Origin of the sequence: Lentzea tibetensis (assembly GCF_007845675.1) — a bacterium.
Taxonomy (GTDB): domain Bacteria; phylum Actinomycetota; class Actinomycetes; order Mycobacteriales; family Pseudonocardiaceae; genus Lentzea; species Lentzea tibetensis.
The window spans coordinates 113,357-228,378 of record NZ_VOBR01000013.1 but is presented as its reverse complement, the minus strand read 5'-3'; the positions used below and the strand labels follow the sequence as shown (position 1 = coordinate 228,378).

The 115,022-nt window shown below is 70.3% G+C and carries 109 protein-coding genes, 1 pseudogene and 1 riboswitch (1 of these 111 cut by a window edge); of the genes and pseudogenes, 34 read left to right on the top strand and 76 right to left on the bottom strand.

The genetic code is table 11. The annotated features are described in order from the left end of the window. Positions 1-800, bottom strand: partial view of a glutamate synthase subunit beta gene (locus FKR81_RS21815; RefSeq protein WP_146353955.1) — the 5' portion only. Its footprint begins 706 nt before the window's first position; the window shows 800 of its 1,506 coding nt (coding positions 1-800); its start codon is at positions 798-800; its stop codon lies beyond the left edge, outside the window. Beyond that, positions 793-5,316 carry a glutamate synthase large subunit gene (gltB, locus tag FKR81_RS21810; protein ID WP_146353954.1) on the bottom strand — a complete coding sequence of 1,508 codons (4,524 nt, stop codon included), beginning with the start codon at positions 5,314-5,316 and terminating at the stop codon, positions 793-795. Before gltB ends, FKR81_RS21815 begins: the two co-directional genes overlap by 8 nt. 527 nt (positions 5,317-5,843) lie before the next feature. Here gltB and FKR81_RS21805 point away from each other — a divergent pair. Then, entirely contained in the window at positions 5,844-6,371 is a 528-nt protein-coding gene (locus tag FKR81_RS21805) for a hypothetical protein (protein ID WP_146353953.1), read from the top strand. Then, positions 6,368-7,249 (top strand): hypothetical protein, encoded by an 882-nt coding sequence (locus tag FKR81_RS21800; protein ID WP_146353952.1) that lies wholly within the window; start codon positions 6,368-6,370, stop codon positions 7,247-7,249. The genes FKR81_RS21805 and FKR81_RS21800 overlap by 4 nt, the downstream gene beginning before the upstream one ends. A gap of 22 nt (positions 7,250-7,271) precedes the next feature. On the opposite strand, the gene dctA is transcribed toward FKR81_RS21800, so the two are convergent. Then, entirely contained in the window at positions 7,272-8,612 is a 1,341-nt protein-coding gene (gene dctA, locus FKR81_RS21795) for a C4-dicarboxylate transporter DctA (RefSeq protein ID WP_146353951.1), read from the bottom strand. A gap of 108 nt (positions 8,613-8,720) precedes the next feature. Here dctA and FKR81_RS21790 point away from each other — a divergent pair, with 108 nt between their 5' ends. After that, on the top strand, positions 8,721-9,626 hold the full coding sequence (locus FKR81_RS21790) for a TAXI family TRAP transporter solute-binding subunit (protein WP_235921686.1): 906 nt from the start codon (positions 8,721-8,723) through the stop codon (positions 9,624-9,626). Here the strand turns inward: FKR81_RS21790 and FKR81_RS21785 are convergent. The 10 genes from FKR81_RS21785 to FKR81_RS21740 all read right to left on the bottom strand — a co-directional run bounded on the left by FKR81_RS21785 (position 9,616) and on the right by FKR81_RS21740 (position 21,097). Continuing rightward, the gene (locus tag FKR81_RS21785) at positions 9,616-10,977 is read right to left on the bottom strand and encodes a sensor histidine kinase (RefSeq protein WP_146353950.1); all 1,362 of its coding nucleotides are present in this window, start codon (positions 10,975-10,977) and stop codon (positions 9,616-9,618) included. The genes FKR81_RS21790 and FKR81_RS21785 overlap by 11 nt on opposite strands. Next, positions 10,977-11,642: a response regulator transcription factor gene (locus FKR81_RS21780; protein ID WP_146353949.1), complete on the bottom strand. Its 666-nt coding sequence runs from the start codon at positions 11,640-11,642 to the stop codon at positions 10,977-10,979. The genes FKR81_RS21785 and FKR81_RS21780 overlap by 1 nt, the downstream gene beginning before the upstream one ends. 3 nt (positions 11,643-11,645) lie before the next feature. Next, positions 11,646-12,680 (bottom strand): prolipoprotein diacylglyceryl transferase, encoded by a 1,035-nt coding sequence (gene lgt, locus FKR81_RS21775; protein ID WP_146354002.1) that lies wholly within the window; start codon positions 12,678-12,680, stop codon positions 11,646-11,648. A gap of 746 nt (positions 12,681-13,426) precedes the next feature. After that, positions 13,427-15,382: an ABC transporter ATP-binding protein gene (locus FKR81_RS21770; RefSeq protein WP_146353948.1), complete on the bottom strand. Its 1,956-nt coding sequence runs from the start codon at positions 15,380-15,382 to the stop codon at positions 13,427-13,429. Between the two features lie 85 nt (positions 15,383-15,467). Beyond that, complete coding sequence (locus FKR81_RS21765; RefSeq protein WP_146353947.1) at positions 15,468-16,025, bottom strand: Uma2 family endonuclease; 558 nt, start codon at positions 16,023-16,025, stop codon at positions 15,468-15,470. Between the two features lie 158 nt (positions 16,026-16,183). Next, on the bottom strand, positions 16,184-16,975 hold the full coding sequence (gene trpA, locus FKR81_RS21760) for a tryptophan synthase subunit alpha (protein ID WP_146353946.1): 792 nt from the start codon (positions 16,973-16,975) through the stop codon (positions 16,184-16,186). Continuing rightward, on the bottom strand, positions 16,972-18,225 hold the full coding sequence (gene trpB, locus FKR81_RS21755) for a tryptophan synthase subunit beta (RefSeq protein ID WP_146353945.1): 1,254 nt from the start codon (positions 18,223-18,225) through the stop codon (positions 16,972-16,974). Before trpB ends, trpA begins: the two co-directional genes overlap by 4 nt. Before the next feature lie 12 nt (positions 18,226-18,237). Then, a complete protein-coding gene (gene trpC, locus FKR81_RS21750) occupies positions 18,238-19,047 on the bottom strand; it encodes an indole-3-glycerol phosphate synthase TrpC (RefSeq protein ID WP_146353944.1) in 810 nt (269 codons plus the stop codon). Positions 19,048-19,179: 132 nt separating this feature from the next. After that, positions 19,180-19,569 carry a Trp biosynthesis-associated membrane protein gene (locus FKR81_RS21745; protein WP_146353943.1) on the bottom strand — a complete coding sequence of 130 codons (390 nt, stop codon included), beginning with the start codon at positions 19,567-19,569 and terminating at the stop codon, positions 19,180-19,182. Then, positions 19,559-21,097 carry an anthranilate synthase component I gene (locus tag FKR81_RS21740; RefSeq protein WP_146353942.1) on the bottom strand — a complete coding sequence of 513 codons (1,539 nt, stop codon included), beginning with the start codon at positions 21,095-21,097 and terminating at the stop codon, positions 19,559-19,561. Before FKR81_RS21740 ends, FKR81_RS21745 begins: the two co-directional genes overlap by 11 nt. A gap of 47 nt (positions 21,098-21,144) precedes the next feature. Here FKR81_RS21740 and FKR81_RS21735 point away from each other — a divergent pair, with 47 nt between their 5' ends. Next, a complete protein-coding gene (locus FKR81_RS21735; protein WP_146353941.1) occupies positions 21,145-21,747 on the top strand; it encodes a TetR/AcrR family transcriptional regulator in 603 nt (200 codons plus the stop codon). Here the strand turns inward: FKR81_RS21735 and hisI are convergent. From hisI to hisF, 3 genes are read right to left on the bottom strand one after another with little or no spacing between them, the layout of a single operon-like run. Continuing rightward, positions 21,728-22,084, bottom strand: a complete 357-nt coding sequence (hisI, locus tag FKR81_RS21730) for a phosphoribosyl-AMP cyclohydrolase (RefSeq protein ID WP_146353940.1) — start codon at positions 22,082-22,084, stop codon at positions 21,728-21,730. The genes FKR81_RS21735 and hisI overlap by 20 nt on opposite strands. Beyond that, the gene (locus FKR81_RS21725) at positions 22,081-22,455 is read right to left on the bottom strand and encodes a hypothetical protein (RefSeq protein WP_146353939.1); all 375 of its coding nucleotides are present in this window, start codon (positions 22,453-22,455) and stop codon (positions 22,081-22,083) included. The genes hisI and FKR81_RS21725 overlap by 4 nt, the downstream gene beginning before the upstream one ends. Continuing rightward, a complete protein-coding gene (gene hisF / locus FKR81_RS21720; RefSeq protein ID WP_146353938.1) occupies positions 22,452-23,210 on the bottom strand; it encodes an imidazole glycerol phosphate synthase subunit HisF in 759 nt (252 codons plus the stop codon). The genes FKR81_RS21725 and hisF overlap by 4 nt, the downstream gene beginning before the upstream one ends. A gap of 26 nt (positions 23,211-23,236) precedes the next feature. On the opposite strand from hisF, the gene FKR81_RS21715 reads away from it, so the two are divergent. From FKR81_RS21715 to FKR81_RS21705, 3 genes are read left to right on the top strand one after another with little or no spacing between them, the layout of a single operon-like run. Continuing rightward, the gene (locus tag FKR81_RS21715) at positions 23,237-25,126 is read left to right on the top strand and encodes a hypothetical protein (RefSeq protein WP_146353937.1); all 1,890 of its coding nucleotides are present in this window, start codon (positions 23,237-23,239) and stop codon (positions 25,124-25,126) included. Positions 25,127-25,136: 10 nt separating this feature from the next. Beyond that, the gene (locus tag FKR81_RS21710; protein ID WP_146353936.1) at positions 25,137-25,526 is read left to right on the top strand and encodes a PPOX class F420-dependent oxidoreductase; all 390 of its coding nucleotides are present in this window, start codon (positions 25,137-25,139) and stop codon (positions 25,524-25,526) included. 25 nt (positions 25,527-25,551) lie between these two features. Then, positions 25,552-26,268, top strand: a complete 717-nt coding sequence (locus tag FKR81_RS21705) for a Clp protease N-terminal domain-containing protein (protein WP_146353935.1) — start codon at positions 25,552-25,554, stop codon at positions 26,266-26,268. Here the strand turns inward: FKR81_RS21705 and priA are convergent. The 6 genes from priA to FKR81_RS21675 all read right to left on the bottom strand — a co-directional run bounded on the left by priA (position 26,234) and on the right by FKR81_RS21675 (position 31,437). Then, positions 26,234-26,965: a bifunctional 1-(5-phosphoribosyl)-5-((5-phosphoribosylamino)methylideneamino)imidazole-4-carboxamide isomerase/phosphoribosylanthranilate isomerase PriA gene (priA, locus tag FKR81_RS21700; protein ID WP_146353934.1), complete on the bottom strand. Its 732-nt coding sequence runs from the start codon at positions 26,963-26,965 to the stop codon at positions 26,234-26,236. The genes FKR81_RS21705 and priA overlap by 35 nt on opposite strands. A gap of 9 nt (positions 26,966-26,974) precedes the next feature. After that, the gene (locus FKR81_RS21695) at positions 26,975-28,267 is read right to left on the bottom strand and encodes a hypothetical protein (protein ID WP_146353933.1); all 1,293 of its coding nucleotides are present in this window, start codon (positions 28,265-28,267) and stop codon (positions 26,975-26,977) included. After that, positions 28,264-28,896 carry an imidazole glycerol phosphate synthase subunit HisH gene (gene hisH / locus FKR81_RS21690; protein ID WP_146353932.1) on the bottom strand — a complete coding sequence of 211 codons (633 nt, stop codon included), beginning with the start codon at positions 28,894-28,896 and terminating at the stop codon, positions 28,264-28,266. The genes FKR81_RS21695 and hisH overlap by 4 nt, the downstream gene beginning before the upstream one ends. Before the next feature lie 22 nt (positions 28,897-28,918). Continuing rightward, the gene (locus FKR81_RS21685) at positions 28,919-29,746 is read right to left on the bottom strand and encodes a hypothetical protein (protein ID WP_146353931.1); all 828 of its coding nucleotides are present in this window, start codon (positions 29,744-29,746) and stop codon (positions 28,919-28,921) included. Positions 29,747-29,882: 136 nt separating this feature from the next. Further along, a complete protein-coding gene (locus FKR81_RS21680; RefSeq protein ID WP_146353930.1) occupies positions 29,883-30,764 on the bottom strand; it encodes a transketolase family protein in 882 nt (293 codons plus the stop codon). Between the two features lies 1 nt (position 30,765). After that, complete coding sequence (locus FKR81_RS21675) at positions 30,766-31,437, bottom strand: thiamine pyrophosphate-dependent enzyme (protein WP_222598356.1); 672 nt, start codon at positions 31,435-31,437, stop codon at positions 30,766-30,768. A 47-nt stretch (positions 31,438-31,484) separates the two neighbouring features. Between FKR81_RS21675 and soxR the strand changes: the two genes are divergently transcribed. After that, complete coding sequence (soxR, locus tag FKR81_RS21670; RefSeq protein WP_186763096.1) at positions 31,485-31,955, top strand: redox-sensitive transcriptional activator SoxR; 471 nt, start codon at positions 31,485-31,487, stop codon at positions 31,953-31,955. Here soxR and FKR81_RS21665 read toward each other — a convergent pair whose 3' ends face one another. Continuing rightward, the gene (locus tag FKR81_RS21665; protein ID WP_146353928.1) at positions 31,956-32,516 is read right to left on the bottom strand and encodes an RICIN domain-containing protein; all 561 of its coding nucleotides are present in this window, start codon (positions 32,514-32,516) and stop codon (positions 31,956-31,958) included. A gap of 98 nt (positions 32,517-32,614) precedes the next feature. Between FKR81_RS21665 and FKR81_RS21660 the strand changes: the two genes are divergently transcribed. Continuing rightward, positions 32,615-33,136, top strand: a complete 522-nt coding sequence (locus FKR81_RS21660; protein ID WP_146353927.1) for an RNA 2'-phosphotransferase — start codon at positions 32,615-32,617, stop codon at positions 33,134-33,136. 86 nt (positions 33,137-33,222) lie between these two features. Beyond that, positions 33,223-33,740, top strand: a pseudogene (locus FKR81_RS21655) (class I SAM-dependent methyltransferase). An 18-nt stretch (positions 33,741-33,758) separates the two neighbouring features. Here FKR81_RS21655 and FKR81_RS43655 read toward each other — a convergent pair. From FKR81_RS43655 to hisD, 4 genes are read right to left on the bottom strand one after another with little or no spacing between them, the layout of a single operon-like run. Then, positions 33,759-33,914, bottom strand: coding sequence for a hypothetical protein (locus FKR81_RS43655; RefSeq protein ID WP_186763095.1), 156 nt, complete (start codon positions 33,912-33,914; stop codon positions 33,759-33,761). After that, positions 33,914-34,513, bottom strand: coding sequence for an imidazoleglycerol-phosphate dehydratase HisB (gene hisB / locus FKR81_RS21650; RefSeq protein WP_146353926.1), 600 nt, complete (start codon positions 34,511-34,513; stop codon positions 33,914-33,916). Before hisB ends, FKR81_RS43655 begins: the two co-directional genes overlap by 1 nt. Next, complete coding sequence (locus FKR81_RS21645) at positions 34,510-35,616, bottom strand: histidinol-phosphate transaminase (RefSeq protein WP_186763100.1); 1,107 nt, start codon at positions 35,614-35,616, stop codon at positions 34,510-34,512. The genes hisB and FKR81_RS21645 overlap by 4 nt, the downstream gene beginning before the upstream one ends. Beyond that, a complete protein-coding gene (hisD, locus tag FKR81_RS21640) occupies positions 35,616-36,929 on the bottom strand; it encodes a histidinol dehydrogenase (RefSeq protein ID WP_146353925.1) in 1,314 nt (437 codons plus the stop codon). Before hisD ends, FKR81_RS21645 begins: the two co-directional genes overlap by 1 nt. A 133-nt stretch (positions 36,930-37,062) precedes the next feature. Here hisD and FKR81_RS21635 point away from each other — a divergent pair, with 133 nt between their 5' ends. Beyond that, positions 37,063-38,352: a M14 family metallopeptidase gene (locus FKR81_RS21635; RefSeq protein ID WP_146353924.1), complete on the top strand. Its 1,290-nt coding sequence runs from the start codon at positions 37,063-37,065 to the stop codon at positions 38,350-38,352. On the opposite strand, the gene FKR81_RS21630 is transcribed toward FKR81_RS21635, so the two are convergent. After that, positions 38,333-39,463: an aminotransferase class V-fold PLP-dependent enzyme gene (locus FKR81_RS21630; protein ID WP_146353923.1), complete on the bottom strand. Its 1,131-nt coding sequence runs from the start codon at positions 39,461-39,463 to the stop codon at positions 38,333-38,335. The two genes, FKR81_RS21635 and FKR81_RS21630, sit on opposite strands and share 20 nt — an antisense overlap. Before the next feature lie 39 nt (positions 39,464-39,502). Further along, on the bottom strand, positions 39,503-41,023 hold the full coding sequence (locus FKR81_RS21625; RefSeq protein WP_235921685.1) for an ABC transporter substrate-binding protein: 1,521 nt from the start codon (positions 41,021-41,023) through the stop codon (positions 39,503-39,505). A 29-nt stretch (positions 41,024-41,052) separates the two neighbouring features. On the opposite strand from FKR81_RS21625, the gene FKR81_RS21620 reads away from it, so the two are divergent. Both FKR81_RS21620 and FKR81_RS21615 read left to right on the top strand, forming a co-directional pair. Continuing rightward, the gene (locus tag FKR81_RS21620) at positions 41,053-41,838 is read left to right on the top strand and encodes a carbon-nitrogen hydrolase family protein (RefSeq protein ID WP_146353921.1); all 786 of its coding nucleotides are present in this window, start codon (positions 41,053-41,055) and stop codon (positions 41,836-41,838) included. Between the two features lie 23 nt (positions 41,839-41,861). Beyond that, a complete protein-coding gene (locus FKR81_RS21615; protein WP_186763094.1) occupies positions 41,862-42,251 on the top strand; it encodes an antibiotic biosynthesis monooxygenase in 390 nt (129 codons plus the stop codon). Here FKR81_RS21615 and nadC read toward each other — a convergent pair. Genes nadC through nadA form a run of 3 tightly spaced genes read right to left on the bottom strand, consistent with a single transcriptional unit; the run spans position 42,239 to position 45,736 of the window. After that, complete coding sequence (nadC, locus tag FKR81_RS21610) at positions 42,239-43,099, bottom strand: carboxylating nicotinate-nucleotide diphosphorylase (protein ID WP_186763093.1); 861 nt, start codon at positions 43,097-43,099, stop codon at positions 42,239-42,241. The genes FKR81_RS21615 and nadC overlap by 13 nt on opposite strands. A gap of 10 nt (positions 43,100-43,109) precedes the next feature. Then, complete coding sequence (locus FKR81_RS21605) at positions 43,110-44,726, bottom strand: L-aspartate oxidase (RefSeq protein WP_146353918.1); 1,617 nt, start codon at positions 44,724-44,726, stop codon at positions 43,110-43,112. Beyond that, positions 44,723-45,736: a quinolinate synthase NadA gene (gene nadA, locus FKR81_RS21600; RefSeq protein ID WP_146353917.1), complete on the bottom strand. Its 1,014-nt coding sequence runs from the start codon at positions 45,734-45,736 to the stop codon at positions 44,723-44,725. The genes FKR81_RS21605 and nadA overlap by 4 nt, the downstream gene beginning before the upstream one ends. Before the next feature lie 99 nt (positions 45,737-45,835). On the opposite strand from nadA, the gene FKR81_RS21595 reads away from it, so the two are divergent. The 5 genes from FKR81_RS21595 (at position 45,836) to FKR81_RS21575 (ending at position 50,204) form a co-directional block, all read left to right on the top strand. Then, on the top strand, positions 45,836-46,504 hold the full coding sequence (locus FKR81_RS21595) for an NUDIX hydrolase (RefSeq protein WP_146353999.1): 669 nt from the start codon (positions 45,836-45,838) through the stop codon (positions 46,502-46,504). 10 nt (positions 46,505-46,514) lie between these two features. Next, the gene (locus FKR81_RS21590; RefSeq protein ID WP_146353916.1) at positions 46,515-47,195 is read left to right on the top strand and encodes an LON peptidase substrate-binding domain-containing protein; all 681 of its coding nucleotides are present in this window, start codon (positions 46,515-46,517) and stop codon (positions 47,193-47,195) included. A 385-nt stretch (positions 47,196-47,580) separates the two neighbouring features. Further along, a complete protein-coding gene (locus FKR81_RS21585) occupies positions 47,581-48,126 on the top strand; it encodes a GNAT family N-acetyltransferase (protein WP_146353915.1) in 546 nt (181 codons plus the stop codon). 96 nt (positions 48,127-48,222) lie between these two features. Further along, positions 48,223-49,482, top strand: a complete 1,260-nt coding sequence (locus FKR81_RS21580) for an MFS transporter (protein WP_146353914.1) — start codon at positions 48,223-48,225, stop codon at positions 49,480-49,482. Continuing rightward, complete coding sequence (locus FKR81_RS21575) at positions 49,479-50,204, top strand: putative hydro-lyase (protein WP_222598354.1); 726 nt, start codon at positions 49,479-49,481, stop codon at positions 50,202-50,204. The genes FKR81_RS21580 and FKR81_RS21575 overlap by 4 nt, the downstream gene beginning before the upstream one ends. Here FKR81_RS21575 and FKR81_RS21570 read toward each other — a convergent pair. The 5 genes from FKR81_RS21570 to bioD form a co-directional block, all read right to left on the bottom strand. Then, positions 50,186-50,368, bottom strand: a complete 183-nt coding sequence (locus FKR81_RS21570; protein ID WP_146353913.1) for a hypothetical protein — start codon at positions 50,366-50,368, stop codon at positions 50,186-50,188. The two genes, FKR81_RS21575 and FKR81_RS21570, sit on opposite strands and share 19 nt — an antisense overlap. Positions 50,369-50,386: 18 nt before the next feature. Further along, positions 50,387-51,004 carry a DUF2567 domain-containing protein gene (locus FKR81_RS21565; protein WP_146353912.1) on the bottom strand — a complete coding sequence of 206 codons (618 nt, stop codon included), beginning with the start codon at positions 51,002-51,004 and terminating at the stop codon, positions 50,387-50,389. A 10-nt stretch (positions 51,005-51,014) separates the two neighbouring features. After that, positions 51,015-51,218 (bottom strand): biotin synthase auxiliary protein BsaP, encoded by a 204-nt coding sequence (bsaP, locus tag FKR81_RS21560; protein ID WP_146353911.1) that lies wholly within the window; start codon positions 51,216-51,218, stop codon positions 51,015-51,017. 2 nt (positions 51,219-51,220) lie between these two features. Continuing rightward, positions 51,221-52,237, bottom strand: a complete 1,017-nt coding sequence (gene bioB, locus FKR81_RS21555) for a biotin synthase BioB (protein WP_146353910.1) — start codon at positions 52,235-52,237, stop codon at positions 51,221-51,223. A gap of 87 nt (positions 52,238-52,324) precedes the next feature. After that, positions 52,325-53,044 (bottom strand): dethiobiotin synthase, encoded by a 720-nt coding sequence (bioD, locus tag FKR81_RS21550; RefSeq protein ID WP_146353909.1) that lies wholly within the window; start codon positions 53,042-53,044, stop codon positions 52,325-52,327. 36 nt (positions 53,045-53,080) lie between these two features. Between bioD and FKR81_RS21545 the strand changes: the two genes are divergently transcribed. Next, entirely contained in the window at positions 53,081-53,323 is a 243-nt protein-coding gene (locus tag FKR81_RS21545; protein WP_146353908.1) for a glutaredoxin family protein, read from the top strand. Here FKR81_RS21545 and FKR81_RS21540 read toward each other — a convergent pair. From FKR81_RS21540 to dnaE, 5 genes are all read right to left on the bottom strand, one after another. Beyond that, on the bottom strand, positions 53,296-54,492 hold the full coding sequence (locus tag FKR81_RS21540; RefSeq protein ID WP_235921692.1) for an adenosylmethionine--8-amino-7-oxononanoate transaminase: 1,197 nt from the start codon (positions 54,490-54,492) through the stop codon (positions 53,296-53,298). The two genes, FKR81_RS21545 and FKR81_RS21540, sit on opposite strands and share 28 nt — an antisense overlap. Positions 54,493-54,556: 64 nt before the next feature. Then, the gene (locus FKR81_RS21535; RefSeq protein ID WP_407936540.1) at positions 54,557-55,762 is read right to left on the bottom strand and encodes a cytochrome P450 family protein; all 1,206 of its coding nucleotides are present in this window, start codon (positions 55,760-55,762) and stop codon (positions 54,557-54,559) included. Between the two features lie 40 nt (positions 55,763-55,802). Next, a complete protein-coding gene (locus FKR81_RS21530; protein ID WP_186763092.1) occupies positions 55,803-57,023 on the bottom strand; it encodes a cytochrome P450 family protein in 1,221 nt (406 codons plus the stop codon). Positions 57,024-57,074: 51 nt separating this feature from the next. Beyond that, the gene (locus FKR81_RS21525) at positions 57,075-58,283 is read right to left on the bottom strand and encodes a hypothetical protein (RefSeq protein ID WP_146353906.1); all 1,209 of its coding nucleotides are present in this window, start codon (positions 58,281-58,283) and stop codon (positions 57,075-57,077) included. After that, positions 58,283-61,822: a DNA polymerase III subunit alpha gene (dnaE, locus tag FKR81_RS21520; RefSeq protein ID WP_222598353.1), complete on the bottom strand. Its 3,540-nt coding sequence runs from the start codon at positions 61,820-61,822 to the stop codon at positions 58,283-58,285. Before dnaE ends, FKR81_RS21525 begins: the two co-directional genes overlap by 1 nt. Positions 61,823-61,979: 157 nt before the next feature. Here dnaE and FKR81_RS21515 point away from each other — a divergent pair, with 157 nt between their 5' ends. Further along, positions 61,980-62,825 carry an AsnC family protein gene (locus FKR81_RS21515; RefSeq protein ID WP_146353904.1) on the top strand — a complete coding sequence of 282 codons (846 nt, stop codon included), beginning with the start codon at positions 61,980-61,982 and terminating at the stop codon, positions 62,823-62,825. Between the two features lie 19 nt (positions 62,826-62,844). On the opposite strand, the gene FKR81_RS21510 is transcribed toward FKR81_RS21515, so the two are convergent. From FKR81_RS21510 to FKR81_RS21485, 6 genes are all read right to left on the bottom strand, one after another. After that, positions 62,845-63,729, bottom strand: coding sequence for an RluA family pseudouridine synthase (locus tag FKR81_RS21510; RefSeq protein WP_146353994.1), 885 nt, complete (start codon positions 63,727-63,729; stop codon positions 62,845-62,847). Positions 63,730-63,770: 41 nt separating this feature from the next. Continuing rightward, a complete protein-coding gene (gene lspA, locus FKR81_RS45075) occupies positions 63,771-65,891 on the bottom strand; it encodes a signal peptidase II (protein ID WP_235921682.1) in 2,121 nt (706 codons plus the stop codon). A 23-nt stretch (positions 65,892-65,914) separates the two neighbouring features. Continuing rightward, positions 65,915-67,237: an aminotransferase class V-fold PLP-dependent enzyme gene (locus tag FKR81_RS21500; RefSeq protein ID WP_146353903.1), complete on the bottom strand. Its 1,323-nt coding sequence runs from the start codon at positions 67,235-67,237 to the stop codon at positions 65,915-65,917. A gap of 34 nt (positions 67,238-67,271) precedes the next feature. Further along, a riboswitch (SAM riboswitch) is annotated at positions 67,272-67,386 on the bottom strand. A 46-nt stretch (positions 67,387-67,432) separates the two neighbouring features. Next, positions 67,433-67,816: a DUF3592 domain-containing protein gene (locus FKR81_RS21495; protein ID WP_146353902.1), complete on the bottom strand. Its 384-nt coding sequence runs from the start codon at positions 67,814-67,816 to the stop codon at positions 67,433-67,435. Between the two features lie 21 nt (positions 67,817-67,837). Beyond that, positions 67,838-68,203 carry a DUF3592 domain-containing protein gene (locus tag FKR81_RS21490; protein WP_146353901.1) on the bottom strand — a complete coding sequence of 122 codons (366 nt, stop codon included), beginning with the start codon at positions 68,201-68,203 and terminating at the stop codon, positions 67,838-67,840. A gap of 6 nt (positions 68,204-68,209) precedes the next feature. Then, positions 68,210-69,688: a potassium/proton antiporter gene (locus tag FKR81_RS21485; RefSeq protein ID WP_146353900.1), complete on the bottom strand. Its 1,479-nt coding sequence runs from the start codon at positions 69,686-69,688 to the stop codon at positions 68,210-68,212. A 135-nt stretch (positions 69,689-69,823) separates the two neighbouring features. Between FKR81_RS21485 and FKR81_RS21480 the strand changes: the two genes are divergently transcribed. After that, entirely contained in the window at positions 69,824-70,759 is a 936-nt protein-coding gene (locus FKR81_RS21480) for a M28 family metallopeptidase (RefSeq protein WP_146353899.1), read from the top strand. On the opposite strand, the gene FKR81_RS21475 is transcribed toward FKR81_RS21480, so the two are convergent. From FKR81_RS21475 to FKR81_RS21460, 4 genes are read right to left on the bottom strand one after another with little or no spacing between them, the layout of a single operon-like run. Further along, positions 70,760-71,287 (bottom strand): C39 family peptidase, encoded by a 528-nt coding sequence (locus FKR81_RS21475; RefSeq protein WP_222598352.1) that lies wholly within the window; start codon positions 71,285-71,287, stop codon positions 70,760-70,762. Between the two features lie 10 nt (positions 71,288-71,297). Next, the gene (locus tag FKR81_RS21470; protein ID WP_146353897.1) at positions 71,298-72,566 is read right to left on the bottom strand and encodes a hypothetical protein; all 1,269 of its coding nucleotides are present in this window, start codon (positions 72,564-72,566) and stop codon (positions 71,298-71,300) included. Between the two features lie 9 nt (positions 72,567-72,575). After that, positions 72,576-73,796, bottom strand: a complete 1,221-nt coding sequence (locus tag FKR81_RS21465; RefSeq protein WP_146353896.1) for an MFS transporter — start codon at positions 73,794-73,796, stop codon at positions 72,576-72,578. After that, on the bottom strand, positions 73,793-74,791 hold the full coding sequence (locus tag FKR81_RS21460; RefSeq protein WP_146353895.1) for a D-alanine--D-alanine ligase family protein: 999 nt from the start codon (positions 74,789-74,791) through the stop codon (positions 73,793-73,795). Before FKR81_RS21460 ends, FKR81_RS21465 begins: the two co-directional genes overlap by 4 nt. Before the next feature lie 328 nt (positions 74,792-75,119). On the opposite strand from FKR81_RS21460, the gene FKR81_RS21455 reads away from it, so the two are divergent. After that, positions 75,120-75,740 (top strand): M15 family metallopeptidase, encoded by a 621-nt coding sequence (locus tag FKR81_RS21455; protein WP_235921681.1) that lies wholly within the window; start codon positions 75,120-75,122, stop codon positions 75,738-75,740. Here the strand turns inward: FKR81_RS21455 and FKR81_RS21450 are convergent, their stop codons facing one another. Further along, positions 75,741-76,238 carry a TetR/AcrR family transcriptional regulator gene (locus FKR81_RS21450; protein ID WP_235921680.1) on the bottom strand — a complete coding sequence of 166 codons (498 nt, stop codon included), beginning with the start codon at positions 76,236-76,238 and terminating at the stop codon, positions 75,741-75,743. It abuts the gene before it with no gap. Between the two features lie 94 nt (positions 76,239-76,332). Between FKR81_RS21450 and FKR81_RS21445 the strand changes: the two genes are divergently transcribed. After that, positions 76,333-76,800 (top strand): SRPBCC family protein, encoded by a 468-nt coding sequence (locus tag FKR81_RS21445; RefSeq protein WP_146353892.1) that lies wholly within the window; start codon positions 76,333-76,335, stop codon positions 76,798-76,800. 139 nt (positions 76,801-76,939) lie between these two features. Here FKR81_RS21445 and ileS read toward each other — a convergent pair whose 3' ends face one another. Then, positions 76,940-80,047, bottom strand: coding sequence for an isoleucine--tRNA ligase (gene ileS / locus FKR81_RS21440; RefSeq protein WP_146353891.1), 3,108 nt, complete (start codon positions 80,045-80,047; stop codon positions 76,940-76,942). Positions 80,048-80,287: 240 nt separating this feature from the next. On the opposite strand from ileS, the gene FKR81_RS21435 reads away from it, so the two are divergent. After that, positions 80,288-80,623: a DoxX family protein gene (locus FKR81_RS21435; protein WP_186763091.1), complete on the top strand. Its 336-nt coding sequence runs from the start codon at positions 80,288-80,290 to the stop codon at positions 80,621-80,623. Positions 80,624-80,760: 137 nt separating this feature from the next. Here the strand turns inward: FKR81_RS21435 and FKR81_RS21430 are convergent, their stop codons facing one another. From FKR81_RS21430 to FKR81_RS21395, 8 genes are all read right to left on the bottom strand, one after another. Beyond that, positions 80,761-81,246, bottom strand: coding sequence for a hypothetical protein (locus tag FKR81_RS21430; RefSeq protein WP_146353889.1), 486 nt, complete (start codon positions 81,244-81,246; stop codon positions 80,761-80,763). 29 nt (positions 81,247-81,275) lie between these two features. Continuing rightward, positions 81,276-82,085: a DivIVA-like cell division protein Wag31 gene (gene wag31, locus FKR81_RS21425; RefSeq protein WP_146353888.1), complete on the bottom strand. Its 810-nt coding sequence runs from the start codon at positions 82,083-82,085 to the stop codon at positions 81,276-81,278. A gap of 46 nt (positions 82,086-82,131) precedes the next feature. Next, entirely contained in the window at positions 82,132-82,407 is a 276-nt protein-coding gene (locus tag FKR81_RS21420; RefSeq protein WP_146353993.1) for a YggT family protein, read from the bottom strand. Positions 82,408-82,425: 18 nt separating this feature from the next. Beyond that, a complete protein-coding gene (locus FKR81_RS21415) occupies positions 82,426-83,049 on the bottom strand; it encodes a cell division protein SepF (protein WP_146353887.1) in 624 nt (207 codons plus the stop codon). 68 nt (positions 83,050-83,117) lie between these two features. Continuing rightward, a complete protein-coding gene (locus tag FKR81_RS21410) occupies positions 83,118-83,813 on the bottom strand; it encodes a YggS family pyridoxal phosphate-dependent enzyme (protein WP_146353886.1) in 696 nt (231 codons plus the stop codon). After that, the gene (gene pgeF / locus FKR81_RS21405) at positions 83,810-84,514 is read right to left on the bottom strand and encodes a peptidoglycan editing factor PgeF (RefSeq protein WP_146353885.1); all 705 of its coding nucleotides are present in this window, start codon (positions 84,512-84,514) and stop codon (positions 83,810-83,812) included. The genes FKR81_RS21410 and pgeF overlap by 4 nt, the downstream gene beginning before the upstream one ends. 66 nt (positions 84,515-84,580) lie before the next feature. Continuing rightward, positions 84,581-85,882: a cell division protein FtsZ gene (gene ftsZ / locus FKR81_RS21400; RefSeq protein WP_146353884.1), complete on the bottom strand. Its 1,302-nt coding sequence runs from the start codon at positions 85,880-85,882 to the stop codon at positions 84,581-84,583. Positions 85,883-86,065: 183 nt separating this feature from the next. Next, positions 86,066-86,560, bottom strand: coding sequence for a DinB family protein (locus FKR81_RS21395; protein ID WP_146353883.1), 495 nt, complete (start codon positions 86,558-86,560; stop codon positions 86,066-86,068). A 72-nt stretch (positions 86,561-86,632) separates the two neighbouring features. Between FKR81_RS21395 and FKR81_RS21390 the strand changes: the two genes are divergently transcribed. Together FKR81_RS21390 and FKR81_RS21385 are read left to right on the top strand one after the other, a co-directional pair. Next, entirely contained in the window at positions 86,633-87,517 is an 885-nt protein-coding gene (locus FKR81_RS21390) for an RICIN domain-containing protein (RefSeq protein WP_146353882.1), read from the top strand. Between the two features lie 8 nt (positions 87,518-87,525). Then, positions 87,526-88,389 carry an RICIN domain-containing protein gene (locus FKR81_RS21385; RefSeq protein WP_146353881.1) on the top strand — a complete coding sequence of 288 codons (864 nt, stop codon included), beginning with the start codon at positions 87,526-87,528 and terminating at the stop codon, positions 88,387-88,389. On the opposite strand, the gene crtI is transcribed toward FKR81_RS21385, so the two are convergent. After that, a complete protein-coding gene (gene crtI / locus FKR81_RS21380) occupies positions 88,376-89,803 on the bottom strand; it encodes a phytoene desaturase family protein (RefSeq protein WP_146353880.1) in 1,428 nt (475 codons plus the stop codon). The genes FKR81_RS21385 and crtI overlap by 14 nt on opposite strands. A 183-nt stretch (positions 89,804-89,986) precedes the next feature. Here crtI and FKR81_RS21375 point away from each other — a divergent pair, with 183 nt between their 5' ends. Further along, a complete protein-coding gene (locus tag FKR81_RS21375; protein WP_146353879.1) occupies positions 89,987-90,367 on the top strand; it encodes a hypothetical protein in 381 nt (126 codons plus the stop codon). A 5-nt stretch (positions 90,368-90,372) separates the two neighbouring features. Here the strand turns inward: FKR81_RS21375 and FKR81_RS21370 are convergent, their stop codons facing one another. From FKR81_RS21370 to FKR81_RS21335, 8 genes are read right to left on the bottom strand one after another with little or no spacing between them, the layout of a single operon-like run. Next, positions 90,373-91,128 (bottom strand): cell division protein FtsQ/DivIB, encoded by a 756-nt coding sequence (locus tag FKR81_RS21370; RefSeq protein WP_146353878.1) that lies wholly within the window; start codon positions 91,126-91,128, stop codon positions 90,373-90,375. Continuing rightward, entirely contained in the window at positions 91,125-92,513 is a 1,389-nt protein-coding gene (murC, locus tag FKR81_RS21365) for a UDP-N-acetylmuramate--L-alanine ligase (protein ID WP_146353877.1), read from the bottom strand. Before murC ends, FKR81_RS21370 begins: the two co-directional genes overlap by 4 nt. Then, positions 92,510-93,580 (bottom strand): undecaprenyldiphospho-muramoylpentapeptide beta-N-acetylglucosaminyltransferase, encoded by a 1,071-nt coding sequence (murG, locus tag FKR81_RS21360; protein WP_186763090.1) that lies wholly within the window; start codon positions 93,578-93,580, stop codon positions 92,510-92,512. The genes murC and murG overlap by 4 nt, the downstream gene beginning before the upstream one ends. Before the next feature lie 58 nt (positions 93,581-93,638). After that, positions 93,639-95,102, bottom strand: a complete 1,464-nt coding sequence (ftsW, locus tag FKR81_RS21355) for a putative lipid II flippase FtsW (RefSeq protein ID WP_146353875.1) — start codon at positions 95,100-95,102, stop codon at positions 93,639-93,641. Next, positions 95,099-96,472 carry a UDP-N-acetylmuramoyl-L-alanine--D-glutamate ligase gene (murD, locus tag FKR81_RS21350; protein ID WP_146353874.1) on the bottom strand — a complete coding sequence of 458 codons (1,374 nt, stop codon included), beginning with the start codon at positions 96,470-96,472 and terminating at the stop codon, positions 95,099-95,101. Before murD ends, ftsW begins: the two co-directional genes overlap by 4 nt. A gap of 2 nt (positions 96,473-96,474) precedes the next feature. Further along, positions 96,475-97,563 carry a phospho-N-acetylmuramoyl-pentapeptide-transferase gene (gene mraY / locus FKR81_RS21345; RefSeq protein WP_146353873.1) on the bottom strand — a complete coding sequence of 363 codons (1,089 nt, stop codon included), beginning with the start codon at positions 97,561-97,563 and terminating at the stop codon, positions 96,475-96,477. Further along, a complete protein-coding gene (locus FKR81_RS21340) occupies positions 97,560-99,026 on the bottom strand; it encodes a UDP-N-acetylmuramoyl-tripeptide--D-alanyl-D-alanine ligase (protein WP_146353872.1) in 1,467 nt (488 codons plus the stop codon). Before FKR81_RS21340 ends, mraY begins: the two co-directional genes overlap by 4 nt. Further along, complete coding sequence (locus tag FKR81_RS21335) at positions 99,023-100,546, bottom strand: UDP-N-acetylmuramoyl-L-alanyl-D-glutamate--2,6-diaminopimelate ligase (RefSeq protein WP_146353871.1); 1,524 nt, start codon at positions 100,544-100,546, stop codon at positions 99,023-99,025. Before FKR81_RS21335 ends, FKR81_RS21340 begins: the two co-directional genes overlap by 4 nt. A gap of 511 nt (positions 100,547-101,057) precedes the next feature. Between FKR81_RS21335 and FKR81_RS21330 the strand changes: the two genes are divergently transcribed. Next, positions 101,058-101,882 (top strand): universal stress protein, encoded by an 825-nt coding sequence (locus FKR81_RS21330; RefSeq protein ID WP_146353870.1) that lies wholly within the window; start codon positions 101,058-101,060, stop codon positions 101,880-101,882. A gap of 62 nt (positions 101,883-101,944) precedes the next feature. Here the strand turns inward: FKR81_RS21330 and FKR81_RS21325 are convergent, their stop codons facing one another. The 4 genes from FKR81_RS21325 to mraZ form a co-directional block, all read right to left on the bottom strand. Further along, complete coding sequence (locus FKR81_RS21325; protein ID WP_146353869.1) at positions 101,945-103,831, bottom strand: peptidoglycan D,D-transpeptidase FtsI family protein; 1,887 nt, start codon at positions 103,829-103,831, stop codon at positions 101,945-101,947. Then, complete coding sequence (locus tag FKR81_RS21320; protein ID WP_186763089.1) at positions 103,831-104,643, bottom strand: hypothetical protein; 813 nt, start codon at positions 104,641-104,643, stop codon at positions 103,831-103,833. The genes FKR81_RS21325 and FKR81_RS21320 overlap by 1 nt, the downstream gene beginning before the upstream one ends. Then, a complete protein-coding gene (rsmH, locus tag FKR81_RS21315; RefSeq protein ID WP_146353868.1) occupies positions 104,640-105,608 on the bottom strand; it encodes a 16S rRNA (cytosine(1402)-N(4))-methyltransferase RsmH in 969 nt (322 codons plus the stop codon). The genes FKR81_RS21320 and rsmH overlap by 4 nt, the downstream gene beginning before the upstream one ends. A 151-nt stretch (positions 105,609-105,759) precedes the next feature. After that, complete coding sequence (gene mraZ, locus FKR81_RS21310) at positions 105,760-106,191, bottom strand: division/cell wall cluster transcriptional repressor MraZ (RefSeq protein WP_146353867.1); 432 nt, start codon at positions 106,189-106,191, stop codon at positions 105,760-105,762. A gap of 408 nt (positions 106,192-106,599) precedes the next feature. On the opposite strand from mraZ, the gene FKR81_RS21305 reads away from it, so the two are divergent. The 3 genes from FKR81_RS21305 (at position 106,600) to FKR81_RS21295 (ending at position 111,968) form a co-directional block, all read left to right on the top strand. Next, positions 106,600-107,643, top strand: a complete 1,044-nt coding sequence (locus FKR81_RS21305) for an AAA family ATPase (protein ID WP_407936539.1) — start codon at positions 106,600-106,602, stop codon at positions 107,641-107,643. Between the two features lie 4 nt (positions 107,644-107,647). Further along, on the top strand, positions 107,648-108,913 hold the full coding sequence (locus FKR81_RS21300) for a DUF58 domain-containing protein (RefSeq protein WP_146353866.1): 1,266 nt from the start codon (positions 107,648-107,650) through the stop codon (positions 108,911-108,913). 631 nt (positions 108,914-109,544) lie between these two features. After that, the gene (locus FKR81_RS21295; protein ID WP_146353865.1) at positions 109,545-111,968 is read left to right on the top strand and encodes a transglutaminase family protein; all 2,424 of its coding nucleotides are present in this window, start codon (positions 109,545-109,547) and stop codon (positions 111,966-111,968) included. Between the two features lie 80 nt (positions 111,969-112,048). Here the strand turns inward: FKR81_RS21295 and FKR81_RS21290 are convergent, their stop codons facing one another. Further along, positions 112,049-112,441 (bottom strand): DUF3040 domain-containing protein, encoded by a 393-nt coding sequence (locus FKR81_RS21290; protein WP_146353864.1) that lies wholly within the window; start codon positions 112,439-112,441, stop codon positions 112,049-112,051. A gap of 270 nt (positions 112,442-112,711) precedes the next feature. On the opposite strand from FKR81_RS21290, the gene FKR81_RS21285 reads away from it, so the two are divergent. The 3 genes from FKR81_RS21285 to FKR81_RS21280 are packed head-to-tail and all read left to right on the top strand — an operon-like array spanning position 112,712 to position 114,758. Beyond that, positions 112,712-113,221: a phosphoesterase gene (locus tag FKR81_RS21285; protein ID WP_146353863.1), complete on the top strand. Its 510-nt coding sequence runs from the start codon at positions 112,712-112,714 to the stop codon at positions 113,219-113,221. Further along, the gene (locus FKR81_RS45070) at positions 113,221-113,445 is read left to right on the top strand and encodes a PhoD-like phosphatase N-terminal domain-containing protein (RefSeq protein ID WP_235921679.1); all 225 of its coding nucleotides are present in this window, start codon (positions 113,221-113,223) and stop codon (positions 113,443-113,445) included. Before FKR81_RS21285 ends, FKR81_RS45070 begins: the two co-directional genes overlap by 1 nt. Then, positions 113,412-114,758 carry an alkaline phosphatase D family protein gene (locus tag FKR81_RS21280; protein WP_235921678.1) on the top strand — a complete coding sequence of 449 codons (1,347 nt, stop codon included), beginning with the start codon at positions 113,412-113,414 and terminating at the stop codon, positions 114,756-114,758. The genes FKR81_RS45070 and FKR81_RS21280 overlap by 34 nt, the downstream gene beginning before the upstream one ends. The last annotated feature ends 264 nt before the right edge of the window (positions 114,759-115,022 follow it).

The window sequence follows — 115,022 nt, the reverse complement described above, 5'->3', positions numbered from 1 at the left end:
AGGTGCACGCCCGTGAGCTCACGACCGGGAGTCGCGACGTCGTCCCTGCCGCGCAACGCACCCACGGCCAGCACGACCGCGTCGAACTGGGCGCGCAGCTGCTCGACGGTGATGTCGACGCCGACCTCGCAGCCGGTGACGAACTTGGTGCCCTCCTTGCGGAGCTGCGAAAGCCTCCGGTCGAGGACCTTCTTCTCCATCTTGAACTCGGGGATGCCGTACCGCAGCAGCCCGCCGAGCCGGTCATCCCGTTCGTACACCACGACTTCGTGGCCGGCACGGGTCAGCTGCTGCGCGGCCGCGAGTCCGGCGGGGCCGGAGCCGACGACCGCGACGCGCTTGCCGGACGTCACAGTCGCCTGGGACGGCTGGACGTAGCCGTTCTCCCACGAGACGTCCGCGATGGTCTCCTCGACGCGCTTGATCGCGACCGCGCCACCCGCGTCGGTCGAGATCGCCAGCACGCACGCCGCCTCGCACGGCGCGGGGCACAACCTGCCGGTGAACTCCGGGAAGTTGTTCGTGGCGTGCAGGCGGTCCGACGCCGACTCCCAGTCGCCGCGGCGCACCAGGTCGTTCCACTCGGGGATCAGGTTCCCGAGCGGGCAGCCGGCGGTTCCGCTGTGGCAGAACGGGATTCCGCAGTCCATGCAGCGCGTGGCCTGGGTGCGCACCTGCTGGTCGCGCACCTTCGGCTCCAGGTCGAGGTAGACCTCGCGCCAGTCCGACAGGCGGTCCGCGACAGGACGCTTCTTGAAGTCCTGCCGGTTGTGCTTCATAAAGCCCTGCGGGTCAGCCACGGGACGCCTCCATGATCGCCTGGTCGACGTCCCGGCCCTCGGCGCGTGCGAGCCTCATCGCTTCGAGCACGCGCTGGTAGTCACCGGGCATGACCTTCGTGAACGCACCGGCCCTTCGGGTCCAGTCGCCGAGGAGAGACGCCGCCACAGCTGAACCGGTCAGCTTGTGGTGGCGCGCGACGACGCCCTTGAGCCAACGCAGATCCTCGGCGTTGAGGCGCTGCAGTTGCACCATCTCCTGGTTCACCGACAACGGGTCCAGGTCGAGCACGTACGCGATGCCGCCGGACATGCCGGCCGCGATGTTGCGGCCGGTCGGTCCGAGCACCACCGCGCGTCCGCCGGTCATGTACTCGAACGCGTGGTCGCCCACGCCTTCGGCCACGGCCAGCGCACCGGAGTTGCGCACGCAGAAGCGGACGCCGACGCGGCCGCGCAGGAACATCTCACCGCTGGTCGCGCCGTAGCCGATCACGTTGCCCGCGATCACCTGCTCCTCGGCGATGAACTGCGCGTCGTCGTGCGGGCGCACGATGATGCGGCCACCGGAGAGGCCCTTGCCGACGTAGTCGTTCGCGTCGCCGACCATCTCGAGCGTGATACCGCTCGGCAGGAACGCGCCGAGCGACTGGCCCGCGGAGCCGGTGAGCTTGATGTGGATCGTGTCGTCCGGCAGGCCCTCGCCGCCGTAGCGGCGGGTGACCTCGGCGCCGAGCAGCGTGCCGACGGTCCGGTTGACGTTGCGCACCGGCAGTTCCAGCGTCAGCGGGTGCGCGTCCTCCAGCGCCGCCTCGGCGAGTTGGATGAGCGTGCGGTCCAGCGCGTGCTGCAGGCCGTGGTCCTGCTCGCGGACGCGGCGCTTCGCCGTCTGGTACGGCGTCGCCGGCACCTCGAAGATCGGCTTCAGGTCGAGCCCGTCGGCCTTCCAGTGGTCGATCGCCTCGTCGGCGTCCAGCAGCTGCGCCTGACCGACGGCCTCGTCGATCGTGCGGAAACCGAGCTGCGCCAGCAGTTCCCGGACCTCCTGCGCGACGAACTCGAAGAAGTTCACCACGTGGTCGGCCTGTCCGGTGTAGCGCTCGCGCAGCACCGGGTTCTGCGTCGCGACGCCGACCGGGCAGGTGTCCAGGTGGCAGACGCGCATCATCACGCAGCCCGCGACGATCAGCGGCGCGGTCGCGAAGCCGAACTCCTCGGCACCGAGCAGCGCGGCGACCACGACGTCGCGGCCGGTGCGCATGGCGCCGTCGACCTGGACCGTGATGCGGTCGCGCAAACCGTTGAGCAGCAACGTCTGCTGGGTCTCGGCGAGGCCGATCTCCCACGGCGTGCCCGCGTGCTTGAGCGAGTTCAGCGGCGACGCGCCGGTTCCGCCGTCGTGGCCGGAGATCAGCACGACGTCCGCGTGGGCCTTCGCGACACCCGCCGCGACCGTGCCGACGCCGATCGAGCTGACCAGCTTCACGTGCACGCGGGCCTGCTCGTTGGCGTTCTTCAGGTCGTGGATGAGCTGCGCGAGGTCCTCGATCGAGTAGATGTCGTGGTGCGGCGGCGGCGAGATGAGGCCGACGCCCGGCGTGGAGTGCCGGGTGCGCGCGATCCACGGGTACACCTTGAAGCCGGGCAGCTGCCCGCCCTCGCCGGGCTTCGCACCCTGCGCCATCTTGATCTGGATGTCCGTGGCGTTGACCAGGTACTCGCTGGTGACGCCGAACCGTCCACTCGCGACCTGCTTGACCGCGGAACGGCGCTCCGGGTCGTAGAGGCGCTCGCGGTCCTCGCCGCCCTCGCCGCTGTTGGAGCGGCCGCCGATGCGGTTCATCGCGATGGCCAGCGTCTCGTGCGCCTCCGCCGAGATGGAGCCGTACGACATGGCGCCGGTGTTGAAGCGCTTCATGATCGAACTGATCGGCTCGACCTCGTCGATCGGGATCGGCGTGCGGCCCTCGGTGCGCAGCTTGAACAGGCCGCGCAGCGTGCCGCCCTGGCGCGCCATGCGCTCGACCTCGTCGGTGTAGCGCTGGTACACCTCGCGCTTGCGCGTCTTGGTCGCGTGCTGCAGCAGGAACACCGTCTCCGGCGAGAACAGGTGCAGCTCGCCCTCGCGGCGGTAGGAGTACTCGCCGCCGACCTCGAGGCGCCGGTGCACGCGGTCCGTCGGGTTCTCCGGGTGCGCGCGGCGGTGGCGCAGCGCGACCTCCTCGGCGAGCACGTCGAGACCGACGCCGCCGAGCTTGGAGATCGTGCCGGTGAAGTACTCCTCCAGCAGCTCGTTCGACAGGCCGACGCCCTCGAAGACCTGCGCGGCGGTGTACGCGCCGACGGTGGAGATGCCCATCTTCGACATGATCTTCAGGACGCCCTTGACGAGCGCCTTGACGTAGTTGCGGATCGCCTTGCGCGGCTCGATGCCGGTGATCGTGCCGTGGGCGATCAGGTCCTCGATCGTCTCGAACGCGAGGTACGGGTTGACCGCGGCGGCGCCGTAGCTGAGCAGTGCGGCGATGTGGTGCACCTCGCGGGCGTCACCGGTCTCGACGACGAGCGCGACGCGCAGGCGTTCCTTGGTGCGCACCAGGTGGTGGTGCACCGCGGAGACCAGCAGCAGCGACGGGATCGGCGCCATCCGGTGGTCGGAGTCGCGGTCGCTCAGCACGAGCGTGCGGGCACCGGCCGCGATCGCCTCGGACGCCTCGCGGCGCACGCGCTCGATCGCGTCGGCGAGCGCCTGACCGTCGCCGTCCACTTCGTACAGTCCGGACAGGACGGTGCACGCGTAGCCGGGCAGGTCGCCGTCGTCGTTGATGTGGATGAGCTTGGCCAGCTCGTCGTTGTCGATGACCGGGTAGGTCAGCTGCACGTGGCGGCACGACACCGGGCCTGGCTGCAGCAGGTTCTGCTCCGGACCCATGACGCGCGAGACGGAGGTGACGATCTCCTCGCGGATCGCGTCCAGCGGCGGGTTCGTGACCTGCGCGAAGTTCTGCACGAAGTAGTCGTAGAGCAGCCGCGAGCGCTGGCTGAGCGCCGCGACCGGGGTGTCCGTGCCCATCGAGCCGAGCGGCTCGAAGCCGTTCATCGACATCGGCGTGAGCAGGATCCGCAGCTCCTCCTCGGTGTAACCGAAGGTGAGCTGGCGGCGCACGACGGACTCGTGGCTCTGCACGACGTGCTCGCGGTCCTGCAGGTCGGCCAGGTCGAGCAGGCCGGCGTGCAGCCATTCGTCGTAGGGCAGTTCGTCCGCCAGGCGGGACTTCACCTCGTCGTCGTCGACGATGCGGCCCTCGATGGTGTCGACGAGGAACATGCGGCCCGGCTGGAGCCGCCCCTTGGCGACGACCTGGTCGGACGGCACGTCCAGCACGCCGGTCTCGCTGGCGAGCACGACGCGGCCGTCGGCGGTCTGCCACCAGCGCGCGGGGCGCAGGCCGTTGCGGTCGAGCACGGCGCCGACGATGGAGCCGTCGGTGAACGTGACGCAGGCGGGGCCGTCCCACGGCTCCATGAGGCTCGCGTGGAACTGGTAGAACGAACGCCGCTTCGGGTCCATCGTGGCGTGGTTCTCCCACGCCTCGGGAATCATCATCAGCACGGCATGCGGCAGGCTGCGGCCGCCGAGGTGCAGCAGCTCCAGCACCTCGTCGAAGGACGCGGAGTCCGAGCCCTCGGGGTCGCAGATCGGGAAGAGCCGCGCGAGGTCGCCGGGAATCAGGTCGGACTCGAGCAGCGCCTCACGGGCGCGCATGCGGTTGCGGTTGCCGCGGACGGTGTTGATCTCACCGTTGTGCGCGACGTAGCGGAACGGGTGCGCGAGCGGCCACGAGGGGAACGTGTTGGTGGAGAAACGGCTGTGCACCAACGCGATCGCGGTGGCGAGCCGCTCGTCCGTGAGGTCGGGGAAGAAAGCGGGCAGCTGGCTCGTCGTCAGCATTCCCTTGTAGACGATCGTCCGTGCGGAGAGCGACGGGAAGTACACGTCGCCGTCGTGCTCGATGCGCTTGCGCAGCGCGAAGGTCATCCGGTCGAGCTCGATGCCGCTCTGACATCGGTCGCCCTTGACGAACAGCATGGCGAAGTGCGGCACGACCGAGAGAGCGGTCGGACCGACGCTGGCGCCTTCCGGGTCGACCGGCACGTCGCGCCAGCCGAGAACGGTGAGCCCTTCCTCCGCGGCCATGCGTTCAGCAGCTTGAACCGCATACCAACGCTTTTCGGGCTCAAACGGAAGAAATGCGATTCCGGCCGCGTATTGCTCGCGCTCCGGCAACTCGAAGTCGACGACTTCCCGCAGGAACTCGTCGGGGATCTGGAGCAGGATTCCGGCACCGTCGCCGGAGGTCGGCTCCGCACCTGCGGCGCCGCGATGCTCCAGGTTCGCGAGCGCGGTCAGCGCATCCTTGAGAATGCCGTGTGAACGCCTGCCCTGGATGTCGGCCACCATGGCAACGCCGCACGCGTCGCGCTCGGCGGAGGGGTCGTAAAGACCCTGGGGGCCGGGGATGGCGGAGAAGATCACTGCGCAGACCTCCTACGTCGTCCTCGCTAAAGAACAAAGTCCTCGTGCTCAGACCTCGAACCAACAGGTTGGGCACGGGACGACGATGGCCCGCGTGTTGACGCGACTTTAACAGCCGCGAAACCAGGGAACACCATCCAACGGGTGATCCCGGTCATTGACGCGTAACGATTGGGAGCGCCCGAGCGACATTGCGTCGCACACTGACCCTTGGTTACGGCCAGGTAAGAGTAGCCGAACGTCCAACCGGCGCCAGTCCCCTGAGAGTTGCGCGACATTCACGTGTGACAGCGAAGTCGCCGGGGTACTCCCGCGTGTTCCCTGCTCAGGCCTCTGCCGTCTCAGTTAGCGGACGCTTACCTGTCGCTCGGCTGTCACCGGACGTAGTTGTCCGCGCACACGCCGCCCCGCACTGTCCACTTCGTGCAGGGAGCTGTTGTGAGAACTCTCGTGACCGCGACCGGTCCGCCGGGCTAACCACGTGCCGGTCCAGCGCGACATCCTCAGTGAGAGGTTGAGGAGGCGTGATGGTCAGCATCTGGCTCCTGCGGATCGCCGCGGCGGCAACGCTCGTGTTCGCCGCGTGCGGCGGCGACGAGAACCCCGTGCTGCCGGTCGTTCCGCCGTCGTACACGCTCACGGTGTCGGGCACGACGGTCGTCGTCACCGACCTGATCACCAAGTCCATCACCGCCGAGCTGCAAGCGGAGGTGGAGAGGCGATGCGTGAGCCAGAGCGGTGTCCCGCTCGGCGCTGACTGCCTCGGCGACCTGGTCCCGCAGATCGGCGCGCTGCCCAACTGCGCACCGGCGTCCGGGCGCTGCCTCGAGCTGGCGCTGAAGAACAACGGCAGCGTCGGAATTCTGCGGGTCAGGGAGCAGACTCCCGGAGGCTCGGCGTGCAGCACCGGAAGGCTGTGCGGCGGCGTCGAGATCCTGGCGGACGCGGTCAAGTCGGCGGGCAAGAAGGCGCCCACGTCCTCGTCCGCACCGAGTTCGACGTCGAAACCCACGAGCAAGACCCAGGTGACCACGACGACGAAGCCGTCGAAATGACCGCGGCTGCGCCGGCGACCACATGGCGTTCACTGCTGGACGTTCTCGGGGTCGTCGGCCCGGCAGGCGTGCTGACGGCGATCGTCTACTACTTCGGGTACGTCAGCACGCGAGCGTTCTACGCCTACTTCGGCGTCAGCGTGAGCGCACTCAACTTCTCACCCACGACGTACCTGGTCCGCAGCGTCGACATCGTGTTCCAGCCCGCCGTGACGCTGCTCGTCGCGGCGCTCGTCGTCCTCGGTGCGCACGTCGTGGTGCGAACGGTTCTCAAACGCGTGCCCCCGAAGGTCGCCCGGCGGGTCGTCGCGGTGCTCGGCTGCGTCGCCGTGGCACTGCTGGGAGTGGGGCTGTTCGGCCTCTACGGTGGCCTGCTCGGGCTCTTCGCCCCGCTGGCGCTGGCCGGTTCCGCCCTGCTGGCCGAGTACGTGGTGTGGACGACCGGCGAGTACGCCACGCCACCGCCCTGGGCGGAGACCCTGATCCAGACAAGCACCAAGCTGCGCCGCGGCCTCGTGGTGGCGCTGACGCTCGTCGCGACGTTCTGGGCCGTCACCTACCTGGCCAACGCGCGCGGACGCGCCACCGCCGAGCTCTTCGAGTCGTCCCTGCCGTTGCAGGGGCAGGCGCTCGTGTACAGCGAGAAGGACCTGCGCCTGCAGGGGTTCGGCATCGGCACCACCTCGATCGCGGGCAAGGACAGCGCGTACGGCTTCCTGCACAACGGGCTGCGGCCGTTGCTCCACGCGAACGGCCGCTGGTTCCTGCTGCCCGCCGGGTGGCGACGCGACAACGGCGCGATGGTGATCGTCCTGCCGGACGATCCCGGTCACGTCCGCGTCGACCTCGTTCCGGGGTTCCGCCCGGCCGGACCGTGACGGCCGGCCGGGCGGAACAGGCTCAGTGGGCTGCTGCTGTCTCGGCGTGGTGCTTGGCCATGAGGTCGTCGACGTCGACCAGGTCGGGATCGTCCAGGACCTCCTTGAGGCGGTCCCGGTCGAGCTGGCCCTGCCAACGGGCGACGACGAGCGAGCCGACGCCGTTGCCGATGACGTTGGTGATCGCGCGGGCCTCGGACATGAAGCGGTCGATGCCGACGATCAGCGCGATGCCGACGGCCGGGATGGCGCTGTTGGCCTCGAACGCCTGCAGCGACGCGGCCAGCGTGACCAGTCCGGCGCCGGTGACGCCCGCGGCGCCCTTCGACGCGATCAGCATGAACAGCAGCAGGCCGATCTGCACGCCGAGCGACACGTCGTGCCCGGTGGCCTGCGCGATGAACACGGCGCCCATGGTCAGGTAGATGCAGGTGCCGTCGAGGTTGAACGAGTAGCCGGTCGGGATGGTCAGGCCGACGACGGACTTGTCCGCGCCCGCGGCCTCCAGCTTGACGAGCATGCGCGGCAGCACCGACTCGCTGGACGACGTGCCGAGCACGATCAGGATCTCGTCCTTCATGTAGCGCAGCAACTTCAGCAGGCTGAACCCGGCGAAGTAGCAGACGGTGCCGAGCACGACGAGGATGAACAGCAGGCACGTCACGTAGAACGAGCCCATCAGCCACAGCAGCTTGGTGAGGATGCCGGCGCCGAACTTGCCTACCGTGTAGGCGATGCCGCCGAACGCGCCGATGGGCGCCGCGTACATGACGATCTTGATGACGCCGAACATCACCTTGGCGAGCGTGTCCACCGCGCCCACGACCCGCTTGCCGCGCTCCCCCATGCCGGCGACCGCGACGGCCACCAGGATCGCGACCACGAGCACCTGGATGAGCTGCCCGTCGGTGAACGCGCTGACGAACGACTTGGGCACCAGGCCGAGGATGAAGCCGGTGACACCGGTCTCCGCGGTGGACGCCGCCTTGAGGGTCTCCGCCGCGGCGTCCGGGTTCACCTTGACCTCACCGCCGTGGTGACCCGGCGCCACCACGTTCACCACGATGAGGCCGATCGTGAGCGCGACCGTCGTCATGGCGGTGAAGTAGAGGATCGTGCGGCCGGCGAGACCACCGGCCTTGGCGAGGTTCCCGAGCCCGGCGATGCCGACCACGATCGTGGCGAAGATCGTCGGAGCGATGACCATCTTGACCAGCGCGACGAAGAGATCGGCGAGCCACTTCATCTCGCTCGCAGGTTTCGGGAAGAACCACCCGAACGCCGCGCCCAGCAGGATGGACACGACCACCCAGAAGTACAGGTGCTTGTAGATGGGTTTGCGGGCTACGGCGGTCGTCGCCACGGCTCCTCCTCGAGTTCGGGTTAAGTGAGGGTGACCACACGGAGGAGTGCCGACAAGGCGACACCCGGAAACTTCAGACACATCTGACGTAACAGCTAGTCTTTACCGGTGTTGCTCAGCCGTCGCACGCTGCTGGTAGGGGCCGCGGCGCTCACGGTGCCCGCGTGCACCGCGCAGCGCGTCCAGGCACCCGCGTCGCTCGTGCTCGCGACCGGCCCCGAGGGCGCGGTGTTCCGCGAGATCGGCGCGGCGCTGGTCAAGGCGCTCTCCGAGCAGCTGCCCGGCTGCCGCGTCACCGCCCGGCCGACCGGCGCGTCCGTGGAGAACCTGACGTTGCTGCACCGCGGCGAAGCGCAGCTGGCGCTGTCCTCTTTGGACCCGATCGTGGACGACATCCGCGGCATCTCCGCTGTCGGTCGGCTCTACGACAGCTTCATGCAGGTGGTCGTGCCCGCCGGCTCGTCGGTCCGCGGCGTCCGGGACCTCGCCGGGCTGCGGGTGTCGGTCGGGCCGCTCGGCTCGGGCACCGAGTTCACCGCGCTGCGCATGCTGAAGCTGCTCGACGTCCAGGTCGACGCGCAGCGGATGGCGCACACCGAAGCCGCGCAACGGCTCGCGGCCGGTTCGCTGGACGCTTTCCTGACGCTGACCGGGATTCCGACGCCCGCGATCACGTCCGTGCTGGGCAAGGTGCGGCTGCTGGAGCTGCCCGAGGAGGCCAAGGCGCTGACCGAGAGGTATCCGGGGCCGTACGTGCCCGCGACGATCCCGGCCACGACCTACGGCGACCTCCCTCCCAACAAGACGTTCGCGGTGCCGAACCTGTTGCTGGCGCTCGATTCCCTGAGCGCCGACGTGGTCGAGGTGGTGACGCGGACCGTGTACACCGAGTCCACCCGGATCGCGGACGGGCACCCCGAGGCATCGCGGATCAACGTGCGCACGGGGATCTCGACGGGTCAGGTGCCGCTGCACCCAGGTGCGGCGCGCTGGTTCCGCTCGGTCAAACGCTGAGCTGGACCACGGCCTCGAGCCCCTGCGGCTCGTGTTCTTTCAGCGTGAGCGTGCCGCCGGCCGACTCGATGAGCTCCGTGCAGATCGCCAGGCCCAGGCCGGTGCCGGGGACGTTCTGGTGCCGTGTCGCGCGCCAGAAGCGGCTCTTGGCGTTCGCGCGCTCGGACTCGTCCAGGCCGCTGCCGTCGTCGACGACGCGCAGCTCGACGGTGGTGTCCTCGCGGCGGCCGCTGACCGTGACGGTGGTGCCGCCGGAGAGCCTGATCGCGTTGCTGACCAGCTCGTCCAGCACGCTGCCCAGTCCACCCGGCGGTTCCTGGGCGCTGAGCCCGGCCGGGACGTCGATCTGCAGCGTCATCCCGGCCTGCTCGGTCAGTGCTCGCCAGGCCGGGACGTGCGTGGCGAGCAGCGAGTCGATCTCGACCGGCTCGGTGGCGGACGCGCTGTCGAGCCTGGTGGCGGCGAGCAGGGTGTCGAGCACGCGGCCCATCTCCTCGGCCTCGTCGACGGCGATCTGCTGCATCTCCCTGGCGGCGTCGTTCGTGATGTGCGGCGCCATGTTGTCGACGGCGAGACGCAGGCTGGCCAGTGGGTTGCGCAGCTGGTGCGAGGCGTCGCTGACGAACGCGCGTTGTCTCCTGAGGGCGCGGCCGACCACGTCGACCATGGTGTTGAAGCTCCGCGCGAGCCTGCGCAGTTCCGGCGGGCCGCCGACCTCGTCCGCGCGGACGTCCAGCTCACCGCTCGCGACCTTCGCGGTCGCCTCGTCGAGCCTGCGGACCGGGCGCAGCACCCAGCGCGACATGGGCCAGGCCGCCGCGACGACGGCGAGCATCGGCAGCAGACCCAGCAGGGCCATCAGGCCCCACTGGCGGACGACCTCGTCGCGCAGCGCGTCCGTCGGCGAGATCGTGACGACCGCGGCGACCACCTCGCTGTCCCTGCCGACCGGTTCGACCACGACCATCGGGCCGGTGCGCCACGGCCACCCCGTGTAGTCCGGCTCCGGGCGGTAGCCGCCCAGTGCCGCGGTCAGGCCGGACTTCACCGCGGAGTCGGCCGGGTCGAAGTCCGGGCGGGTCGCGGCGAGCACCTTGTTGTCCGTGCCGACCAGGCCGACCGCGACGCCGTACAGCTCGTCGTAGCGCTGGATCTCCTCCTTGAGCGCGGTGAGCCGGTCCGACTGCAACGCGCTCTCACCTAGGCTCGCGAACCGGCTCGCGTCGCCCAGCCGGTCGAGGTAGGTGGCCTGCGTTTCCCGTTGCACGACGGCGAAACCCAGCGGGACGCCCAGCGCGCCGACGAGTGCGACGAGCAGCGGGACGACGATCACCAGCAGGCGCTTGAGCATCAGGTGCTCACGAGCCGGTACCCGACGCCGCGCACGGTCTCGATGCGGACGTGGTCACCCAGCTTGGCGCGCAACGCGGCCATGTGGGTGTCGAGCGTGCGCGACGGCGCTTCCCAGTGCTCGTGCCACACCTGGTCGACGATGGAGTCCCGGCTGACCACGTCGCCCGCGCGGGTGAGCAGCAGCGCGAGGAGGTCGAACTCCTTGCGCGTCAGGCTCAGCGGCTGACCGTCCACAGTGACCGAACGCGCCGCCGCGAACAGCACCAGGCCGCCGACCTGGATCGGTTGCTCCGCCTCGGGTTCCGCGCGGTGCGCACGCGTGCGGCGCAGCACCGCCTCGATCCTGGCGAGCAGCTCGGACGTGCCGAACGGCTTCACCACGTAGTCGTCCGCGCCTGCCCGGAGCCCGAGCACGCGCTCCCGCTCCTCGCCGCGCGCGGTCACCGTGATCACCGCCGTGCCCGGCCGGTGCCGCAGCTCGCGCAGCACGTCGAGCCCGTCGCCGTCCGGCAGGCCGAGGTCGAGCAGCACGACGTCGGCCGGTGCGGCTTTGAGCGCGTCCGCGGCCGTCGCCACCCGGTGCACTTCGTAGCCCGCGTGCCGCAGTGCGGTCAGCAGGCCTCTCGCGACCCGGTCGTCGTCCTCGACGACGAGGATGCGCACCCGTTACTCCGGTTTCGCTGGCTCCTGAGGCCGGGACTCGGCCTCGGCCTTCTCGTCGGCCTCTTCGGCCTCGTCCGTGTCTTCTGGGGTGTCTTCTGCGGTGTCTTCGGTCTTGGTCGCGTCTTCGGTGTCGTCGCTGCTTTCGGCCCCTGCCTCGGCAGGCGCTTCCGGCGTCGCCTGGAGCGCGGCGACGTCCTCCCGCTCACCCTTGCGGGCCGCGAGGACGAAGTAGGCCACCGCACCGATGAGCACCAGCGCCGACACGAACACGTTCACCCGCACACCGGCGATGAGCGTGGCCTCGTCGGTGCGCATGAGCTCGATCCAGAACCGCCCGGCGCAGTAGCCCGCGACGTACAGCGCGAACGCCCGCCCGTGGCCGAGCCGGAACTTGCGGTCGGCCCACACGACCAGCGCCGCGACACCGAGGTTCCACAGCAGCTCGTACAGGAACGTCGGGTGCACGACCGCGATCGGCGTGCTGTCGACGGCGACACCGCCGAGCATGTCCGGCAGCCCGGTGGCCGGGTCGACGCGCTGGTAGATCTCCAGCCCCCACGGCAACGTCGTGTCGCCGCCGTAGAGCTCCTGGTTGAAGTAGTTGCCGAGCCGCCCGATGGCCTGCGCGACGACGATGCCGGGCGCGAGCGCGTCGGCCATCGCGGGCAACGGGATGCCCTTGCGCCGGCACGCGATCCACGCGCCGACACCACCGAGCGCGATGGCGCCCCAGATGCCGAGGCCACCGTTCCAGATGGCGAACGCGTCGAGCGGGTTCTTGCCCGGCCCGAAGTACTTCTGGTTGTCCGTGATGACGTGGTACAGCCTGCCGCCGACCAGTCCGAACGGGACCGCGAACACGGCGATGTCCGTGACGTCACCCTTCTGGCCACCACGGGCGACCCAGCGGCGTTCACCCCACGAGATCGCGACGATGATGCCGAGGATGATGCACAGCGCGTAAGCCCGGATCGGGACCGGACCGAGGTGCCACACACCGCGGTCGGGGCTCGGGATCGTGGCCAGGACGGCGTTCAACACGGGCACCACCGTAGCGGTTGGCTCTTGGACGGCTACTCCGACAGTGCGATCGTTATCCGGTTGAACGACTCCTCCTGTCTCTCCGTGACCGCGGTCGGTGGGTGGGACGTGGGGGTGCGCGGGTGACTGCGCTGGTCAGGTGCGCGGCGCTCCCCTTGTGTTCGCCCGCGTTGAAGGGCCGATGAGCGGATCTCGGACCGCCAGGCGGCGGGTTGGCGGGTCGGCAGAACGCAGCGCCGGGGCACGACGCTGGGCGAGGCTCGGGCCACCAGGCGGTGGCGCCGAAGGATGGCGGAACGGGTCACGGGCAGCGGGGCGCGGATGGCGCCACCTCACCCAGCACCGACGGGTAGCGGCATCGGCGGCACGGGTGGACTGCGTTGGTCAGACGCGCGCCCGCGCCTCGAGCCCGGCGCTGAACCGCCGATCGGCGAGCCTCGGAGCGCCAGCCAGCGGGTTGACGGGTCAGCAGAACGCAGCCTCCGCGTGCTCGGACTCGCGCCCGCCGCTGGACGGACCTCGGGACCGCCAAGCGGTGTTGGCGGGTCGGCAGAACGCGGCATCGGGGTACGACGCTGGGCGAGGCTCAGGCCACCAGGCGGTGGGTTGGCGAGTCAGCTCAACGGGTGGCGCAGGCACCGGCGGTGGCCCGATGGCGGGACATCGCGCCGACCTCGCCAGCATCGGCGTCAGCGGGCGCGCCGGTCAGGTGTGTGGCACTCCCTGCCTCTCGCTCGTGCGGCTCACCTCGCTTCTGCGGTCGGCTCGTTGTCGCCGAGCCCGATGTGAGCGGGTGCCGGCGGTGGTGTGTCGGTGCGGAACGCGGCGGCCTGGATCTCGTACAGCTCGTGGTAGTGGCCGCGGGCGGCGTGCAGTTCGGCGTGGGTGCCCTGTTCGACCACGCGGCCCTCGGACAGCACGACGATGCGGTCCGCGTTCTTGATGTTGGCGAGGCGGTGGGTGACCAGGATCGTGGTGTGCTTGCTCGCGTTCTTCAGCGCGGTGAAGACGCGGGCCTCGGCCTTGGCGTCGAGGGCTGCCGTCGGCTCGTCGGCGACGAGGATGCTGGCGTCGCGGTAGATGCCTCGGGCGATGCCCAATCGCTGCCACTGGCCGCCGGACAGGTCCTGACCGTCCTGGAAGCGCTTGGACAACAGGGTCTTCTCCTTGTGGGGCAAGGAGTTCACCACTTCGTCCGCGCTCGACATCGTGAGAGCGGACTGCCACGCGTCCGGGTCGTCGCGGGTCAGGCGGCCCACCACGACGTTGTGCCTGGCGGTCATCGGCCAGCCTGCCGGGTCCTGGGCGATGACGGCGATCTGGTCGTGCACGCCGGACGGGTCGGCCGAGGCCACGTCCACACCGTCCCAGGTCACGGTGCCCGTCGTCGGCGGGTAGAGGCCCGTCAGCAGCTTGCCGAGCGTGGTCTTGCCCGAGCCGTTCTCCCCCACCAGGGCGACGATCTCGCCTCGGCGGACCGTCAGGTCCAGGCCCTGCACGGCCGGGGCCTCCGAGCCTGGATAGGTGAACGAGACGCCGGAGAGCTTGATCTCGGCCGGGTTCAGCGGTGCCTGAGCACCGGACGCCGGCTGGTGGCGAGCGGCGCACTCGGCGAGCAGGGTTTGGTAGAACTCGATGTGGAACGAGCCCTCGTGCAGCAGGTCGATCGAGCGCATGGTGTTCGAGAGGGACTGCGACGCGGTGCGCATCGCCAGTGCGGCCGTGCCGGCCAGCGCGAGTGGCAGCTGGCCCGTGTAGAGGAGCAGGCCCAGCACGCCGTACGCGAGGCCGGAGCCGAGACCTCCCACCGCGCGGCCCACCAGCCTGACCAGGTTGCTGCGGTGCGCCAGGCGCACGTCATCCGCCATCAGGCTCTCGGTGACCCGGCGGTGCTCCGCCAGCAGGCGCTGCTGCAGGGTCAGCGCGTGGCGCTCGAGCGCGAACTCGCGGGACATCGCCACGTCCTCGAGCACCGACTTGCTCATGTGCCTCGTCACGCTGTCGAGGAAGTGCCTGCGGTGCAGCCTGCCGACCCGCGCCGCGGCCCAGCCGTCGCCGACCGCGGTCAGCAGCAGCGCGAGCGTGAGCCACGGGTTGAGGAAGCCCGCCGTCACCAGTGCCGCAATGAGTGCGATCAGGGACGCCACGAGGTCCGCGATCCAGCGGATGCAGCCGTCGATGTACTCGACGCCGTCGCGGGCACCGCGGCGGATCAGCTCGCGGAAGTCGGCGTCCTCGAACGCCAGCAGCTCCACACCGATCACCGCCGACGTCACCGCGTCGTCGGCCGCCCTGGTGACCTTCGGCCGCAACGCGCCCTCGACGCTGCCCACCGCGGTGTCCAGCAGCGCGCGGAGCGCGTACGACCCCACCACCAGCGCCAGCGCGGGCAGCGACGCCACGAGGCGTTCCGGTGTCGGGCCGTCGCGCAGCAGCGCGGTGAACACGTCCGCCGTGGCGAGCAGGCCGAACGCGGTCACGCAGCCCGACGCCACGTGCACGACGGCCGCCAGCAGCGTCAGCCCCCGCGACGTCCGCCAGGCGAGGCCGACGACCACGCGGACCACGGCCGGCAGCTCCCTGAGCGCCTGCCGGAAGGTCGCCGCCGCGACCTTCTCGCTGACCTTGGCCCACTTCGGTGTCTTGATCTTCTCCAGGCCGATCAACGGGTCGGCGAATGAAGACGTGTTAGGTCGCAACGAATCCCCCGAGTCGCACGAATGATGAAGCCAGGATAGCGCGGTCGCATTTCAAAGGAAATAACGAAAGTAATTAATTAATGCGCTATGCCGACAGGGAAATCGTCACCGGGAACGGCCGATCCAGGGTCAGCACACCGTCATCGCTGGTCGTGACCTCGACGTACTTGACTCCCCGCAGCTCCAGCAGCGTCGCCGTGACCACCGGCCCCTGAGGATCGATCATCAGGTAGAACGGCACACCCGCTTCGGCGTACAACTCGCGTTTGAGCACGAGGTCGTTGATGCGCGTGCTCGGCGAAAGGACCTCGCCGGCGAGCAACACGTCCTCGACCGGCAGCATGACACCCTCGGCACCCGGCCTGATCACGGTGAAATCCGGAATCAGCAGGCGACCACCGGACAGCCGCACGTTGATCTCGACCGTCGCCTCGAACTCGGCCGGACAGTCGCGATCGAATGCCGCGAAGGCTCGACCCACCAGGCGCTGGTGACGAACGCTCCCCAGCGGGCTCACGATGAGCGTCCCGTCGATGAGTTCGATGCGTTGACTGTGGTCCTCCGGCAGCGCGAGGACGTCGTCGAGCGTCCACGGCCCGTTGTGGTTGGGCAGCAGGTACTCAGTTTCGACTGGAGCCGCCACTGGGCATCACCTCCGAAAACTGCCCGATCACAACCAGTGTGGCATGCCGGGCGGATGGCTGGCTTGAGCATGAGGCCAGCCTCTCGGGAGGCACCGACAATTTCGGGCCCCGAGTCCGCCATGGACCCGGAGGTTCACTCGATCAGGCGTTCGAACGGCTACGCCGGGGTGACCGCGCTCCGCACACCCTGCGCCAGCTCCGAGGTCAACGCGCGAACGGCGTGCTCACCCTCACCGGCTGCGGTCACGAAAGCGGAACCCACGATCACGCCGTCCGCGAACGCCGCCAGCTCGGCAGCCTGCGCACCCGACCGCACACCCAGCCCCACGCCGACGGGAATCGACGTGTGCTCACGCACGCGGCGAACCAACTCGGGAGCTGCAGAGGACACCACGTCACGCGCACCGGTCACGCCCATCACGGACGTCGCGTAGAGGAAGCCGCGCGAGGACGACGCGGTCAGGTCGATCCGCTCCTCCGTCGACGACGGCGCGACCAGGAAGATCCGGTCCAGCCCGTGCGCGTCGGAGGCGGCCATCCAGTCGGCGGCCTCGTCCGGCACCAGGTCCGGCGTGATCAGCCCGAGCCCACCCGCGGCGGCCAGGTCGCGTGCGAACGCGTCGACGCCGTAGCGCAGCACCGGGTTCCAGTACGTCATCACCACGGCGCGACCGCCGGCCGATGCCACCGACGACACGACGTCGAACAGGTCGCGCACCCGGAAGCCGGACCGCAGCGCCTGCTCAGCCGCCACCTGGATGGTCGGGCCGTCCATCACCGGGTCCGAGAACGGCAGGCCGACCTCGATGATGTCGCAGCCGGACTCGACCATGGCCCGCAGCATGTCCTTGGACCCGGAGACCGTGGGAAAACCAGCCGGCAGGTAGCCGATGAGCGCCGCGCGCCCCTCGGACCGCGCCTGCTCGAAGACGGGTGCGAGCTGGCTCATGACGTTTCCCCAGTCTTGTCGAAGCCGAACCACTCGACGGCCGTGCCCATGTCCTTGTCACCCCGGCCGGACAGGTTGACCAGCAACAGGGCCTCGGAGCCCAGCGACTGGCCGAGCTTGATGGCACCGGCCAGCGCGTGCGCGGACTCGATCGCCGGGATGATGCCTTCGGTGCGCGCGAGGAGCGCGAACGCGTCCATCGCCTCCGCGTCGGTCACCGGGAAGTACTCGGCGCGGCCGATGTCCTTCAGGTGCGAGTGCTCGGGGCCGACGCCGGGGTAGTCCAGACCCGCCGAGATCGAGTGCGCCTCGGTGATCTGGCCGTCCTCGTCCTGCATCACGTACGACATCGCGCCGTGCAGCGAACCGGGCGTGCCCGCGGTGAGCGTGGCGCCGTGGCGACCACTGTCCAGCCCGTCACCACCGGGCTCGACGCCCACCAGCCGCACCGACGGGTCGTCGATGAAGCCGTGGAAGATGCCGATCGCGTTCGAGCCGCCGCCGACGCACGCGACGACCGCGTCCGGCAGGCGCTCGGCCTTCGCCAGGATCTGCTCGCGCGCCTCGATGCCGATGACGCGGTGGAAGTCGCGCACCAGCAACGGGAACGGGTGCGGCCCGGCCGCGGTGCCGAGCAGGTAGTGCGTGCCGTCGACGTTCGCGACCCAGTCGCGCAACGCCTCGTTGATGGCGTCCTTCAACGTGCGCGAGCCGGTCTTCACCGGGATGACCTCGGCGCCGAGCAGCTTCATGCGCGCGACGTTCAGCGCCTGGCGCTCGGTGTCGACCTCGCCCATGTAGATCACGCAGTCGAGGCCGAGCAGTGCGCACGCGGTCGCGGTCGCGACGCCGTGCTGGCCAGCGCCGGTCTCCGCGATGACCCGCTGCTTGCCCATGCGCTTGGTGAGCAGCGCCTGACCCAGCACGTTGTTGATCTTGTGCGAACCGGTGTGGTTCAGGTCCTCGCGCTTGAGGAAGATCCGCGCGCCACCGGCGTGCTCGCCGAACTTCGGCGCCTCGGTCAGCAGCGACGGGCGGCCCGCGTAGTCCTTGAGCAGCCGGGCGAACTCGTCGAGGAACGCCGGGTCGACGCGCGCCTTCTCGTACTCGGCGGCCAGCTCGTCCACCGCGGCGATCAACGCCTCCGGCATGAACCGGCCGCCCCAGGGGCCGAAGTGCCCACGCGCATCGGGATCGTGCTGTGTGGGCGTGAACTGCGATGCGCCCCTGCTCGACTGCGTCGAAGACACCGCAAACCTCTCTTACCTGCTGGGCCGGGGACACGCCGGATGCGAACCGGCGGTCACCAGCTTGTTCACCGCTGCCTTGGGATCACCGCTGGTCACCAGGCTCTCGCCGACCAGCACCGCGTCGGCACCGGCACCGGCGTAAGCCATCAGGTCGCCCGGACCGGAGACACCCGACTCGGCGATCTTGATCGTCTCGAAGGGTAGTCCAGGCGCGATCCGGCCGAAAACGTCTTTATCGACCTCGAGCGTGTGCAGATTGCGCGCGTTCACTCCGATGACGCTCGCGCCCGCCTCGAGCGCGCGGTCCGCCTCCTCGGCGGTGTGCACCTCGACGAGTGCCGTCATGCCGAGCGACTCCACCCGGTCCAGCAACGCCACCAGCGCGTTCTGCTCCAGCGCCGCCACGATCAGCAGCACCATGTCCGCGCCGTGCAGCCTGGCCTCGTGCACCTGGTACGGGCTGACGATGAAGTCCTTGCGCAGCAAGGGGATCTTCACCTTCGCGCGCACCGCGTCGAGGTCGGCGAGCGAACCGCCGAAGCGCCGCTGCTCGGTCAGCACGCTGATGACCTGCGCGCCGCCCGCCTCGTACTGCGCCGCCAGCTCGGCGGGCTCCGGGATGTCCGCCAGTTGCCCCTTCGACGGGCTGCGCCGCTTCACCTCGGCGATGACACCCACGCTCGGCGCACGCAGAACCGACAGCACGTCGAGCGGCGGCGACACCTTGGTCGCCTGCTCCTTGACGGCGTCGAAGGACAACTGCGCCTCGCGAGCGGCGAGATCCTCACGCACACCCTCGAGGATCGATTCGAGAACCGTCACAGTTTTGCTCCCCTTCCCGCTTGAAGGATGCTAACCCCGCAGGAGTAACGCCTCTGCCACCGGGGGTTCCGAATCAGCGCAGCTCCGCAAGGTCCTCAACGGCCCACGTGCGCGAACGTGCGCGAACGATCTTCACTCGTTCGTGTGGCCGCGTGATTCCGTCGGGTCTTCTCCTCGTTCCAGCGCGCTCCACATGTCGCGTTCCGGGTCCGGTGCGGGCGCCTGCTGGCCGCCCATGCCGAACCGTGGCATGCGGTGCCCGAGCCACGCCAGAATCACACCGGAGACGAGCAGGCACACGCCGCTGGCGATGGCGAACGCGTGCCAGCCGGGCGCCGCGACGGCCGACGTGCCGATGAGCACGACGCCGAGCACGCGCCGCGGCCACCCGCTGAGCGCGACGAGCGCGGCGACCGACGCGAGGCAGAACAACGCGAACGGGATCTGCGAAGCCGCCCACTGCCCTGCTGCCGCGAGCAGCAGCAGGACGAGAACGGTCCACAGTGGACGTCTACCGGTCAACGGCGGGCGCCATCGTCTGGGCGGTCGCGATCGCGGCGAGCACGGCGCCCGCCTTGTTGAGGCACTCGTTGTCCTCCGCCTGCGGGTCCGAGTCCGCCACGATGCCGCCGCCCGCCTGCACGTACGCGGTTCCCTGGCGCACCAGTGCGGTCCGGATCGCGATGGCCGTGTCCGCGTCACCCGCGAAGTCGAAGTACCCGACGACGCCGCCGTACAGGCCGCGCCGGGTGGGCTCCAGCTCCTCGATGAGCTCCATCGCGCGCGGCTTCGGCGCACCGGAGAGCGTGCCCGCCGGGAAGCAGGCGGCGACCGCGTCGAACGCCGTCTTCCCCTCGGCCAGCTCACCGGTCACCGTGGACACGATGTGCATGACGTGGCTGTACCGCTCGACCTTGAAGAAGTCGACGACGTGCACCGAGCCGGGCTTGCACACCCGGCCGAGGTCGTTGCGGCCGAGGTCGACCAGCATCAGGTGCTCCGCGCGTTCCTTGTGGTCGGCGAGGAGGTCCTTCTCCAGCAACGCGTCCTCGTCGGGATCGAGCGAGCGCCACCGTGTTCCCGCGATCGGGTGAGTCGTGGCCTTGCCGTCGCGGACGGTCACCAGCGACTCGGGGCTGCAGCCGACGATGTCGAAGTCGTCGAGGCGCAGCAGGTACATGTACGGGCTCGGGTTGGACGTCCGCAGCACCCGGTAGATGTCGAGCGCGTCCGCGGTCGTCTGCATCTCGAAGCGCTGTGACACGACGACCTGGAACGCCTCGCCCGCCCGGATGGCCTCCTTGGCCTTCTCGACGGCCGCGAAGTGGTCCTCCTGGCTGCGTCTGCGCACGAACTCCGGCTTGGGCCGGGAGAACACGGCCGCGGTGGGCGGCGTCGGCGTGTGCAGGTCGTAGGTCATCGCGTCGAGCCGCGCGACCGCGTCGTCGTACGCCGCGTCCACGCGCTCCGGCGAGTCGTCCCAGTTGACCGCGTTCGCGATCAGCGTGACGGTGCCCTCGTGGTGGTCGAGCGCCGCGAGGTCGGTCGCGAAGAGCATGACGAGCTCGGGCACCTTGAGGTCGTCCTCGGCGAGCTCGGGCAGCCGCTCCAGCCTGCGCACCGCGTCGTAGCCGATGTAGCCGACCATGCCGCCGGTCAGCGGCGGGAGGCCGGGCAACGGATCCGTGCGCAGCACCTCGATGGTCTCGCGCAGCACGTGCAGCGGGTCGCCGCCGTCCGGCAGCCCGACCGGGCGGGTACCGGTCCAGAACGCGTCGCCGCCGGTCGCGGTGAGCGCCGCCGAGCTGCGCACGCCGATGAACGACCAGCGCGACCACGAACGGCCGTTCTCAGCCGACTCGAAGAGGAACGTGCCCGGCCGGTCCGCGGCCAGTTTGCGGTAGAGCCCGACGGGCGTCTCCGCGTCCGCGAGCAACCTGCGCACGACCGGGATGACGCGCCGGTTCGCCGCGAGCTCGCGGAACTCCTCGCGCGTGGGGCTGACCGCCCCGAGACCTGATTTTGCCACCGCTCCGATGACGCTCACCATGTGCGCAATTGTTGCACATATTCAACATCTGTTGAAAACTAGAGGGCGTGGACCAGGGCACTCAGAAGCGTAGAGGACGGCGCGCGGCGGGCGAGGACACCAAGTCGGCGTTGCTCGCGGCCGCCCGCGAGGTGTTCGTCGAGCGCGGTTTCGACGGCGCGACGGTGCGGATGATCGCGAGTCGCGCCGGCGTCGACGCGGCCATGGTGAACCACTGGTTCGGCAGCAAGGAAGGCCTGTTCGCGCAGGCCGTCCTCCAGGTGCCGATCGACCCGAACGAGCTGGTCAGACGGTTGCTCGACGGTCCGGCCGACGAGATCGGGTACCGGATCGTGCGCACTTTCCTGACGATCTGGGACGCCACCGGTGGCGGGCAGTTCGTCGCGCTCATCCGCAGCGTCACGTCGCACGAGGGCGTCGCCAAGGTGTTGCGCGAGGTCTTCCTCAACACGATCTTCAAGCAGATCACCACCGAGCTCGGACTCGACCAGTCCGAGCTGCGGGCGACGGTCTGCGCCACGCAGATGGTGGGGCTCGGGATGGTGCGGTACGTCGTCCACTTCGAACCGCTCGCGTCCACGCCGGTGGAGACGCTGGTCGGCATGATCGGTCCGACCATGCAGCGCTACCTCACCGGGCCGCTGGCGTGAGCAGCACGGTCTCGTCGAAGCACGTGCGGTCGCCCGTGTGGCACGCGGCGCCCACCTGGTCGACCTTCAGCAGCAACGTGTCGCCGTCGCAGTCGAGGCGCACCTCGTGGACGTACTGGGTGTGCCCGGAGGTCTCGCCCTTGACCCACAGCTGCTGACGGCTGCGCGAGTAGTAGGTCGCGCGGCGCGTGGTGAGCGTGCGGTGCAGCGCCTCGTCGTCCATCCACGCCACCATCAGCACCTCACCGGTGTCGTGCTGCTGCGCGACCGCGCACACGAGTCCGTCGGCGGTGCGCTTGAGCCGTGAGGCGACGGTCGGGTCGAGCGGGCTGGTCAACGGGGTCCTCCCAGGTAGTTGCGGGCGGGGCCGGTGTTGAGCAGCACGACGCCGTAGACGTGCACCCCGGACAGCACGCCGGAGACGACCCGAGCCCACACCGGGCCGTCGGCGAGCACGATCAGCAGGTGCAGCAGGCCGACGAGGACGAACACGCCCATGGCGACCTTGTGCGCGATCCTGATCCGGAGCATCAGGCCGGCACCGACGAGCAGCTCGAGGAGTCCGATGGCGATCGGGGCCTTGAGCACGTCCGCCCCGCCCTCGACCTGCCACCGCACCAAAGCGACGATGACGAACAGCAGCGCGCCGCCGCCCGCGACGAGTGCGGAGACCAGCACCTCGACGGGCGTGTCCGTCCGGCGGATCACCTGACCACCACGCCGGAGGCGCGCAGGCCGTCCTTGACCTCGCCGATGCGCAACTGTCCGAAGTGGAACACGCTCGCCGCGAGCACCGCGTCCGCACCGGCCTCGACGGCGGGCGGGAAGTGCGCGACGGCACCGGCTCCCCCGCTGGCGATCAGCGGCACGTCGACGACCTGGCGCACCTTGCGGATCAGCTCGAGGTCGAAGCCCGCCTTGGTGCCGTCGGCGTCCATCGAGTTGAGCAGGATCTCGCCGACGCCCAGCTGCTGACCGCGTTCGGCCCACTCGATCGCGTCGATGCCCGTACCCGTGCGGCCGCCGTGCGTGGTGACTTCGAAGTTCTTGCCGTCCGGCAGCCTGCGCGCGTCCACGGACAGCACGATGCACTGCGCGCCGAAGCGTTCCGAGCACTCCTTGAGCAGCTCGGGGCGGGCGATCGCGGCCGTGTTCAGGCTGACCTTGTCCGCGCCCGAGCGCAGCAGCTTGTTGACGTCCTCCGGGCTGCGCACACCGCCGCCGACGGTCAGCGGGATGAACACCTGCTCCGCGGTGCGGCGGACGACGTCGTAGGTCGTCTCGCGGTCGCCCGAGCTCGCGGTCACGTCGAGGAAGGTCAGCTCATCGGCCCCCTCGGCGTCGTAGACCCTGGCAAGCTCGACGGGGTCGCCCGCGTCGACGAGGTTGGTGAAGTTGATCCCCTTCACCACCCGGCCCCGGTCGACGTCGAGACAGGGGATGACACGGACCGCGACTGACATGCGGGAAAGCCTACTAGGGAGCGAATTTGCGCATCATTCGCGCTGAGGACCTGGCTGACCCGATCCACGTCGAGGACGCGCGGATCGCGGGTGTGCTCGACCTCGAGGGGCAGCGGCTGAGCCACCCGTTGATCCTCCGGAACTGCTACGTGGAGGAGGAGATCAACCTCCGGCGCGCCGAGATCCCCCACGTCGACCTGTCCGGCTCACACCTGTGGGGCCTGGACGCGAAGCAGTTGCGCACCAGGGACGACGTCGACCTGCGCGACGTGGTCACCGCCGGCACGGAAGTGTCGCTCATCGGCGCACGGGTGGACGGCTGCCTGCTGCTCAGCGGTGCTCGGCTGTCCAATGTGAATGGACACACGCTCGTAGCGAACGGCATAGAAGTCGCCCAGGACGTGTACGGCCTCGGCCTCACGTCGGTTGGCTGGTTCAGCTTGCGTGCAGCCCATATCAAGGGCGAACTGCACTTGCCTGGGGTACGGCTGTTCAACCCCAGACGCCCCGCACTGACGGCCGACCGCCTCGAAGTCGGCGGCCTGAACTGCAACGGTCTTAAGGCGACCGGCGGGGTATCGCTAATGAGTGCCAGCATCAGTGGCGACGCAGGGTTCGACGGCGCAAAGCTGGCGGACGGACTCACGGCGGCCGGGCTGGTCGTCGGTGGCGCGGCCCATTTCAAAAGGGGCTTCACCGCACGCGGCCAGGTCGTGCTCAGCAACGCGCGGATCGGCACCAACCTCGTGTTCATCGACGCCACCCTGTCGTGCCCCGTCGACGTCGCCCTGGCGGCGGACTCGATCTCCGTCGGCAGGCACGCCGACTTCACCCGGCTCACCGCGCACGGCAAGCTGCGGCTCGCCAGTGGCCACATCAAGGGCACGCTGCGCTTCCCGGACGCCCGGCTGTCGAACCTCGGCGACGACGCGCTCGACGTCCAGTCGGCGACCGTCGACCAGCACCTCTCGCTGCAGCGCTGTGAGGTCACGGGCGGCGTGCGGCTGGACAGCGCGCTCGTGCGCGGCCACGTCCTGCTCACCGACGTGCGGATCGGCGAGCTGTCGGCGGACGTGCTCGTGGTCGAGCGGGACTTCTGGTGCTCGGGCACGGCCGCGGGACGCGTGTGGGCGCGCGGGCTCCGCGTCGGGCAGGACGCGGCGTTCCGTGGCGAGTTCGCGGACGAGGTGGCGCTGCCCGACGCGCACGTCGGCGGCAGGCTGACCTTCACCAAGGCGACGATGACGAAGGTGGGGCTCGACGGTGCGCGCGCGACGACCCTGCGGTTCCGGCCCGCAAAGGCGATCGACGAGCTCGACCTGACCGACGCGACCGTCGGCAGCTTCGAGGACGACCCGGAGACGTGGCCGGAGAAGGTGTGGCTGCGCGGCTTCACCTACGACCTGCTCGAGCACGACCACGCACCGGTGAAGCACCGCGTCGGGTGGCTGCACCGCCACCCCGAGGGCTACACACCGGGCCTCTACGACACCCTCGCCGCCGCGTACAAGCGCGCCGGGCGGCTGAACTTCACCCGCAAGGTCAACATCGCCAAGCAGTGGGACCGGCGCGCCGAGTTCGGTCCGTTCGGCAGGGCGTGGAACTGGTTGCTGTACCTGGTGGTCGGCTACGGCTACCGCCCCATGCTCGCCGGGGCGTGGCTGCTGGCGCTGCTGGGCGCAGGCACCGCGGTGTACGCGAACACCACGCCGACGGCGACCGCTCCGGTCGTGGAGGCGTTCAACCCGTTCGTGTACGCGCTGGACGTGATGCTGCCGATCGTGGACTTGGGCCAGCAGAAGGCCTGGGTCGTGCAAGGTCCGGCGCAGTGGTGCTCGTGGGCGTTGATCGCGGCGGGCTGGGTGCTGACGACGGCGGTGGTCGCCGGTCTCACCAACGCGCTGAAGCGGGACTAGATTCAGCACCGTGATCACTGATCTGGGCAAGGGCGAGTACCTGCTGCTGACGACGTTCCGCAAGAACGGCACCCCGGTGGCGACGCCGGTGTGGGTGGCGTGGGAGGGCGAGGAGATCTACGCCTGGTCGGCCAAGGAGACCGGCAAGGTCAAGCGCATCCGCAACAGCGGCGACGTCGAGATCGGGCCGTGCGACTACCGGGGCAACCCCAAGGGCGACTCGGTGCCCGCGCACGCGGAGCTCATGAGCGACGAAGAGAGCGACCACGTCCGCGACCTGATCACGAAGAAGTACGGGGTCATGGGCTGGCTGACCATGTTCGGCAGCAAGCTCCGCAGGGGCCGGACGGGCACCATCGGCATCCGGATCACCGAGCGTCAACCCGAGGTTGACGGCTGATCAATCGTCAACCTACAGTTGACGCGTGGTCACGACGCCGATCCAGCTCACCGACCTGATCGTCACGGTCGCCAAGGAGCACGAGGACGCGCTGCACCGGCTCGCGGCCGCGGTCAGCCTGAGCGAGCAGCTCGACGAGCTCGGTGATCACCTCATCGGGCACTTCGTCGACGAGGCGCGGCGGACCGGGGCGAGCTGGACGGACATCGGCGAGAGCATCGGCGTCAGCAAGCAGGCCGCGCAGAAGCGGTTCGTGCCGAGGGAGTCGCCCGAGCTCGGCTCGAAGCCGAGCCTCGACCGGTTCACGCAGCGGTCGCAGCGGGTGGTGAACCTCGCGAAGCACCACGCGCGGTTCAGCGAGCGCATCGGCAGCGAGCACCTGCTGCTCGGGCTGCTGGACGAGAGCGGCGGGCTCGCCGCGAAGACGATCCGCAAGCTGGAGGCGTCCGACGGCACCACGCGCATCGCGACGCTCAACCGGCTCGACACCGAGAGCCACCGGCGGCCGGACCCGCAGCCGTTCACCACGCACTGCAAGAAGGCGCTCGAACTGGCCGTGCGCGAGGCGTTGCGGATGGGGCACACGTTCATCGGCACCGAGCACATCCTCCTCGGCGTGCTCGCCGAGGAGGAAGGCACCGCGGCGCAGGTGCTCCGCAGCACCGGTGTCACGCACCAGGCCGCGGAGGCCTACATCAAGCAGGTCGTCAGCGGACTGCTGCCAACGCCTCGGGAAGGGTGAAAGCGCCCGCGTAGAGCGCCTTTCCGATGATCGCGCCCTCGACACCGTCGCGGGACAACGCGGCGAGCGCGACCAGATCGTCCACACTGGACACACCGCCGGACGCCACGACCGGCGCGTCGGTGCGCGCGCAGACCTCGCGCAGCAGCTCGATGTTCGGCCCCTGGAGCGTGCCGTCCTTCGACACGTCCGTGACGACGTAGCGAGAGCAGCCGTCGCGGTCGAGCCGGTCGAGCACCTCCCACAGGTCGCCGCCGTCCTTGGTCCAGCCGCGCGCCGCGACGCGGTGGCCCGCCTCGGTGATGCGCACGTCCAGGCCGACCGCGACGCGCTCGCCGTACTCGGCGACGACCTTCGCGCACCACTCCGGGTCCTCGAGCGCGGCGGTGCCCAGGTTCACCCGCGCGACACCGGTGGCCAGCGCGGCCTCCAGCGACGCGTCGTCGCGGATGCCGCCGCCCAGCTCGACCTGCACGTCCAGCTTCCCGACCACCTCGGCGATCAGGTCGCGGTTGGAACCACGGCCGAACGCGGCGTCCAGGTCGACCAGGTGCACCCACTCCGCGCCGTCGCGCTGCCAGGCCATGGCGGCGTCGACCGGGTCGCCGTACGAGGTCTCGGTACCGGCTTCGCCCTGCACGAGCCGAACGGCAAGACCGTCGGCCACGTCAACAGCGGGGAGGAGTGTGAACGTCACCAGAACAGCCTAGCGTGCGTCTCCGAGCACAACTGCGGCCACGCGCTCCTGTGCGTCCGCGGTGAGCGGGTGCCGCACCGGCTGCCACGGGCCGGTCACCAGCAGGCCGACGTAACGCGGGTAGTACTGCGTCATCTCGAGGTACATGTACTGGGTCCGCATGACCGTCTCGTCGGTCTGCTCCGGGCACACCGGGCTGCCCTCGGGGAGGAGGAACAGCTCCTTGTCCGGAACGCGCTCCTCGAGCTTGGTCATCAGGGTCTCGAGCCGGCCGTAGTCGAGGCACGCCTCGCTGAACCCGACCCAGTCGGCCTCAGCCGGCGCCGTGAACGCGTCGTCCACCTGGGCTCCCGGCACGACGAGCAGCACCTTCTTGTCCGGGAAGGCCTTCTTGACGCTGCGCGCGGCCGCGGCGTCGGGCACGGAGAACGCGGCGACGCGCGAGAGGTGCGGGCGCACCTGCTGCTGCCAGTTCGCGCCGGTCGCCTCGACGACGCACGACGCGGGTGCGCAGCCCTTCACCAGATCAGCGCGCACCCGGTTCAGGTTGCTGTGTCCCTTGACCGCGGCCAGCTGCGCCGCGGTCGCGACGTCGAAGCCGTGGTAGCGCAGCCGCGGGTCGCGTTTGCGCAGATCGCTGGAGTTCATCGAGGACATGCGCAGGTCGTCGACGAGACCGGCGCGGTCGCCCCCGGAGTGACCGAGGTAGGTCCACAGGCGCTCGGTCGGCACGGCGGTGCCGAGAGCGACGTCCTTGCGCACGTCGTTCACCGTCAGGCTCAGCGTGGATCCGGTCAGCGTCACCGTGACGCGGTACGAACCGTCCTGGCACGGCTTGGCGAACCTGTCGAACGTCTGCGCCGGCTGTCCCGGTTGGACCACCTGCACGCCACCGTTGGCGCGCAGGACGAACGCGAGCCCTATGTCCTGAGCGGACACGTCGCCCGTGCTGTTCGCGGACTCGCTCAGCACGATCGACGAGCTGCCCGCGGCCGGGGTGAGCGTCGCCGAGATCGTTGAACCGGTCGACGGCGCGTCGAGCCGCACGACCGCGCTGCCCAGCGAGAGCTTGCCGGGATGCCGCTTGCTGTTGACCTGCGCGGCGGCCGTCTCGCCGGACAACCTGGTGTAGGTGACGGCTCCGGAACCCTGGCGCTGCTTGAGGTTGTCGTTGAGCCCGTAGGTCGGCTCGGCGTTGACGGCACCCTCGAACGAGTCGCTGAACGGGTGCGGCGCGGCGTGCGCGGGCACGGCGGCGAACGTCGCGGCCGCCAGCGCGACCACGATGGCGCGGATGATCACAGGGTCCCCAGCCAGTTCTCCAACAGGTGGGCCCCCGCGTCACCGGACTTCTCCGGGTGGAACTGCGTCGCCCACAACGGACCGTTCTCGACGGCGGCGACGAAGTCGTCCTTCGCGTGCGTCGCCCACGTCACGAGCGGTGGCCGGATGATCTCCCCCGGCTCCAGTTCCCACTGTCGCACACCGTAGGAGTGCACGAAGTAATAACGCGTGTCACTGTCCAATCCGGCGAACAGCTTGCTTTCCTCGGGCGCGCGAACGGTGTTCCAGCCCATGTGCGGCACGATCGGCGCGTCCAGCCGTTCGACGGTGCCGGGCCACTCGCCGCAGCCCTCGGTGAGCACGCCGTGCTCGATGCCGCGCTCGAAGAGGATCTGCATGCCGACGCAGATGCCGAGCACCGGGCGTCCGCCCGCGAGCCGGTTGTCGATGATCCGGGCGCCGTGCACGGCGTTGAAGCCCTCCATGCACGCCGCGTACGCGCCGACGCCGGGCACGACGAGCCCGTCCGCGGCGAGCGCGACCTTCGGGTCCGCGGTCACCTCGACATGGGCGCCGACCCGCTGGAGTGCGCGCTCCGCTGAGCGCAGGTTGCCGGATCCGTAGTCCAAAACGACGACGCGTGCCATGTGACCAGCCTATTCGGCGGCACTATTCGGTCGGCGCCGAGCCCTGCGTCACCGGGATCACCGGCAGCGCCGTGTTGATCGGCTTGCCCTTGACCGGCTGGCGCGCGACGCGCACCACGTACGTCACCCACGCGATGGTCAGCGGCAAGACCACGACCGCGGCGAGCGGACCGGGCAGCCCGGCCTGCACGGCCGCGATGGCGCTGCCGACGAGCACCACCGCGAACACCCACCGGTACCACCGGGGCAGCGCGCGCGGTGCGGGCAGCTGGTGCAGCCACAGGTCGGCGCGCCCCTCCCCCGCCAGGTCGGCGACCTTCGCGACGTCCGGCAGCGCGAGCGCCTCCAGCATCCCGGTGACCGCCCGCGGCCCACCGGTCTCCCAGTCGGCCAGCCGCTGGGCGACCTGCTCCTCATCGGCCTGCGGCAGCACCTTGACCAGGTGTGCGAGTGCCGCCTGCCGGTGCTTCTCCTGTGCGCGCCACCGCTGCGTGTAGACGGTGACGAGCCGGTCGAACACGCGGCCGACGGCGCCGGGGCGTTTGACCTCCGCGTTGAGCCGCACGACCGCGTCACTCGCGCCGAACGACCAGCCGCGCCCGAAGGCGCTGCCGAACGCGACCACGACCGCCGCGTCGTCGTTCCAGTAGACGAGCAGCGAGGCCCCCGCGAGCTTGCGCGCCGTGTCCGGGATGACCAGGTTCTGCCGCAGCGCGGAGCTCGGCGGCGGCAGCAGCACCGTCCCGGTCGGCACCGGTACCAGCGCCGACGGGCCGACGCCCACCTCGTGCAGCCTTCGCTGCACCTCAGCGGTGGGCATCGGGGTCCAGATGAGGGTTCTCGCGCTCACGGGCAACATCATTCCCTGTCGGTGATCCACGCCGACAACCGCAGAAGGTCGGTATCCGCGGGATCACCGGCGCGCGGCTGCCCCCTGCCAGTCCCGAGCGCACGACGTCCGTCCACGATGCGAGATCATGCCCGACTCACCGGTGGAAGAAGGCGCGAACGGCCGCGGCGATGCCCACGACATCGAGGTCGTGCGCCGCGTCGTGGTCCGCTGCCGTGCCGTAGGCGTGCAGTTCGAGGTGCCGTTTCACGCCCACCGAACGCAGCCGGTGCGGCACCTCCTCCAACGCCTCGGTGACCACGTGCGCCGACGTGCCCTCCAGGTACGGCTCGACGAGCATGACGTCCGAGCGCTCGGCCTCGGCGAGCGCCGCGCGCAGCCCGTCGCCGTCGAACGGCCGCACGGTCGACGCGTAGAGCACGGTCACGTCGGCCTGTTCCTGCTCGACGGCCTTCACCACGCGGTCGAGCACCGGGCCGACGGCGAGCACGACGCCCTTGCGGCCGCGGCGCACCTCGGTGACCCCCTGGCCCACCGGGTAGCCCTGCGCGTTCTCGTGCATCGACAGCCGGACGTACACGCGGCCGTCGCCCCTGATCGCGTCGCGGACGAGCGGGCCGACCTCGTCGCTGTGGCCGGGGACGTGCACGGTCCAGCCGGGCAGCGTGTCGAACAGCGCCACGTCGCCGGGTGCCTGGTGGGTGCGGCCCCACGCCGGGTCGTCGTACGAGGCGCCGACGCTGACCAGCACCGCGCCGACCTCCTGGTGGCCGAGGTCGAGCTTGATCTGCTCGAACGGGCGCTCCACCAGGAACGGCGCGTAGGTGTGCACGACCGGGCGCAGACCGGTGAGGGCGAGGCCGCCCGCGACGCCGATCATCGCCTGCTCGCGGATGCCCACGTCGATCACGCGGTCGACGCGCGGGAAGAGGTCGCGGGAGATGGCCGCGATGACCACGGCGACGCGCGGGTCGGCGTCCATCTCGGCGAGGACCGTCTTGGCGAACTCCGTGCGCATGTCAGTTGCCCTTCCGGATTTGCGCGACAACCGCGAGCGGCTGTCCTGGGTGTTCGGCGGTGAACGCGGCTTCGAGCGCGTCGTGGTCGCGGCCGTCGACGGTGAGCGTCGCCCAGCCCTCGACAGCGAACCGCTGGTCGATGCCACCGGGCCAGCCGTGGCTCGCCGAGTCGTTGTCGATCACGACCGCGGTGAGCCGCTCGATGCCGAACCGGCCCGCGATCGCGATGGCCTCGTGGTTGCTGCCCTCGTCGAGCTCGCCGTCGCCGACCAGCACGAACACCTTCGCCGGACTGGCCTGGACACCGAGACCGAGCGCGGTGCCGACGGCGAGACCGAGCCCGTGGCCGAGCGACCCGCTGCTGATCTCCACGCCGGGCACGAGCACGCGGTCCGGGTGCTGGCCGAGGGGTGAGTCCCACTCCGTCCAGTTGTCCAATGTGGACGGTTCGAGGAAGCCCTTCGCGGCGAGCACGGCGTAGTACGCCATCGGCCCGTGCCCCTTGGAGAGCAGGAACCGGTCGCGGCCGGGATCGGCGAGGTTCTTCGGTGATACGTTCAGCACGCGGTCGTAGAGGACCCAGAGCACGTCCAGCGTCGATGCCGCCGCCCACTCGTGCTTCTCGTCGCCCGTCATCCTCGCGAAGAGGGCGGGTAGCTCGGTCTGCATCATGCGACCCACTCTGCGACCTCGACCAAGGTAGAGGTCAAGCACGTACGATGGGGGTCGTGAGCAAGTTGCCGGAGATGTTGACCATCGGCCAGGTCGCCGATCGCAGCGGCGTGCCGCACACCGCGCTGCGCTTCTACGAGGACCGCGGCCTGATCGCGTCCGTGCGCACCACGGGCAACCAGCGCCGCTACGCCCGGTCGGTGCTGCGCAGGCTCGCGTTCATCCGCACCGCCCAGCGCGTCGGACTGTCCCTGGAGGACGTCCGCGACGCGCTGGCGACGCTGCCGGACAGCCGCACGCCGACCAAGTCGGACTGGGCCCGTCTCTCGAAGGGCTGGCAGTCCGAACTGGACGCGCGGATCGACGCGCTGCAGCGGTTGCGCGACCGGCTGACCGGCTGCATCGGGTGCGGCTGCCTGTCTCTGCGCAGCTGTTTCCTGCAGAACTCCGACGACGTCATGGCCAACGCGGGCCCTGGCGCGCCGAGGCTCAAGGCCGCCACGGAGGGCGGGATCTGATCAGCCGCGGAAGTAGTACGGCGCCCGGTTGTTCCAGATGTGGTCGTCGGCGTCGCTGCAGTGCCACAGCGTCAGCGGCGCGTCGTCGCCCCCGGTGCCGAACCCGTCGACGTCCAGGCACAACCGCGACTTCTGGTGCACGAACCAGTAGCCCTCGGGGATCGAGCCGCCGCCGCTGCGCTTCACCACGACGAAGTACTGGTTGTCCTCCGGACCCGCGCAGGTGTACTCGGTGACCCTGGTGCCCGGTGCCACCGAGCCGTAGTACGGCAGGTCCAGGCACAGGTTGTCGGCGGTGTTGTAGAGCGCGACGACGGCGTTCGAGCCCTCGTTCGGCTTGTACGCGAGCTGCCACATCTGGTTGTCGCCGTACGGACGGCAGGTGTACTGGTTGACCGGGCCGTCGATCGTGCCCGCCCCGTAGCCGGGCAGGTCGATGCACTTGCCGGTCCTGGCGTTCTGCATCAGCCACGGGCCGTACCACGGGTTCGCCTGCCCCACCCCCGGCGTGAGCAGCGCGAACAAGGTCATGACCAGCCCGAACAGAAGTGCTCTTCGCATGGTTCCCCCATTGGTGATGGCACTCGTCGCCAGTGTGGCGGGCCGGCCGCACAGAAGCCGCACAGAATTCGGTGGCGCGGCGTGCTTTGCTGAAAGCCATGCAACACGAAAGACTCGTCCGCCTCTCGAAGCGGATGTCCCGCGTGCTCCGGCACGACCCCGCGTCGGCGGGCCTCCAGCTCGACCCGGCGGGCTGGGTGGCCGTCGACGACCTGCTGGCCGCGCTGCACATGTCCCACGAGGAACTGCTCGAAGTGGTCGCGGGCAACGACAAGCAGCGGTTCGCCATCGAGGGCGACCTGATCCGCGCCAACCAGGGCCACAGCGTCACCGTCGACCTCGACCTGCCCGTCGCCGTGCCTCCGGTGGTCCTGTTCCACGGCACCGTGGCGAAGTTCCTGGACGCGATCCTGGCCGACGGCCTGCGTCCGATGTCGCGCCACGACGTGCACCTCTCCCCCACCAGGGAGACCGCCGAACGCGTCGGCGCGCGGCGCGGCAAGCCGGTGATCCTCACCGTCGACGCCTCGCTCATGCACCAGGACGGCCACGAGTTCCGGGTCAGCGCGAACGGCGTCTGGCTCACCTCGCACGTCCCGGCCCAGTACCTCGCCCGGTGAAGGACGTCGTCGAAGCAGGCTACGACCGGATCGCCCGGACGTACCTCGACTGGTGCGGGCAGTTCACCGACGAGGCCAGGCCCCGGATGCTCGCGGAGCTGATGGGCAGACTGGGCGAGCGGTCCCAGGTGCTGGAGCTCGGCTGCGGCGCCGGAATCCCCTGCACGCAAAGGCTTGCGGAGCGGCACGACGTGCTCGGCGTCGACCTCTCCGCCGCCCAGCTCGACCTGGCCAGGCGCCACGTGCCCGGCGCGCGCTTCGTCCAGGCGGACATGACCCCCTCGAGCTCGAGCCCGGCTCGTTCGACGCGGTCGCGGCGTTCTACAGCGTCCTGCACGTGCCGCGCGCCGAGCAGCCCGCGCTGTTCCGGAACGTCGCGTCGTGGCTGCGGCCGGGCGGATTGTTCCTCGCGGCACTGGGATCCGGCACGGACGACGTGCACACGACGTGGCTGGGCGCGCCGATGTTCTTCGGCAGCCACCCGCCACAGGTCAACCGAGAGCTGCTCGGGCTGGCCGGCTTCACCCTGCTCGTGGACGAGGTCGTGACGATGGCGGAACCCGAGGATCCCGCCACCTTCCACTGGGTGATCGGAACGGTCTGACTAGTGCCGTGACCGGCACTAGAGCAGCCAGAGCGCGGCGCCGGCCACCGCCAGCACGAACAGCACGCTGAGGACCACGGCCATCAGGCGGGCGGTCTTCCAGGTGGCGTACACGCCGCCCACCAGGAACCCCGCCACCGCCAGCAGTCCGATGACGACGACTTCCTTCGGCATTACAGGACGCCCTTGGTCGACGGGATGCCACCGACGCGCGGGTCCGGTTCGACGGCCGCGCGCAGTGCCCGCGCGATCGCCTTGAACTCGGCCTCCGCCACGTGGTGCGGGTCGCGGCCGTACTCGACGCGCACGTGCAGTGCGATCTGCGCGTGGAACGCCAGCGACTCGAACACGTGGCGGTTCAGCACGAACGGGTAGTTCCCGCCGATGGTGAACGTGTTGAACTGCTCGGGCTCGCCGCGGTGCACGCAGTACGGGCGGCCGGACACGTCGACCGCGGCGTGCGCCAGGGTCTCGTCCATGGGGATCCAGCAGTCGCCGAAGCGGCGGATGCCCGCCTTGTCGCCCAGCGCCTCGCGCAGCGCCTGGCCGAGCACGATCGCGATGTCCTCGACCGAGTGGTGCGCGTCGATCTCGACGTCACCGGTCGCGCGGACGATCAGGTCGAAGCAGCCGTGCACGCCGAACGCGGTCAGCATGTGGTCGTAGAACGGCACCCCGGTGCTGATCTCGACCTGACCGGTGCCGTCGAGGTCGATCTCGACGTACACCGACGACTCCTTGGTGGTCCGTTCCACCTTGCCGACACGGCTCACCGGCTGACCTCCTTGCTGGCCGCGAGGAAAGCGTCGTTCTCCTCGGGCGTTCCGATGGTCACCCGCAGGTGACCTGCGATTCCGACGTCCCTGATGAGCACGCCGTGCTCCACGTACTTGCGCCAGGCCGCCTTCGCGTCGGCGAACCAGCCGAACAGCACGAAGTTCGCGTCGCTCGGCACGACCTGGAAACCCATGTCCGCCAACGCTTCCACGACCCGGTCGCGCTCGGCGGCGAGCTTCGCGACCGAGCCGAGCGTCTCCCCGGCGTGCCGCAGCGACGCCCGTGCGGCGGCCTGCGTCAGCGAGGACAGGTGGTACGGCAGGCGCACGAGCTGCAGCGCGTCCACCACGGCGGGCGCGGCGGCCAGGTAGCCGAGGCGGCCACCGGCGAACGCGAACGCCTTGCTCATGGTGCGGCTGACGATCAGCTTCGACCCGTACTCGTCGAGCAGCCTGATGGCGCTCTCCTGCGACGAGAACTCCGCGTACGCCTCGTCGACGACGACGATCGCGGGCGCGGCCTCGATCAGCACGCGCAGGTCGGGAAGCGGGATCGACTGGCCCGTCGGGTTGTTCGGCGACGTCACGAACACGACGTCCGGGCGGTGCTCGGCCAAGATCTCCGCGGCACGCGCGACGTCCAGCGAGAAGTCCGCGCGGCGCGGCGTCGGCGCCCACTCGGTGCGCGTCCCCGCGGCGATGATCGGGTGCATCGAGTACGACGGCTCGAAGCCGAGCGCCGTGCGGCCCGGCCCGCCGAACGCCTGCAGTATCTGCTGGAGGATCTCGTTGGACCCGTTGGCGGCCCAGACGTTCTCCGACGTCAGCGTCACCCCGGTGTCCTCGGCGAGGTACGCGGCGAGGTCCTCGCGCAGCGCCACCGCGTCGCGATCCGGGTAGCGGTGCAGCTCGCCCGCGATCTCGGCGACCGCCGCCGTGACGTCCGCGACCAGTGCCTCGGTCGGCGGGTACGGGTTCTCGTTGGTGTTGAGCCGGTACGGCACGTCGAGCTGCGGTGCGCCGTAGGGCGTGCGGCCGCGCAGGTCCTCGCGCAGCGGCAGGTCGGTGAGCTCGACGCGCGCGCCGATGACTGGCTTGATCAACGGAACCTCGCCGTCACTGCCTGGCCGTGCGCGGGCAGGTCCTCGGCGTTCGCCAGCGCGACCACCTTGTCCGCCACGTCGCGGAGCGCTTCCTCGGAGTAGTCGATCACGTGGATGCCGCGCAGGAACGTCTGCACCGACAGTCCGGACGAGTGCCGCGCGCAGCCACCCGTGGGCAGCACGTGGTTCGAGCCCGCGCAGTAGTCGCCGAGAGACACCGGCGAGTGCGCGCCAACGAAGATCGCACCCGCGGACCGGACGCGGGCGGCGTCCTCGCGGGAGTTCGCGGTCTGGATCTCCAGGTGCTCCGCGGCGTACACGTCGACGACCCCGATACCTTCATCCACAGTGGACACCAGGACGGTGCCGGACTGCTTGCCCCGCAACGCGGTGCGAATGCGCTCGATGTGCTTGGTGGCACCGACCTGGCGCTCCAGCTCGGCGTCGACCGCGTCGGCCAGCTCCTCGGACGTGGTGACCAGCACCGAGGCGGCCAGCGTGTCGTGCTCGGCCTGGCTGATCAGGTCCGCGGCGACGTGCACCGGATCGGCCGTCTCGTCGGCCAGGATGGCGATCTCGGTCGGTCCTGCTTCGGAGTCGATGCCGATCAGCCCGCGCAGCAGGCGCTTCGCGGCCGTGAGGTAGATGTTGCCCGGTCCGGTCACGAGGTCGACCGGGGCCAGCTCGGCACCGTCGGTGTCCGTGCCGCCGTACGCGAGCAGCGCCACCGCCTGCGCGCCACCGACCGCCCACACCTCGGTCACGCCGAGCAGCGCGGCCGCGGCCAGGATCGTCGGGTGCGGCAGGCCGGCGAACTCGGCCTGCGGCGGCGAGCACACGACCAGCGACTCGACCCCCGCGATCTGCGCGGGCACGACGTTCATCACCACCGTCGACGGGTACACCGCGAGGCCGCCGGGCGCGTAGAGACCGACGCGCGCGACGGGCACCCACTTCTCGGTCACCGTGCCACCGGGCACGACCTGCGTGGTCGTGTCGGTGCGCCGCTGGTCCGCGTGGACCTTGCGGGTGCGCGCGATGGCCTCCAGCAGTGCTTCCCGCACCTCGGGATCCAGCTCGTCGAGCGCCTTCTTCAGCTCCGCTTCGGGCACCCGCACGGACGCGGGCCGGACCCGGTCGAACTGCTCCGTGTACTCCAGCACCGCGTCGACACCGCGCACGGCGACCGCGTCCACGACCGGGCGCACCTGATGCAGCACCGCGTCGACGTCCACCTCGGCGCGCGGCAGCGCGGCGCGCAGTTCGGCCGGTGACGTGGTGCGACCTCGCAGGTCGGTGCGGCTGAGCATGGCCTACAGCCTAAGCCAGGTTCGATTCTGTCAACTGTCAGCCCGCGATCGGCGCTATTCCAGTACGTCGCGGCGGCGCGACGCTGCGTAAGGCACCACTCCGTCGCAAACCCCTGCTGATGATGGAGGAGCAATGTCCACAGCACGCCGCGGCCTCGTGGCCGCAGTGGTCGGCGTCTGCCTGCCCCTGCTGGTAGGCACGAGCGCACCGATCCAGGCCGTCGGCTCGGGCCGCACGGTTTACGAGATCACCGTGAAGAACGTAGGACAGCTCAGGCAGGTCGTCCACACGGGCGCCGACCTGATCGACGAGACCACCAACGGGCCGGTGACCGTCATCGCCGCACCGGGTGAAGCTGTCGCGCTCCGGCACACCGGTCTGCCGATGAAGTACATCGGTGACGCCGAGGCCGAGTTCGCGAAGCTCGGCAAGGTCGACTTCAAGGACCCGGAGATCGGCGCGAAGGACTTCCCGTCCGGCTACACCGGCTACCACAACTTCGCGGAGATGACGTCCGAGCTGCAGAAGACGGCCTCCGACCACCCCTCGATCGCGAAGCTCTCCAGCATCGGCAAGTCGTTCCAGGGCCGCGACCTGTGGAACCTGAAGATCAGCGACAACGCCGGCACCGACGAGAACGAGCCCGAGGTCATCATCACGTGCAACCAGCACGCGCGTGAGCACCTGACCGTGGAGATGTGCCTGCACTTCATCCAGCGGCTGACCGACGGCTACACGACCAACTCGGCGATCAAGGCCCTGGTCGACTCCCGCGAGATCTGGGTCGTCTCCAGCGTCAACCCGGACGGCTCCGAGTACGACATCGCGACCGGTTCGTTCCGCGGCTGGCGCAAGAACCGCCAGGGCGCGGGCACCGACCTCAACCGGAACTGGGGCTACAAGTGGGGCTGCTGCGGCGGTTCCAGCGGCAGCACGTCCTCCGACACCTACCGCGGCCCGTCCGCGTTCTCCGCGCCGGAGACCGCGCGCATCCGCGACTTCGTGAACTCCCGCGTGGTCGGCGGCGTGCAGCAGATCAAGACGAACCTCGACTTCCACACGTTCTCCGAGCTGGTGCTGTGGCCGTTCGGCTGGACCTACAACAACACCGCGCCCGGACTGGACGCGAACGAGGAGCGGGCGTTCCGCACCCTCGGCACCCAGATGGCGTCGACCAACGGCTACACGCCGGAGCAGTCGAGCGACCTCTACATCACCGACGGCACCATCGACGACTGGATGTGGGGCCAGTACAAGATCTGGAGCTACACCTTCGAGATGTACCCGAGCAGCGGTGGCCTGAACGGCTTCTACCCGCGTGACACGGTCATCGCGGCGCAGACCGCCCGCAACGACCGCGCCACCGACATGTTCCTCCAGTACTCCGACTGCGTGAAGCGGGTCATCGGACAGACCTGCTGACCTCGTCGACGGCCTCGTCGATCTGGTCTTCGGTGACGAAGTAGTGCGGGGAAGCCCGCACTACTTCGTCGATGCCCCGCTTGGTCATGTCGAACAGCGTCGAGTTGAAGTCGCTGGTCGACACCGTGACGCCCGCGTCGTAGAGACGCCGCTTCACCTCACTCGCGCCCAGCCCGTCGACGGTGAACGTCACCAGCCCGGACTTGCGCACCCCGATGTCACGCACTTCTACGCCGTCGATGGCGCTGAGCCCGTCGCGCAGCCTCGTGGCGCGTTCCGCGATCTCCGCCTCGATCCTGCCGAGCCCCCGATCCAGCGCGTACCGGACGGCGGCGATCAGCCCGAGCCGGTCCGCGACGCTGCTCTCCCACAGCTCGAACACCCGCGCGTCGTCACGCAGCTCGATCTCGTTCGGCGCCACCCACGCGGCGCTGTGCATGTCGACCAGCCGCGGGTGCAGCCGCTCGCGCACCTCGTTGCGCACCATCAGCGCCCCCGTGCCGCGCGGCCCGCGCAGCCACTTGCGTCCGGTGAAGCTGAGCATGTCCGCTCCGGTGTCGCGCAGGTCCAGCTGACCCGCCGACTGGCACGCGTCCAGCAGCACCAGCGCGCCCACCTCGTGCGCCTTGTCCGCGATCTGCTTCGCCGGGTTGATCAGGCCGCTGTTGGTGGGGACGTGCACGATGGAGACGAGCTTCACCCGCTCGTCCAGCAGCTGCCCGAGCGCCTCCAGGTCCACCTGTCCACTGTGGTCGGACGGAACCACCTCGATGACCGCACCGGTCTCGTCGGCCCGCCTGAGCAGCGGCACCGCGTTGCCCGCGTACTCGACCTCGGTGACCAGGATGCGGTCACCGGCCTTCAGCGGCACCGCGTCGAACGCGGTGAGCCAGCTGCGGGTGGCGCTGTCGGTGAACGCGACCTCGTCCGGGCGGCAGCCGAGCAGCTCGGCCACCACGTCGTAGCCCTTCTCCAGGTCCTCCGCCCGTTCCTGGGCGGCCCGGTAGCCACCGATCTGGGCTTCGCGGCGCAGGTGCCCGATGACCTCGTCGAGCACCGGCTCCGGGGGCAACGACGATCCGGCGCTGTCGAGAAAGATCCGTTCGCTCACCTGGCCACTGTGCCACGAAGGGCGCCGGCGATCAGTCCGCTACTTGGGTTCCCACTTCTGGATGTTCCACCACGGGCCCCAGCCGAGTGCGCCGTACGAGCTCGGATCAACGACGGGCAGGTACCCGTTCCACTTGTCCCGCACGACGTACGAGTGCTCGGGAAACGCGAGCACGACCATGCAGGGCTCGACGACGTACGCGCGCTGGAACTGCTTGTAGGCCACCGCCCGCTGCCCAGGGTCGGTCAACCGCCGCCCGTCCTCCAACGCGACGTCGACCTGCGGATTCCCCTGCCCGCGCAGGTCGTAGAGCATGAGGTCGGCGTCGAACGGGTTGCCCTCACCGGACAGCAGGGCGTCCACACCCAACCGCGGCGTGATCGCCTCCCAGCTGAGCCCCGCGAGCTGCACGTCGACGCCGACCGCGCGGGCGTCGGCGGCGAACGCGGTGGCCAGGTCGGCGCGCAGATCGTCGCCGAGCGGGTACATGAGGGTGAAGCGGGCGGGTACGCCGTTGCGGGCGCGGATGCCGTCGGTGCCGCGCACCCAGCCCGCTACCTCGAGCTGGCGTTCGGCCTCGGTCTTGTCGTAGCGGAACTTGGCGGACGGCTCGAAGACCTCCGGCAGCGCCTCGGGCACCGGGGTGCTCGCGGCGGTGCCCTTGCCCTCCAGCAGGCTGTCGACGATGCCCTGGCGGTTGACCGCGTAGTTCAGCGCGATGCGCACCTCGCGGTTGCCGGTGACCGGGCCCGCGCCGGGCAGTGAGACGGCGCGGTAGTCGGCGCCGCGGTGGCTGAGGACCTGCAGGCCGGACTTGCCGGTGAAGCCGGCGGCGAGCTTGGGCGGCAGGACGGTGCCGTCGAACTCGCCGTCCTGCATGCGGCGCGCCCGCGTGTTGTCGTCGGCGACGAACACCACGGTCAGCTTCTTGATCTTCGGTTCGCCGTCGAAGTACCCCGCGTTGGACTCCAGCAGCAGGCGGTCGCCCTTCTTCCACTCCACGACCTTGTACGGGCCGGTGCCGATCGGCGGGACGTCCTTGCCGACGTGCTCGCTCGGCATCATGCCCAGGACGAGGAGGTGCGGGAACGCGGCGTGCGGCTGGGTCAGGGCGAACCGGACGGTGGACGGGTCGACCTGCTCGACGGCCTTCAGCGTGCTGAACGACGTGCGCGCGGTCGAGCCGACGGCCGGGTCGAGCATCGCCTGGTAGGTGGCGACGACGTCCTCGGCGCCGAACGCGGAGCCGTCGGTGAACTTCACGTCGCCGCGCAGCTTGACGGTCCAGGTCAGGCCGTCGACGGACGGGACGGGCTCGTCCGCGGCCAGCTGCGGGCGCAGGCTGCCGTCCTGGCGGTGCTCGACCAGGCCGTCGTAGATCTTCGACGCGCCCTGCCTGCCGTAGCCGAACAGCGGGTTCAGCGTGGTCGGCTCGTCGCGGTCGGCGAGGACGATCGACTGACCTGTCGTGTCGGGGTTGCCGTCCGGCGCCGAGTTGTCCGTGCAGCCCGCCACCACGAGGGCGGCGCCGAGCAGAACAGGCGGCAACAGGGAGGGCACGATCGCTGACACTACCTAGAGTGGTCCTCATGCGTATCGCGGTGTGCCAGATCAGCTCGACGACCTCGCCTGCCGAGAACCTCGACCAGGTGCGATCCTCCGTGGCGCGCGCTGCCGCCGAAGGTGCGCGCGTGGTGCTGTTCCCCGAGGCCACGATGTGCCGCTTCGGCGTGCCGCTCGGTCCGGTCGCCGAGCCGTTGGACGGACCGTGGGCGTCCGCGGTGCGCGCGACCGCCCGAGAGCACGGCGTCGTCGTCATCGCCGGGATGTTCACCCCGTCCGGCGACCGCGTGACGAACACGCTGCTGGTCACCGGCGAGGACGTGCACACCGGGTACGACAAGATCCACCTGTTCGACGCGTTCGGGTTCGCCGAGTCGCGCACCGTCGCGCCCGGCTCCGAGGTCGTGACGATCGACGTCGACGGCACCACGCTCGGCGTCGCCACCTGCTACGACATCCGGTTCCCCGAACTGTTCCGCGCGCTCGCGGACAAGGGTGCGACGGCCGTGCTGCTCGGTGCGTCGTGGGGTGCGGGGCCGGGCAAGCGCGAGCAGTGGGAGCTGCTGGTGCGGGCGCGGGCGCTGGACTGCACGTCGTGGGTCGTCGCGTGCGGCCAGGCGTATCCCGGTGATCTCGGCAGCACCGCGCCCACGGGAATCGGGTACAGCACGGTCGCCGGTCCGCTGGGCGACGTCGTGACGCAGCTCGGCGCCGAGCCTGGCACCGCGATCGTCGACATCGACACCGAATCGGTCGCGGAAGCGCGCAAAGTGCTGCCGGTGCTGGCAAACCGGGTGTTGACCTCGAGTTAAGTCGAGGTCGGAGGATGATCGGCATGACGATTCCCGCTGGCATCACCCGTGACCACATCGACGGCTTCGAGCTCTACCGCGGCGCCGTGAACGAAGACAAGACCCCCGGCTGCGTCGTGCTGGTGCACGTCGACACCGAGAACCGGGACGTCGCCCAGAAGTGGGTGGACGCCGTGTTCCACGCGATCGAGACCGACCCCGAGCTCCCGCGCGAGGAGGGCGTCTCCGCGCACTTCCACATCCGCGAGGACGGCAGGCACGTCATCAACTACGCGGAGTGGGTCAGCGAGGAGGGCCACATCGCGGCGCTCGAGGCAGCCGGGCCCGGCGTCGGCTCGGACACGCCGGAGTGGCGCCGGGTGCAGAACTTCCCCGGTGTCACCCCGGCGGGGTTCGAGCGCTACCGCGTCTGACGCAGGTCGAGGCCGAGGTCGAGCGCGGGCGACGAGTGCGTCAGCCCGCCGACGGCCAGGTAGTCGACACCCGTCTCGGCGTACGCGCGAGCCACGTCGAGCGTGAGGCCGCCGGACGCCTCCAGCCGCACGCCGTTCGCGCGCTGCACGGCCAGCGCGCACTGCGCGGGCGTGAAGTTGTCCAGCAGCACCAGCTTCGCGCCCTCGGCGACCGCCTCGTCGAACTGCTCCAGGCTGTCCACCTCGACCTCGCACTCCAGGTGCGGCGCGCGCTCGCGGACGGCCCTGATCGCGGCGCCGACCGATCCGGCCGCGGCGACGTGGTTGTCCTTGATCAGCACCGCGTCGCCGAGGCCGAGGCGGTGGTTCACGCCGCCGCCGCACCGCACCGCGTACTTCTGGAGCAAACGCAGGCCCGGCAGCGTCTTGCGCGAGTCGCGGACGCGCGCACCGGTGCCCTCGACCGCCTCGACCCACACGGCTGTGGCGGTCGCGATGCCGGATAGGTGGCAAACGAGGTTCAGCGCGGTCCGCTCGGCGGTCAGCAGGCCGCGCACCGGGCCGCGCAGCACGAGCGCGGGCTCGCCGGGCACGGCCTTGTCGCCGTCCCGCTGCTCGGACAGCACCTCGACGTCGCCGAGCACGGTGCGGAACACCTCCAGCGCCACCGGGACGCCGGCCAGCACACCGCCGTGGCGCGGAGTGATCTCCGCGATCGCCACGGCGTCCGGCGGCACCGTGGACGCGGTCGTGGCGTCCGGCCCGTACCGCAGGTCCTCTTCGAGCGCGGTCCGGATGACCCGCCGCGCGTCCTCCCAGTCAATGCTCACAGCCACTCCAACTCGCATCGCATTCGGGTCAGGCCACGCCGCGGGCCATCACCGGGTCGGCCAGCACGGGCTGCCCGGTCGGCGTGAGCCGCACGACCTGGCTGTGCTGCCACGCCTCGTCCCGCACCGGGAAGTCCGTGCGCACGTGGCAGCCGCGCGACTCGGTGCGCTCGGCGGCGGCCGCGATCAAGGCGCGCGCCGCCATGGTGAGCGCCGCGTCCTCCACCAGCTCCCGCGTGTCGAGCACCCGGTCCACCGCGGACACGTCCAGCACCGAGCCGACCACGGCCAGGCCTTCGGCGTCCCGGCCGATCGCCGCGTACCGCGACATGACGCGCTGCAACAGGTCCCGGTCCGCCACGGGCGCGACCAGCAGCACCGGCGTCATCACCCGCGGCTCGGCCAGCAGCCCGACGGCCAGGTCGGCGGCCACCGCCTCGGCGGCGCGTTCACCGCACACCAGGCCTTCCAGCAAGCTGTTGGACGCCAGCCGGTTCGCACCGTGCAGACCGGTCCGCGCGACCTCGCCCGCCGCGTACAACCCGGTCACCCCGGTACGGCCGTCCACAGTGGACACCACGCCACCGCACGCGAAGTGGGCAGCGGGCGCGACCGGGATCGGGTCGTGCGCGGGGTCCACGCCCGCCGCGAGGCACGCGGCATGCACGGTCGGGAAGCGGGAAGCCATGTCGTGCAACGAGGTCGCGTCGAGGAACACGTGGTCGTCGACGCCACCTGGCTCGAGCGCCATGTGCCGGGTGATCGCCGCCGCGACGACGTCACGCGGCGCCAGGTCCTCCAGCGGGTGCACGCCCTTCATCACGCGCGCGCCGGTCGCGTCGACCAGCACGGCGCCCTCACCGCGCACCGCCTCGGTCACCAGCGGACACCGGCCGCGTGCGCCGCGGCCGGTGTACAGGACGGTCGGGTGGAACTGCACGAACTCGACGTCCGCCGCCACCGCACCGGCGCGCAACGCCAGCGCCAGCCCGTCACCCGTCGCGACCGACGGGTTCGACGTCGCCTGGTACATCTGGCCGAGGCCACCGGTCGCCAGCAGCACGGCGGGTGCGCCGAGCACGCCGGGCACGCCGTTGCCGTCCAGCACCAGCAGGCCGCACACCGCGCCCAGCGGGGTGCGCAGCGCGTCGACCGCGACGTGGTTCTCCAGCAGCGGAACGCGTCCGTCCACAGTGGCCTTCAGCAGCGCGCGCTCGACCTCGGCGCCGGTCGCGTCACCACCGGCGTGCACGACGCGGAACGCGCTGTGCCCGCCTTCCCGCGTGCGCTCCAGCGTCCCGTCGGGGGATGCGTCGAACACCGCGCCGAGAGCGCGCAGGCGGGTCACCGCGGCCGGGCCGTCGGCGATGATCGTCGTGACCGCGACGTCCTCGCACAGGCCGGCACCGGCGACGAGCGTGTCCTCGATGTGGCGCGCGACCGTGTCGCCGGGCTCGTGCTCGTCCGGCAGCACGACGGCAACGCCGCCCTGCGCCCAGCGCGTGTTGCCGTCGTCGCCGGACGCCTTCGTCACGACCAGCACCCGCAGGCGCAGCTCGTGGGCCCGCAGCGCGGCGGTCAGGCCGGCGACACCGGTGCCGACCACGATCAGGTCAGCACGCGCCTCCCAGCGCGGCGCGGTCATTCCCCGCCGCCGGGCTGACCGATCTCGATCATGCGCTGCACCGCGCCCTGCGCCTTGCGCGCCGTCTCCAGGTCGACGTGCACCTCGTCGAGACCGTCGCGCACGCAGCGCAGCAGCGCGGCCGGCGTGATCATCTTCATGTAGGTGCACGACGCGCGGTCGTTGACGGCGCGGAAGTCGATCTCCGGCGCGGCCTTGCGGAGCTGGTGCAGCATGCCGATCTCGGTCGCCACGAGCACCGACTTGGCCTTCGTGCTGCGCGCGGCGACGACCATGTCACCGGTCGAGAGGATCTTGACCTTCTCCGCGGGGACGATGCCCTCACCGGCGAGGTAGAGCGCGCTCGTCGCGCACCCGCACTCGGGGTGGATGAACAGGTCGGCCTCGGGGTTGTCCGCCGCGCGCTCGGCCAGCTCGGGGCCGTTGATGCCCGCGTGGACGTGGCACTCGCCCGCCCAGATGTGCATGTTCTCGCGGCCGGTCTCGCGCTTGACGTGCGCGCCGAGGAACTGGTCCGGCAGGAACAGCACCTCGCGGTCCGCGGGGATCGAGCGCACGACGTCCACGGCGTTGGACGAGGTGCAGCAGATGTCCGTCTCCGCCTTCACCTCGGCGGTCGTGTTCACGTACGACACGACGACGGCGTTGGGGTACTGGGCCTTCCACTCGCGCAGCTGCTCGCCGGTGATCGAGTCCGCGAGCGAGCAGCCCGCGCGCTCGTCCGGGATGAGCACCGTCTTGTCCGGGGAGAGGATCTTCGCCGTCTCCGCCATGAAGTGCACGCCGCAGAAGATGATCGTGCTCGCGTCGCTCTGCGCCGCGATGCGGCTGAGCGCCAGCGAGTCACCCGTGTGGTGCGCGATGTCCTGGATCTCGGGCAGCTGGTAGTTGTGCGCCAGGATGACGGCATCGCGCTCCTTCGCGAGGCGCAGCACCTCCTCCCGCCACGCGGCGTCCGGCTCGACTCCACCGAACACACCGGACGCGGTCCGCTCTACCACCGCCGTCATCGCTGCCTCCTCAACCAGGGTTTTCGCCTATCGGTCGAAAACGTGGTCGATAGTATCAGCCGAGTGGGTAGCGCGGGGCATGAGGTTCTGGCCGCAGTTCTGCAGGTGAGAGCGGGATCACTCCAGGTCATGCTCTGGCGGCGCGCTCGGGAGCCGCACGCTCACCGCTGGTCACTGCCGGGTGGAGGGCTCCGTCCCGACGAGGACGTCGAGACCTCGATCCGCCGTCAGCTGGCCGAAAAAGTGGACGTGAGACAGCTGTCACACGTCGAACAACTGGCCGTCTTCAGCGCGCCGGACCGCGTGCCCGGAGAACGAACGGTCGCCACCGCGTTCCTGGGTCTGGTGCCGTCCGACATCGACCCGATCGTGCCCGACGACACGGGGTGGCACCCGGTCGACGCACTGCCCACGACGGCGTTCGACCACGAGGCGATCGTGCACCGCGCGCGGCACCGCCTCGGCGCCAAGTTGTCGTACACCAACCTCGGATTCGCCTTGGCACCACCGGAGTTCACGATCTCCGCGCTGCGCGAGCACTACTCCGCCGCACTCGGTTACCGCGTGTCCGCGACCAACCTGCAACGCGTGCTCTCGCGCCGCGGTTTGCTGGAACCAACAGGCGGAACCGCTCCCCCGGGCCCCTCCGGCGGCCGCCCCGCCGCGCTCTTCCGTTTCAGCGCAAGGGGAATCCTCGTGACCGATCCGTTCGCCGTGTTGAGACCGCCGGGGACCGGCCGTCCGGCAGGCGCGTCCGGCACGCCGTAACGTGGAGCTCGTGGCCGAGACGCTTCCGCTCTTCCCCCTGGGCACCGTGCTGCTGCCCGGAGCGTCACTGCCGCTGCACATCTTCGAGCCGCGCTACCGCCAGCTGACCGTCGACCTGATGTCCGGCACGCTGTCCGGCCGCAGGTTCGGCGTCGTGTGCATCAAGCAGGGCTGGGAAGTCGGCCTCGACAACGTCGACTCGATGCACGACATCGGCTGCTCCGCGGTCCTGCTGGAGGCCAGGCGCCTGGACGACGGCCGCTACGACATCGTCGCGCGCGGCGAGCGCCGGTTCCGCGTGCTGGACGTCGACTCCTCCAGCGCCCCCTACCTCATCGGCAAGGTCGAGTGGCTGGAAGACGAACCGGTGCCCGAGGCGGCGCTGGAGGTCGTCCCGCTGCTGGTCGACGGGGCGCGGGGTGCGCACCGGCGGTACTGCTCGGCCGCGTGGAAGCCCGAGGACTGGTCCGAGCCCGATGCCGACACGCCGCTCGGTGACCTGTCGTACGTCATCGCGGCCGACTGCCTGTTGCCGGTCGAGGATCGCCAGCGACTGCTGGAGGAATCCTCTCCCGCGCGGCGGTTGCGGCTGGTGCGGAAGATGCTCGGGCGGGAGACCGGGATCCTCGGCGCACTGCGGGCGGTGCCGGTGCCGCTGACCGAGTTCGGGCACGTGCCCAACCCCAACTGAGCACCCGGAATTGTCAGACCCAGCTGGGAGAATGAGAACCGGGGGACCCCCTGGCGGGGACGCCCGCGTTGCGTTGTTCGGAAAGCCCGTGCACAACCGGCCACCGACCGGCCACAAGAGGAACGCGCCGGTTGCCGGCGGAGTGCACACACAGCAACTGCGGGCCGACACACGAACTGCTCGGCCCCAGACCGGCGTCCTAGGCGCACCACGAGCCGTACCAATGCCGCTGGCCGAGTTCGGTCACGCGCCCACCTCAGCACCCAGAATTGTCAGACCCAGCTGGGAGAATGAGAACTGGGGGACCCCCAGCGGGGACGCCCGCGACGCGCTGCGCAGGCGTGAGTCATGATCGAGGCATGACGCACTTCTGGGGGCAGCGCTGATGTACGCGATCTCACTGGGTGCCGACGGCGCCGAGCTCCGCTCGCTCGAACCGTGGCAGGCGGAGGAGTTCCTCACCCACATGAACCGCGGCCGCGAGTTCATCGGCCAGTACATCTCCTTCCCGGACGCCGCGACGGATCTGGAGTCGAGCCGGAAGCTCCTCCAGTCGTACGCGGACAAGGCCGCCATCGACACCGGCCGCATCTGGGGCATCTGGACGGACCGCCTGGTCGGCGGCGTCCTCTTCCGCACGTGGGACGTCCAGCGCGGCGTCGCCGAAGCGGGCTGCTGGCTCGAGCCGGACGCCGCGGGCAAGGGCCTGGTCACCAGAGCGGTGCGGGTCATCATCGACTGGGCCGTGCACGAACGCGGCATCCACCGGGTCGAGTGGCACGTCTCCTCGGCCAACGAACCCAGCATCGCCGTCGCCAAGCGGCTCGGCATGACCAAGGACGGCGTGCTGCGCGAGAGCTACCCGTATCGGGGCGAGCGGCACGACATGGAGGTCTGGTCGGTCCTCGCGACCGAGTGGAGACGAGTCTGAGGGATCGTTGAATTGCCCTCTTGTCGGATTGTTGAACAATCTCTACTGTGAGGTGGACAACACCGTCGGTCACCCTCCTGGCTGCGAGGTGCACCCATGAGCACGAACACAACCACCGAGGACACGAGGCCGTTCGCCTGGTTCCGCACGCTCGGCCGCAACGGCAAGCGGGCGTTCATCGGCGCGTTCGGCGGCTACGGGCTGGACTCCTACGACTACTGGGTCCTGCCGCTGAGCCTGGTCGCCATCACGTCGTACTTCGGCATCACCAAGGGGCAGGCTGGTCTGCTCGGCACGGCGACGCTGCTGCTGAGCGCGATCGGCGGCGCGGTCGCCGGCGTCATGGCCGACCGGCTCGGCCGCTCGAAGACCCTGATGATCACGGTCGGGATGTACGCGCTGTTCACGGTGCTGTGCGGCTTCGCGTGGAGCTACGAGTCGCTGCTGGTGTTCCGCGCGCTGCAGGGCCTCGGCTTCGGCGGTGAGTGGGCGGCCGGCGCCATCCTGGTCGCCGAGTACTGCAAGCCGCAGTACCGGGGCCGGACGGTCGCGTTCATCCAGAGCGCCTGGTCCGTCGGCTGGGGTCTCGCGGTCATCGCCTACACGCTGGTGTTCATGTTCGCCGACGCGGACAGCGCGTGGCGCATCATGTTCTGGACCGGCGCGCTGCCCGCGCTGCTGATCTTCTACGTGCGCCGCAACGTGCAGGACGCGCCCGAGGTCACCAAGCGCCGCGAGGAGAGCCCGATCAGGGGCTCGTTCAAGAAGATCTTCCAGGGCGAGGTCGGCCGCAAGACGTTCTTCCTGGCACTGCTGGCGACCGGCGTGCAGGGCGGTTACTACACGCTCGCGACGTGGCTGCCGGCGTACCTCAAGACCGAGCGTCACCTGACCGTCGTCGGCACCGGCGGGTACCTGGCGTTCCTGATCGTGGGCGCGTTCGTCGGCTACGTCAGCGGCGGCTACCTGACGGACTACCTGGGGCGCAAGAAGACCTTCACGGTGTTCGCACTGGCCAGCGCGGTGCTCATCATCGCCTACACGCAGATCCCGACCGGCGCGAACACGCTCGTGCTGTTCCTCGGGTTCCCGCTCGGCTTCTGCATGTCCGCGATCTTCAGCGGGTTCGGCAGCTACCTCGCCGAGAACTACCCGGACGACCTGCGCGGCACCGGGCAGGGCTTCACCTACAACTTCGGCCGCGCGTTCGGCGCGGTGTTCCCCGGACTCGTCGGGTTCCTCGCGGAGAGCTGGGGCATCGGCGGTGCCATGGTGTTCGCCGCGGTCGCGTACGGCGTCGCCGTGCTGGCGCTGATCCCGCTGCCCGAGACCGCGAACCAGAAGCTGCCGTCGTGACGACCTCCGGACTCGCACCCGGCTACGCGCAGGCGAATCTGATCGCGGTGCCGAGAGACTGGGCGTACGACGTTCTCCTGTTCGCGCAACGGAACCCGAAGCCGTGCCCGTTGCTGGACGTCACGGACGCGGGCGCCACCACCACGGAGCTCAAGCCGGACGCGGATCTGCGCACGCACATCCCGCGCTACCGCGTCTGGCACGACGGCGAGCTGACGCACGCGCCGACGGATGTCACCGAGTACTGGCGCGACGACCTGGTCTCGTTCCTCATCGGCTGCAGCTTCACGTTCGAGACGGCACTGCGAGAGGCAGGCGTGCCGCTGCGGCACGTCGACCAGGGCCGGAACGTGGCGATGTACCTGACGAACAGGGAGTGCCGTCCGGCGGAGCGGATGCACGGCCCGCTGGTGGTGTCGATGCGGATGATCCCGGAGTCCCTTGTGGACACCGCCGTCCGCACGAGTGGCCTGATGCCCGCGGTGCACGGGGCACCGGTGCACGTCGGCGATCCCGGCGAACTGGGGATCAAGGACCTGGAGAGCCCGGACTTCGGCGACCCCGTCGAACCGGAACCCGGTGACGTACCGGTGTTCTGGGCGTGCGGGGTCACACCGCAGGCCGCGCTGATGGCGTCACGGCCACCGTTCGCGATCACGCACGCGCCGGGTCAGATGTTCATCACGGACGTGCCGGACAAGGCCTACTTGAACCAGCCGTAGATGAGACCGCCGACGAAACCCATCGGCAGGAGGATCAGCCCTGGCGCGCCGACGGACAGCTGCATCTCGCCCTTGATGACGAACTGCGCCAGCAGGACGAGCAGGAGACCGGGCAGCGCACCGATCACCGCGAACTTCAAGGCGTTCTTCAGCTTCTCCGGCATCCGCCAAGGATGCACCCGTCAACCGAGCCTGCGCCCCAGATCGTCCAAACCGTTCCACGCGGCGCAGCAGCCGTAGGCCAGCGCGGTGGCCAGCGGCCAGGCCAGCAGCCCCCACCAGGTCTCCAGGGTGGGGGCCGCGGCCACCACCTGGTTGATCTTGAGGTCGGCCGGGATCGCGTAGATGCCCGCGGCGGAACCCAGCCCGGTCGTCTGCGCGACCCACGCGGCACCCAGCGAGCCGAACGTCGCCGCCAGCATGATCACCGGGCCGCGGCGCTGGCGCATCAGCCACATGCCGATGCCGGTCACCAGGCCGATGCCGAGCCCGACCATCACGAACACCATCAGCGCATCGAGCCGGTGGTAGCTCTCCAGCCCGACCGGGAACGGCTTGCCGTTCTCCAGGATGATCTTGTTCTGCGGCGGCGCGAGCCGCGCCCACAGCCAGCCGGCCGGCATGCCCAGCAACGGGATCGTGAACAGCACGGCGACCGCGGGCAGCAGGTCGCGCTTGATCACGACCCGCGGACGCGCCCGCACGAAGTGGTAGACGTACTGGACCTCGGGCTGGACTTCGGGCTGCGGTTCACCGACCGGGGCGGGGTCGATGCGAACCGGTGCAGCCTTCTCTTCCATTCGCCAGAGGTTACCGGGCCGAGGTGATCTCGCCGTGACGGCTGCACCGTGCCGTCCAGCCACCGGGTGTCACCTGGACGACCATCCGGCGAGCGCACTCGGCGCAGTACCGCGGCGGGTCGATCATCGACAGCCGCCGCTGGCACGCCGCGTGGTCGCCCTCGTCGGACGACTTGCCGCAGAACTGGCAGAACTTCGCGCTCACGACGGACATTGTCACAGGGTCTGGCTCAGCGCCTTGATGGGCATGTTGAGGTCGGTCAGCATGTCCAGGTCCTGCTGCGCCGGACGACCGAGGTTCGTCAGGTAGTTGCCGACGATGATCGCGTTGATGCCGCCGAGCATGCCCTGCTTGGCGCCCAGGTCGCCGAACGTCAGCTCACGGCCGCCCGCGAAGCGCAGGATCGTGCGGGGCAGCGCCAGCCGGAACGCGCCGACCGCGCGCAGGGCATCGGGGCCCTCGACGACCGGGTAGTTCTCGTACGGCGTGCCGGGGTTCGGGATGAGGAAGTTGAGCGGCACCTCGTCCGGCTGCAGCGAGGCCAGCTGCACCGCGAACTCGGCGCGCTGCGCGAGGGTCTCCCCCATGCCGATGATGCCGCCGCAGCAGACCTCCATGCCCGCCTCGCGGACCATCCGCAGCGTGTCCCAGCGCTCCTCCCAGGAGTGCGTGGTGACGACGCTCGGGAAGTGCGAGCGGGCGGTCTCCAGGTTGTGGTTGTAGCGGTGGCAGCCCATCTCGACGAGCTCGTCGACCTGCTCCTGCGTGAGCATGCCGAGCGAGCAGGCGATCTGGATGTCGTTGCCGTCAGCGCGGATGGCCTTGATGCCGTCGCGCACCTGCGAGAGCAGCCGCTTGTCCGGGCCGCGCACGGCCGCGACGATGCAGAACTCGGTCGCGCCGGTGTCGCGGGTCTGCCGAGCCGCGCGCACCAGGCCGGGGATGTCGAGCCAGGCCGACCGCACGGGCGACGGGAACTGGCCGGACTGAGAGCAGAAGTGGCAGTCCTCCGGGCAGCCGCCGGTCTTGAGGCTGACGATGCCCTCGACCTCGACCTCGGGCCCGCACCAGCGCTCGCGGACCTCGTGCGCCAGTGCCAGCAGGTCGGCGATGCGCTCGTCCGGCAGCTCGAGGACCTGCAGCACCTGCTGCTCGTCGAGTCCGACACCACGCTCGAGCACCTGCTCACGGGCGGCGTCCAACACATCGATCTGCTCGGGAGCTGCGGTCACGACTTTCTCCTCCACGGGTGCGGCTTGCAGAGCAGTTTGCCTCACGACGCCGGTGCTGTCGGGGCGACGAATGTCACTGCCTGATCGTCAATGTGTGGCGTACTGCCCGGTGAAGTTCTCCGGGTCGAAACAACCACCGAACCACGGCGAGAGCGACCGCTTGGCGACCGGCAGGAAGTCTTCCCTGCTCAACAGGGGTGCGCCGGCCGGAAGAGCGCCCAGCAACGGGCCTCCGGCCGCCTCCGGCAGGTCCACCAGGTTGCACAGCGTGGCGAGGTCCGGGTCCTCCGGCCAGCGGCCGACGACCACCCCGACGGCCTCCAGGCCGCGCCTGAGCAGGGCCTCGGCCGTGAGCGCCGTCATGTTCAGCGTGCCGAGCCCGGCGTGCGCGACGACCAGGACGGGCGCGTTCACCGCCCAGGCCACGTCCGCGATCGTGGAGCCCTCGTCGTCGAACCGGACCAGCAGGCCGCCCGCGCCCTCGACCAGCACGAGGTCGTGGTTCTCCTCCAGCTCGACGATCTCCGCCGCCACGTCCTTCGGGTGCACGGTCGGCATCCCGCAGCGGCGCGCGGCCGTGGCGGGCGCCAGCGGTTCGGGGTAACGGCGCAGCTCACGCGCGGTGACCGGGCCCGCGAGGCGGACGACCTCGTCGATGTCCCCCGGTTCGCCCGGCAGCAGACCCGTCTGCGCGGGCTTGAGCACCGCGACCCGTCTGCCTTCGGCGGCTGCCACAGCGGCCATCGCCGCGGTGACGGCCGTCTTGCCGACCTCGGTCCCGGTACCAGTGATCACGAGCACGCTCACGGAGCCTTACCCTATGCGGTCACCTACGGTAGCCACATGGGCGAGACCGGGATCGTGATGTACGGCGCGGAGTGGTGCGGTGACTGCCGCCGCGCGAAGTCGTGGCTGACCCGCAACGACGTGCCGTTCACCTACGTCGACGTGGAGCACGACGACGAGGCGCGCGACCGCGCGATCGGGATCGCCGGCCGCAAGAACATCCCGGTCGTGGTGCTGCCGAACGGCGACTTCCTCGTCGAGCCGACCGACACTCAGCTCGCCGCGGCGATCACGGCCTGACAGATCGCGGCGACGTCGTCGTCCGTGCTGACGTACGGCGGCATCGTGTAGATCAGGTCGCGGAACGGCCGCAGCCACACCCCGGCGTCGACCGCGGCCTTCGTGGCGCGCGCCATGTCGACCTGGTGGTCGAGCTGGACGACGCCGATCGCGCCGAGCACCCGGACGTCCGCGACACCGGGCAGCTCGCGCGCGGGTGCCAGTCCGGCGTGCAGGCCCTGCTCGATGCGCCGGACCTCGCACTGCCAGTCCTGCGACAACAGCAGCTCGATCGACGCGAGCGACACGGCCGCCGCGAGCGGGTTGCCCATGAACGTGGGCCCGTGGGCCAGCACCGGCACCTCGCCGCGGCTGATCCCGTCCGCGACCCGCGACGTGCACAGCGCCGCCGCCATGGTCATGTACCCACCGGTCAGCGCCTTGCCGACGCACAGGACGTCCGGGCTGATGCCGGCGTGGTCCATGCCGAACAGCTCGCCGGTGCGGCCGAAGCCGGTGGCGATCTCGTCGAACACCAGCAGCACGTCGTGGGTGAGGCACAGCTCGCGCAGCACGTGCAGGTAGCGCGGGTCGTGGAACCGCATGCCGCCCGCGCCCTGCACGACCGGCTCGACGATCACCGCGGCCAGCTCGGACGCGTGCTCCTCGATCAGGTCCGACAGGTGCTGGACGTACGAGGTCTCCAGCGAGACCGGTGGGGCGTCGGCGAAGACCTGCTCGGGCAGCACGCCGCGCCACAGCGCGTGCATGCCGCCGTCCGGGTCGCACACGGACATCGGGTTGAACGTGTCGCCGTGGTACCCGCCGCGCCACGTCAGCAGCCGCCGCTTCTCCGGACGGCCCTGCGAACGCCAGTACTGCAGGCACATCTTGATCGCGACCTCGACCGACACCGAGCCCGAGTCGCACAGGAACACGTGGTCCATGCGCGTGAGCTCGACGAGGCGAGCGGCCAGCCGGATCGCGGGCTCGTGGGTGAGCCCGCCGAACATCACGTGGCTCATCCGGCCGACCTGCGCGCGGACCGCCTCGTCCAGCACCGGGTGCCGGTAACCGTGGATCGCGGCCCACCACGACGACATGCCGTCGATGAGCTCGCGGCCGTCGGCCAGCCGCAGCCGGACACCCTCCGCCGACTCGACGAGCAGCGGCTCCTGGGTGCCCGGCATGGGGCCGTACGGGTGCCAGACGTGCGCCTGGTCCAGCTTCAGCAGGTCGTCCACCCGCCGAAGGTTAGGTCAACCGGATGGGCAGCGTGATCAGGCCTCGGATGAGGTTGCTGTCCCGCCACGCCAGCTCCTCCGGCTCGGCGGCGAGCTTCAGGTCGGGGAACCTGGCGAGCAGGCCCTTCATCGCGACCTCGAACTCCAGCCTGGCCAGCGGCGCGCCCAGGCAGTAGTGGATGCCGTGGCCGAACGCGAGGTGCCCGCCCGCGTTGCGCGTGACGTCCAGCTTGTCCGGCTCGGGGAACCGCTCCGGGTCGCGGTTGGCACCCAGCAGCGACACCAGCACGAACTCGTCCTCGGGCACGGTCACGCCGCCCAGCTCGACGTCCGCGGTCGTCCACCGGAACGTGGCCGTGTTGACCGGCCCCTCGTAGCGCAGGAACTCCTCGGCCGACCCGGCGATCAGCTCGGGGTTGTCCTTCAGCAGCTGGAGCTGCTCCGGGTTGCGCAGCAGCGCGAGCAGCGCGTTGCCGATCAGGTTGACCGTCGTCTCGTGACCGGCGATGAGCAGCAGGAACGCCATCGAGACCAGCTCGTGGTCGTTCAGCCGGTCACCCGACTCGTCGGCGTGCACGAGCGCGGAGAAGAAGTCCTCACCGGGGTCGCGCTTCTTGTTCTCGACGAGGTTGCTCAGGTACCCGGCCATGGACGACGACGCGTGCTGGATGGCCTCCGGCGTGGAGTACGACAGCATCGTGTTCGTCCACTCGCGGAACGAGTCGCGGTCGTCGGTCGGGATGCCCAGCAGCTCGCAGATCACCGTGATGGGCAACGGGAACGCGAACACGTCGAGCAGGTCGACGTCGCCGCTCATGCCGTCCAGCAGCTCGGCGGTGATCTCCTCGACGCGCGGGCGGAGCAGCTCGACGCGGCGGGCCGTGAACACCTTGTTGACCAGCTTGCGCATCCGCGTGTGGTCGGGCGGGTCGGTGTTGAGCATGTGCACGGCGAGCGCGTCGTCGAACTTCCGCCGCGGCACACCGGGAGCGGTGTGCCGGTCGAACAGGTCGTTCATCCCGGTCACGTCCTTGCTGAGCCGCGGGTCGTTCAGCGCGGCCCTCGCCTCCTCGTAACGCGTGACCATCCAGACCTTCAGTCCGTGCGGTAAGTACACCTCGCGCACCGGCCCCTCGGCACGAAGCTCGTCGTGCACGGCGTGCGGGTTCTGGTTGTAGTCAGGGGAGAAGTGCGTGAGTGTCGTCACCTCACCCAGTTAACCCTGTTAACCGGTGACTCGGCAACGTTTTGGAGAACTAGGGGTTGAGCCGCACCGGCAACGTGATCAGGCCTCGGATCAGGCTGCTGTCCCGCCATCCCAGCTGCTGCGGCGCCGCGGCCAGCTCCACGTCCGGGAACCTGGCCAGCAGGCCCTTCAACGCCACCTCGAACTCCAGTCGCGCCAGCGGCGCGCCCAGGCAGTAGTGGATGCCGTGCCCGAACGCGAGGTGCCCGCCCGCGTTGCGCGTGACGTCCAGCCGGTCCGGCTCGGAGAACCGCTCGCCGTCGCGGTTGGCGGCGATCAGCGACACCATGACGAGCTCGTCGGCGGGGATCGTCACGCCACCGATCTCCGTCGGCTCCGTCGTGTACCGGAACGTCGCCAGGTTGATCGGGCCCTCGTAGCGCAGGAACTCCTCGGCCGACGGCGCGATCAGGTCCGGGTCGTCCTTCAGCAGCTGAAGCTGTTCCGGGTTGCGCAGCAGCGCGAGCACCGCGTTGCCGATCAGGTTGACCGTCGTCTCGTGACCGGCCACGAGCAGCAGGAACGCCATCGAGACGATCTCGCGCTCGGACAGCTGGTCACCCGCGTCGTCGGCGTGCACGAGCGCCGAGAAGATGTCGTCACCCGGCTCCATCCGCTTCTTCGCCACGTGGGCGTAGAGGTAAGCGGTTGCCTCCTCGGAGGCCTTCCTGATGACCTCGACCGGGTTGAACGACAGCAGGGTCGTCGTCCACTCGCGGAACGAGTCCCGGTCGTCGGTCGGGATGCCCAGCAGCTCGCAGATCACCGTGATGGGCAACGGGAACGCGAACACGTCGAGCAGGTCGACCTGGCCCTCGCCGTTCATCTCGTCGAGCATCATGTCGTCGAGGAGCCGCTTGGTGATCTCCTCGACGCGCGGCCGCAGCATCTCCACCCGGCGCGGCGTGAACGCCTTGTTGACCAGCTTGCGCAGCCGGGCGTGCTCGGGCGGGTCGCTGTTCAGCATGTGCGTCGCCAGGTCGGCGGCGACCTCGCGGCGGTCGGAGCCGCCCCTGGTGTGGTGCTCGAACAGCCACCCGCCCTGGGCCATGTTCTTGCTGATGCTCGGGTGGGTGAGCGCCACGCGCGCTTCTTCGTACCTGGTGACGAGCCACACCTTGAGCCCGTGCACCAGGTAGATCTCCTGGACCGGGCCTTCGGCGCGGAGCAGGTCGTGCACGGCGTGCGGGTCGTCGATGTACGCGGCGGGCAGCTGACTGAGGTTCGTCACTCCGCCCAGTGAACTCCGGTTACACGCTGCGTCGCAACGTTGTTGCCACACTCAGGCGGGAAGATGCGCCCGCCAGCACCCGCGGGGCACGAGGGTGGGCTCGGCGGGCGCGTAGGGCGGAGGCGGCGGCACGAACGGGCCGTCCGGCTTGCTGTCCGGCCAGTGCACCCAGGCCGCGTCCTGCTCGGTGTGGGCGATCATCATCGCCCGGCGCAGGTCGATCTCGGCCGCGAGCTGCGCCGCGTTCGGCGCGCAGAGCAGGAACTCTCCCTCGTGCCCCCACAGCCAGACCGCCGGACCGTTCACGATGTCGGCACGCGTGGGATCGACGTCCCACGAGTTGAACCACGTGTTCGCGAGACCGGGTGGGACGTTGACCAGGTGCCCGACCTCGACGACGCGGACCGCCGTCCAGCTCAGGTGCTTGAGACCGCGGTGGACGTCCGAGCGGGCGTTGAAGTAACCGGGGAACCCCAGGGACGTCCGGCCGATGACGTACTCGACCGACTCCTTGGGCACCTCGGCGCCCAGCACGACGCTGAAGTCCTTGCCCCAGCCGCGCAGCTCGCCGCGGACATCGGGCACGTCGCGCAGCTGCGCGACGTCGTGCAGCGGGCGGGCCGGACGCGGCGGCAGGCCGGGCGACGGCTCCAGCGGCGGCGCGGGCTGCAGCGGTGACCAGGTGCCGGACGGCACGATGGCCGGTGCGGCGGGCGTGTTCGGCAGCGGGAGGTCGGCGCGCAGGGCGGGCACGCGGTTCCAGACCTGCTGCGCCGCGAACCCGCCGAGCCGGACGACCCGGCGCCGCCTGCGGTCGATCTCCCGCGCCAGTCCGACGGGATCGGGCGTGGGGATGATCCAGTCCGTGTTCGCGTACCGCAGCCAGACGGCCGGACCGTCCACAACGGACAGCCGGGCGGCCTTGTGCCCGTAGATCTCGTCGACGCGGAACTTCGTCTTGGCGGGCACACCGCGCAGCACACCCGGCTGCACCGCGGTGAGCGCGGCGATCGGCAGGCCCCAGGTGCCCTGCTCCGGGTCCTGGACGTGGTCCTCGCGCCGCACCACGACGCCGATCTTGTCCAGGCCGACCTGGAACGCGATCGTCGGCGTCTCCGTGCCCCACGACGACAGGAAGCCGAACACCGTCGTGCCCACGCCGGCGAACGCCTCCACCGGGACGTGGAACGTCGCGTCGGGCGAGGACGGCCAGACACCGGGAAGGGCGCCCGCGGGCCAGCCCGTCTTCGTCGGGTGCATCAGCCGAGGCACCCCGGTCCGAGCAGCGCCTTCAGGTCGCCCATGAGCGACGGCGTCGGTGCCACGCGCAGCGCGTCGTCCAGCTTCAGCACGGTGTTGCGGCTCGCGTTGATCACCAGGCTGAGGTGGACCTCGGTGGTGCCGGGGTGCGCGGCCAGCACCTGCTTGAGCGAGGTGACGGTCTGCGGGTTGCACTTCGACGCGGGCAGCCGCAGCTTCACGGCCTTGTTGCCCAGCTCGGCGAGGTCCGGCACGACGAGGTCGTTGGCGATCAGCGAGATGCGGTCGTCGCGCTTGGCGACGCGCGCCTTCACCAGCACGATCGCGTCCTCGACGACGGACATGCCGTGCACCGTGAAGCTCTTCGGGAAGAACAGCACCTCGATGCCACCGACGAGGTCCTCCAGCTGGGCCGACGCCCAGGACTCGCCGTTCTTGTTGACCCGCCGCATGACCGACGCGAGGATGCCGCCGATCGTGACCTGGGTGCCGTCCGCGACGTCACCTTCGAGGATGCGCGCGATCGAAGCGTCCGAATAGGACTCGAGGATGTGCTCGACGCCGTTGAGCGGGTGGCCGGAGACGTAGAGGCCCAGCATCTCCCGCTCGAGCGCGAGCTGGTGCTTGGACTCCCACTTCTCGTCCGGGATCTTGACGTCGAAGACGCCCGCGATGTCCTCACCCGTGTCGTCACCGCCGCCGAAGAGGTCGAACTGGCCGCGCGCCTCTTCCTTCTTGGTGATCATGACGGACTCGACGGCCTCGACGTGCACCATGTGCAGGCCCTTGCGCGGGTGGCCGAGCGAGTCGAACGCACCGGCCTTGATCAGCGACTCGACGACCTTCTTGTTGCACGCCAGCGCGTCGATCTTGCGCAGGAAGTCCGAGAAGTCGACGAACTTCCCCTTCTCCTTGCGCGCCTTGATGATCGAGTCGATGACGTTGGCGCCGACGTTGCGGACCGCGCCGAGGCCGAAGCGGATGTCCTTGCCGACCGGGGCGAACTCGCGCTCGGACTCGTTGACGTCCGGCGGGAGCACGGTGATGCCCATCCGGCGGCACTCGGCGAGGTAGATCGCCGACTTGTCCTTGTTGTCGGAGTTCGTGGTGAGCAGTGCGGCCATGAACTCGGCCGGGTAGTTCGCCTTCAGGTAGGCGGTCCAGTAGGAGACCAGGCCGTACGCGGCGGAGTGCGCCTTGTTGAAGGCGTAGTCCGCGAAGGGGACGAGGATGTCCCACAGCGTCTTGATCGCGTCCGGCGGGAAGCCGTTCGCGATCATGCCCGCCTCGAAGCCGGCGAACTCCTTGTCCAGGATCTCCTTCTTCTTCTTGCCCATCGCGCGGCGCAGGAGGTCCGCCTGTCCGAGCGTGTACCCCGCGAGCTTCTGCGCGATGGCCATGACCTGCTCCTGATAGACGATCAGGCCGTAGGTCGTGCCGAGGATGTCCGCCAGCGACTCCGCGAGCGCCGGGTGGATCGGCGTGATCTCCTGGAGCTTGTTCTTGCGCAGCGCGTAGTTCGTGTGCGAGTTCGCACCCATCGGGCCGGGCCGGTACAGCGCGCCGACGGCCGAGATGTCCTCGAAGTTGTCGGGACGCATGAGCCGCAGCAGGTCCCGCATGGGCCCGCCGTCCAGCTGGAACACGCCGAGCGTCTCGCCCTTCGACAGCAGCTGGTAGGTCTTCTTGTCCGTCAGCTCGATCTTGTCGAGGTCCGGCGCCTCTTTGCCGTTCAGCTCGATGTTGGTGAGCGCGTCCTCGATCGTCGTGAGGTTCGACAGGCCGAGGAAGTCCATCTTCAGCAGGCCGAGCGTCTCGCAGGTCGGGTAGTCGAACTGCGTGATGATCGAACCGTCCTGCGGGCGCTGCCACACCGGGATGTGGTCCATCAGCGGCTCCGCGGACATGATGACCGCGCAGGCGTGCACACCGGCGTTGCGGATCAGGCCCTCGAGGCCTCGCCCGGTGTCGATGATCTCCTTGACCTGCGGGTCGGTGTCGTAGAGGCCGCGCACCTCGGCGGCCTCGTTGTACCGCTTGTGCTGCGGGTCGAAGATGCCCGACAGCGGGATGTCCTTGCCCATCACGGCGGGCGGCATGGCTTTGGAGATCCGGTCCGCGACCGCGTAGCCGGGCTGGCCGTAGAGGACTCGCGCCGAGTCCTTGATCGCGGCCTTCGCCTTGATGGTGCCGAACGTGATGACCTGGGCGACGTTCTCCTTGCCCCACTTGTCCGTCACGTACCGGATGACGTCACCGCGCCGGCGCTCGTCGAAGTCGATGTCGATGTCGGGCGGGCTGACGCGGTCCGGGTTCAGGAACCGCTCGAAGATCAGTCCGTGGGCCAGCGGGTCGAGGTCTGTGATGCCCATGGCGTACGCGATGAGCGCGCCCGCGGCAGAACCACGGCCGGGGCCGACGCGGATGCCGTTCGCCTTGGCCCAGTTGATGAAGTCCGCGACGACCAGGAAGTAGGCCGGGAAGCCCATCTGGAGGATGACGCCGATCTCGAACTCGACCTGCTGCTTGTGGACGTCGTCCACGCCGTCCGGGAACCGGCGGTGCATGCCGGCCCAGACCTCCTCGCGGAAGTACTCGTGCTCCGACTTGCCCTCGGGGATCGGGAACCGCGGCATCAGGTTGCGGAACTCGAACATGCCCGCGGTGTCGACCTTCTCGGCCACGAGCAACGTGTTCCGGCAGCCTTGCTGCCACGCGTCGGACGAGTCGATCGCGCGCATCTCGTCCGGCGACTTGAGGTAGTAGCCCGTGCCGTCGAACTTGAACCGCGTCGGGTCCTGCAGCGTCTTGCCGGTCTGCACGCACAGGAGCGCGGCGTGCGCGTCCCGGTCCTCGGAGTACGTGTAGTGCGAGTCGTTCGTCACGACGAACGGGATCTTGAGCGTGTCCGCGATCTTCAGCAGGTCGTCGCGGACCCGGCGCTCGATGTCGATGCCGTGGTCCATCAGCTCGACGAAGAAGTTCTCGGCGCCGTAGATGTCCCGCCACTTCGCGGCCGCTTCGAGCGCCTTGTCGTAGTGCCCCAGCCGCAGCCGCGTCTGCACCTCGCCGGACGGGCACCCGGTCGTCGCGATCAGACCCTTGGAGTGCTCCGCGATCAGCTCGGAGTCCATCCGCGGCCACTTGCCCAGCTGGCCCTCGGTCGAGGCGCGGCTGGACATCTTCATCAGGTTGTGGAGGCCCTCGTTCGAGGCCGCCCAGATCGTCTGGTGGGTGTACGCACCTGAAGCGGAGACGTCGTCGGACTTCTGGCCGGGGTCGCCCCACAGCACGCGCTGCTTGTTGAAGCGGCTCTCCGGCGCCAGGTAAGCCTCGATGCCGATGATCGGCTTGATCCCGGCGGCCGTGGCCTGCCGGTAGAAGTCGTACGCCCCGTACATGTTGCCGTGGTCGGTGATCGCGGCGGCGGGCATGCCGAGGCGCTCGCACTCGGCGAACATGTCCTTCAGCTTGGCCGCGCCGTCGAGCATCGAGTACTCGGTGTGCACGTGCAGATGCACAAACGAGTCCGACACCATGCCTCCTGAGGGATGCGAAACGGGCGCGCGGGGAAGGCGCGGATGGGAGTCTCCCAACCCTATATCGCGCTCGGGACAGGGGGTGCGACCGACACAGGTTTCACCGTTGGCACCAGCCGCCTACGCGACGATCACGCCCGCGAGGTAGCGTGTTTTCGTGGTCGCGCCTGATCCAGTCGACGCCCGTCTTCTCGCACTGATCGCGGAGATGGGGCGTGCGGCAGTGCACGAGGTCGCCGCCCGCCTGGGTATGGACCCACGCGAGGCGGCCGCTCGGCTGATCACGCTGTCCGGCAGCGGCCTCCCGCTGCTGGTCGGCGTCGAGTGCGACCCCAACGGCATCCGCAAGGCGCTGGCGAACAGCGTGGCGTACGGGAACTACCAGGGCACGCCGTCCGGCCCGTACCCCGTCTACCAGAGCGGTCCGTACCAGACCGGTTCCGGCCCGCACCACGTGCCGGGCCCGCAGAGCACGCCGTTCCCGGCGCAGCCGCAACCGCAGCCCATGCAGACGTGGGGCCCGCCCCAGACGGCGGACTGGGCACGCGGCGACCAGCCCGCCGCGCCGCCGAAGGTGGTGTCGCGGACGGGCAAGATCGGCTCCACCCTGGAGGCCGACAGCCTCGAGGGCGCCCACCTGGCCATCCAGCTGGTCGAGGTCGTCGACCCGGCCGACTTCCTGTTCACCGCGGCCGGCTACAAGCTGGCCGAGGGCGAGCGGGCGGTGGTCGTGCACACCGAGCTGACCAACCGCAGCCAGATCGCGTTCAACTCGCTGCCGGACATGTACCTGGTGCTGGTGACCAAGACCGGGGAGACCGTGACGAAGGCGCCGGTGTCGCTGTCGTCACGGCCGTCGCACAAGATCGGCGTGCAGCCCGGCGAGACCGCCGGTGGGCACACGGTCTACGTGTTGCCCGAAGAGACCGTGGTCACGCAGGTGCGCTGGAGCGTGCGCTCCGAGGTCGACGTGAACACCCTGGTGTGGACCGTCGAGGACTGAGCCTCGCGGTCCAACCGGGTCAGCCCTCTTCGCGCAGCTTCTCCAGCGACGTGGCCAGGTCGGCCGGGTACTCGCTGGTGAACTCGACCCACTGCCCGTCGGCGGGGTGGTGGAACCCGAGCCGGTGCGCGTGCAGCCACTGGCGGGTCACCCCGAGCCGCTTGGCCAGCGTCGGGTCGGCGCCGTAGGTCAGGTCTCCGACGCACGGGTGGTGCAACGCCGAGAAGTGCACGCGGATCTGGTGCGTGCGCCCGGTTTCGAGGTGCACCTCGACCAGTGACGCGGCCCGGAACGCCTCCACCACCTCGTAGTGGGTGATCGACGGCTTGCCGGAGTTCATCACCGCGAACTTGTAGTCGTGCTTGGGATGCCGGTCGATCGGGGCGTCGATGGTGCCCTTGATCGGGTCCGGATGTCCCTGGACGATCGAGTGGTAGATCTTGTCGACCGTGCGTTCCTTGAACGCGTGCTTGAGCGCCGAGTAGGCGTTCTCGCTCTTGGCGACGACCATGACGCCGGTGGTGCCGACGTCGAGCCGGTGCACCACGCCTTGCCGTTCGGCGGCGCCGGACGTGGCGACCCGGTGCCCGGCGGCGGCGAGGCCGCCGACGACGGTGGGGCCGGTCCAGCCGGGCGACGGGTGCACGGCGACGCCGACGGGCTTGTCGACGACGATGATGTCGTCGTCCTCGTGCAGCACGATGAGGCCGTCGACGGGGATCGCGACGATCTCGACCGGTCGTTCCGGCTCGGGCAGCGTCACCTCGAGCACCGACCCGGCGACGAGCCGGTCGGACTTCCCGGCGGGACGCCCGTCGAGCACGACGTCGCCGGACTCGGTCAGCGCGGCGACGACGGTGCGCGAGAGCCCGAGCAGCTTGGCGAGGCCCGCGTCGACACGCATGCCGTCGAGGCCGTCGGGGACGGGCAGGGTGCGGTAACCGCTCACACTGAGACCTTCTTCTTGTGCACGGTGCCGTCGTAGTCGTGCTGGCGCAACGCCATGTACACGATCAACCCACCACCGCAGACGATCGCCATGTCGGCGACGTTGAACACCGGCCACACCCGGCCGTAAGGGTCGAGCAACGAGAGGAAGTCAACCACGTGCCCGCGCATCGGGCCCGGAGTGCGGAAGATCCGGTCGAACAGGTTGCCGAGCGCACCGCCCAGCACACCGCCGAGCCCGATGGCCCAGCCGAGCGACCGCAGGTTCCGCGAGATCCACAGGATGAACCCGACGACGCCCAGCGCGATCAGCGCCAGCACCCACGTCATGCCCTCGGCCAGCCCGAACGCGGCGCCGGGGTTGCGGACGAACGACAGGTAGAGCACGCCGCCGAACAGCTTGATCGGGGCCGCTTGCTCGAGAAACGCCACCGCCGCGACCTTGGTCAGCAGGTCGAGACCCAGCACGATCGCCGCGATGACGCTCAGCAGCTTGGTGCGCGGGATGGGGAGCTCGCCCGCCAGCGAGCCGCCGCCGAACGACTCGAACGGCTCGTCGTCCGCGGGCTTCTCGGGCTTGGCCTTGGACTTGGCCTTCGGCTTGGGGGCGGGCTCGTCGTCCAGCTCGTCGTCCAGTCGGAGCTCGCCCGCCTGGGACTCCTCCACCGGGGCTTCCGCCACGGACGCCTCGACGCGGTCCTCTTCGAGCTCGGGAATCTCGGTGACGGCCGGCTCTTCGGTGGGAAGAGACTGCTTCTGGAACGGAGCCGTCTCCAGGGAGGCGGACTCCGCGGAGAGCTGGGCCTCGACCGCGCTTTCCTGCTCGCTCGACGACGACAGGTCGGCCGGGGCCTGCTCGGATCGGGCCACTGAAGACTGATCAGCCGGACGCATCCCGGCCGGGGCTTCCGCGGGCCGCGCCACTGAAGGCTGGCCGGCCGCGGGCTTCGCGGCGGGGGCGTCGGCGGACCGCGCCGCCGACGACTGGTCGACCGGACGCTGCCCGGCGGGGGCCTCTGTGGGCCGTGTCGTTGAAGACTGGTCGGCCGAACGCATCCCGGCCGGGGCTTCCGCGGGCCGCGTCATTGAAGACTGGTCGATCGGAGGCTTCGCGGCGGGAGCATCGGCGGACCGCGCCGCCGACGACTGGTCAATCGGACGCTGCCCGGCCGGGACCTCCGCGGACCGCGCCGCGGACGACTGATCGGCCGGACGCTGCCCGGCCGGGGCCTCCGCAGACCGCGCCGGTGAAGACTGGCCGATCGGAGGCTTCGCGGCAGGAGCCACAGCGGACCGCGCCACCGAAGACTGATCTGCCGGAGGCTTCGCGGCGGGAGCGTCCGCAGACCGCGCCACCGACGACTGATCGACCGAACGCGCCCCGGTGGGGGCTTCTGCAGGCCGCGCCGGTGAAGACTGGTCGGCCGGAGGCTTCGCGGCGGAGGCCTCGGCGGCGCGCTCGCCCGAGGCCGGCGCGGGCGAGAACAAGTCGGCAGCGTCCTGCGCTGCCGGGGCGGCCTCCGCGGCGCTGGCCCGCCGCGCCGGGGAGAACAGGTTGACCGGAGACTTCTCCGGAGCAGCCGGCCCAGCGGCCGCGGGCTCGCCGGACGAAGCTTCCACTGCCGCGACTGGCTCGCCCGAGGCCGGTGCCTTCTTGGCGGGAGCCTGGTCGGGCGCACTCCCCTTGGCCGCACCCGCAGTCGCCGCCCCCGAAGTGGCCGAACTCTTCGCACCAGGACGCTTCTGGCCAGAACTCTTCGCAGCAGAACTCTTCGCAGCAGGACTCTTCGCAGCAGGACTCTTCGCGGCGGAACTCGGTGCGGCCTGCGTCGGTGCAGCCTGAGCAGGCGCGGCCGAGCTCTTCTCCCCCGCCGCCTTGCCCGCGGCCGCGGGCTCAGCAGCGCTCTTCGCAGCCGAAGCCGCGGCAGAGGCCTCAGAGGTGGCGCTGACCTTGGCGGCGAGCTTCTCGGCCAGCGCCTTGCGCGCGGCGAATCTCTCGGTCGCCGTCTTGGCCGGAGCCCCCTCGGGGAGCACGGACTTGGCGTCCGGGTTCTCCGCGACCGGGGTGTCGTCGGCCGGTGTGACCTCGGTCGACGCGGTCTTGGGCTCTTCACTCACCAGGTCATTGTCCACGAACTGTTCTACGCGAGGAACGGCGGCAGGGTTCGGCTGTCGTCCTCGGCCACCCAGCGGCCGTCGCGCTCGACGTAGTTCCAGCGGGGTCCGTCGGTCACCAGAGTGCGCAGCGCGGCGACCAGACGGTCGACGTGCTCGGCGGTCGTGCCGAGGCCGATGCTGGCCCGCAGTGCGCGCTGCTCGTGCGCGCCGGTGCGGGCGGCGAGGCGGGACACGGCCACGTGGGCGCAGAACGCGCCGTCCCGCACGCCGATGCCGTACTCGGCGGACAACGCGGCCGCGATGAACCCGGCGTCCAGCCCGGCCAGCGTGAAGCTCACGACGCCGACCCGCGACGAGTCGGTGAACAGCGACAACGAGCGCAGCCCCGGAATCGACTCCAGCCCGGAGCGCAGCCGCGCGAGCAGCGCCTCCTCGTGCGCGACGGTCTGCTCCCAGTGCCGCGACAGCACGTCGCAGGCGACACCGAGCGCGTGCACGCCGACGACGTTCGGGCTGCCCGCCTCGTGCCGCTCGGGCACCGCGGACCAGGCGACGCCGAGCCGGTCGCCGTGGTCGGTCACCTTGGCGGTGGCACCGCCACCGACCAGGTACGGCTCGGCGGCCTGCAGCCAGTCCGCGCGGCCGACCAGCACACCGGCGCCGAACGGCGCGTAGATCTTGTGCCCGGAGAACGCCACGTAGTCGACGTCCAGCTCGCGCACGGAGAACGCGCGGTGCGGGGCGAGCTGCGCGGCGTCCAGCGCGATGCGGGCTCCGTGCCTGCGGGCGACGCGCGCGAACTCGGCTACCGGCCACAGTTCGCCGGTGACGTTGGATGCTCCGGTGACGATCACGAGCCGCGGGCCGACCGGAGCGGCGGCGAGGGCCCGGTCCAGCGCGACGACAGCCGCGTCGGACGAAGTCGGGGTGACGAGTCGCTGGACGTGGCGGCCGCGCCACGGCAGCAGTGCGGCGTGGTGCTCGGAGTCGAACAGCACGACCGCGGTGCCCTTGGGCACGCTGCGGGCCAGCAGGTTCAGCGCGTCGGTGGTGTTGCGGGTGAAGACGACGGTGTCGGACGGGCGGGCGCCGACGAAGCGGCGCACCTTGTCGCGGGCCTGCTCGTAGACGCGCGTGGAGACCTGGGAGGCGAACCCGGCGCCGCGGTGCACGCTGGCGTACCAGGGCAGCAGCTCGTCGACGGCGTCGCGCACCTGCTCGAGACACGGCGCGCTCGCCGCGTGGTCGAGGTTGGCGTAGGTGACCCGCTCACCGGTGACCAGCGGCACGCGCAGGTCGGCACCGACGACGGCGGGAACGGTGACCTTGGGCAGTGCGAGCGTCATGGTGGAGGCTCCTCGGGCCAGGGACCCGTCGGAGGGCCCGCGCTTGCCCGGTGCACCACGCACCGGACCAGGTCCTCACCAGGGGCACCCCACCGCGGTAGGAGGGTTGCCGGCCAGCAAGCCTGGGCTTCGCGCTGGCACTCATGACCTCGTGTTCGAAGTTAGCGGAAGCGCCCACGCCCCGTCGACACCCGATCACATCGTGAGACTGAGCAGGAGCATGCCTCCCAGCACGGCGGACGACGCCACGCCCCACACGATGAACCTGGTCCCCATGCGCGCACCGTCGACGTCGCCGGCGGCCGGATCAGCCGGGTCGTAGCGCACCTCGACCGCGGTGCCGACCTCGTGCTTGCGCGAGGCGTGCACCTTCCCGACCGTGGTGAACGAGCGCCTGCCGACCTTGTAGCGCACCACCGGGAAGTACCGGCGCGGCTCTTCGGTGTTGTTCCACTTGCTGTCGACGATCGTGCCCTGCACGGACGTCCGCAGGGCCGCGATGCGTGCGCTCCGAACGCGGAGATGCACCCCGTACGCGATCAGCCCGACGCTGGCGAGCCCCCACAACCAGAGAACCATGCGCGCACGATAGGCGGCCGATCACATCGCGAGACGGGACAGCACGAACATCGCGACCAGCACCGCGATCGACAGCGCGCCCACCCAGATGTAGCCCTTGGCGGACACCGGCTCGTCGACGTCCGCGACGGACGGCCGGGTCGGGTCGTAGCGGACCTCGACCTTCGAGCCCATCTCGAGCGGGTCCTGCGCGCGGCCGACCTTCGTGAACTTCTCGTCACCGACCCGGTAGCGGACCACCGGGTACTTCCCCTGCTTGTTGTCCACGACCGTGCCCTCGACGGTCATGCCGAACGCGTCGATCCGGCCGTTGCGCCTGGCGCGGGCGACGCCGAGCAGGATGATCGCGAGACTCGTGGCCGCCCAGATCCCGATGACGACTCCCATGCGCGATCACTCCCCCGTCTCACCCACCCAGCGTGCGTACCTTCCTGCTCTATCAACGGCTCTGATGCGCCGTTCTGTTGCAGTGCGGACCTCTTCCGTGGTGACGACGAGCAGTTGGTCGTGCTCCTGGAGCCGGGTCGTCGGCTGCGGTGTGAACCCCTTTCCGGCCCGCACGATCAGGCTGACCGTCGCCCCCACCGGCAGCCGCAGCTCGGTCATGTACACGCCGTGCAGTTTCGAACCGGGCTGGATGCGCACCTGGAGCAGCTCGGCCGCGAGCTCGTCCAGCGGCGCCGCGTCGACCTGCACCTCGGTCGCCTCGCCGGATCTCACCAGGCCGAGCCAGCGCGCCAGCCACGGCAGCGTGCTGCCCTGCACCAGCGTCAGCACGATGACCAGCACGAACACCGCGTCCACCAGGTCCTGCGCGCCCGGCAGGCCCTGGATCAACGGGATCAGCGCGAACACGATCGGCACCGCGCCGCGCAGCCCGGACCAGGAGAGGAACACCTGCTCGCGCCACGGGACCTTGAACGGCAACGCGGCAAGCAGCACCGACACCGGCCGGGCGACCAGCAGCAGCACCGCGCCGGCGACCATCGCGGCGACGGCGGCGCCGAGCAGGCGCGACGGCGAGGCGTAGAGGCCGAGCAGGACGAACAGGCCGATCTGGGCGAGCCAGCCGAGTCCCTCGGCGAACGAGAGCGTGTCGGCGCGGTGCGGCAGCCGGGCGTTGCCGAGCACGAGCGCGGCGGCGTAGGTGGCGAGGAAACCGGACGCGTGGGCGAGGTCGCCCGCGGTGTAGGCGAGAACGCACACGGAGACGGTGGCGAGCGGGTAGAGGCCGGTCGCGGGCAGTGCGGCCCGGCGCAGCGCGACTCCGCCGAGCCAGCCGAGCAGCACGCCGACCGCGCCACCGGCGGCGAGCTCGTAGATCATCAGGAACGGGGCGGTCCAGGAGATCGGCTCGGTGGAGGCGAGCAGCACGACCGCGAGGTAGACGGGTGCGTCGTTGAGGCCGGACTCGAGCTCCAGCGCGCCGGTCAACCGCTTCCCGACCCCCAGCGTCCGCAGCACGCTGAACACGGCGGCGGCGTCGGTTGACGACAGCACCGCGCCCCACAGCAGCGCGACCCGCCAGTCGAGTCCGAGCAGGTAGTGCAGCGCGGTCCCGGTGATCGCGACGCTCACCGCGACGGCCACCGTGGACAGCGAGACGCCGAGCCAGAAGGACGACCTCACCGCCTGCCAGCGCGTGGTCAGACCGCCCTCGGTGAGGATCAGCACGAGCGCCGCGATGCCGAGCGACCTGGTCAGGTCGGCGTCCTCGAAGTCGATGCCGAGCACCGACTCGCCGAGCACCACGCCGATGCCGAGGTACAGCAGGAGCGACGGCAGGCCGAGCCGGATGGACACGCGCACGGCGAGAACCGAGATCAGCAACACAGCCGCGCCGATCCCCAGCACACTCGTGACGTCTCCCACCTGCTCATTCTCCCGATGACCCACGAATTGGACTAATCCGAAACCCCTAGTTCCCGCCGAAAGCACCTAGCGATACCCATTCGTTCAGGAGCATGTTGATCAGTGGCTCATCCCTATCCCTGCAGGAGTTGAACCATGAGGATCATCACCGCGCTGCTGGCCTCAGCAGCGCTGATCGGCGCCGGTACGGCCGCACAGGCCGCCCCGGTGACGGCTCTGGCCGCGCCGAACATCTCGGTCGCGGCCGTCCAGGCCGACCTGAACCAGCTGCAGAGCATCGCCACCGCGAACGGCGGCAACCGCGCACACGGTCGTCCGGGGTACCTGGCCTCGGTGAACTGGGTGAAGAGCAAGCTGGACGCCGCCGGGTTCGTGACCCGCGTGCAGTCGTTCACCAACGGCGGCGCGACCGGCTACAACCTGATCGCGGACTGGCCGGGTGGCGACCCGAACGACATCGTCATGCTGGGCAGCCACCTCGACAGCGTCACCGCCGGTCCGGGCATCAACGACAACGGCTCCGGTTCCGCCAGCAACCTCGAGGTCGCGCTCGCCGTGAAGGCGACCGGCTTCAAGCCGACGAAGCACCTGCGCTTCGGCTGGTGGGGTGCTGAGGAGCGCGGCCTGATCGGCTCGACGTTCTACGTGAACTCGCTGCCCGCCGCCGAGAAGTCGAAGATCAAGGCGTACCTGAACTTCGACATGACCGGCTCGCCGAACCCCGGCTACTTCGTCTACAGCGCGTCCGGCCAGCCGTCGGGCTCGCTGAAGCTCCAGCAGACGTTGCAGGCGGGCTTCACCGCGCTGAACGTGCAGACCGAGCTGACCAGCGTCGGCGGGCGCTCCGACCACGCGGCGTTCGCGCGGGCGGGCATCCCGATCGGTGGCACGTTCACCGGCGCCGAGGGCACCAAGACCTCGGCTCAGGCGGCGAAGTGGGGTGGCACGGCCGGCCAGGCTTACGACCGCTGCTACCACCGCTCGTGCGACACGACGGCGAACATCAACGCGACGGCGCTCGACCGCAACGCGGACGTCATCGCCCACGCGTTGTGGACGACGGCGGCCTGATCAGGTCGCTCTGGAGAACGCGATACCGCGCCCGGAGAAGCTCTGCACGAAGCGCTCCGCCGGGACGACCGAGTTCTCACCGCCCCATCGGGACGGATCCCGGAACACGACCTCGTGCTCCGGGATCCGCACCCCGGCCACGACGACGAGGTGGCCACCACGACGGCCGTCCACCGGCAGCTCGTGGGTCACCGAGACGATGACCGGTCCGCCGCCCCGCAACAGCGCGTGCAGCTCGTCGACACCGCCGATGGCCAGCGGAACCGCGACCAGGCCGCGCCGCACCGCGAGGTCGGCCAGCCCCTGGTGCTTCCAGCCGCGCGGGGTGTAGGCGTCCAGCTCGAGCGCCTCCACCAGCAGCTCCCACTGCGACGGCACCGGCAGCCCGAAGTGGTCGAAGACCATCCGCAGGCAGGCGAGGCCGCAGGCGCGGTCGCTCCAGTGCTGCGCACCCTCACCGGCCAGCACCGCACCCGCGGGCCACTCGTCCGGCGCGAAGCGCTGCGGGTACCGGACCACGTCGAGCACGCAGGACTCGTCAGGCCGCATCGACGGCCCCCGGCAGCTCGACGCGCTCCCATTCCCGGACGGCGGCGTAGTCCTCGCTCAGCTGACGCTCGTCCTCGTGGCACAGGTAGAGCCCGCCGGGCTTGGTGAACATGTCGACGGTGCGGGTCAGCCGTTGCCCGGCACCCAGCGCGACGCGCATCCCGTGGAACGACGGCAGCGCGCGGATCGGTCGCAGGTCCACCGGCCTGCGGAGGTTCCCGGTGACCGGCGAGATCAGGCTGACGCCCCACGCGCGTTTGCGCAGCGGGCGAACGGGACCTCGCGCGGCGACGGTGTCCGGCGCGAGGTACGACTCGACGACCTCGTCGACGTGGCTGGTGCCGAGCGCGGCCAGTGCGAGCGACGGATCGCTGCCACCGGGCAGCCGGGTGCCGGTCTCGAGCAGCAGCGGTCCGGCGGCACCGTCGATCAGCTCGGTGTGCGCGGCGCCCCAGCGGACGCCCAGCGCGTCGAGCACCCGGCTGACGTAGCCGATGATCCGCACGGCCGCCGGGTCGTCCGGGCTCTCGAGCACCTGGCGATCGTAGATCGGCCTGCCGTCGACCACCTTCTTGTCGGACCGCCACACCTCGACGACCGCGTGCCGCCCGGCCACGGTCACGGTGTTCACCATGTACTCGGTCCCGGTGAGGTACTCCTGCACCACGGCGCCGTCGTTGCGCTGCCCGTACGCGTTGCTGGCGCGCAGCACGTCGCGCACCGCGGCATCGGTCTCCGCGTCACCCGAGCACACCAGCACGCCGTCGGTCCCCGTGCTCGCGGGTGGTTTCACCACCACGCGACCGGGCAGCGGGCCGCCGGTCTCCCAGACGACCCCGCCGTCCGGCCCGAGGTGACGCTGCCACGGCACGGGCACGCCCGCCTGGTGCACGGCCTGGTGCATGACGCGCTTGTCCCGGCGAGCCGACGCGAAGCCGTCCTGGTTGGCGGTCGCGAGCCCGAGCCGGACGGCCAGGAGGTCGGCGACGTCACCACCGCTCTCGGTCCCGGCCAGCACGTGCCGCACGCCGAGCTCCGCCAGCTCGGCGGCGGTGGCCGCCACGTCACCCCGGTAGTCGAGGGCGGCCACGAAGTCGCCGCCGTGGAACGTCCCGACCTGCGGCCCGCAGTTGGCCTCGTGGTTGCGGACGTGGACCACCCGGACGCCACGCGCACGGAAAGCCGGGCCGTAGAGGTGTCCCGACGACAGCGCGTCGACCACCGCGACCGCTCGCTCGTTGTATCCCTGGTAGAGCACTGTTGCCTCTCACATCTTCCGGTCGGCCCGTGCGCGGACGTGCCGCCACCCGGACAGGATCGCCAGCAGGGCACCCGCCACCGCGGTGCTCGCCGCCACGGACATGACCGACAGCAGCCCCGACGTGAGCACGAGACCCGCGAGCGTGCTGCCGGACAGCAGCGTCGCCCGCAGGCTCAGCACCGCGGGCGCGTGCCGCACGTCGGTCGACGTCACGACGGCGAGGTTGAACCTCATGAACGCGAACTCGAACAGCACCATGAACACGAAGTACGCCGCGTAGCTCGGCACCGGCGCCGGGATCAGCACCGCGGCCGCCGCGGTCGTCGCGACCGCGAGCACCAGCGCCCACTCGGGCACCCGCGCGAGCAGCCGGGTCACGTTCTCCCGGCTCGCGAGCCACCCGCCTGCCACGACGCCCAGCGTGCTGACCGCGCTGACCACCCCGACGCCCGCGACGCCCGCCCCGAGCTGCTGCTCGGGGTACGCGACGCGGATCGCGTTGTGCAGCCCCTGGAACGCCGCGACCAGGCCCAGCTGCCACAGCCACGCCCGCACCAGCGGCTGCTCCCGCAGCCCGGCCAGGATCGAGCCCGCCGCCGGTTCCTCCGGCCTCGGTGCGGTGCCCGCGGGCGCCACGACGCGGTAGACCAGCCCGGTCGCGCACAGCACGAGACCGGCGGCGACCAGCAGCACCGACACCGACACCGTCTCGGCGAACACCGCGAACAACACACCCGCCGAGGACGTGCCGACGATCCGCCACAGCTCGATCCGCGACACCACGCGTTCGACCTCGGCGGGCGACTCCGCGGCGACCTTCACGACGAGCGCCGCCGATGCCCTCGTCACCGAGTCGCACAGGCCGCGGGCCATGACCAGCACCAGCACCGCGGTCACCGAGCCCGTGTGGACGACGCCGGCCAGCACGAGCGAGAGCGCGGCGGCGCACCACTCTGACCGGGCCGCGACGGCGCCCGCCCAACCGCGGGCGGTCAGGCGGGCGATCGCGGGCGGCCAGAGCAGCGGCACGACCCACTGGCAGCCGAACACCGCCGCGGACAGGAAGTAGGAGTGCGACGTCTGCAGCACCCACACGCTGAGTGCCAGGTAGCTGGTCATGCCGACGACGTTGGACGCCGCGGTCGCCGGGCTGAGCCCCGACAACCGCGGCACGCGACGCACCACGCGGTCCGCGGTGCTGATCGCTCCCGTTTCCTTCACATTCATTTCGCGACGAGACTCTTCCTCAGCCACGGAACGAGCTTGGTCCCGTTCGCGGAGCTGGCCAGCACGACGGCGAGCAGCGATTCGTAGCTGATTCCCGCGGCCTCGGCGGACAACACGAGATTGCTGCCGCGCTGCACGCCCGGAAGTGTGTTCAATTCGAGAAGAACCGGTTCGCCGTTCTCGCTGAGCACGAAATCGACCCGGATCGCGCCTTCGAAATCGATCTCATCGAGCACCGCGCGCGTCGCGTCGTGCAGGACGCGCAGCCGCGGGTCCGCCACATCGGTGACGGTGTCGTACCGCACCGATCCGGCCTCTTCTCCACAGAGCTTGCTGTACTCGTCGTAGTACTCGCGTTCGGAGATGCAGAGCACCGGAGGGAGCAGCACCACGTCGCCGCCGATTTTGAGTGCGGGAACGGTGACCGGCACCCCTTCGACGAACGACTCGACGATGAGATCGGTGAATCCGCCGCCGTGCAGGCGGTCCACCACGCCCGCGACGTCCGCGGTGTCGACGACGAGCTCCATCCCGACGCTGCTGCCGCCGTTCACGGCCTTCACCATGACCGGCGCGCTGACGCCGGCCACGTCGCCCGGCCGCACGCGGCGGTGGGCGGGCGCCGCGACCCCGCTGCTGCTCAGCACCAGTTTGGTGACCCGCTTGTCCGCACCCACGGCGCTCGTCAGCACACCGCTGCCCGTGTACGGGACGCCGAGGTACGCCAGCAGTCCCTGCAGGTTGCCGTCCTCGCCGAACTCGCCGTGAACGTTGAGGAAAGCGGCGTCGAAGCGACGGACCCGATCGACGAAGTCGGGGCGCGTGGGGTCCAGCCACACGGCCTCGGCGGTGACTCCGGAAAGTCCACCCACGACGTCGTGCACCGACCACTCGGATTTCGGTTTGCTCGCCATGTAAAGGCTGTCCTCGGCGGACACCCCGCCGTACACGACGGCCACCCGCCAGTCGCGCACGACATCGACCTCGTCGTCCACCAAGCAACGCAGAGAAGCGGACGAATGTTCATGCCAGCTGAAAACGGTCACGATTCCCCCAGTGAAATCATGACGTCACCCATCGCCGTGCGGCCCAGATCGCGACACGGTGAAGAAAGACGAAACGGATGATGAATGAACGGCACACGTGTGCCTGAAATATGAAGGCCCCCCAGCCCTGTGCGACAGCCCGATCACGTCACACGACCGGCGCGCCAACAATGCTACTCACATGCGATGCCTCATGGCCAACCCGATGTGCGACCGATCACGCCGCATTGGCATGATGACCAGAATGCGAGACGTCGTACTCATGTCAGATCCGCGTGTGACATCGGTGCCCGTGTGCGAACAGGGTGACGTCCTGCACGACGTCCGTTCGTCCGGAGAGTTCGCCGTGTCCGATCTGAAGGTGGACGAGACCGGTGCGTTCGCCCACCTGCGGACCGGAGTGGTCGACCGGCTCCGGCAGGCGCAGCACGCACTGCCGGACGGCATGCGGCTGCTGATCGTCGAGGGATACCGCCCGCTGTCGTTGCAGCGGCACTACTTCGAGGAGTACGGCGACGAGCTGCGCGCCGCGAACCCGGAGTGGACGGCGGAGCAGATCCACGTCGCGGCGAGCCGCTACGTGTCCCCTCCCGAGGTCGCACCGCACTGCGCGGGCGCCGCGGTGGACCTGACCCTGTGCGGCCCCGACGGCACCCAGCTGGACATGGGCTGCCGGATCAACGCGAGCCCGGAGGAGAGCGACGGCCGCTGCTACACCGACGCACCCGGCCTGACCGCGGCGGCCCGGCACCTCCGCACCGTGTTGAGCGAGGCCCTGTCGGGCGTCGGCCTGGTCAACTACCCGACGGAGTGGTGGCACTGGTCCTACGGCGACCGCTACTGGGCGATGACCACGGGCGCGCCCGCCGCTCTCTACGGACCCTGTTCCCACGGCTGATCAATCTCGCGTGAGCACCTGCACGACCTCGTCGAGCAAGGGCTCCACGAGCTCGGGCAGGGTCGCCATCATCTGCACCTGCCCCAGGTAGACCGAGTACGCGAGCACGGCCCTGCGGTGCGCCACGTCCGGCGGGAAACCCAGCCCCGCGAACAGCTCCGTCAGGTACTCGATCCGCCGCTCGCTCACCCGCTTCAGCACGGGCGCGACCACCGGGTCGTCCGCGGCGTTGTGCAGCGCCAGCTCGATCGACCCCTTCCGCGAGCGGTCGAGCACCGTCCCGAACAGCACCCGCAGCCTGCCGAGCGGCGTCTCCTCCGCCTCGACGAGCTCGATCACCGCCTCGGTGTGCTCGCGTTCCCACCGCTCGACGGTCGCCTGCAGCAACGCGTCCCGGTTCGCGAAGTGGTGGTAGACGCTCCCCTTCGTCGCACCGGCCCGCGCCGCGATCGGCTCGATCGCGACCGCGGGGACCCCGCCTTCCGCGAGTGAGGTCATCGCCACAGCAGTCCAGTCATCACGGGATCGACGCGCCACGTTCCATACGCTACCGTACGTTTCAGGAACATACGCAACCGTATGGAGGGGAACCATGATCAGGAACGTGCACGAGCGGGTGCTGAGCGGCGACGCGGGGTTCGCCATCGACCGCATCCAGGAGCTGTGGCCACCCGCCTGGGGCCGCATGGAGTTCGACCGGCCGCTGGGCGTCGGCGCGGACGGCGGGCACGGCCCGATCCGCTACCGCTGCACCGCCATCGAGCCCGGCCGCCGCGTCGAGTTCGCGTTCACCGGGCTGACCGGCACGCACGTGCTCGAGGCCGACGGCACCACCCTGCGGCACACCCTGCTCGGCGACTTCCCCCTGCTCCCCCGGCTGCGCTGGGCGTTCGTGATCCGCTGGCTGCACGACGCGTGCCTCGAGGACTTCCTGGACCGCGCCGAGACGGCGGCGGGCAGGCCACCGGAGCGACCGGCCCGCTGGTCGGTGTGGGTCCGGCTGGTCCGCCGGGTGTTCGTCAGGAGGGCTCAGCGGCAGCACCACTCGGTCACGGCGTGACCATCCGGCGGGCGCGCCACCGGTGACCACGACCTGCGAGCCGTCCGGCACCGGCGGGTTCGTTCTCGTCCACTGACGCGAAACCGCGTGCGCGGTGGCCGGAGCCACCACGCACGCGGTCAGAATCGCGGCCTGCGTCTCACACCCGGCGGACGGCCACCTTGACCTTCGAGCCGTCGCCGACGGAACCGTCGGAGCCCTCGGCGACGTCGCCGAACACCAGCTCGTTCGCCAGGGTCTCGCCCTTGACGAACTCGAGGTGTCCGGTGACGGCGTCCACGACCTCGGCGGGCACCTGCGCGGTCACCGCGATCCGGTCCGACACGTCCAGGTCGGCGTCCTTGCGGGCCTGCTGGATGACACGGACCAGGTCGCGCGCCACGCCCTCGGCGGCGAGCTCGGGCGTGACCGTCGTGTCCAGCACGACCAGGCCACCGCCACCGGGCAGCGCGGCCGTCGCGGCCGGGTCGGTCGCGACGAGGCGCTGCTCGTACTCGCCTTCGAACAGCTCGATGCCGGCGGCGACGATCTTTCCGTCCACTTCGGACCAGTCGCCGGACTTGACGGCCTTGATGACCTTCTGCACGTTCGGGCCGAGACGCGGGCCCGCCGCGCGGGCGTTGACCGCGAGCTCGAAGTGGCCGTGCTCGTCGACGTCCGTGGTCAGGTCGACCTGCTTGACGTTGATCTCGTCGCGGATGATGTCCGCGAAGTCGCCGAGCGCGGCCGCCGTGGCCGAGGCGATGGTCAGCTTGGTCAGCGGCAGGCGCACGCGCAGCTTGTTCGCCTTGCGCAGCGACGACGCCGTCGAGCAGACCGAGCGCACCTGGTCCATCGCGGCCACGAGCGCGTCGTCGGCGGGCAGGTCGGCGACCGACGGGAAGTCCGTCAGGTGCACCGAACGGCCACCGGTGAGACCGCGCCACACGACCTCGGTGGTGTACGGCAGCAGCGGCGCGGCGACGCGGGACACGACCTCCAGCACGGTGTGCAGGGTGTCGATCGCGTCCTGCTCACCGGACCAGAAGCGGTCGCGCGAGCGGCGGACGTACCAGTTCGTCAGCACCTCGAGGAACTCGCGCACCAGCTGGCACGAGCCGGAGATGTCGTAGACGTCCATGGCCGCCTGCACGTCGCGCACCAGGTCGTGCGTCTTCGCCAGCACGTACCGGTCCAGCACGTGCTGCGATTCCGTGCGCCAGCTGCCCTCCCGGCCTTCCGCGTTGGCGTACAACGCGAGGAAGTACCACGAGTTCCACAGCGGCAGCACGGCCTGGCGCACCGCGTCGCGGATGCCGCGCTCGGTGACGATCAGGTCGCCGCCGCGCAGGATCGGCGACGCCATCAGGAACCAGCGCATCGCGTCCGAGCCGTCGCGGTCGAAGACCTCGTTGACGTCCGGGTAGTTCTTGAGCGACTTGGACATCTTCTGGCCGTCGTCGCCCAGCACGATGCCGTGCGCCAGGCAGTTGCGGAACGCGGGCCGGTCGAACAGCGCCGTCGCCAGCACGTGCATGGTGTAGAACCAGCCGCGCGTCTGGCCGTTGTACTCGACGATGAAGTCGCCGGGGTAGTGGTTCTCGAACCACGCCGCGTTCTCGAACGGGTAGTGCACCTGCGCGAACGACATGGAGCCCGACTCGAACCAGCAGTCGAGCACGTCCGGCACGCGGCGCATGGTCGACCGCCCGGTCGGGTCGTCCGGGTTCGGCCGGGTCAGCTCGTCGACGTGCGGGCGGTGCAGGTCCGTCGGGCGCACGCCGAAGTCGCGCTCCAGCTCGTCGAGCGAGCCGTAGACGTCCACGCGCGGGTGCTCGGGGTTGTCCGAGATCCACACCGGGATCGGTGAGCCCCAGAACCGGTTGCGGGAGATGTTCCAGTCCCGCGCGTTCTCCAGCCACTTGCCGAACTGGCCGTCGCGGATGTGCTCGGGCACCCAGTTGATCTGCTGGTTGAGCTCGACCATCCGGTCCTTGAACTGCGACACGGCGACGAACCACGCCGACACCGCGCGCTGGATGAGCGGGGTCGCGCACCGCCAGCAGTGCGGGTACGGGTGGTCGTAGGTCTCGTGCCGGAGCAGCAGACCCGCTTCCTTGAGGTCGCGGATGATGTTCTTGTTGGCGTCGAAGACGTGCTGGCCCTGGTAGGGCGCGACCTCGGCGGTGAACGTGCCGTCGGAGGCGACCGGCACGACGACCTCGATGCCCGCCGCGTCCGTCACGACCTTGTCGTCCTCACCGAACGCGGGCGCGATGTGCACGATGCCCGTGCCGTCCTCGGTGGTGACGTAGTCGGCGGCGAGCACCTGGTGCGCGTTCTCGCGTCCGACGAAGAAGTCGAACACCGGTGCGTACTTCTTGCCGACCAGGTCGCTGCCCTTGTAGCGGGCCACGACGGCGGGCTCCTCGCCCAGCTCGCGTGCGTACGCCCCGACGCGGGCCTCGGCCAGCAGGTAGCGCTCGCCGTCGACCTCGACCGTCACGTAGTCGACGTCCGGGTGCACGGCGGCCGCGAGGTTGCTGGGCAGCGTCCACGGCGTGGTCGTCCACACGAGAGCCTTCTCGCCGGACTCGAGCCGCAGCGCGACGGTGACCGCCGGGTCCTGCCGCTCGCGGTAGGCGTCGTCCATCTTGGTCTCGGTGTTGGACAGCGGCGTCTCGCACCGCGTGCAGTACCAGAGCACGCGGAAGCCCTCGTAGACCAAGCCCTTGTCCCACAAGGCCTTGAACGCCCACATGACACTTTCCATGTAGTCGAGGTCGAGGGTCTTGTAGTCGTTGTCGAAGTCGACCCAGCGCGCCTGGCGGGTCACGTAGTCGCGCCACTGGTCGGTGTACTGCAGGACCGACGTGCGGCACGCCTCGTTGAACTTCTCGATGCCGAGCGCTTCGATCTCGCTCTTGTGCGTGATGCCGAGCTGCTTCTCGGCCTCGAACTCGGCCGGCATGCCGTGCGTGTCCCAGCCGAACCGGCGCTCGACGTGCTTGCCGCGCATGGTCATGTAGCGCGGGACGACGTCCTTGACGTAGCCGGTGAGCAGGTGACCGTAGTGCGGCAGGCCGTTGGCGAAGGGCGGGCCGTCGTAGAAGACGAACTCGTTCGCGCCGTTCTCACCGGCCGGGATCCGGTCGATGCTGGCCTGGAACGTGTCGTCCTTCGTCCAGTACCCGAGCACGTCCTGTTCGACGTCCGGGAAGGACGGCTGTGCCGGGACCGCTGGTTGCCCCGCCTTGGGGTAGGCCATCGCTGCTGCTCCTCGCGCGTCACTGGGTCCACGGGGACGACACGCCTGCCTTCGGCGTACCGCGGTACCACCCCGCTTGCCAGAGCGTCGAGCGCTGGCCTCTCATTCGGCTGTCACGGGCCGTACCCGTCCGGGTCTAATAGGGCTTGCGCCCGTTCTTCCGGAGGCTCCCCGGTGATGGCCGGATCGGTGCCTTGTAGGTCCAGCGTAGCCGGTCGACGCAAACCGTATGCTCGCGCGATGACCATTGCGTTGTCGATCGTGCTCGCGCTGCTCTTCCTGGCCACCGGCGCGGGCAAGGTGCTCGGCGTGAAGGGCTCGCTCGCGTACCGGGACAAGTTCCAGATGAGCGCCGGTCTGTGGCGGACGATCGGCGTGCTGGAGTGGGCCGGTTCCGCGGGTCTGATCGTGGGCCTGTTCGTGTCGTGGATCGGCATCGCCGCGACCGTCGGCCTGGGCCTGCTGATGGTGGGCGCGACGATCGTGCGGCTCCGCTACGACTCCAAGCCGGTCGGCATCGTCATCGACCTCGTGCTGCTCGGGCTGCTGATCATGCTGCTGTTCGTGGAGCGTTGAGCAGATCCACGCACTGAGCCACTTCGAGGAAGCCGTATCGGCACGCATGCCCACACCCGAAGAGGCTGGGGGCGACCGCTACGAGTTGATCCACCAGTTCCCGGCGGACCAGGACTCGGCCCGAGAGCGAACAGAGGTCACGTCTGCGACGCCCGGTGGCGGGAAGCCAGGGTCGAGTCGGGGCGGCAGTGCCCACAAGGCGTGAACCCGAGCTGACGGGCCTCCTGCACCGGGAGCCCCAGCGTGGGGCGCCCGGCGAGCCAGGAGCACGCGGCGAGGTGGTAGCGGGGGCGTTCGTCCAGCACCCGCACCTCGTCCGCGAGGTCGGCGACGGTCAGCAGGTCGCCCGCGTCGGTGTCCTCTTCCGGTGGTTCATCAGATGAGACCGGCGTGTCGGCTACCGACGGTGTGACTACCCGTTGATCATCGGCTACAGCATGTTGATCTACAGTAGGGCTGGCAGCGGGGTCCCTCCGGCGCAGCCACCAGTCGGCCACGAGGACGACTGCGGCCGCGGTGCTCGCGCCCACGGATGACCATGCCCACACGGTGGAGGACGTGGTCAGCGCAGGCACGAGCAACCCGAGGGCTGCCAGCACCAACAGCAGAACTATGTACAGCACGTGACGCAGGTTACGTCACGAGGACAAGATCAGCCTGCCTCGGCGCGGGCGCCGAAGGAGTAGCCCTGTGAACGGCCGTCGGACGGTGCGGCGGGGCCGCGGTCCTGCAGGTCGCGCAGTGAGGACTCCAGCATGGTCTTGAGTCGCGTGCGGTACTCGCGCTCGAACGTCTGCAGCTTGTCGATCTGCTTCTCGAGCGTGTTCTTCTCCTGGGTGATGTTGCCCATCACCTCGGCGTGCTTGCGCTGGGCGTCGCGGTCGAGCGCGGTCGCCTTCTCGCGGGCCTGCCGCTCCAGCGTCTCGGCGCGCGTGCGCGCCTCGTTGAGCATCGTGTCGGCACGCGTGCGGGCCTCGTTGACCATCGTGTCGGCCTTGGCACGGGCGTCGGACAGGAGCTGCTCGCTCTTGGTCCGGGCCTCGGACAGCATGCCGTCCGCCTCGGCCTTGGCCTCGCCGGTCAGCCGGTCCGCCATCTCCTGGGCGAGGCCCAGGACCTTGGCGGCCTGCACGTGGTGGTCACCGCCGCCACCGGGCGACGTCTGTTCCAGCACCGACGGCGGCGGAACCGGCGCCAGGCGGCGCGGCTCCTCGACGCGGGTGGTCATGGGACCGGAAGAAGCCTTGGCGCGGGCGTCGTCGAGGTCTGCACGCGCGGTCTCGAGCTGCTGGTCAAGCTGCTCCACCTGCTGACGGAGGTCGTTGTTCTCCTCGATCAGGCGGGCGAGCTCGCCCTCAACCAGGTCGAGGAACGCGTCCACCTCGTCCTCGTTGTAGCCCCGCTTGCCAATCGGCGGCTTGCTGAATGCAACGTTGTGCACGTCAGCGGGGGTCAACGGCATCGGATCACCTCTCGCACTCCTGGGCTGCGGATATCCCGGTTCCCCGTCACCTGGGATCTGCCACTCGCATCAAAATGATAACGACCAGCAACAGCACAATAATCGATAGGTCCAGCCCGACGCCCCCGATCCGCACGGTTGGGATCAACCGGCGCAGCAGACGGACCGGGGGGTCGGTCACTGTGTAGATGGTCTCCAGCGTGACGGCAACGCCGCCAGCGGGACGCCACTCCCTCGCAAACGACCGCACCAGTTCGACCACAACACGCGCGGTCAGGAGCAGCCAGAACGAGAAGAGCAGGTAGTACAGGACGAAGAGGATGGGCGCCACGACACAACTCTAACCGTGTGTGGAGAACCCGCCCTCAGCCAGCTTCTTGCGGTCCTCCGCGGTCACGTCCACGTTCGGCGGTGAGAGAAGGAACACCCTGCTGGTGATCTTGTCCATCGAGCCGCGCAGCGCGAACGCGAGACCGGCCGAGAAGTCGACGAGACGCTTGGCGTCCGCGTCGTCCATGTCGGTCAGGTTGAGGATCACCGGCGTCCCGTCGCGGTAGTGCTCACCGATGGTGCGCGCCTCGCTGTAGTTCCGCGGGTGGAGCGTCGTGATCCTCGTCAGCGGGTTGCTGACCGGCTCGGCGACCGGGCGCAGTCTGCTGACCGGCTCCCGGTGCGGGTCGACCGCCAGGGCTCCGTGCACCGGCGCGTCGGCGTTCCACCGCCGCGTGCTGGTGCGCCGGGACTCCGGCTCGTAGTCGTCCGAGTCGTCCAGCTCGGCCCGGTACTCGGACCGGCCCGAGAAGGCGCGGTTGCGCCGGGGGTAAGGGTCGTAGTCGTCGGCCTCAGCTGCGTAGTCCGGCCGGTAGTCGCCGTAGCGCCCCCGGTCGTCCTCGTAGCCGGGGTCGTCTGCGTACTCGGCGGGGACCATCCCGAAGTAGGCCTTCAGCTTGTGCAACGCGCTCATCCCAGCCCCTCCTCCGCGAGATCCCCACCATTAGGGACGGTGCGGCCGGCCCCTTGGTTCCCCGACAGTTACGGCGAGATTAGTCGCCGACTGCCCAGCAACGCGGTTCCGACACGCACGCATGTGGATCCGTGCGCGATGGCATCTTCCAGGTCTCCGCTCATCCCCGCTGACACCTCGGTGGCAGTGGGATGATCATCACGTAGGCCAGATACCACCTTCTCCAGCACCTCAAACGCTGCCACTGGAGACATCGCACGGGGTGCGACAGTCATCGCACCTCGGAGTATGAGATCACCCGATCGTGTGATCGCGCCAGCCAGTTCCGGGACGTCCGGGACGGCACATCCGCCCCGTGACGTGTCCCCGTCGATGCTGACCTGCACCAGCACGTCCAGCGGCCGTCCGCGCTCTTTCGCGGCCTTGGCCAGCGCCTCCGCGAGCCGGACTGAGTCGACCGAGTCGACCTGGTCAGCCCACGAGGCGACCGATCGCGCCTTGTTCCGCTGCAGCCGCCCGACCATGTGCCACCGCGCGTCCAGGCCGGGCAGCTCGGCGTGCTTGGGCCCGGCCTCCTGGTCGCGGTTCTCCGCGAAGTCGCGCAGGCCCAGCTCGGCGAGCAGCGCCACGTCGCTCGCGGGGAACGTTTTCGTCACCGCGAGCAGCTTCACCTCGGCCGGGTCGCGATGGACCGCCCGGCACGCCGCGGCGATGCGCTCCCGAACCTCGGCGAGGTTCGCCGCGAGCTCCTCGCGTCGGTTCACGGCTCCATCCAGATGACGGCCGCGAGCCGTCCCGTCGGGTTCTCCCTGCGGTGGCTGAAGAGCCCGGACTCCTCGAACGTGCAGCGCGGGTCGATGCCGATCTTGCCGACGCCGGCGTCCGCGAGCTGCTGCCAGAGCCCGGCGCGCAGGTCGAGCGAAGGCGTGCCCTTGCGGGACTTGGCCGCGCTGCCGGGCAGGTGCTTCTCGACGTCCGCGCGCATCTCGGCGGGCACCTCGTAGCACTCGCCGCACACCGACGGCCCGAGCAGCACCTCGATCCGGTCCAGCCGCGCGCCCTGGGCGAGCATGGTCTTCAGCGTCTCGATGATCACGCCCACGCGGGCGCCGACGCGTCCGGCGTGCACGGCGGCGATCACGCCCGCCTCGGCGTCGCCGAGCAGCACGGGCACGCAGTCCGCGGTCAGCACGACCAATCCGAGACCGGGCTGTTTCGTCACGACGGCGTCGGTGGCCTCGAGCGGCTCGCCGACGGGCCCGTCGACCACTCCGACCGTGCGGCCGTGGACCTGTTCCATCCAGACCAGGCGGTCCGGGGTGAGGCCGATCCCCTCGGCGAGCCTCGCCCGGTTCGCCTCGACGGCGGCGGGGTCGTCACCGACGTGGTCGCCCAGGTTGAACGACTCGTACGGGGCCTTGGAAACGCCGCCCTCACGGGTGGTCACAACTCGACGGATGCGCACGCGTACACCCTATTCGTACGACGAAGGGAGCCTCCCGGACCGGGAGGCTCCCTTCGTGAGCTGACTTCAGCGACGCATGAACGGCGGGACGTCGACCTCGTCGTCGGGGTCGTCGGTCACCGGGATCGGACGGCTCGGCAGCGAACCGTTGGGCGACAACGACCGCGGTGCCGGGTAGCCGTTGCCCTGGGGCTGCGGCGGAACCGTCGTCGGCGAGACCGACCGCACGGGCTCCGGCTGGGAGATCGGCTGCGGCATCGGCTGCACCGGCTGCGCGACGGGCGGCGGGGGCGTCACCGGTGGCGGCGCCACCGGCGGTGCGGGCTGCGAGAGCTGACCCGCGGTGGCCGAGGCGACGGTCCCCTGAGCCGACCGCGGCGGCGACGACAGCGCCTGCGGCTCCAGCTTCTTGTGGGTGGGACCGCCGCTGTCAAAACCCGCCGCGATCACCGTGACCCGGACCTCGTCGCCGAGCGAGTCGTCGATGACCGTACCGAAGATGATGTTCGCGTCCGGGTGCGCGGCCTCCTGCACCAGCGAGGCCGACTCGTTGATCTCGAACAGGCCGAGGTCCGAGCCACCCGCGATGGAGAGCAGCACGCCGTGCGCGCCCTCCATGGAGGCCTCCAGCAGCGGCGAGTTGATCGCCTTCTGCGCGGCCTGGACGGCGCGTCCCTCACCTCTCGCCGAGCCGATGCCCATCAGGGCGCTACCGGCACCGGACATGACCGACTTGACGTCGGCGAAGTCGAGGTTGATCAGACCGGGGGTCGTGATCAGGTCGGTGATGCCCTGGACACCGGACAGCAGCACCTCGTCCGCCGAGCGGAAGGCGTCCATGAGGCTGACACCGATGTCGCCGAGCTGCAGCAACCGGTCGTTGGGGATGACGATCAACGTGTCGCACTCGTTGCGGAGTGCCTGTATCCCGTCCTCCGCCTGCTTCGCGCGGCGCTTGCCCTCGAAGGAGAACGGGCGCGTGACGACACCGATCGTCAGCGCGCCGAGCTTGCGGGCGATCGAGGCGACGACGGGCGCGCCACCGGTGCCCGTGCCACCGCCCTCACCGGCGGTCACGAAGACCATGTCGGCGCCCTTGAGGACTTCCTCTATCTCCTCGCGGTGGTCCTCGGCCGCCTTGTGCCCGACCTCCGGGTTCGCGCCTGCACCGAGGCCGCGAGTGAGCTCGCGGCCGATGTCGAGCTTGACGTCGGCGTCGGACATGAGCAGGGCCTGTGCGTCGGTGTTCACCGCGATGAACTCGACGCCCTTGAGACCGACCTCGATCATGCGGTTGACGGCGTTCACGCCGCCACCACCGATGCCGACGACCTTGATCACCGCGAGGTAGTTGTGCGGGGGCGTCATCGGATCCGCCTTCCTGATCGTGGTCCGAGCTGTGGTGCTGGGTGGGACTCCACCCGGATTGAAACTCTCAACCTCAACTTGAGGCTCAGAGTTATGTCAACCCCGTATGTTCCTGCTGGACGGTATGCACCCATCCTGCCTCGGTCCAGCAGCCACGCCGTACGCAGCCGACACTGTGCGCTACTACTCCCCGGTCGTGCCGTCAAGCAGTTCGCGCACGATGTCGATGTGCCCCGCGTGCCTGCCGGTCTCCTCGACCATGTGCGCCAGCACCCAGCGCGCGGAAATCGATCCTTCCCCGCGGAACGGCACCTCGTGACCGAGGTCGAGGCCCGCGAGGATCTCCCGACTCACCGTGCACTGCGCAGCGTAGTCGGCCAGCAATCCGGTGATCGTCTCGCCTTCCTCCACGCGCCAGTCCGCGTCCGGATCCTCCTTCGTGTAGGGCGCGGTCGAGGGTTTCCCGGCGAGGACGACCTCGAACCAGTAGTGCTCGACCCACCTCAGGTGCTTCACGACACCGGCGGCCGTCAGCAGCTCGGAGGGCAGCGTCGAGCGCGCCGCCTGCTCGTCGGACAGGCCGTCGCACTTGAGCTCGATCGTGCCGCGCAGGAAGTCGAGGAAGCCGTTCATGGTGTCGCGCTCGTTCGCGGACATGGGTGGATCAACGCGTGTCATGCCGAACAGATTGCATGAAGGATTCTCAAAACTCGCGGGAATTGTGTCCGCGTCAGCCATAGTCTCGATCTCGTGAACAAGAGATCATCAGGCGTCGCGGCCACTCTCGCCGCGATCGCTCTGGGGGCAGTGGTCCAGGTTCCCGCACAGGCAGCAGCCAGCGGGAACGCCATCGTGGAGATCAAGAACGTCGCGTACGGCCAGTGCCTGCAGCCGGGCCGGGTCGACGACTTCGACTGGCTCGTGCTCGCACCGTGCTCGGGCAGCCCGGCGCAGCAGTGGGAGCTCGTGCCCATGCGGGACAGCAAGCTCGTCCTGCGCAACATCGGCGACGGCACGTGCGTCAACGGCTGGGCGGGCGTCCTCCCGACGAAGTGCCACGCGGAGAACGCCGACCAGCACGCCGACCTCGTACCGGACGCGGCGGGCTCCGTGAAGCTGAAGTACGGGAACAACTACGCGGACACGACCAGCTACAAGTACTCCGGGACGCTGAGCGCCTACCCGGCGTCCGACACGGACCACCAGCGGTGGCTCGTGCGCGAGGTCGGCGAGGCCTCCGCGCCCGTCGACACCACCGGCAAGGTGGTGAGCTTCCGCAGCTTCGAGGACGGCACCTGCATCGCCGCGAACGCGGGCAACGCGTCCCACCTGACGTGTGCCGACGACGATCGCCAGCGGTTCGCGCGGGTCGAGCTCGGCGACGGCGTCTTCCAGCTCCGCAACGTCGCCTCGGGCACCTGCATCGGCAAGTACGGCGTCTACGTGCACCTCCGCACCGCCTGCGCCGCGGACGACACCGGCCAGCACTTCCGGCTGGACACCGACGAGCTCGGCTACTCGCTGATCCGCCACGTCGAAGGCGAGGTGCTGACGCCGTTCTCGGGCAACGAGGTCGGGTCCTACCGGCACGACAGCGGTCTCACCTGGCAGAAGTGGGAGGCGTCGGTCGCATGAGGAAGGTCATGAGCGTCCTCGCGGCCGCGTTCGCCCTCACCGCCGTCGTGGCGGCGCCCGCGCAGGCGAGCGGCAACGAGGTCGTCGAGATCAAGAACGTCGCGTACGGGGAGTGCCTGCAGCTGACCGAGATCCGGAGGGCGAGCCTCGCCGGCTGCACGGGGGCGGCCGAGCAGAAGTGGGAACGGGTTCAGCTGAGCGACGGCCACTCCGCCTTCCGCAGCCTCGTCTCCGGTGACTGCCTGTACGGCTACTACTCCGTCGACACCGACGACTGCGACGCCGACGAGAAGAGCGAGTTCGTCGAGCTCGTGCCCGCCGCGGCGGGCACCGTGAAGCTGAAGTTCGAGAAGGGCTTCGCCGAGCCGGGAAGGTACCGGGGCTGGGTGGACCTGGGCTACGAGTCCGCCGACGACGGCCAGCTCTGGCGGGTGCGGGTGCTCGACGAGACCGCCCCGCCGCTCCCCGACACCGCGGGCAAGGCCGTCCGCGTCAGGAGCATCATCTCCGAGGAGTGCATCTCCGTCTCGGCCGCGCCGACCACGATGGCCACGTGCGCGAACGCACCCGAGGAGACCTTCCAGCGGATCGAGCTGGGCGACGGCAGGTTCAAGCTGCGCAGCACCTCCGGCACCTGCCTCGGCACCTTCGGCGGCGACTGGGACAAGCAGGATCGCTGGAGCGAGTGCGTGCCGACCGATCCGACGCAGGAGTGGCTGCTGGAGACCGACCAGCTCGGGGCGCACAGGATCCGCAGCGCGCCCGGCGGTGACCTGCCCTACCTGGTGCCGACCTCGGAGCACCGCTTGTCGCTGTTCCTGGACATGCTCCAGGGCGACAACTGGCTCAAGTGGGAGATCACGCTCGCGTGATCCCCTGAGTGATCCGGTGCGCGGCGAGCCGCCCGGAGATCAGCACGGGCGGCACGCCGACGCCGGGGGTGGTCCCACTCCCGGCGAGCACCGCGTTGTCCGTGCCGCGCACCAGGTTGCGCGGCCGGAACGGCCCGGTCTGGGCGAACGTGTGCGCCGCGGCGAACGGCGTGCCCGCGGCGTTGCCCCAGTCCGCCGGGGTGACCAGCCTCTCGGTGGTGATCGCGTCGCCGAACCCGTCGAGCCCTCGTTTCTCGAGCGTCCGCACGATCTCGTCGCGGTAGCGCGGGCCGACGCGCTGCCAGTCGATCGGCGCCGTCACGAGGTTCGGGCACGGCGCCAGGACGTAGTGCATGCTCTCCTGGGTCCGCGTGACGAGGAGCGACGGGTCCGACATCAACCGTCCCTTGTGGACGATCTCGTCGAACGTCCCGCTCCACGCGTCGCCGAAGAAGATGGTGTGGTGGTCCAGGTCCCAGGTGCGGTTCGTTCCCGCGTGGAGCACCACGGCTGACGGTGACCACCGGATCGGCGGCACCCGCTTCGGCGTGCGGCCCAGCAGCCGGTACGCCTCGGGCAGCTCGACCGCGAGCACCACGGCGTCGCACGGGATGCGCTCGTGTCCGGTGTGGACAGCCGTTACCTGTGTGTTGTTGCGCTCCAAGTGGGACACCGTTGTGCCGCAACGAAACTCGGCGCCATGGGCTTCAGCAGCCTCTGCCATGGCTGCCGGGAGCGCGTGCATCCCGCCGCGCGGGTAGTACACGCCGGCGATCGTGTCCATGTAGGCGATCACCGCGTACGCGCCGAGCGCCTTGCGCGGCGGCACACCCGCGTACAACGCTTGGAACGAGAAGACCCGGATGAGCCGCTCGTCGGTGAGGAACCGGCGCAGGTTGCGCTCCAACCGCCCGAACCCGCCCAGCCACGCCAGCTTGGCCAGCTCGGGCCGCACCAGCCCGAACGGCGAGTCGAAGTTCGCGCCGATGAAGTGCTCGCGCTGCACCTCGTACAACTCGGTCAGCCAGCGCCTCAGCCGCCGGTACCCGTCGGCCTCGCGCGGGCCGGCGAACCGCTCGATCTCGGCTTCCATGGCTTTGCCGTCGGTGTGCACGCCCAGCGTCTCGCCGTCGGCGAAGCGGGCCCGGTAGGCCGGGTCGACGCGGTCGAGCGTGAGACGGTCCGCCATCCGCTCCCCCACCACCGCGAACGCCTCCTCGGCGTACTCCGGCATCGTCAGGACCGTGGGGCCGGTGTCGATGCGGTAGCCGTCCAGGTCGAGACGTCCGGCGCGACCGCCGGGGAGATCTTCCTTCTCCACCACGGTGACGCGGCGTCCGGCGCCGAGCAGGTGCAGTGCGGCGGACAGGCCGGCGAGCCCGGCCCCGACGACAACGACGTGGTCGGCCTTCATCGCACTTCCTCCATTCGGGTGGTCACGGTAATGCCTGAGCGGACGGGCCGATGAGGACTGTGTCCCATCTCGAGGAGGCCCGTGTTGGAACCCGGCTCGTTCGTCCCGCCAGCAGATCCGGCCCCATCAGCGGATCCGGTCCCACCCCCACCTCCACCGTCGCCGCGAAGACCGCGGTGGCTCGTGGTCGCGCTGAGCGCGGTCCTCCTCCTCGCCGCTGGCGGCATCGGGTTCGGGCTCGGGCGCGCGACGGGCCCGGACGCGGCGAGGTCGAACGGCTTCACGGTCACCGGAAGCATGACGGTCTCAGACTGCAGGTCCCGCGGCTACAACGACATCCACGCTGGTGCACAGGTCGAGGTCACCAACCAGGCCAACGACGTGCTCGGCGTCGGCGTGCTCGAATCCGACAAGGGCTACTGCAAGTTCAAGTTCTCCGTGTCCGGCGTCCCGTCCGGCGAAAAGCTGTACGGCGTCACCACAGGAAACTCGAACCGCGGTGTCATCTGGAAGACCGAGCAGCAGGCGAGGACCGAGGGCTTTCACCTGACACTCGGCGACTAGCGCGCTCACGACACGGTGGGCAGATCCGGCGACGACACGTCGTACGTGGTGCCCGGCCGGGTCAGCAGCACCAGCAACACGGCGGCCTTGCGCGGCGTCTCGGCGGAGCTCCCCCACCGGACGATCCGCCCCTGCGTGAGCGTCACCTTCACGTCAGCCCCGGTGGTGGCGGCGACGGACTGCACCTCGGGCCGCAGCTTCTCGGGCAGCTCGTTCAGAACCCCCACCGCGGCACGGGTAGCCGCATCACCCTGACCAGGCGCGGAGAGCACCAGCTCGGGTACCAACGGCGGCGCCGTGGACAGGACCGCGTAGTCCTTGCCGGTGGAGTCGATGAGGTGGGCGCCGTCGGACGCCTTCACCACGCCCACCGGGGTGCGCTCGGCGATCAGGATCCGCACGGTGCCGGGCAGGGAGCGTTCGACCTCGACCGAGGCCACCCGCGGCACGGCGGCGACGCGCGTGACGATGCCCTTCAGGTCCAGGCGCACGAGCGGGGAACCGGGCTCGATGGCCGCGGCCGTGCGCACCTCGTCCTCGGTCAGCACGACGGTGCCGCGCACGTCGACCGAGCGGACACCGAAGAGCGGGGTGAACCAGACGCCGTACGCGAGTGCGATGAGCGACAGGATGGTCAGCAGCGCCACTGCGCGGCGGCGGAGGATCTTGCGGCGCTGGGCCCTGCGGTCCGGGCGCCGGTTGGCGCGGTCCGGGCGCGGCGCGGTGCGGCGCCCCCGGACCGTGCGAACCGGGACGGTCATGCCAACGACCTCAGTGCGGTGACGATCTCGGGGCCGAGCATCGTCACGTCGCCGGCGCCCATGGTCACGACCAGGTCGCCGTCGCGGACGAGTGAAGCGACCAGTGCGGGCACCTTGTCGAACGACGGCTCGTAGTGCACGGACGTCGTCGACACCGCGTCGGCCACCAGAGCGCCGGTCACGCCGGGCTCGGGCTCCTCGCGGGCGCCGTACACGTCCAGCACCACGACCTCGTCGGCCAGGCCGAGAGCGGCACCGAACTCGGCGGCGAACGTGCGCGTCCGCGAGTAGAGGTGCGGCTGGAAGACGACGACGACGCGGCCGTCACCGGCGACCGGGCGGGCAGCGCGCAGCTGGGCGTCGACCTCGGTCGGGTGGTGGGCGTAGTCGTCGTAGACCGAGACGCCGCCGGCGCGGCCCTTGAACTCGAACCGGCGTCGCACGCCGCCGAAGGCCGCGAGGCCCTCGAGGAAGCACGACTGGTCGGCACCGAGCTCGAGGCCGGCAAGCAGGGCGGCGATGGCGTTCAGCGCCATGTGCTCACCCGGCACGGCCACCCGCACGTCGACGAGCGAGCCGTCCAGCGAGACGGACGCGAGACCGCCGCCGTCGAGCGGCTTGTAGTCCACGATCCGCGCGTCCGAGGACGTGCGGCCGTAGGTGCGCACCCGGATGCCCAACGCCGCGGCGCGCGAAGCGAGCGCGGCCGCACCGGGGTCGTCCGAGCACGTGATCAGGACGCCGCCGGGCTCGATGCGCGACAGGAACGAGTCGAACACCGCCACGTACGCCTCGACGGTGCCGTGGTGGTCGAGGTGGTCGGCCTCGACGTTCGTCACGACCGCGACGGACGGCGAGAAGAACAGGAACGAGCCGTCCGACTCATCGGCCTCGGCGACGAACACGCCGCCGGTGCCCTGGTGCGCGTTCGCACCGGACTCGTTGAGGTCGCCGCCGATCGCGAACGACGGGTCGAGCCTGCAGTGCTGCAGCGCCACGGTCAGCATCGACGTCGTCGACGTCTTGCCGTGCGTACCGGCGACGCACGCGACGCGGTGGCCCTCCATCAGGGCTGCCAACGCCTCGGCCCGCCGCAGCACGGTGATGCCGCGCGACCGGGCCGCCGCCAGCTCGGGGTTCGACTCCTTGATCGCCGTCGACACGACCACGGCCGTCAGACCGTCCGCCAGCTGGTCCAAGTTGGACGCTTCGTGGCCGACGGCGACGGACGCGCCCTGCGCGCGCAACGCCAGCACGGTGCGCGAGTCCTTCGCGTCGGAGCCGGAGACCTGGCCACCGCGCGCGAGCAGGATGCGGGCGATGCCGCTCATGCCCGCGCCGCCGATACCGACCAGGTGGACCCGGTCCAGCACATCGGAGCTCACTTCTTGATCACCTCCAGCACGCGGCGCGCGAGCACCTCGTCGGCCTCGCGACGGCCGGTGCCCAGCGTCGCCTCGGTCATGTGCGCCAGCCGCGCGCGGTCCGCGACCAGCGGCACCACCAGCTCGGCGACCCGCGCGGGCGTCAGCTCCTCGTCCGGGACCAGCACGCCACCACCGGCGGCCACGACCGGACCGGCGTTCAACGCCTGCTCACCGTTGCCGTGCGGCAGCGGCACGAACACCGCGGGCAGACCCACCGCGGACACCTCGGCGACGGTCATCGCGCCGGACCGGCACAGCACCGCGTCCGCGGCGGCGTACGCGAGGTCCATCCGCTCCAGGTACGGCACGGGGACGTACGCGGGCGCACCCGGAACCGACTGCACCGCAAGGGTGTTCTTGGGTCCGTGCGCGTGCAGCACGCCGATGCCCGCCGACGCGAACGCGGCCGCCGCACCGGACACCGCGTTGTTGATCGACCGCGCGCCCTGCGAACCGCCGAACACCAGCAGCACCGGGGCGTCGGGGTCGAGACCGAAGAAGCGGCGCGCCTCGGCGCGCAGCGCGGCCCGGTCCAGCGAGGTGATCGACTGGCGCAGCGGGATGCCGATGACGTCGGCGTCCGCCAGGCCCGAGTCCGGGACGGCGGCGGCGACGTACTCGGCGAACTTCGCGCCGACCTTGTTCGCCAGACCGGCCTTCGCGTTGGCCTCGTGCACCACGATCGGCAGCCGGCCGCGGGCCGCGAGGTACGCGGGCAGCGCGACGTAACCGCCGAAGCCGACCACGACCTGCGCGCCGACGCGCTCCAGCACCTCGCGGGTCTGCTTGACGGCGCTGCGCACGTTCAGCGGCAGCTTCAGCAGGTCCAGCGTCGGCTTGCGGGGCATCGGCACGGGCGGGATCAGCTCGAGCTGGTAGCCGCGCGCGGGCACGATCTTGTTCTCGAGGCCGCGTTCGGTGCCGAGTGCGACGACGCGGGCGTCGGGGCGCAGCCGCATGACCGCGTCGGCCAGCGCCAGGGCCGGTTCGATGTGTCCCGCGGTGCCACCGCCGGCAACCACCACGCACGGACCACTGGGGGCAGGGTGCCCGGTCAAGACTTCCTCCGAGGAAATGCGTCAGTTAACGCCCGCGACCGCGGGCGGAACGATCAGATGCAGAACGGCCTTGCGAAGCTCTCCGCGACTCACGGCGACGGTACTCCGAGGGTGGTGCCGATCGTCCGGCCATCCTGCGTTCGGCCGGATCGACGACCGGCAGCTGCGCGGTGCGCCTGCCGGGTGCGCGCGGAGGGGTGGACGGGCGAACGGGCTTGCGCTTGGGCGGCGGCCGGTACGCCTCGGGGGCGGGCAGCTTCAGCAGCCCGCCGACCCGGCCGGGGCCGAGCGACCGCAGCGCGGCGACGGCGTCCGGCTCGTGCCGCGCGCAGTTCGCGAGGATGCCGAACACCACCATGGTCGTGACGATCGACGTGCCGCCCGAGGAGATCATCGGCAGCGTGATGCCGGTGACCGGCAGCAGCTGCACGACGTAGCCGATGTTGATCGCGGCCTGCGCGACCAGCCACACGGTCATCGTCGCGGACACGATCCGGATCCACGGGTCGGTGTTGCGGGACGCGATCCGCAGCCCCACCACGGCCAGCGCGCCGAACAGCGCCAGCACCAGGAAGCAGCCGACGAACCCGAGCTCCTCGCCGATGACCGCGTAGATGAAGTCCGAGTGCACGTTCGGCAGGTACCGCCAGCGCGAGCTGCCCTGCGCGAGGCCCTTGCCGAACAACCCGCCCTCGGCGAGCGCGAACATCGCCTGCCGCGCCTGCAGGCCCGCACCGAGCGGGTCCTCCTCAGGGTTGAGGAACGTGAGCACGCGCTGGAGCCGGTACGCGGCACCGATCGCGAGCACGACCGCGCCACCCACCGCACCCATCGCGATCACGCCGAACAGCCGCATCGGCGCGCCGACGAACCACAGCAGGCTGATCAGCACCACACCGAGCGTGATCGTGCCGCCCAGGTCCGGCTGGAGCATGACCAGCGCGAACACCAGCAGCGCCACCGGCACGACGGGCACCAGCAGGTGCCGGTACTGGGTGAGCAGCGCGCGCTTGGTGACCAGCACGTGCGCGCCCCACAGCGCCAGCGCGAGCTTCGCGGCCTCGATCGGCTGGAACGACACCGGGCCGACCTGGAACCAGGACTGCGCGCCGTAGTTCTCCTTGCCCAGCGGCGTCAGCACCAGCCCGAGCAGGATGACGCAGACGAGCATCGCCATCGTGCTGCCGTGCCGCACCTTGCGCAGCGGGAACCGCAGGACCAGGCAGAACAGCACCGACCCGACCAACACGTACAGCAGCTGCTTCTGGAACACGCCGTACGCCGACTCGCCGTCCGCGACCTGGCCGGGCGCGGACGCCGACAGCACCATGACCAGTCCGATCACGGTCAGCGTGCCGAAGATCGCGAGCAGCAGGTGGAAGTCCGCGAGGGGGCGCGACAGCCACGCGGTGAGACCGTTGCGCACGGCGGCGACGCGCCCGGTGGGGCGCACGCGCTTCGTTCTCGGCTTGTCCGCGACGACCGTCATCGACCCAGCAGCTCCCGCACGGCCGAGGTGAACGCCTGCCCGCGGTGGGCGTAGTCCGTGAACATGTCCATCGACGCCGCGGCGGGCGCGAGCAGCACGGTGTCACCGGCCTGCGCCAGTTCCGCTGCTGCCCGCACGACCGTGCTCATAGCGGCCATGGCGTCATGGTCCCCTGTGTCAAGCACTCGAACGGGGACATCCGGGGCGTGTCGCGCGAGGGCCTCCGCGATCACCTCGCGGTCGGCGCCGATCAGGACCGCGCCGCGCAGCCGGTGCGCCTCCGTCCGGACCATCTCCTCGACCGACGCGCCCTTGAGCAGACCACCGGCGATCCAGACGACCGACGGGAACGCGCGCAGCGACGCCACGGCCGCGTGCGGGTTCGTGGCCTTGGAGTCGTTGACGTACTTGACGCCGTCCGCGTCGGCCACGAGAACGGCCCGGTGGGCGGCGGGTTCGAACCGCTCCAGCCCGATCCGGACGGCCTCGGACGGCACGCCGTACGCGCGCGCCAGCGCCGTGGCCGCCAGTGCGTCGGCGATGCCGGGCGGGCCGGCCGGGCGGATGCGGGACACCTCGATCAGCGGCTCGTCGTCGGCGAACGCCCGGTCGACGAGCCAGCCGTCGCGGACGCCGAGCTGGCCGTCCTCTGGCTCGTCGAGGGTGAACCCGACCTGGTCGGTGGCGGGTGAGTCCTCGAGCAGGTCGGCGACGCGGTCGTCGTCGAGCCAGCCGATCGCCACGTCGCCGGTCAGCACCTGCGCCTTGGCCTGCGCGTAGCCGTCCATGCCGCCGTGCCAGTCGAGGTGGTCCTCGGCCAGGTTGAGCAGCACACCGGCCTGCGGCCGCACCGACGGCGACCAGTAGAGCTGGAAGCTGGACAGCTCGACCGCGAGCACGCGGCGACCGGCCAGCAGCGCGTCGACGACCGGGAGACCGACGTTGCCGCACGCCACCGCGTCGGCTCCGGCGGCGTGCAGGATCGACTCCAGCATGCCGACGGTCGTCGTCTTGCCGTTCGTGCCGGTGACGGCGAGCCACACGGGTGCGTCGGCCAGCTCCGCGCCCATCCGCCAGGCCAGCTCGACCTCGCCGATCACCTCGATGCCCCGCTCGGTCGCGGCCGCGAGCAGCGGCGACTCCGGGCGCCAGCCCGGCGAGGTGACCACGAGGTCGGTTCCCGGCGGCGGCTCGGTGAGACCCGGCACCAGTTCCACGCCGCTGAGCAGCGTGTCCAGTGCCTCCAGCCGATCCGCGGAGCCGTCCGTGACGACGACCTCCGCGCCCGCCGCGAGCAACGCCTCCGCGGCGGACCGGCCGGTCACTCCGGCACCGGCGACCAGCACCTTGCGACCGGCCAGGAACCCCATGCTCAACTCCCGACCGCGGTGAGCCACTCGCTGTAGAACAGGCCGAGGCCCAACATGCAGCAGATGCCCGCGAGCAGCCAGAACCGGATGATGACCGTGGTCTCGGCCCACCCGGCGAGCTCGAAGTGGTGGTGGAACGGCGCCATGCGGAACAGCCGGCGCCGGGACGTGCGGAACACCGCGACCTGCATGACCACCGACAGCGCCTCGACGACGAACAGACCGCCGATGACGACCATCAGCAGCTCGGTGCGGGTCGTGATCGCGAGACCAGCGACCAGACCGCCGAGCGCGAGCGAACCCGTGTCACCCATGAAGATCTTGGCCGGTGCGGCGTTCCACCAGAGGAAACCGATGCAGGCCGCCATCGCGGCCGCCGCCACCAAGGCGACGTCCAGCGGGTCGCGGACGTCGTAGCAACCGGCCAGCGCCGAGGTGGAGCAGTTGTAGCGGAACTGCCAGAACGAGATGACCACGTACGTGCCCAGCACCATCGCGGACGAGCCGCCCGCGAGGCCGTCGAGGCCGTCGGTCAGGTTCACCGCGTTCGACCACGCGCTGACGGCCGCGTAGCAGAACACCACGAAGCCGACGACGCCGAACGACACGACGACGATGTCCCGGACGAACGACAGGTTCACCGACGCGGGCGTCAGGCCGTCCTTGTTCGGGAACTGGAGCACGAGCACCGCGAAGATGATCGTGGCGACGAACTGGCCGACGAGCTTCGCGGTCTTGTTCAGACCCAGGTTGCGCTGCTTGCGGATCTTGATGAAGTCGTCGAGGAACCCGACGATGCCGAGCGACGTGGTGAGCGTCAGCACGAGCAGGCCGGACGCGGTGGGCGTCTGCCCCGCCGCCGACGCGGACATGGAGTTGACCAGGTGCGCGCCGAGGTAACCGGCCCACATCGAGATCAGGATGGCCACACCGCCCATCGTGGGCGTGCCGCGCTTGGTCTTGTGGTGCTGCGGACCCTCTTCGCGGATCTCCTGGCCGAATCCCTGCCGGGAGAAGACCTTGATCAGGTACGGGGTCAGCAGGATCGACACGATCAGGGCGACCGCTGCCGCGATCAGGATGCTCTTCACTGGTTTCCTGCCTCCAGCAGGGCCTCGGCGACGCGCCACAGGCGATAGGCGTTGGATGCCTTGACTAGCACGACGTCACCGGGCCGGATTTCCTCGCGCAGCAACGTGATCGCCGCGTCGGCGTCCGGCACCAGGACGGATTCCTCGCCCCATGATCCTTCCAGGTGGGCACCCTGGTGCATCGCGCGGGCGGGGTCCCCCACCACCACCAGCTTGTTGATGTCGAGCCGGACGGCCAGCCGTCCGATCTCGTCGTGTGCGCGCACCGAGTCGTCGCCCAGCTCGGCCATCGGGCCGAGCACCGCCCAGCTGCGGCGGGCGGGCTGCATCGCGCGCGAGATCGTCGCGAGCGACTTGAGCGCGGCGCGCACCGACTCGGGGTTCGCGTTGTACGCGTCGTTGACGACGGTCACGCCGTCGGCCCGGTCGGTGACCTGCATGCGGTGGGCGGACACCCGTTGCGCGGCACCGAGTCGTTCGGCGACCTGCGCGGGCGTCGCGCCCAGCTCGAGCGCGATCGCGGCCGCGGTCAGCGCGTTGCCGACCTGGTGCGGGCCGCTCACGCCGAGCTTGACGTGCGCGTCGCCCGCGGCGGTCTTCAGCGTGAAGCTCGCGCGGGCGTGCTCGTCCAGCTCGATGTCCACGGCGCGGACGTCGGCGCGCGAGTCCTCACCGACGAACACGACCTTGGCCTTCGTGCGGCTCGCCATGGCGGCGACCAGCGGGTCGTCGGCGTTGAGGATCGCGACGCCGTCCTCGGGGAGCTCCTCGACCAGCTCGCCCTTGGCCTGCGCGACGCCTTCGCGGGAGCCGAACTCGCCGAGGTGCGCGCTGCCGACGTTGAGCACCGCGCCGATCCTCGGCGGAGCCACCTGGCACAGGTGCGCGATGTGGCCCGGTCCGCGCGCGGACAGCTCCAGCACGAGGTAGCGGGTGTCCTCGGTGGCGCGCAGCGCGGTCCAGGGGTGGCCGAGCTCGTTGTTGAAGCTGCCCGGTGGCGCGATGGTCTCGCCCGCCGGGGAGAGCACCTGCGCGATGAGGTCCTTGGTGGACGTCTTGCCGGACGAGCCGGTGACGCCGACGACCGTCAGGTCCTTCGCGCCGAGTCGGCCCGTGACGTACCTGGCGAGCTTGGCCAGTGCCGCGAGCACCGCGGCGCCGGTGCCGTCCGTGTCGCCCGCCAGCACGTACGCGTTGCCGTGCGCGGTCGCGACGGGCGGTGCGATGACGGCGGGCGCGTCGACCTCACGGCCGGCCAGCACGCCCACCGCGCCGGACTCGACCGCCTGCGCGGCGAAGTCGTGGCCGTCGACGCGCTCGCCGGGCAGCGCCAGGAACAGGCCTCCGGGCGTGACCTCGCGGGTGTCGAACTCGATCGTGCCGGTGACGACGGGCGAGCCGTCGGTGGCGTGGAGCGTCCCGCCGACGATCTCCGCGATCTCGGCCAAGGTCAGTGCGATCACCGATGAGCCTTTCTGATCGCGGCGGCCAGCGTCTCCACGTCCGAGAACGGGTGGACCACGCCGGCGATCTCCTGTCCGGTCTCGTGCCCCTTGCCCGCGACGACCACGACGTCACCCGCCTGCGCGAGGGACACCGCGTGCTCGATCGCCTGCTTCCGGTCGCCGATCTCGACGACCTCGCCGCGGTCGGGCGTGTTCAGGGCGCCTTCGAGCATGGCGGCCCTAATAGAAGACGGTTCTTCGCTGCGCGGGTTGTCATCGGTGATGATCAACACGTCACTTCGCGCCGCGGCGGCCTCCCCCATGAGGGGCCGCTTGCCCTTGTCCCGGTCGCCTCCGCAGCCGAGCACGGTGATCACCCGGTTCGCGGTCTTGGCGCGCACGGCGTCCAGCGCGAGCGCGACGGCGACCGGCTTGTGCGAGTAGTCGACGACGGCGGTGAAGTCCTGGCCCTCGTCGACGCGCTGCATGCGGCCGGGCACCTGGACGGCGGCCAGTCCCTCGACGATCGCCTCGCCGGGGACGCCGCTCGCGTGCAGGCAGCCGATGGCGAGCAGCGCGTTGGCCACGTTGAACGAGCCGGGCAGGCGCAGCTCGATGCGCAGGTCGCCGTCCGGGCCGTGCGCGGTGAACGTCTGCTCGCCGGTGGGCGTGACCTCGACGTCGCTCGCCGTCCAGGTGGCGTCGGCCCCGGTCGTCGAGACGGTGACCGTGTCCGGCTTGACCAGCCGCTCGCCCCACTCCGTGTCGACGCAGACGACCTCCTTGCGCGCGCGGCCGTCGAACAGCTTGGCCTTGGCGCGGAAGTAGTCCTCCATGTCCGGGTGGAAGTCGAGGTGGTCCTGCGACAGGTTCGTGAACGCGCCGAACTCGAACTCGGTCGCGGCGACGCGGCCCAGCTCGAGCGCGTGGCTGGAGACCTCCATGACCACGTCGGTGATGCCGCGCTCGGCCATGACCGCGAACAGCGCCTGCAGGTCCGGCGACTCGGGCGTGGTGAGCGCGCTGTCGATCCGCTCGGTGCCGATGCGCATCTCGACCGTGCCGATGAGCCCGGTCGGGCGGCCCGCGGCACGCAGCGCGGCCTCGATCAGGTAGCTCGTGGTCGTCTTGCCGGACGTGCCGGTGACGCCCCAGACCCGCGTCTTCGTCGACGGGTTGCCGTAGACGTGCGCGGCGAGCGTGCCGACGACGCTGCGCGGGTTCGGGTGCACGAGTACGGGGACGTCCTTCAGCTTCGCGGCGCCCACCTCGTCGGTGAGGATCGCGACGGCGCCGTTGGCGAGCGCTGTCTCGGCGAAGTCCGCGCCGTGCGCGCGCGTGCCTGGCAACGCTGCGTACACGTCGCCGGGGACCACGTGCTGGGCACGGAGCGTCACGCCCGTCACCTGGACGTCGGCATGCGCTGGCCCGGTCAGGTGGGCGTCGACGATCGTCGCGAGAGCGGCGACTGACACGGGTCGAGTGCTGGTGGGGCGGGGCGGGGCGGTCGCGACCTTGCCCTCGAGCTTGGCAGGCACGGGCAAGAGGCTACCGGCGTACGGAGAGTGGCCGATCGGCGCGTGCGCGTTCGGGTGATGATCAGCAGGGATCCGCTCCGCCGCCGGGGACGGACGTGGTGAACGCGCCGCAACTGAAGCTCAGCCCGAACGCCACGAGCAACCCGTCGGGGATGCGCGTGCTTCCGGTGTGCAGGAGCAGCGGGCGGCACCGGGGCGTCCGGGAGGCAGGGCGGTTTTCCGTTGCCGCGCACCGGGCCGATCTCGACGGTGGTGTCGCTCAGTTCCGCGGTGTGTGCGGCACGTGCAGGTTGGCCGTTGCGTCTCGACGACGTCGATCAGCGCCGTGCTGAGTGGTGATCACAACTCGGTGATGGTAGGACCGGGTGGCGCAACGAAAGTCTTCGCCTCGGGTCCCTGAGTTGGGTTCGAGCCATCTGGATGATGCCGGGGATCAGGACTTTGGGCCCTTCTGTCGATCAATTAAGACAGGTGAGGTCAAGGCGACGGGGGCTGGCGAGTGAGGGCGGCGATGACGAAGACGATCGACAGGGACGTGGCGGCGGAGGCCAGGCGATTCTCCTTCTGGGCACCCGATTTCAGCCGCTCCGTCACGGTCGGCGTGGATACCTCCCAGGCCGCGTACCACGCGTTCGAGTGGGCGGCGCGGCATGCCTGGTCGTTGCGGACCGACCTGCAGGTGTTCCTCGCGGACCCGGCTGACGCGACCGTGCAGCGGGTCCTGGAGCGGCTCCCGATGCTGACGGCCCACTTCCGGCCCAGCGGTGACGACCCGGTCAGCGCGCTGGCCGACGCGAGCTCGTCGAGCGCCACGCTGGTGCTCGGGTGCCGAGGCGAACGGCACCGCAGCCTCGGGCTCGGTTCACTGGTGCTCCCGGTCCTGCGGCGCGCGCGGTGCAGCGTCGTGGTCGTGCGCGGACGACCCCCGGCGATCCGCGGCGAGTACGGCTGGATCACCGCCGCTGTCGGCGGGTGCGAGGACCCGGTCGTGCTGCGGCGCGCGGTCGAGCTCTGCCGCACCCGCCGGGCGCGCCTCCGCCTGCTGCACGTGCACCCCCCGCAGCCGCACGGCGCGTCCGTGCCGCGCGACGAGGTGTCCGTGCGCCGGGCGGTGCTGTTCCTGCGCACGACCGCACCCGAGCTGGTGCCGGAGGTGCAGATCGACGGCAGGCACCCGCACGAGGCGGTGGCCGCATTGGACAGCGACCTGCTGGTATTGGGACGCGGCGGTCAGCAGGACGGCGTGGGACTGGTCACCCGCGCCGCGCTGTACCACTCCTCGTGCCCGGTGCTCGTCGCACGCCCTGAGCCACTCCACGACCAGGGCGTTCTCTAAGGGGTGTGCCGTTAGGGGCACCCTTCGGACGCGTTGCGCCGCGAGGGTGTCCCTAACGGCACTCAGAGCTGGAGGATCGGGGTCTGCTCCGCCGACATGGGGACCTGGTAGCGCTGCGCCAGGTACGAGGCGATCTCGTGGAACAGCGGCGCGGCCGTCTGGCTCTTGCCGGGTGCGTCGAGCATGATCCCCACGACGTAGCGCGGGTTGTCCGCGGGCAGGATCCCGGCGAACGTGATCCAGTAGACCGAGCTGGAGTAGCAGGCGCAGTTGGGGTCGATCTGCTGCGCGGTGCCGGTCTTGCCGGCGATCTGGTAGCCCGAGAGCGCGGCCGCCGGACCGGTGCCGGCCTGACTGGGGTCGCGTGAGGACTGCGTGACGGCGCGGAACATGTCGCGCACCGTGCGGGCCGTCTCCGGCGACACGACGCGCACGTTCTCCGGCCGCTGCCGCTCGACGCGCGAGCCGTCCGTGCCGACCTCCGCGCGGATGATGCGCGGCGGCACGCGCACGCCGTCGTTCGCGATCGCCTGGTACATGCCGGTCATCTGCAGCAGCGTCATCGAGAGACCCTGGCCGATCGGCAGGTTGCCGAACGTCGAGCCGGACCACTGGTTCAGCGGCGGCACGAGCCCGGCCTCCTCGCCGGGCAGCCCGGACTGGGTGCGCCTGCCGAGGCCGAACTTCTGCAGCATCTCGGCGTAGCGCTCCTTGCCGACCTGCTGCGCGGCCATCAGCGTGCCGACGTTGGACGACCGGCCGAAGACGCCGGTGAACGTCATCGGCACGGTGCCGTGGTTCCACGCGTCCTTGATCGTGCGGTCGGAGACCTTGATGCTGCCGGGGATGTCCAGGACCGTGTCCGGCTTGAACAGGCCGTCCTCGATCGCCGCGGCCGCGGTCACGATCTTGTTCACCGAACCCGGCTCGTACACGGACTGCACCGCGGGGTTGCGCAGCTGGTCCGGGCCGGCCTTGGCGAAGTCGCCGGGGTCGAAGGTCTTGTCGTTGGCCATCGCGATGATCTCGCCCGTGTGCGAGTCCAGCACCACCGCGGAACCGTTCTTCGCACCGGTCTTCGCGGTGTAGTCGGTGACCATCTTCTGGACGGCGTGCTGGGTGTCGATGTCGAGCGTGAGCTCCAGGCTCTTGCCCGGTGTCGCGGCGACGACCTCGCGCTCGGTGTTCGGGATGACGAGCGTGTCGTCGCCCTGCATCGTGTCGACGACCCGGCGGCCCATCCGGCCGGCGAGCAGCGTGTCCTGCGAGTTCTCGATGCCCAGCAGGCCCTGCGTGGTCGGCGGCTTCTCGTCGAGCCGCCAGTTCGCGTAGCCGACGATGTTCGACCCGAGCGCGGCGTTGGGGTAGACCCGCTTCGCCCGGTACTCGGAGCCGATCTCCGCGAACTTCTTGACGATCAGCGCGGCCTTGCTCGGCTCGACCTCCTGCACCAGCACGAGGTACGTGGTGTCCTGGGTGAGCTTGCCGTGCATCGTCTGCTCGTCGGTCTTCTCGCCGTTGACCTCGGAGCCGAGCGTCTGCTGCATGAACTTCGCGATCTCGCGCGCGTGGTCCTCGTACGACGGCTTGGTGTTGTCCTTGGCGCGCAGCTCGTCCCAGTTGCGCCGGGCCGTCTGCGGCAGCACGTACAGCGCGCGCACCTCGATGCTGAACGCGAGCTGGTTGCCGTTGCGGTCGAGGATCGCGCCGCGCTCGGCCGGGATGTTCTGGCCGGTGGCGCGCTGCATCTTCGCCTGCGCGGACAGGGCTTCCGCCTGGAAGCCCTGCACCTGGATCAGCTTGACCCCGGCGAGCAGCAGCGCGCCGACGAGCAGGATGCGCCCGACGGCGAGGCGGACCCGGCCGTTGTTCTTGGCCCGCTTCGCCGGACGGGGGCTGCGCACCGACAGCGGTCGGCGTGGCGCGCGGCCGTTGTTCGGGCCTCGCATCACCGATCTCCCGGAGGCTGAGCGCCCAGCAGCTGGACCAGTGGCTGGTCCTGCTGCTGAGCCTCGTGCTGCTGAACCTCTTGCTGGCGCACCTCGTCCTGGACAGGGGTCTGCTGCCCCTGCACGGGCGGCGTCGCACCCTGCTGCTGCGCGGGCGGCGGCTGTTGCTGCTGCGCGGGCGGTTGCTGGTCCTGCGCGGGCGGCGTCGGCTGCTGCTGGCCCTGTTGCTGCTGCTGGCCTTGCTGAGCCTGGTCCTGCGCGGGCGGCTGGGCGGGCGGCGTCGTCGACGACGAGGACGACGGGGCCGGAGGTGCCGGCTTGGGCACCGGGACGGCCTTGCCGAACACGTCGATCGAGCCGTCCGCGTTCTGCCGCAGCCGCGCCGGGTCCGGCGGCAGCACGAGGCCCAGCTCGGCCGCGCGCTTCGCCAGCTCGGTCGGCGACTCCAGCAGCGCCACGTCCTGACGCAGCTGCTCGACCCGCAGGGTCAGCTTCTCCGCCTCGGCGCGCGCTTCCTGAAGGCGGTACGAGTCGGCCGCCGCCTGGGTGGAGAGGTACATGATCCCGGCGAGACCGACGCCGAGCACGACCATCACCATGACGACGAACGGCGCCTTCGGGGACTGGCCCGCCGGGCGCTGCTGCACCGAGCTGTTGCCGCGCAGGTTCTGGGTGCGCTGCGCACGCCGGGCGTACGCGCGCTCGGCCGCGGCCGAACGGCGACGTGCGCGTGCGGCGTCGGTGGTCTTCTCCGCGGTCTTGCCGGAGCCGTCGCGAGGAGACGGCTCGCCGACGCGTGCGGGTGCCGTCATGACGATGCTCCAATCCCCTGCGCCGAAATCCGCTGTGCGGCCCGCAGCCGCACCGGGGCGGCGCGCGGGTTCTCCTCTATCTCCTGCTCGTTCGCCTGCTCGGCGCCCCTGGTGAGCAGCTTCAGCTCCGGCCCGTGTCCGGGCAGCTCGACCGGGAGGCCCTGCGGCGTGCGCGACGTGGCGAGCGCGGCGAACGCCTGCTTGACCATCCGGTCCTCGAGCGACTGGTACGACTCGACGACGATCCGGCCGTCCATGCCGAGCACGGACAGCGCGGCGGGCAGCGCCAGCCGCAGCGACTCCAGCTCGCCGTTGACCTCGATCCGCAGCGCCTGGAACGTCCGCTTGGCCGGGTGGCCACCGGTGCGCCTGGTCGCCGCGGGCACGTTGTCGTACAGCAGTTGGACGAGCCGCCCGCTGTTGATGAACGGCTCGCGCTCGCGTTCGCGGACGATGGCGCTCACGATCTTCTTCGCGAAGCGCTCCTCGCCGTAGTCGCGGAGCACGCGGATCAGGTCACCGGGCGCGTAGGTGTTGAGCACGTCCGCGGCCGTCATGCCGGTGCCCGCGCTCATCCGCATGTCCAGCGGCGCGTCCTTGGAGTACGCGAACCCGCGCTCCTCCGCGTCGAGCTGCAGCGACGAGACGCCGAGGTCCATGAGCACGCCGTCCACCTTGGACAGACCGAGCTCGGCGACGGCGTCGGCGATCCGGTCGTAGGTGACGTTGACGAAGTGCACGCGGTCGCCGTGCGGCTTCAGCCGCTCGGTGGCGAGCGCGATGGCCTGCGGGTCGCGGTCGAGCCCGATCAGCGTGAGCTCGGGGTGTGCGCGCAGAAGTGCGTCGGAATGGCCGCCGAGACCGAGCGTGGTGTCGACGAGCACTGCGGGACGGTCGGCGAGGGCTGGTGCGAACAGCGCCAGGACGCGGTCCAGCAGCACCGGAACGTGCTGCGGTCGGCCCATGATCCCTCTCCCCGTACATGCGTTCGGGTGACGTCAGGTCCCCGCCCGCCCGTTGAACCTGGCGCCGGGGAAGGTGCGCCAGGGCCGTTTGTCGAGCGGACCGAGGCCTCACGGCACCCGAATCGCGTTGTTCTCTCCCGCAGCCGGCTGATCAGAAGACGCCCGGTAGCACCTCCTCGCGAGCCTCTGCGTAGCTGTCCTCGTGCTCGTCGAGGTAGGTCTGCCAGGCCGCCGCGTCCCAGATCTCCATCCTGGTGAACGCGCCGACGACCACGCACTCCTTGGTCAGCCCGGCGTACCGCCGCAACTCCGGTGCGATCAGGACGCGACCCTGACCGTCCGGACGCTGCTCGTCCGTGCCCGCGAACAGGTAGCGCTGGTAGGCGCGTACGGCCTCGTTCGTGAACGGTGCCTCGGCGACCTTCCGTGCCATCTGCTCGAACTCCGCTCGCGGGAACACGTACAGGCAGTGGTCCTGGCCCTTGGTGACCATGAGACCCCCCGCCAGCTCGTCCCGGAACTTCGCAGGCAGTGTCAGCCGGCCTTTGTCGTCCAGGCGCGGGTAGTGAGTACCGAGGAACATCGGTAACCACCTCCCCGCCGGGCGACAGACCGGCAGTGGAGCCCCCGTCTGCCCCACCGGCCGCCACAGTACCCCACTTTTCACCACAGTCAACGCTGAAACGGGTGTACACACAGCGAGTCGTGACCCGTTTGTGCTGGTAGACGTAGTGGGGCCCGATGGGGGGATGGTGGGGGAGCTGGGCAGAGGTCACCGGTGCAGGTGAGTGGTCACGCGGAATTTGCCACTCGGATGGCCTAGCAAATTGCGGCAAAACCGGTTGTTGAGACATGGCGGTGGGGGAACCTGGAGGGAGAGGATTCGAACCCTGGATAGCCCTGAGGTGTAGGGCACTTAGCCACGGTTTGACACACTGCGTGAAAAGCTCACACGTCCGTGTTCCCGGACGCGGCTGCTGCTGGAGGTCGAGTGACAAGCGCGAACAGCCACGCGCCGGTCGATCAGGTGCTGGGTGAACTGCACGGCTGCGTTCAGCGAATCGCGGCCAACGTCGAGCGCGTGCTCGTCGGCAAACCCGACGTGGTGCGACTTGCGCTGGTCACCCTGCTCGCTGAAGGACATCTGCTCGTCGAAGACGTGCCAGGTGTCGGGAAGACGTCGCTGGCGAAGGCGCTCGCGCGGTCGATCGACTGCACGGTGAGCCGGGTGCAGTTCACGCCCGACCTGCTGCCGAGTGACATCACCGGTTCGTCGATCTACAACCGGCAGGAGAACGACTTCGAGTTCAGGCCCGGCCCGATCTTCGCGAACATCGTGGTCGGCGACGAGATCAACCGCGCATCTCCGAAGACGCAGTCCGCGTTGCTGGAGTGCATGGAGGAGCACCAGGTCACGGTCGACGCGCACACCTATCCGCTCGGGTCACCGTTCATGGTGATCGCGACGCAGAACCCGGTGGAGATGGAGGGCACCTACGCCCTTCCGGAGGCGCAGCGCGACCGGTTCACCGCTCGCGTGTCGATCGGCTACCCGGACCCGCAGGCCGAGCTGGCGATGGTCGACGAGCACGCGGGCCACAACCCGATCGACGACCTGCGCCCGGTGTCGGACGCCGCGCAGGTGCTGCGGCTGATCGAGACCGTGCGCCGCGTGCACCTCTCCCCCGACGTGCGCCGCTACGCCGTCGAGCTGGTCTCGGCGACCCGCCGTCTGCCGGAGCTCCGGCTGGGTGCGTCGCCGCGCGCGACGCTGCACCTGGTTCGCGCCGCCCGTGCGCAGGCCGCACTGGCGGGCAGGGACTTCGTGGTGCCGGACGACATCCACGCCATCGCGATCCCGGTGCTGGCGCACCGGCTCGTGCTGACGGCCGAGGCGCAGGCCGCTCGCCGGTCCGCAGCGGAGCTGATCAGGGCGCTGCTGCAGCGCGTGCCGGTGCCGCAGGCGGCGCTGGACCCGAGCGCGCAGTTCGTCCGCAACCTGGGCACCAACAACAACGCAGGGACGCCAAGGTAAACCGATGCGCACCGCACTGTCCGGCCTGACCACGCGCGGCCGCTGCCTCCTAGCCGCCGGGTTCGCCGCCGGGCTGTGCGCGATCGCGTTGAACGAACGCGACCTGCTGCGCGTAGCCGCTTTTGTGATCGCGCTGCCGTTGCTGGCCGCCTGGCTCGCCACGCGGGCCAGGGTCGGCCTGCACGCGGCGCGGTTCCTGTCCCCCAGCCGCGTGCCCGTCGGCGCGGCCACCGAGGTGCGCCTGGACCTGCGTTCCACGGGCCGCCTGCCGACCGGCGGCCTGATGCTGGAGGACAACGTCCCGTACGCGCTGGGTTCGCGCCCGCGCTTCCTCGTGGAACGCCTGCCGCGCAACCACCCCACGGCGCTGCGCTACCCGCTGAAGCCGGTCATGCGCGGCATCCAGCAGGTGGGCCCGCTGATGGCCCGCATCACCGACCCGTTCGGCCTGGCCGAGTTCGACCGCGAGCTGGCGGGCCGTTCCAAGCTCGTCGTCGTGCCGCGCGTGCTGCCTCTGGCGGGCCTGCCCGGCGGTTCCGGCATGGGCGCGGGCGACGACGGCTCGGTGCGCCTGCGTTCCGGCCAGGGCGAGGACGACGCCGTGGTGCGCCAGTACCGCCAAGGCGACGACCTGCGCAAGATCCACTGGCGCTCGACGGCCCGCCGCGACGAGCTGATGGTCCGCGTCGAGGAACGCCCGTGGCGCGGCGGCACCACGATCCTGCTCGACCACCGCGTCGTCGCGCACCGCGGCAGCGGCCCGACCGCGTCACTGGAGTGGGCGATCTCCTTCGCCGCGTCCGTGTGCCTGCACCTGCACCGCTTCGGGCATCAGGTGCGACTGGTCGCCGAGGACGGGCGCGTGCTGGCCGGCGGCCAGTCCGACGGCGGCCACTCCGACACCGTCGTGCTGGACTCCCTTGCGGCGCTTCAGCCTTCGCACCGGCGTGAGCTGGCCAGCGGTCTCGATCCCGGTGCCGGGCAGGAGGTCATCGCGGTGCTCGGCGGGATCACGCCGTCCGCGGTCGAGGACCTGATCCGGTACCGGCCGCGCGGGATGCGCAGCCTCGCCGTGCTGCTCGACGTCAGCGCCTGGGCCGGTGCTTCCGAGGACGCGGCGCCCGATCCCGCTGACGGGCAACGGTTGTTGACCAGTGCCGGGTGGGGCGTGACCATCGCCCGGCCCACCGCGCCGATGGCTCAGGTGTGGCGTGAGCTGTGCGCTTCGGCCAGCAACAGGGGGCCGATCGTGCGCGCGGATGTGAACTGACCATGGCCGCTGGTTCGTCTCGTGGTTCGTCTCGTGAACGGGCCGTTCACGCCGCTTCGGCCCCGGAATTGTCGGTGCTGTCTGGAAAAATGGAATCAGGGGGACCCCCTGGGCGGGGGACGCCTGATTTGCGTTGTCTGCAGTTGCGCCGTCCGCAGTGGACGGCTGTCGGCTTCTGGTTGTGCGGGCCGGATTTCGCTACCCGCGAACACCACCCGCACGCCTCAGCACTCCCGAAACTGTCGGTGTCGCATGGCATGCTTGAAACAGGGGGACCCCCTGGGGCGGGGACCTCTGTTCGACCGCGCGCACACTCTTCTGCGTTGGTCACGCCTTCGGCTGCAGCGCACGCGATGGTGCTGGGCTCGAATGCGCTACCGCCGACTGCACTGCTGCTGACTGCACTGCCGCCGACTGCATTGCGATCGGCGCTCAGCTCTGTGGCCGAGTGCCGCGATGCGGCGCGTGAACGGCCCATTGACCTCCCTGCGCACCCGGAATTGTCGGTGCCGCATGGGAAAATCGAATCAGGGGGTCCCCCTGGGCGGGGGACGCCCGTGCGAGCGCGCGTGGCTGGCGGTGGCATCGGGGCTGGGGCCTGGTCGCCGGGCTTCGCGAGGGTGGACTGATCATGGCTTCCAGACCTGGCATCGAGTGGTCGGCCTCGGCCACCCCGTGGATCGCCGCGCTGGCGGTGCTGTGCTCGTCCACGGCGCTGGCCGGCGTGATCGAGGGCGGGCTGTGGCTCGTGCACATCGCGGTCGCCATCGCGGTGGTGACCGGAACCGGCGCGCTGCTGCGGTCGACGCGACTGCCCGCACCCGTCGTGGGGCTCGGGCAGCTGCTCGCGTTGCTGTGCCTGCTGGTCACGATCTTCACGCGCACCGGGTTCCTCTTCCTGCTGCCCGGACCGACGTCGCTCGGCGACCTGCTCACCGTCCTCGGCGACTCGATCGGCCAGGTGCAGACCGGTGTCCCGCCGGTCGAGGCGACGGCCGCGATCCGCTGCCTGGTGATGGTCGCGATCGGGCTCGTCACGATTCTCGTGGACACGCTCGCCGTCGCCGCCGCCGCGCCCGCGGCGTCCGGGCTGGTGCTGTTGTGCGTGTTCGCGGTGCCCGCCTCGCTGGCCGAGGAGATGCTGCCGTTCTGGACGTTCATCTTCGGCGCGGCGGCGTTCGCGCTGCTGCTGGCCGTCGACGGGCAACACCGGCACGAGGCGTGGCGCGGCAGGCTCGGCACCGGCGCGTCGAGCGGGTCCGGGTCGTCGGCGACGGCCGTCGCGGCGATCGCGATGGTGATCGCGCTGGTCGTCGGCGCCGGGTTCACCCTCGTCGGCACGATCGGGCGGCTGCCCGGATCCGGCAACGGGATCGGTGGCAGCGGGAGCAGCGGGCTCGGCATCAAGGCGATGACGAACCTGCGCGGCATGCTGAACCAGGGGCGCACGCGCGAGCTGTTCCACGTGCGCGGCCTGCAGACGGACACGTACCTGCGCGCGACGACGCTCGACCGGTACGTGCCGAACTCGGGCTGGGAACGCGGTGGCGACCCGTCCGGCAGGCCGGTGCAGGGCGAGCTGCCCAGGCCGCCCGGTGACCGCGGTGAGGGCAAGACGAGCCGCGTCGACATCGACCCCGTCGGCTGGCGCGACTTCTGGCTGCCGGTCTACGGCTCGCCACGGCGCCTCGACACCCCGGACGACGACTACCTGTACGACCCCGACAGGGGCATCGTCTTCGCGCAGAACCAGCGCAAGCCCGAGCCGTACCAGCTCGAGACGGTGCTCGACGTGCCCACCGCCGACCAGCTGCGCCGCGCGGTCGGCGACGTGCCGATCGACCGGTCGTACTTCGCCGCGGACGGCGTCGAGGAACCGGTCGCCCAGCTGGCACGGGACATCACGAAGGACGCGACCAACCAGTTCGACAAGGCCGCCAAGCTCTACGAGCACTTCACCAACCCCGTCCACGGCTTCAAGTACAAGCTGGAGACCAAGGGCGACCTGACGTCCGATGCCCTGTCCGACTTCCTGTTCCGGGGCAAGGTCGGCTACTGCGAGCAGTACGCGTCCGCGATGGCCGTGATGGCGCGCAAGATCGGCATCCCCGCGCGGGTGGCGCTCGGCTTCACCGCGGGCTACGTCGACGGCGACCGCCGGGTGATCACGAGCGAGGACGCGCACGCCTGGGTCGAGATCTTCTTCCCCGGCCACGGCTGGGTCACGTTCGACCCGACGCCGATGGACGACGGCCGCGCCGTGGTCCCGCCGTACCTGCGGAACACCTCGCCCACCGACGAGCCGATCCCGTCCGGCAGCTCGTCGGCCACCACGACGACCGCGCCGACGAGCACGTCGACGACGGCCGGGGCGACCGAGAACAACCAGGCGGGCACCGACCAGGGTGCGGCCGAGACGCCGATCCCGGCCTGGCACTTCTGGTCGCTGGGCGGCGTGCTGCTGATGGCCGTGCTGCTGACGTTGCTGATGGTGCTGCGCGCGGGCATGGCGGGTGCGCCGTGGGCGCGCAAGCTGCTGCTGCCGATCACCGTCGCGTTGTGGGCCCTCGCCGTGGCGCTGTCCGCCGCCTTGCTCTCGTGGCTGCTCGCGCTCGTGCTCGTCGTCGTAGGCCTGGCCGTGGCGCCGCTGACGATCCGCGCGGTGCGCAGGCACAACCGCCTGCACACCGTGGCCGGACTGGGCCCGCAGGCCGCCGCCGCGGCGTGGGAGGAGCTGATGGCCGAGTCGATCGACCGCGGCGTGCTCACCCCGACGGCTGAGACCGTGCGTGCGGCGTCGCGCAGGCTCGCCCGCGAGCACAACCTGGACGACGCGGGCCGCGACGGCCTGCGCACGCTGATCAGCTCGATCGAGCGGTCCTGGTACAGCGCCCGGCCCGAGGCCGACCCCGCCCTGCCCGCCGCGGTGGAAGCGGTGCGGGCGAGCCTCGCGCGCAACGCCCCGCTGTCGCTGCGGGCGCGGATCCTCCCGCGCTCGGTGCTGCACCCGGTGCCGCGTCCGACAGTCGACGCACCCGCACCGATCCCGGTCTAGGACAGCAAGGACCTCCGAACGCCGCTGGGCCCGTCCCCGTAGATCGGGACGGGCCCAGCGGCGTGGTGAGAACGGGTGGGTTACTCCTCGTCGAAGCGCCGGCGGAAGCGCTCCTCCATACGTTCGGAGAACGAGCTGCGACTGCGGGTCGGCCGGCCATCCTCCGCTGTCTCCTCAGCAACCTGGTCTCCGCGACGAAGTGTCGTCAGGGTGACCAGCACACCGAAGAACATCAACAGGAATCCGACAACGCTCACCACGGGAATCCCCACGATGGCGAGCTTCGGCAACATCACACCAGTGACGAGCAGCGCCACACCTAGCACGAACAACGCGATGCCTTGGATGCGGCGCCGCCGGGACGGCCTCCGCAGTTTGGCGCCTCGCACGGTGGATGCGAACTTCGGGTCTTCGGCGTAGAGCGCGCGCTCGATCTGGTCGAGCAGTCGCTGCTCGTGCTCGGAGAGTGGCATGGCTCCTCCTCCGGCACAGCGGTCGCGGGCGCCGGGTGTTCACGGTTGCCGCCGAACCCGGCGGACGGCCCACCCTGGGGACGTCATCTTCCAGGATACGATCCGCGCGGCCTGGCGACTACCCAGTCGGCCTTCTCATACGGTCGGTTCTGTCACCATCATCCTCCTGGGGCAGTGGTGAGGCCTCCGTGAGGCACTTCCCCCCTCGTGTTCACGCCCTGTTGAGGTCGCCGTCTCAGCAGGGCCAGGTCCGCTTGGTCCGATCGGCGCATGACCGAACTCATCGTCAACGGCGACGCCGAGCAGGGCCTGACCGGCTGGCTCACCGTCGCCGGCACCCCTGCGGCGATCCGCTACGACAGGGGCGACGGCTATCCGGGCGCCGGTGATCCCGGCCCCGCGAACCGCGGCACCCAGTTCTTCGGCGGCGGCACGAGCCCCCGCAGCACCCTTCGACAGAGCGTGACGATGCCACGTCGCGCGGCATCGTTCACCGTCAGCGCCTGGCTCGGCGGCTACGCCGGGCAACAGGACGGCGCCCAGCTGACCGTCGAGTTCCTCGACTGCGACGGCATCCCGCGCGGCGCCGTCGTGCTCGGCCCGCTCACCGCGTCCGAACGCGGCTCCGCCACGGGGCTGTTCGAGCGAACGGCGCGCGGCACCGTCCCGCCGGGCAGCCGCAGGGCGGTCGTGACCCTCCTGATGACCCGCGCGGGTTCGGGCACCTCCAACGACGGCTACGCCGACAACATCTCCCTCACCGTCACCGGAGGCCGCTGATGCTGAACAGACGCGACCTCCTCCGCGCGGCCGCGAGCGCCGGAGCACTCGGCGCGGCCTGGCCGCTGAGCGCGCAGCTGTCCCCCGCGTCGGCACTCGCCGCCGCACAGGACCTCGGCGTCTCCTACGACCCGGCCCCGTTCACGCTCGGCGTGGCGTCCGGCGACCCGCTCCCGGACAGCGTCGTCCTGTGGACCCGCCTCGCCCGGAGCCGCTGGCGGTGACGCAGCCGCTCCCGGACGTCGTCGAGGTGTCGTGGACCGTGTACTCCGACCGCGCGCTCCGCCGCCGCGTCGCGCACGGCACGGTCGCCGCGTCGAACCTGTTGGGGCACAGCGTGCACGCGGTCGTGCGTGGCCTCCTTCCCGGCCGGCAGTACTACTTCCGGTTCAGCGCGCTCGGCAGGACGAGCCGTGTCGGCCGCACCCGCACCGCACCGGTCGGTCCCGTGTCCCGCGTGCGCTTCGCGACCGCCAACTGCCAGGCGTTCCACGACGGCTTCTACGCGGCACACCGCGGCATCGCCACCGAGGACGTCGACTTCGTCGTGCACCTCGGCGACTACATCTACGAGCACGGCCAGGTGGGCGGGCACCCGGTGCGCGACCACGAGGGCCCCGCGATCCTGTCGCTCGCCGACTACCGCAGGCGCTACGCGCTCTACAAGGGCGACCCGTCGCTGCGCGCCTCGCACGCCGCACACCCGTGGTTCCTGACCTGGGACGACCACGAGTGCGCCAACGACTACAGCGGCACCGAGGGCGCGGCCCCGTTCGTCGCGCGCCGGGCCGCCGCGTACCAGGCCTGGTACGAGAACATGCCCGTGCGCGCGGGGAGCGCGCTGGAGCCCCAGCTGTACCGGCAGCGGCGGTGGGGTGACCTGCTCGACCTGACGGTGCTGGACCTGCGCCAGTACCGGTCGGCGCAGAACCTGGCGGACGGCACGATTCTCGGGACGTCACAGAAGAAGTGGTTGCTGGACCAGATCTCCTCCTCTCGGGACACGTGGCACTGCTGGATCAACTCGATCATGCTCAGCCAGCTCGCGCGGCCGGGCGGTGGCTACTACTTCACCGACCAGTGGGACGGGTTCCGCGCGGAGCGCGCGGAGGTGCTGGGGCACGTCGCTTCGTCCGGCATGGAGGACCTCGTCGTCGTGACCGGTGACTGGCACTCCGCGTTCGTCGACGACATCCGGCCGGACTTCGACAACCGGGACGCGCCTGTGATCGGGACCGAGTTCACCGCGCACTCGGTCACCTCTGGGGCGTACTCGGCTGAGTGGAACACCGTGAACGGGCCCGTGATGGGGGCTGCCAACCCGCATCTGAAGTACTTCGAGGGCAACCGGTACGGGTACGACGTGTACGAAGTGACGCCTCAGCGGTGGAGCACCCACATGCGGGTGATCGGGTCGCGTGGGGATGCTGCTTCGCCGGTGTCCACGTTGACCACCTTTCACGTGGATCGCGGGAAGCCTGGCAGTTATGAGGATCCGGGCAGTGTCGCCTCCCCTGCTCAGTATCGGCGGGTGTGAGTCGAGATCGGTGGGTTTGAGTCGAGGGACTTCGGGCCGTGTCGTGCGTCGGGCTCGGTGCGCGATGCGGCCTGGCCGGTGGCCGGGCGGAGTCGCTCGTGGTTGTGGGGCGGGCCGGGCTTGGCTGGCTGCGGGCCTAGGCGGGGCCGGACTGGGCTGAGCCGCGCCGGGCTGAGCCGCACTGGCGGAGTTGGGCCGGGCAGGCCAGGTTGAGCGGGATTGGGCCAGGCGAGGTTGGGCCAGGCGAGGTTGGCTGAGTTGGGT

Coding starts and splice junctions, on each gene's coding strand:
- FKR81_RS21675 (WP_222598356.1), bottom strand. CDS start 31,437: ATGATGCAGACCGAGCTACCCGCCCTCTTCGCGAGGATGACGGGCGAC.
- FKR81_RS21740 (WP_146353942.1), bottom strand. CDS start 21,097: ATGGTGAGCGTCATCGGAGCGGTGGCAAAATCAGGTCTCGGGGCGGTC.
- FKR81_RS21620 (WP_146353921.1), top strand. CDS start 41,053: ATGCGTATCGCGGTGTGCCAGATCAGCTCGACGACCTCGCCTGCCGAG.
- crtI (WP_146353880.1), bottom strand. CDS start 89,803: ATGAAGGCCGACCACGTCGTTGTCGTCGGGGCCGGGCTCGCCGGCCTG.
- hisF (WP_146353938.1), bottom strand. CDS start 23,210: ATGTCAGTCGCGGTCCGTGTCATCCCCTGTCTCGACGTCGACCGGGGC.
- FKR81_RS21540 (WP_235921692.1), bottom strand. CDS start 54,492: ATGCCGGGCACCCAGGAGCCGCTGCTCGTCGAGTCGGCGGAGGGTGTC.
- FKR81_RS21565 (WP_146353912.1), bottom strand. CDS start 51,004: ATGGAAGAGAAGGCTGCACCGGTTCGCATCGACCCCGCCCCGGTCGGT.
- FKR81_RS21570 (WP_146353913.1), bottom strand. CDS start 50,368: ATGCCGGAGAAGCTGAAGAACGCCTTGAAGTTCGCGGTGATCGGTGCG.
- FKR81_RS21480 (WP_146353899.1), top strand. CDS start 69,824: ATGAGGATCATCACCGCGCTGCTGGCCTCAGCAGCGCTGATCGGCGCC.
- FKR81_RS21785 (WP_146353950.1), bottom strand. CDS start 10,977: ATGCTCAAGCGCCTGCTGGTGATCGTCGTCCCGCTGCTCGTCGCACTC.
- FKR81_RS21450 (WP_235921680.1), bottom strand. CDS start 76,238: ATGACCTCACTCGCGGAAGGCGGGGTCCCCGCGGTCGCGATCGAGCCG.
- FKR81_RS21435 (WP_186763091.1), top strand. CDS start 80,288: ATGACCATTGCGTTGTCGATCGTGCTCGCGCTGCTCTTCCTGGCCACC.
- trpA (WP_146353946.1), bottom strand. CDS start 16,975: ATGAGCCAGCTCGCACCCGTCTTCGAGCAGGCGCGGTCCGAGGGGCGC.
- FKR81_RS21510 (WP_146353994.1), bottom strand. CDS start 63,729: ATGCGTGTCGACGCGGGCCTCGCCAAGCTGCTCGGGCTCTCGCGCACC.
- FKR81_RS21495 (WP_146353902.1), bottom strand. CDS start 67,816: ATGGTTCTCTGGTTGTGGGGGCTCGCCAGCGTCGGGCTGATCGCGTAC.
- mraZ (WP_146353867.1), bottom strand. CDS start 106,191: ATGTTCCTCGGTACTCACTACCCGCGCCTGGACGACAAAGGCCGGCTG.
- rsmH (WP_146353868.1), bottom strand. CDS start 105,608: ATGGGCCGACCGCAGCACGTTCCGGTGCTGCTGGACCGCGTCCTGGCG.
- hisH (WP_146353932.1), bottom strand. CDS start 28,896: ATGGCACGCGTCGTCGTTTTGGACTACGGATCCGGCAACCTGCGCTCA.
- FKR81_RS21500 (WP_146353903.1), bottom strand. CDS start 67,237: ATGACGCTCGCACTGCCCAAGGTCACCGTTCCCGCCGTCGTCGGTGCC.
- murD (WP_146353874.1), bottom strand. CDS start 96,472: ATGGGGTTCCTGGCCGGTCGCAAGGTGCTGGTCGCCGGTGCCGGAGTG.
- FKR81_RS21295 (WP_146353865.1), top strand. CDS start 109,545: ATGGCTTCCAGACCTGGCATCGAGTGGTCGGCCTCGGCCACCCCGTGG.
- FKR81_RS21605 (WP_146353918.1), bottom strand. CDS start 44,726: ATGACCGCGCCGCGCTGGGAGGCGCGTGCTGACCTGATCGTGGTCGGC.
- wag31 (WP_146353888.1), bottom strand. CDS start 82,085: ATGCCGTTGACCCCCGCTGACGTGCACAACGTTGCATTCAGCAAGCCG.
- bsaP (WP_146353911.1), bottom strand. CDS start 51,218: ATGTCCGTCGTGAGCGCGAAGTTCTGCCAGTTCTGCGGCAAGTCGTCC.
- FKR81_RS21320 (WP_186763089.1), bottom strand. CDS start 104,643: ATGACGGCACCCGCACGCGTCGGCGAGCCGTCTCCTCGCGACGGCTCC.
- FKR81_RS21465 (WP_146353896.1), bottom strand. CDS start 73,796: ATGAATGTGAAGGAAACGGGAGCGATCAGCACCGCGGACCGCGTGGTG.
- FKR81_RS21665 (WP_146353928.1), bottom strand. CDS start 32,516: ATGCGAAGAGCACTTCTGTTCGGGCTGGTCATGACCTTGTTCGCGCTG.
- FKR81_RS21300 (WP_146353866.1), top strand. CDS start 107,648: ATGCGCACCGCACTGTCCGGCCTGACCACGCGCGGCCGCTGCCTCCTA.
- FKR81_RS21395 (WP_146353883.1), bottom strand. CDS start 86,560: ATGACACGCGTTGATCCACCCATGTCCGCGAACGAGCGCGACACCATG.
- FKR81_RS21545 (WP_146353908.1), top strand. CDS start 53,081: ATGGGCGAGACCGGGATCGTGATGTACGGCGCGGAGTGGTGCGGTGAC.
- FKR81_RS21415 (WP_146353887.1), bottom strand. CDS start 83,049: ATGAGCGCGTTGCACAAGCTGAAGGCCTACTTCGGGATGGTCCCCGCC.
- FKR81_RS21330 (WP_146353870.1), top strand. CDS start 101,058: ATGACGAAGACGATCGACAGGGACGTGGCGGCGGAGGCCAGGCGATTC.
- FKR81_RS21325 (WP_146353869.1), bottom strand. CDS start 103,831: ATGCGAGGCCCGAACAACGGCCGCGCGCCACGCCGACCGCTGTCGGTG.
- FKR81_RS21290 (WP_146353864.1), bottom strand. CDS start 112,441: ATGCCACTCTCCGAGCACGAGCAGCGACTGCTCGACCAGATCGAGCGC.
- FKR81_RS21615 (WP_186763094.1), top strand. CDS start 41,862: ATGACGATTCCCGCTGGCATCACCCGTGACCACATCGACGGCTTCGAG.
- FKR81_RS21805 (WP_146353953.1), top strand. CDS start 5,844: ATGGTCAGCATCTGGCTCCTGCGGATCGCCGCGGCGGCAACGCTCGTG.
- FKR81_RS21285 (WP_146353863.1), top strand. CDS start 112,712: ATGACCGAACTCATCGTCAACGGCGACGCCGAGCAGGGCCTGACCGGC.
- FKR81_RS21585 (WP_146353915.1), top strand. CDS start 47,581: ATGTACGCGATCTCACTGGGTGCCGACGGCGCCGAGCTCCGCTCGCTC.
- FKR81_RS21635 (WP_146353924.1), top strand. CDS start 37,063: ATGTCCACAGCACGCCGCGGCCTCGTGGCCGCAGTGGTCGGCGTCTGC.
- FKR81_RS21370 (WP_146353878.1), bottom strand. CDS start 91,128: ATGACCGTCCCGGTTCGCACGGTCCGGGGGCGCCGCACCGCGCCGCGC.
- nadA (WP_146353917.1), bottom strand. CDS start 45,736: ATGACGGCGGTGGTAGAGCGGACCGCGTCCGGTGTGTTCGGTGGAGTC.
- FKR81_RS21680 (WP_146353930.1), bottom strand. CDS start 30,764: ATGCGCACGGAGTTCGCCAAGACGGTCCTCGCCGAGATGGACGCCGAC.
- ftsW (WP_146353875.1), bottom strand. CDS start 95,102: ATGACGGTCGTCGCGGACAAGCCGAGAACGAAGCGCGTGCGCCCCACC.
- FKR81_RS45070 (WP_235921679.1), top strand. CDS start 113,221: ATGCTGAACAGACGCGACCTCCTCCGCGCGGCCGCGAGCGCCGGAGCA.
- soxR (WP_186763096.1), top strand. CDS start 31,485: ATGGGGGTCGTGAGCAAGTTGCCGGAGATGTTGACCATCGGCCAGGTC.
- FKR81_RS43655 (WP_186763095.1), bottom strand. CDS start 33,914: ATGCCGAAGGAAGTCGTCGTCATCGGACTGCTGGCGGTGGCGGGGTTC.
- ftsZ (WP_146353884.1), bottom strand. CDS start 85,882: ATGACGCCCCCGCACAACTACCTCGCGGTGATCAAGGTCGTCGGCATC.
- hisD (WP_146353925.1), bottom strand. CDS start 36,929: ATGCTCAGCCGCACCGACCTGCGAGGTCGCACCACGTCACCGGCCGAA.
- ileS (WP_146353891.1), bottom strand. CDS start 80,047: ATGGCCTACCCCAAGGCGGGGCAACCAGCGGTCCCGGCACAGCCGTCC.
- FKR81_RS21445 (WP_146353892.1), top strand. CDS start 76,333: ATGATCAGGAACGTGCACGAGCGGGTGCTGAGCGGCGACGCGGGGTTC.
- FKR81_RS21525 (WP_146353906.1), bottom strand. CDS start 58,283: ATGCACCCGACGAAGACGGGCTGGCCCGCGGGCGCCCTTCCCGGTGTC.
- FKR81_RS21800 (WP_146353952.1), top strand. CDS start 6,368: ATGACCGCGGCTGCGCCGGCGACCACATGGCGTTCACTGCTGGACGTT.
- FKR81_RS21385 (WP_146353881.1), top strand. CDS start 87,526: ATGAGCGTCCTCGCGGCCGCGTTCGCCCTCACCGCCGTCGTGGCGGCG.
- nadC (WP_186763093.1), bottom strand. CDS start 43,099: ATGCGAGTTGGAGTGGCTGTGAGCATTGACTGGGAGGACGCGCGGCGG.
- dnaE (WP_222598353.1), bottom strand. CDS start 61,822: ATGGTGTCGGACTCGTTTGTGCATCTGCACGTGCACACCGAGTACTCG.
- FKR81_RS21660 (WP_146353927.1), top strand. CDS start 32,615: ATGCAACACGAAAGACTCGTCCGCCTCTCGAAGCGGATGTCCCGCGTG.
- FKR81_RS21580 (WP_146353914.1), top strand. CDS start 48,223: ATGAGCACGAACACAACCACCGAGGACACGAGGCCGTTCGCCTGGTTC.
- FKR81_RS21490 (WP_146353901.1), bottom strand. CDS start 68,203: ATGGGAGTCGTCATCGGGATCTGGGCGGCCACGAGTCTCGCGATCATC.